An 82,753-nucleotide genomic window follows, 5' to 3' on the forward strand; every position below is an offset into this window, starting at 1 on the left:
TCTAGCGAAATTCCTTGTCGGGTAAGTTCCGACGCGCATCAATAGCGGAACGACTGGGGGACTGTCTCAACGAGCCGCCCGGTGAACTTGCAGTGTGAGCGAAGATGCTCACTTCCTGTGGCAAGACGAAAAGACCCCAGAAGCTTTACTGCAGCTTCTTATTGTGCCTGCGGTTTTCATGCGTAGCGTAGTGGGGAGGCTTTGAAGGCGCGTTTTCGGACGCGCTGGAGCCGCCAATGCAACACCCATCTTGAAAATTGCATGTACTAACCGGAACGGTCAAAACGGTCCGGGACAGTGCCTGCTGGGCAGTTTAAGTGGGGCGCTTGCCTCAACGCGGTATCGTATCCGTTACCTCGCGCTTTGCGCGAAGCGATACCGCAGGGGCGGTCTACGGGCAACCGTAGACGCAAACTAAGCTATATGCTGGGAAAACTGTTCCTTCAATGGATGCAGGGTTTAACATACTTTCGTCGAGAAGGTGAAAAATGTTAAACGCAGTTTATCAGCAGGGAAGTTGTTCTGATGCAGTCAGAATTAACCCCTCAACGACTACACGCTTGGCACCCTAAACCGCTTAGGCGGTCGGGTGGTGATATAGTCTGAACTTACGGGCGACTGTAAGGATCCTTCCGAGGATCACCTAATACTATGAGATCAAATGTTATCGAGGCCTATAAATTAGGACTCAAGTTGTCCGATTACCAGCGAGAAATCGTGATCGGGCTCTTGTTGGGAGATGGCCATTTAGAAACCCAAAATAATGGCCGGACGTATCGATTGAAAATCGAACATACGCATTGGCAGAAAGAATATACGGAGTGGTTGTACCAGATTTTCAAAGACTGGGTATTAACTCCTCCACAAGAAAAAGATCAGGTCGTGAACGGTGTTCAATATAAAAAGATTTGGTTTTCGACGATAAGTCATGGCGCATTCAGGTTTTATGCTCAACAATTCTACCAACATAAGCATAAAATTCTGCCGAAGTTGATTCATAAATGGCTTTCACCTATGGTTCTGGCAGTATGGTTCATGGACGATGGCTCGATAAAATCAAAACGGCATCGGGCATTGATTCTAAACACACAAAGTTTTACCGTATCGGAGCTCCGTCGATTGATAAAGACAATACAGGATCAGTTCGGGGTTGAAATGGTTCTAAGGAAACAGCGAGATCTGCATCAATTGCTTATCACGAGCGAAACGGTAGGAGAATTTGTTGAAATTATCAAGCCACACATATTGCCATCGATGCGATATAAGTTAGGAATATTAGGGAACGCAATTGCCTAAAGCGTAACGGAGGCGTTTATTAAGGTTGACTAGCTCCGGATGGACATCGGAGTGGTCCCGCAATGGGAAATGTCAGCTTTACTGCAAGGCACACACGCCGCGCAGTCGCGAAAGCGGAACATAGTGAACCGACCGTTCTTCGTAGGAAGGCGGAAGATCATCGGATAAAAGCTACTCTGGGGATAACAGGCTAGTCTGGTCCAAGAGTCCACATCGACGACCAGGTTCGGCACCTCGATGTCGGCCCATCTTATCCTGGGGGTGGAGAAGCTCCCAAGGGTTTGGCTGTTCGCCAATTAAAAAGGTACGCGAGTTGGGTTCAAACCGTCGAGCGATTGATTATTCGATCGTTCGACCCGTTTGAACCCCCGCGAAAGTCGACATACGAAATTCACGGCGGCATTACATAGGAATATGTAATGGCAAGCTGACTAGTATCGGTAAAATCCTAACTTTTCGAAGTGGACAATACCGAGGGAATCTCTCATGGAGAGCCCGTAGAGACTGAACGTCAGCCATCCAGAACGGATGAGGTTACAGTCCAATGCACGCAGTAATGCGTGAAGAAACATGCGTGAGACAGGTTGGTCTCTATCTGCCACAGGCGTTGAAACGTGAGGGGACTCGTTCCTAGTAAGGTACAAAGTACCTATTGCTACTTCGCGGAGTAATCCGCGATGACAACACGGCTAATAACGGTGAAATCTTAAGATATTCTCGGTCTGTTGATAACCAGTACTGTTGCGGTCCTGCAAATATTGGTACAATTTACTTGAGGACCAGAATTAATTAAGACAATACCGTGGGAAGTCGAACTAAAATTGATTTAGCGTATATCGCCGGTTTTCTTGATGGCGATGGAAGTTTGATGTTGCAGATCAAGAAACGAAAGGATGGAAAACTGAAAAGGCGCTTCATGTGCACTATCTGTTTTTATCAAGATAGCCGTCATGAGGAGCAGCTTTACTGGATACGTGAAAAGCTCGGTATCGGGTATGTATCCAGAAGAAACGATGGCATGACCGAATTACGAGTAAATGGGTATGCGCAAATTCGAGATATTCTGAAAGACTTGCTTCCGTTCATCAGGTTCAAAAAAGAGCAGGCGCTAGCGTTATACCAAGCTGCTAATCTTCTGAATCAAAAGAGCGTGAAGTGTCTTGCAAGATCGGATTTACTGAAGCTTATTGGGCACATTTTGACCATTCAAAACGGTAATTATGTGACTAAGCGCAAGAAAACCAAAGAAGAATTGCTGAAAATTTTAGTTTCTGACCCCGTATCGACTGATTCCCGCAAGTCTAAAAACTTGCGCGGATGAGATAGGAAGTAAACTCTTCTATCACATGCCGTCCCCTAATCCCGCATAAGCGGGATGGGTGAAGATATAGTCAGCACCTTTAGTGATAAAGGAAATATGTGACGAGAGGACCGGAATGAACTGACCTCTGGTGTACCAGTTGTCGCGCCCGCGGCATTGCTGGGTAGCTATGTCGGGACGTGATAAGCGCTGAAAGCATCTAAGCGCGAAGCACACCCTAAGATTACGTTTCGTTATCAGGGTCGTGGGAGACTACCACGTTGATAGGACGCAGGTGGAAGTGCCGTAAGGCATTAAGCCGAGCGTTACTAATATCCCGAGACCGCGGAACCATGAAAGAATAGTGCTCGTCCGGTATTGTTTGTTCGCTTGACGTAGCGATTGGCATATTTTTTCGAAAATTGCTTTACGCAAACTTTGAAACTCGTCCGCCGGTAGCGGACTCAAACAGTCAAAGTTTGCTTGCAATTTTCTTAAAATATGAAACATCGCTACTAAATCGCTCACAAACACTACACGGACTCGCTTCAAATTTATTTGGAGCGAACGAGCAATACTTTCGCATTCTGCGTTTTATGTGACTTATATACAAAAACAAAAATTCTGAGGTCTTTACCTCAGAAAGCTGGTGATTATTCTGGAGGGGCCACACCTCTTCCCATCCCGAACAGAGTCGTTAAGCCCTCCAAGGCCCATGGTACTTAGGGTGTATACCCTAGGGAGAGTAGGTAGTCGCCGGCTTTCTGAGGTAAAAGCAAATTCTCCCGCGAGGGAGTTTTTGTATTGAGCGGTTATTCCGAGGGGGGAGTGGGTCGGTTCCGGGGCAACCTTTCAATTTTCAGAAACACAGAAGTTGCCCGTCATATGCTCCACCGGAGCATATGACCCGCGTACAAAGTGCTGCAATGGCTTCAAAAACCCATATAAAAACGACCCGGAAGGGTCGTTTTTGTTTCCTTTGCGAACTCCATTTTTATTGGTAAGATGTTACATATGCATACGGCATTTCGCCGCTTCTATAAACAGATCATCATTGCCACTATATTTCTTATAGTGGTGCTGGGAGTTTCTTTTTGGGTATGGCGTGTTACGCGTCCCCAGCCGACCTGTTCTGACGGGATCAAAAATCAAAACGAACAAGACATTGACTGCGGAGGCATATGTGCGCTTGCATGCATGAAAGAGCCGATGTATGGGGCGGTGAGTTTGTTGCGGACGCAATTTTTTAAAGTTTCAGAATCCGCATACGACGTTATCGGAGAGGTGGAAAACAAAAACATTGATTTCGGCTCGCCATCGTTTGGATACGAATTTGCTTTGCTTGATGCGGAAGGAGAAGTGCTTGCATCGCGGAAAGGCACATCATACATTTTACCACGGGAGAAAAAGCGCATCGGAGAACAGCGTCTGGAAACTTCAAAGCCGGTTGCTTCCGTAAGGCTTACGATGTTTGATGAAGTATGGATCGAGGTGAACGAATTTGCCAGTGCCAATCTTTACGTCCGCAATAAAGAGTTTTCTCCGGTTTTCGAGAGATCGTCGCCCGCGGGCTATAAGGCCTCCGGCGTTGTGGTCAATCAGACCGGCTTTGATTTCGGGCAAGTTGATATTGTTGTGGTGCTTAAGGACGACTCCGGTAAGGAACTTGCTATTGGAGTTACCGAAATGCGAACGCTCAAAAATGGCGATCAGCGTTTTTTTGAGGTTCGTTGGCCATATCCCTTGAGTGATGTGAGCCGCTTTGACGTGGATGCATATACAAATCTTCTTGCAAACGAGAATTTCCTTGTTCGTTACGGGAAAAACCGGGAAAGGTTTCAGGAAGAAGTGCCGGTGCCTTCAAAAGGAATACGTTTCTAACCACATAACCTTTCTGTTTCCGGGGATTGGGCATGAGTTGTTATGCGAAGAATTTCGTCGTTACAGAAGCAATTGGTTATAACTTTGTTTGCCTCCGGCATTCTTTTTTTGATTGCCGGAGTAGCACATGCAGACACTGCATTGTCTCCAAACCCGGAAAGCATAAGCGCTCCGCATAATTCGCTCTTAAGCATCTCGCCCCCAAGGGATGGGGAAGAGACAACATTTTTTGTCGAAGCGGCATATGATCACAAAAACCGATCGTCCATTACCGCGGTGCGCCAATTTACAGGAGAAAAAGCCTATCTCTACATTGACAGTGCTTACCTCAACGGGCTGAGCATTGACCAAAAGTCCGCATTTTTGGCCGAGGTGCAAAAACTTGTTACGGAATTCGATACCCGCATCTATCCCTTGGTCACGCAGACTTTCGGTACGCCGTGGGAGCCCGGCATAGACGGGGATCTGCGCATCACCATCCTGCTTACCCAGCTCTCGGAACAAACCGCCGGGTATTTCAATCCCCGTGATGAATTTCCGCGCATTGAGATATCCGATTCCAACGAACGCGAGATGTTGTATCTCAATACTCGGTTTATTCCTGCAGGACGCGCGAAAATGTTTCTTGCGCACGAATTTCAGCACCTCATCAGTTTTTACTGGAAGGATAAAGTGGTGGGGATGAGCGATGACGTATGGCTGAACGAGGTAAGAAGCGAGTACGTGCCGACGCTTTTGGGGTATGACGCGGTATATGGCGGTTCAAACCTAGAGCATCGGGTCACCACATTCCTGCGCAGCCCCTCCGATTCGCTTACCGAGTGGCGCAACAGTCCCCACGACTACGGTCCCATCGCTCTTTTTGGGCAGTATCTAGCCGATCAATACTCTGCGAATATTTTTCGCGAGATGATGCGTATTAAAACGGTCGGTTTTTCTTCTTTGGAAGAAGCTGCGGTGGCCATCGGCAAGCCTGCGATATTTACAGACCTATTTACCAACTGGACTATCGCGAATTATCTCAATGACATTTCGGTGGATTCGCGATATGGCTACTTCAATTCCCGTCTTCGCACCTTCCATCTTTCTCCAACGGATATCCCCGAAACCGGAGAGATCGTGTTCACTGCCAAGGACTGGACGAATACTGCTTACCGGGTTTTGGGGAGTGCGGGCGGGATATTGTATATTACCCTAACTTCTCCGGATGCACTATCGGCATACCGTCTTGTACTTATCAAAATGGAGGGCTCATCTCATAGGGTTTCTGCAGCAGACAGCGTTGGAGGAAGTTTGAGTATGTCTGTGGCGCTTTCTCCGGATGCGACCTATCTCCTTATTCCTTTCAGCAAAGTCTCTACGGCAGACTTTAAAGACAACGATCCTGTACGAACGTTCACGCTCCGTCTTTCCACGGTCACAGAGCCGTCCCCAAGTCCTATTTCATCGGCAGTTATTTCTCAATATCCTGAGGGATCGCTATTGCGCGCTCGCGGCGACTACAAGGTCTACATCACCAAAGGGCAATTTAAGAGGCATATTGTGAGCGCCGATATCTTCGAATTCTATGGGCATTTGGGATTTGCACAGGTTATTGAGGTTTCGCCGGAAGAACTTGCGCAATATAAGCTTTCCGCTTGGGTGCGGGCGGATGGAGATCCGAGGGTGTGGGAAATAAATGGGGATGGCACCAAGCACTGGATAAATATTCCGGGTGAGCAGTTTGCGCCGTCGGGACGCTCATGGGACGGGGTGTATATTATCAATGCGCGGGAGCGGGATTGGTATGTGAAGGGAGCCGATGTGATGAGATAGAAAAATTATATTTGGGTGCTTGGCAGAATTTCTTCACCAAGAGGGCGACCGTCTCAACACCCCAAATTTTAAATGCAAGACTCCCTCTTGAGTTCCGAAATTCTGCCAAGCACCCAAATACGACCAAAAAAGCGCATTGCTTAAGGGAGGGGAGCTTTTAGGCGGAGTTCCGGCGGTTGCCCATTTCATGGGTCCCCGTCCGCCGATCTAAAAATGTTATTCTTAGAGCGAAGTAGAGAAGTTTTTCTTTATGAAAATCTTTGTTGTTGGAGCAGGGGCGACGGGGTCAGTGCTGATTAATACGCTCGCGGGGCAAAAAGAGGTCGAGCGGATTTTTTGCGTTGCAAAAAACAAACGCATCGCGGCAGAATTTGTAAAATCGCATCCGAAGGTGAAAATCTTCGGCGCAGATGTTGCGGATCGCACAAAAATGGAAAAGTTTGCCAAAGGGAGCGATCTTGTCATTAATGCAGCCTCTCCTTGGCTGAACGTTCCCATTTTGAAACTTGCGCTTCGCGTTCATGCACACTACCAGGACCTTGAAGCATATCTTGGGCTTGATGACGGAAGATCGAAGATGCCCTATCGGATAGAACACTTGTCATTTGATAAAGAGTTTAGGAAACAGAGGCGCGTTGCCCTGTTCGACGCGGGAGTTGCGCCGGGTCTTACCAATCTTCTTGTTGCCGAAGCCCAAGAAGTACTTGGAAACTTAAAGAATGTGAGCATACGGTTGCTTGAGGACTTGCAAGCCTCCGCATACATATCAACGTGGTCGCCGTCAGCCGCGATTGATGAGGTATATTCCAGGCCCGTTGTGTATCGAAATGGGAAATTCAGTATTCTGAAGAGATTTTCCGACCCCGAGGAGTTTAATTTCCCAAAACCGTTCGGTCGACACACAACGTACGCGATCATGAATAATGAGGCATTCACCATTCCCCAGTATCTCAGCGTCGGGAAGATCGAAGTGCGTTCGGCAGGTTGCGACGACGAAGCGGCGCGCATAATGGTTGCTCTGGGGCTTCTTGAGAAAAAACCCATGCGCATTCGCGGCATAACGCTGACTCCGCTGGAGTTTACGATGCGCATCATGCGCCAACCGCCGACCCCAAAAGAACTCAAGCGCCTGGTTGCAACCGGAGTGGTTCGGGATGGCTATTTCGCGTTTTTTATCGAAGCAACTGGGCCCAAGAAAAGAAAAATCGCCTACTGGGTTCCGTTCCCATCGCAAAAGACGCTATTCAAAAAGGACATACATTCTACCTATGTCGCCCATCCTGCAGGAACGTGCGCCGCCGTGTTTGCGCTGGAAATTCCGCACATACAAAAATACGGCACCATGCCGCCCGAAGTACTGCCGAAAGACAACCGCGAGCGCATTTTGAAGCGGATAAAGCAGTTCGGCATAAACGTTAAAACGCGATGAAGAAAAGACCAGATATCAGGGCGATTTTTTTCGACTTGGGCGGAGTGATTGTATCAGGATCATTGAGTAATGTTGTGAAAGCGCTTGCTACGCTTACGCGGGTTTCCCAAAAACGGATTAAAAAGTTTTACGATCCATGGGTCGAACCCTTGCACAAAGGGGAAATAACAAGCGTGTCGCTCGCACGCAAGGCCTGCGCCCATTTCGGCATTACTACGCCGAAGGGTCGTAAAGCAAGGCGTACGTTTATTGAGGTGTATAAGAGGAACAAAAAAATCTCTCGGCCTCTCTTGAGACTCGTCTTGGCACTTCGTCATCGCTATACGGTTGGTCTTATTTCCGATATAGTCCACGAACACGCTATCGCGAACGCTCGATGGGGTGTCTTCAAGTACTTCAAGCCGGTTGTTCTCTCGTGTTTTATTGGCTTGTGCAAACCCGGTAGCGCAATTTTTCATTATGCACTCAGAAAAGCAGGCATAAAGCCGCGAGAAGCAGTGTTTATCGATGATCTTGCCGAGAATGTTCGCGGAGCGCAGAGGGTTGGCATGTACGGCGTTCGCTTTAAAAATATTCAGCTGCTTAGACGCGATCTCAAAAAGCTTGGCGTATTATGGAACTGAAAGAAAACATTCTACTCGCTCCTTATACAAACTTTCGGGTAGGCGGGCCGGCGGATTTTTTTGTTGAGGCGAAAAACACAGATGAACTCAAGGAAGCCTCGCAATTTGCAAAGAAAAAAAATGTTCCGGTTGTGGTTCTCGGTGGGGGAGCAAACATCTTGATATCCGATGCAGGTTTTCGTGGGCTGGTCATTCGCATTGTCGCCAGATCTCTTTCGGTTAAGGATGGCCTTATTGTGGCGGACGCCGGATGCACCATGGGGCAAGTGGTGGCCGAAGCCCAAAAAGCCGGCCTTACGGGTCTGGAATGGGCCGTGGGGCTTCCTGGCACGGTGGGAGGTGCGGTATTCGGTAATGCCGGGTGTTTTGGAGGAGAGACGAAAGACGTGGTTTATTCGGTAGAATTGTTAGATTTGAAAAATTACGAATTACGGATTGTGGATTATAAAGAACTGGAACCGGGTTATAGGCATTCCAATCTAAAGAAAATGGGCGATATTGTTGTGTCGGCGACATTTAAACTAAAGAAAGGGGACGCCAAAGATATCGCCGCAAGCATGGAACAGATACGGCAGAAAAGCACCGAACGTATAAAGGAACAACCATTGGGGGCATGGACTGCGGGCAGTACGTTTAAAGGGGTACTATTAACGGAAAATGATAAATCGCGAATTACGGATTGCGGATTGGATTGGAAGAGCGGCATTAATAGGACGGGATATCTATCTGCGGGATGGCTTTTGGAGCAAACAGGATTGAAAGGATATCGAGTCGGCGACGCTTTATTTTCTTCTCATCACGCAAACTTTATCATTAATCATGGAAAGGCCAGCGCGTCAGACATTTTACATCTTATTGATACCGCCAAGCTCCGTGTGATGGAGAGGTTTGGTATTGAACTTAAGGAAGAAATACGGTATATTGGATTTGAGGATCGCGAATGATGCGAATATCACGCGAATAACGCGAATTGCGAATGAATCCATTCGCGAATCCGTACATTCGCGTAATATCTGTAAATTCGTGATTGCCCAACTATGCATCTGGACATCAAAGGTATCGGCATTGAACTTACGCCGGCGCTTAAGCAGTACATTGAAGAGCGCATCGGAGGGCTCTCACATTTTATTGGTTCGGACGCCCATTCCTCAAGCGCTCTTGTTGAGGTCGGTCGCTCAACCCATCATCATGAACATGGCGACGTAATGTTCGCAAAGGCGAATGTGCATCTTGGCGGCAAGACCATACGTGCCGAAGCCCAAACTCAAGATGTACGATCGGCCATTGATGAGGTCCGTCAAGAACTGCATAACGAGATCCTGAAGTTTAAGGGGAAGCGCAAAACGCTTTTTCGGCGCGGTGCGCGGTCCATAAAAAAACTTTTGCATCTTTCGCCTTTTGCGCGCTTCCGCAAAAGTAGCATAGCAGAGGATGTGGCGGACGGTGAGCAATGACGGGATTTATGAGACACGACGATGCTCGTGAAGCACGGCCGCTTATCCAGCGGTGTATTGATGTTTTCGGCTGGAGTCCGGAACATAATACGGACTACTTTTTTCATTCTGCCGAGCCGGACCTGCAGAATATTTTTTTTAATACACCGGAAGGATGGGGACTGCTTGCGCAGGTCTCCGATACCCAATGGTATCTTTTTGCAGAACCCCTCGCCCCAAAAGAGGAACGAGCGGAGTTGCTCGTCGCATTTTCCCAAGCCGCTTTTGAATCCGCCAAAACAAAAAAGGTTACCGTGGAGCTCACTTCCCAAACCCGCAGGGATTTTCTAAAAAAACTTCACCCCGTTAGAAGTAGTCCCGCTAAGCGGGACGCGACTTCTAACGGGGTTCACCCCGATCTTCGTTCTTGCGCGATCGCAGAGACTTTTTTGTGGCCGGTCCTTGATCTGGAAAAACACGACCCGGAGTACCCTGGTTCCCGGTATAAATCCCTGCGGAATACGCAAAGCCGTTTTTTGCGCGAACATCGCGTCAAAGTAAAAAGTGCCGTGGATATAGGGAGGGATGAGCTTCACGATCTTGTGTGGCGCTGGGAAAAGGGGCGGCGGGCCTCGCATCAAAGCGTATCGGGCGCGTACCACGCCCTTATTGACGATAGTTTTGCCGGCACCATCGGTGCACGCTCGCTCGTGGTCGATGGTAGACCCGAGGCACTGATGGCAGGATGGCTTGTCCCGAATTCAAAGACGTATTATATGGCCATAAGCCTGCACAGCTATGCCCACTGGGGACTCGGTGAAGTTTCTCTTATGGAAGATCTTCGATGGATGCAGGAACAAGGTTTTACGGCCGTTGACCTTGGGGGTAGCGACAAAAAACTTTTTGCGTTCAAGAGGCAGTTCGGGGACGTTGTAACGCACAAAACACACCAATTTTCGATAGTTAAAAATTAGGGAATTTTGAATTACGGATTGCGGATTAAAATTCGTAATGCGCAATTCGCAATTAAACAATTTTTAATTTGCAAAGGGTTATCCACACTATTTCGCATTGTAACTCTGGACTAACGAGTATACGATAAACGTATATGGCAAGCGATGAGAAAAAAAATGGAAATGGAATTGAGCAGGAGAGCGTCGTGCCTTCAGCCGACAAACCAAAGAAGAATTTTTTATTTGTGTCGTGGGAAAGTTTGAGCGGCGACGTTGCATGGAAGCTGAAAACGGAGGGACATCAGGTGAAGGCCTACATTGATAATAAAAAAGAGCGCGATGTTTACGATGGCTTTTTTGATAAAGTAGAGGATTGGAAAAGCTTTATTGATTGGGCCGATGTTGTTGTTTTTGATGATGTCGGTTTCGGCAAAGAAGCTGATGCGCTTCGAAAAAAGGGGAAGCTTATCGTAGGCGGCAGTGCCTATACCGATCGTCTTGAAGAGGATCGGGAGTTCGGGCAGGCAGAAATGAAGCGCGTAGGCATGCTCACGCTACCGCACTGGGATTTTGAGAATTTTGACGAGGGTATAAAGTTCTTGAAGGAGAACCCCGGCCGGTACGTGTTCAAGCCATCGCAGGGAACGTATGGCGACATGCGCGGTATCGTGTTCTTGGGCGAAGAAGAGGATGGCAAGGATATTTTGCAGGTTCTGGAGCACAACAAAGAAAGCTGGCAAAAAAAGATAAAACGTTTTCAGATACAAAAGCTTGCAACCGGGGTAGAAGTGGCCGTGGGCGCATTTTTTAACGGGGAAGATTTCCTGTATCCCATCAATATCAATTTCGAACATAAAAAACTTTTCCCGGGGGACATCGGTCCTTATACCGGCGAGATGGGAACGCTGATGTACTGGTCTCCGGCCAATACCATTTTCAACAGCACGCTTGCCAAAATGCGCGATGACCTGAAAAACGCCGGTTACACAGGGTATATTGATATCAACTGCATTGCCAATGCGCGTGGCATCTATCCTCTGGAATTCACCTCGCGGTTCGGCTATCCAACCATTTCCATCCAGATGGAGGGTATCGCGCAAGATATGGGGGACCTCTTGTATAACATGGCCTCGCGTCAGCCCGGAGAGATTAAGGTCCGTAAGGGATTCCAGGTAGGCGCGATAGTAGCCGTGCCGCCCTTTCCCTATGCGGATGAGGATGAGTTCAGTATTTACAAGGATTTTTCCATTCTTTTTAAAAAGCCGAATCTTGACGGCATTCACTTGGGCGACGTAAAGCTCGTTGATGGCGATTGGCGCGTTGCGGGAGAGCTTGGGTATGCGCTGGTGGTTACGGGCTCCGGCCTTACGGTTGAAGAAGCGCGAAAACAGCTCTACGGCCGCATTTCGAATATTATGTTGCAGAACATGTTCTACCGCACCGACATCGGCGCCAAGTGGGCGGAAGATAGCGATAAACTGCATATGTGGGGGTATCTTTACTAGAACTTTAAATTTCGGCGCATTTCGTTGTTGTTTGCTCCGGTGCTCGTGCGGCGTAGCATTAACTACGCCTTACTTAGCTCCTCACAAACGCCTAGAACTGCACTCAAAATTTAAAGTTCTGAAGTCTGCCTCGCCCTTACCCATATTTTTATCAATGGAATTTTATACCGATATTGAAAAATCCCGGCCGCTGATAGAGGAAAGTATCGGGAGATTCGGTTATGCGCCGGAGCACAACACAGATCATTATATTTACAGTGGCGCGGATTACAAGGAAACGATTCTGGTGAGATTTGAAGATGGAAGCGCTCTGCTTACGCATCGTGATCCAAAAACATGGGATGTTTTTTCTGAACCCGTAGCCTCCCCCGAAAGGCGCGCAGCAATTTTGATTGAATTTTTGCAATATGTTCTTGGCGACGCATCGCAAAAAAAAGTGGAGCTCCATGCGCAGTCGCATGGAGCGGAACCTCGCACCGTCCCGCCAGGGGCGGGACTGGTGCGGCGGGTGAATTTGGAGCTTCATGAAAGAACGCGGCGTGAGCTTTTAGGGGCACTGCCGAAGAACTTACGTGCGCGTTCTATTAACTACACGTTGCTCTGGCCCGTGTTTGACCTTACGAAGTTCGATACGTTTCTGGCGGGCGGGCGGTATAAGGATTTACGCAATGCGAAGGTGAAATTTTATCGGGAGCACCGCGTGGAGGTTCGTGATGCGCGGGAAGTTTCCAAAGAAGCGCTACGCGCCATACCAAAGGTATGGAAGAGCATGCGCAGGGCGTCTGACCGCGTATATACGGCCATGTATGATGCCTATATTGAAAACGATTTTCGTGGCACGACTTACGCGCGGGCGTTTATCGTTGATGGGCATGTTGCGGGCATTAACGCCGGTTGGGCTATCCCGAATTCCACCACCTACTATGCGGCAATCGGTCTTCATGATTATTCCTCAAAAGACCTCGGCGATGCACTGAACCTGGAAGACCTTGCATTTTTGAAAGCGGCAGGTTTTACTCATGCGGATTTTGCGGGAGGCGAGAAAGCGCTTACAACCTATAAGCTTAAGTTCGGGGAAGCCAGGATATATAAATCGTTTATTTTCTCGGTCGCAAGGAGGCAATAATTCAAAAGTTGAAAGTCAAAAGTCAAAACTTCAACTAAAAACTCGAAAGTTACCGGGTTTTATGTTGTAATTTTGCATTTTGAGTTTATATTAATGATTCCCACAAAATTGTTTTTTACGAAAGGAGTTGGAGTCCACAAAGAAAAGTTGGCTTCTTTTGAGATGGCATTGCGGCAGGCGGGCATCGCGCATTGCAACCTCATTCTGGTGTCCAGCATTTTCCCACCCAGATGCAAAAAGATAAGCAAAGAGGATGGAGTGAAGTTCATCAGTCCCGGCCAGATAGTGTTTTGTATATATGACCGCCTAAGCACCAATGAACCTAATCGTCTGATCGCGGCGTCGGTAGGCGTTGCAATCCCTGCGGACGAGACCCAGCACGGCTACCTTTCAGAACATCATGCCCATGGCGAGACCGATCAAAAAGCCGGGGAATACGCGGAGGACCTAGCGGCAAGCATGTTAGCCACGACGCTTGGAATTGAGTTTGACCCCAATACAGCTTGGAACGAGCGGGAGCAGATTTACAAGATGAGCGGCAAGATTGTGCGTACCTCTAACATGACGCAATCCGCCATCGGCAACAAAGACGGTCTTTGGACGACGGTGATTGCCGCAGCGGTGTTGTTGCCGTGAAGACTTGATTTCTGCTCTTAAAAACGATACCCTATGAGGGTATCGTTTCTTGTTTTATGTCTTTATTCACCAAAATCTTCGGGGATCCTAACGAACGAGTTGTTCGGGAGCTTCAGCCTATCGTGGACGCGATAAATGGGCTTGAGGAGGAGTTCGAGAAGTTGTCGGACGCGGACCTTCCGAAAAAAACAGAAGAACTGAAAAAACGTATTACTTCTCGCTTGCACGCAAGCCCTTCTCTTTCGCATCCCGAAAAAACAGAGAATTTTCCTGAAGAATTTGGGTCTTCGGAGGAGACGGGCGATGCGGGAGAGACGCTGGACGATATACTTCCGGAAGCTTTTGCGCTGGTTCGGGAGGCGGCCAAGCGCACGCTCCATCAGCGGCATTTTGACGTGCAATTGATCGGCGGCATTGTGCTACACCGCGGACAGATCGCCGAGATGCGCACCGGAGAAGGAAAAACACTCACGGCCACCCTGCCGCTCTATCTCAATGCGCTTTTGGGCCGCGGAGCGCATTTGGTTACGGTAAATGATTATCTTGCGCGGCTCCATACCGTGCTCATGGGGCAAATATTTCATGCCCTCGGTCTTTCGTGCGGCGTTATCGTGCATGATCAGGCATTCGTCTATGATCCGAACTTCCATGTTTCCCAGGAACACGGAGGCGGTGAGCAAATGGCGAACAAGGGCAGACAAAGGGGGGAGGGTATCGAAAAAGACGATATGCATGACGCAGAGCGCGATATTATCGGCGGATTTAAAGTTGAGCAATCCTATCTCCGTCCCGTGGAGCGGCACGAAGCGTATGAGGCAGACATCACGTACGGCACAAATAATGAATTCGGCTTTGACTATCTTAGAGACAACATGGTGTATGACAGAAGGCGCATGGCGCAGAAAGACCACTTCTATGCCATCGTGGATGAGGTTGACAGCATTCTCATTGATGAAGCGCGCACGCCACTCATCATTTCAGCGCCCGACATGGAATCCTCAAAACTCTATGAACAATTCGCGCGCATGGTGCCAAAATTAGCGCCAAGCGAAGATTATATTGTGGACGAAAAATTCCGCGCAGTCACGCTTACTGATGCGGGCATCACGAAAGTGGAAAAAATGCTTGGTGGAGGGAATCTCTATGAAGAAGGCAGGATACGCGAAGTGCATGCACTGGAGAGTTCTTTGCGGGCGTATGCGCTTTATCATCTTGATAAAGAATATGTCGTCAAAGACGGGGAGATTGTTATTGTCGATGAGTTCACGGGGCGTCTTATGCCCGGCCGCAGATATTCAGAGGGATTGCATCAGGCCATTGAAGCAAAGGAAAGCGTGAGGGTTCAGGAAGAATCGAGGACCCTTGCAACCATCACTTTTCAAAACTATTTCCGCATGCACGAGAAACTTGCGGGCATGACCGGAACCGCCGCGACGAACGCAGAGGAGTTCCATAAAGTATACAAGCTCGATGTTGTCACTATTCCCACGCATAAGCCAATGATCCGGCGCGACCAGGCCGATCTGGTATTCAAGAGCGAGAAAGGGAAATTCATGGCGGTGGCCCGCGAGGTAAAAGCCAGGCATGAAAAAGGACAACCCGTGCTTATTGGCACCGTTTCCATAGAAAAAAATGAGTATCTTTCGGAAATTTTGAAGCGCGAAGGAATTTCTCATGAATTGCTTAACGCAAAAAACCATGAACGCGAAGGTGCGATCATTGCTCAAGCGGGGAGATTCGGGGCAGTGACGGTTGCAACCAACATGGCCGGCCGAGGCGTGGATATTATTTTGGGCGGAAATCCGCCAGATTCCGAAGAGGCGGAAAAAGTGAAGAAGCTTGGAGGATTGCATATTATCGGTACGGAACGACACGAAGCGCGCAGAATAGACAATCAGCTTAGGGGCCGTGCGGGACGCCAGGGAGATTCGGGTTCTTCCCAATTTTTCGTGTCTTTGGAAGATGATCTGATGCGCATATTCGGCGGAGACAAAATACGCTCTCTTATGGAGCGCCTGGGGGTTCCGGAAGACGAAGCAATACAAAATCGTATGATAAGCCGTGCCATAGAGCAGGCGCAGGGGCGCATCGAGGGGTATAATTTTGATATCCGCAAGCATGTGCTTGAGTACGACGAAGTGATGAACAAGCACCGGGAGATCATTTACAAGAAACGCAAAGAAATTCTTGAACACTCGGAAGATGAGAAGGGGCCGGGGACCGAACCCATTGTGCTTTCCATGGTAGAGGCGCAGCTGCGCGACGTCGTGTCGTTTCACGCTTCTTCTCACACCGAAGAAACTTCTTCGGAGAATGCAAAAAGCTTTCTTGATGCTGTTGGCAAGATGCTTCCGCTGAAGCGCGAACACGCAGAGAAGCTCTACGAAGATGCCAAAAAAGGCTTTGAGAACCCCGAGGCGCTTGCGGAAGAGCTCGTGCAATACGCCAATCTTACGTATGAGGCAAAAGAGGGACAACTTGGCGAACAGGTGCTGCGCGATGCGGAAAAAGCAGTGTTACTGCAGACGCTTGATATGTTATGGATGGACCACCTGGAAGCCATGGAGCATCTCCGTGATTCGGTAAGGCTTCGCGCCTACGGACAGCGTGATCCTCTGATCGAGTATAAGAACGAAGGACATCAGCAGTTCCAGCAGCTTCTCAAGGCCTATGAAGCAATGGTTGCCCAGACCATATTTAAGGTCGGGGCCGTATCGCAGCACGGTCAGAAGCTCGGAGAGATCCGAGAAGAACGTCGCGACATTTTCGGCAAGGATTCTCCGATGAAAACCGAAACGGAACGCCGGAGCGGACAGCCTGCGATAAAAAAACCGGAAGTCGGACGTAACGATCCCTGCCCGTGCGGAGCAAAGCAACCCGATGGACGTCCGAAAAAATACAAAAAGTGTCATGGAGCGTAGAAACATGAAAATTGTCCCTTATTTTCTGAATTTTCCATGGAGTTTGCTGGGGCTGTTTTATGGATTACTATTGTTTCCCACGAGTATCAAAATAGACAAAGCAAAGCCAGTGATAATTATAAAAGTAAAACGATTGTTGGTGAACGAAATATTTCTTAAACGTAGAGTAAGGGGATTTACGCTAGGAAATACAGTGTTATTGTCCGATGCAGCTGACAGCAACACTTACGGCCACGAAGTTGTTCATGTAGAGCAGTTTACGAAGGTGCCGCTGCTATTCCCGTTATTCTATCTCGTGGAATCAATGAAAAATGGATACCAGGCAAACAAATACGAGAAAGAGGCATGTCAGAGAGTTAATAAATCCGCATGACATTTTCTATAAATCGGCAAATCTAGCGGTGTCACAGACGAGAAATGGCTTGAAATAAGAGGAATCCATGTGTAACAGTATTTAAAGCATAAAAGTGTTATGGGAAATACCAGAGAAATAGAAAGCGCTGGCGGTGTAGTGATAAATCAGAACGGAGACATTCTGGTGGAAAATCTCCAAGACGTGCCACTGGAATTTTTGAACATTTGAAAAAAGAAAAACCCTTCTCTTGCGAGTTGGGTCGGGGTTGGAGAGTAGACTCTCGACGGATATTCGTGGACGTTCAGCGATCCATCGGGTCCCATGAGACCGAAGGCGAAACGCTCTTGGTAACCATTCCATGGCATTCGGGGCACGAGACCTTGTAATAATCGCCGTCGCGTTGGTCGGGTACGGTTTCCACCCTGTCGCCTCTTTCTAGCTTGAAAGTACAATCGCAATGCGGACATTTCAGCTTCATGCCGACCCACGAAGGACCGCTCTTGCCCTTCTTCACTACTTTGGCCATCTAAGCCCTCCTTCAACTCAAATTTTAACAGTTTCATGGTAGTATATATGAAAAATACTGTCAACAATTTATGAGGATTCTGTTGTTTAGCCACGACAAGACGCTTTTCAAGAAAGGAAGCGAATCCCAAGCTCGCATGCGCGAGCGCGGGAAGATTTGTGACGCGCTTGTCATTCTTGTACCTACGCAAAAAGGTTTTGAGAAGGAGAGTCTTTCGTCAAACGTGCGCGTTATTCCGACAAACTCAAGGAGCAGATTCTGGTCATTTTTTGATCTGAAGAAAATGGCGGGACGCGCCCTGAAGGAAGAGCCCATTAATCTTATCATCGCCCAAGACCCATTCGAATTCGGCTGGATAGCCACAAAACTCGGCAAAACATATGATATTTCCGTCCAGATTGAACTTCACGGAGATTTTTATTCAACGGGATACTGGAAGTGGTCCAGTCCCGCAAATTTACTGCGGCATCAGATAAGTCTTAGAGTGCTGAAGAGCGCGTGTTGTATCCGCGTGGTGAGCGAGAGGTTGCGCACGGCGTTAAGAGATAAACTCGGCATTTCCGATAACCGTATCTCGGTATTCCCCGTTGAGGCGAGAGCGGACCGGTATCTTGCGGCAGAAAAAGATAAGTTTTTGAAAGAGCGATACGCCAACTTCGATTTTTTCTTGCTCACAGTCGGCGTATTGAATCCGGTAAAGAATATTGGTATGCAAATTTGGGCTCTTTCTGACGCGGTGAAGCGCTATCCGAAAACGGCGTTGGTTATTGTGGGAGACGGGCCCGAAAGGCATGTGCTTGAAATTTTGGCCAGGAAATTGCGCGTGGCGCAAAATGTCATTTTTGCGGACGTCCAGCAGGACCTTTTGCCGTATTATATGAGCGCGGATGCGTTTCTTCTTACATCGCATGCCGAAGGATGGGGGAGAGTCGTGGTGGAAGCGATGGCATCAGGCCTTCCCACCGTCATGACCGATGTGGGGCTTGCCGGAGAAATTTTGCTTAACGGCAGAAACGGCATCATTATTCCGCGTAAAGACGAAAGAGCGCTTGAGCGCGCCATAGAACAGTTGGAAAAAGACGCGGACTTACGAGAGCGCTTGAGCGCGGAGGCGCGAAAAACTATCCGGATGATGCCGTCTCACGAGGAAGCCCTGAAGAAGTATAAAGAAAGTTGGGAGAAGTGCGTGCAGGACTAAACCCATTCGCTTAACGCTTCGAGATAGGCAATCATAATGCGCCTCGCTTCGAAAAATTTCGAACTCGTCGCGAACTCCTCAAACAGCGAAATTTTACGGCTCGGCGCACATGATTGTAGCTATCTCTCCGCTAAGCCGCTCATGGGTTTCGTCTTGTGCTTAAGACCGTAGGGTATGGAAAAAGTTTATCGTGACGCTCTTGCGTTCCACAAAAAATATGGCGGTAAACTGGCGATGCAAAGCAAAATGCCGCTTTCCGGCAGGAGCGACCTGTCTTTAGCATATACGCCCGGCGTTGCACAGGTGAGCCGGGAGATCTTCCGGGACAGAAAGTCCGCGTACGCCTATACCATGAAGCGCAACAGTATTGCCATTGTCACGGACGGCTCGGCTATTCTCGGACTGGGTAATTTAGGGGCCCAGGCGGCGCTTCCCGTAATGGAAGGAAAGGCGATTCTCTTTAAGAAATTTTCCGGCATAGACGCGTTTCCCATTTGCCTCGATACCCAGGATACAGAAGAGATTATAAGAACGGTGCGGTATATTGCGCCAGGTTTCGGGGGTATTAATCTCGAGGACATATCCGCTCCGCGCTGTTTTGAAATAGAAGCGCGGTTAAAAAAAGAGCTCGATATTCCCGTGATGCACGACGACCAGCATGGCACGGCAGTGGTGGTGCTTGCCTCGCTTATTAACGCATTGAAATTGAAGGGCCTGAGCAAGAAGAGCACGAAAGTCGTCATTAACGGAGCCGGAGCGGCAGGAGGCGCGATAGCAAAACTTCTTTATAAATATGGCATCACCGGTCTTTTGGTATGCGACAGACGGGGTCTCATATTCAAGGGACGCCGAGGACTCGATGGCTACAAGGCCGAGCTTGCCCGCCTGACCCGTCCGGCATACGCCAACCTTGTTCGCGGGAAAATACACGATATTCCTCTTGCCGAGTGTCTTGAAGGAGCGGACGTGTTCATTGGCGTAAGCACGGGAAACGTTGTAACTGCAAAGATGGTGCAAGGCATGAACGTAAAACCCGTCATTTTTGCCCTTGCAAATCCGATTCCGGAAATATTTCCGCATCACGCCAAAGCTGCGGGGGCTTTTATAGTCGCAAGCGGCAGAAGCGATTTCCCGAATCAGATAAATAACGCGCTAGTATTCCCCGGGATATTCCGCGGAGCGTTGGATAATCGGGTGAAGCAAATAACGGACGCGATGCTCATCCGCGCGGCACAAAATCTTGCTTCGTGTGTTTCGAACCCAAGTCCGAGAAAGATCATCCCATCCATTTTTTCTAAAGACGTTGTCCGGGCGGTTTCGAGAGCCATAACAAAGTGACGGAGTGACTAAGTGACAAAGTGATTGGAGTAGATATTTTTATGAAAGTAGCAAGTCATAAAACTCTCATAGTTTGGCAGAAAGCTTATGAATTAGCTCTCATGGTCTATAAGACTACTTCAACATTTCCCAAGGAAGAGCAATTCAGTTTAATATCGCAAATGCGAAGGGCTGCATTGTCTGTTCCCGCAAACATATCGGAGGGATATATTCGGATGACTCGCAAAGATCAGTTGCATTTTTATAATATAGCTCTTGGATCTCTGACCGAACTCGAATGTTATATTGAGTTCTCCAAAGACATTGGTTATACAGATCAGGTGAATTATCAAAAAGCTTCTGGGCTTCACAATGAGGTACTGAAACTTTTAAGAGGATTTATAAATAGTCAGCGAAGCTGACCTGCCACTCACTCTGTCACTCGGTCACATAATCACTACCCTCCCTATGCTAAAGCGACTACTTATCATCACTCAAAAGGTAGACAAAGACGATGCCGTTTTAGGGTTTTTTCATCGATGGCTCGAAGAATTTGCGAAACATCTGGAGAAAGTAGAGGTGCTATGCCTTTACGAAGGAACGCATGCATTGCCAAAAAATGTTTCGGTGTACTCGCTTGGCAAGGAGAAAGGGTATTCAAAAATAAGGCAGCTCTTCAGGTTCTGGAAGTTCTGCTTCGCACTGACCCGCAAGATAGACGGAGTATTTGTGCATATGAATGCGATCTATGTGCTCTTGGGGTGGGTGTTCTGGAAAATGCGGGGCGTAAATATCTTCTTGTGGAGAAACCATCCGGAGGGCGGGTGGCTTGCCCGCTTGGCTTATGTTTTGGCCCATCGCATCTTCTATACGTCGCCGCATGCGCATGCAGCCCGTTTTCCTCGTGCGCAACGGATGCCCGCAGGCATTGATACTGATTTTTTCCGCAAAGATGAGCGCGTATCCAGGACGCCAAACTCGATTCTTTTTTTGGGCCGCATCTCGCCCGTGAAGCATATCGAGATAGTGCTTGAAGCCGCAAAACTCCTTGACGCTGGCGGGTCAAGCTTTACGTTATCTGTTGTGGGCTCCGCACCGAAAGCCGATGATGTTTACGAGGCGAAGATCCATGAACTAGCTCTCCCACTTTTTAAAAAAGGGATAGTGAAGTTTGTACCGGCTGTTCGAAATACCGACACCCCTCATATTTACAATGCTCACGAAATATTTATTAATGCGACGCCAACCGGCTCCTATGACAAAACGATTCTTGAAGCTATGGCCTGCGGAACGATTCCACTGGTTTGTAATCGTTCATTTGCTGAAATTCTCTCCAAGGATTTAGTATTTTCGGAAGGGGACACTCACGATCTTGCGCAGAAGCTTATAATGGCGCTACGTCTATCAGAGGACCGGAGGCAAGATATTCGCAGAAGGTTGCGCGATTATGTGGACACGCGCCATGGTATCGAGCGGTTGGTGTATAATGTATGTGCGCAGTATGAAATCTTATAGCATAGAAAAAAGAAAGGATAATAAACCAGGAAATGCAATCGTCATTATTATCAATTCGCTTTATCCCGGCGGAGCAGAACGATTGGTGATCGATGATATTAATATGCTACTCGATCGCGATGTCGATGTGCGATTGATCACGTTAAGAGCGGAAAAACCTGGAGCAAGCTTTGCCGATGCTCTACATAAATCCCATCTCCAGTGGCAAACGATTTGTTTTCAGAATCTTTTTGATTTTTTCGCGTGGATACGACTTTGGCGCTTGTTATATTCTTGGCATCCACGGGCGGTGGTGACGCATTTATGGCTTGCGAACACGGTAGGACGTATTACCGCATGGCTTGCGGGAGTTCGGATGATTGTTGCGTTCGAACAGAACGTATATGAGCGTACCAAGTCTCGACGGCATTTCCGGGTAGATTGGCTACTTGCGAAAATTTCAACCCATATTGTGGCGGTGACCTATGAAGCTAGGAACTCGCTTATCCGACACGGCATCCCCGAGCGAAAAATCTCTGTTATCTCGAGCGCAATAAATATCCGCCGCTATGAACGACTTGAATCCAAGGGCATTCGAACGAAACTCGGATATCCAGAACGGGCTTTTATTTTCATATGGATAGGGCGATTCATCCGTCAAAAAGCAGTTGATGTATTGCTGCGGGCTTTTGCTAAGCTTCAAAATGGCCTTCTTATTCTCGTTGGCGATGGAGAAGAACGGGAAATATTACAGCAACTTGCGGCGGAGCTGCATATTGAAAAACAAGTGCGCTTCCTTGGTTTTCAGAATGACGTTCGAGAGTTTTTGGCAGCGGGGGATTGCTTCGTTTTGCCGTCGCGCTGGGAAGGACTCCCAGTGGCGCTATTGGAGGCGATGGCAGCGGGGAAGCCGATCATTGCAGGAGATATTGAGGGCATAAGGGAAGCGGTCACTCAAGCCAAGAACGCTATTTTAGTAAGGCCTGATGATGTAGAATCGCTCGCGGCTGCTATGCGTAGCATGATGGCTGATAACGCGCTACGCGCGCGACTTTCGCAAGCAAGTATCATTAGGGCAAAAGATTTTAGTATAGAATCCCATACAGATCAGTTACTTAAGCTTCTGGGTTATTCATAATAATTAGTATTTATACATCCGCATTGATATATATGAACAGGTCATTGTCTGGTAAATTGTTGTCTGGACGCATTTATCCGGAGTTTTTCAATATTGCAAATGATGATACGGTGCTTTACGCGGGATGCGGTCAGGGATCGCAGGTTTTGGCTTATGGAAATAAAGGGGCGCACATCGTAGCGAGCGATGTGCAAAAAGAACGCGTAGAGAGCGCGCTGAGGAATGCCGAGGCTTTGGGAATAAAAAATATTGAAGGCGTTGCGGCAAATCTCGAGTCGTTGCCGTTTGCCGATAATACATTTGATAAAATCATCGCCGTTGACGTCATCCAGCACGCCCAAAACCCCGAGAAGGTTTTTGCAGAGCTGCGAAGGGTGCTTAAGGAAAATGGCCGGGTCCTTGTCACGTTTCCCGCGCTACAGCACTATTTGCTGACGAAGATTTCGAGGTGGAAGAATGGAACATCTCCGGGCGGGAAGTGGAATCCGGACGCCTTTAACCACAATCTGCCGGTAGCCGAATGGCTTTTGGCGGCCAGCGATGCCGGACTAGAACTTGTGCGGAGTCATGCCACAACCCTCTTTCCACCGCTCCATCGCTATGGTATTCCGCGATTCTGGTTTTCGAATGAGGTCATTCATGCATTCGATTATTTTCTCGGCGGTTTATGGGGTTTGAAGAATTTTGGTCAAGCACTCATGTGCGTATATCACAAAGTCATTCCAAATAAAAAATCGGATATGAAAAAGAAGATATATTATATAGCCAATTTACGCTTACCCACCGAAAAAGCTCATGGGGTGCAGATCATGCGAATGTGCTCGGCTTTTGCGCATGCGGGCAACGACGTTACGCTTATTACGCCGTTTCGCTTTCGAGTCGGTGATCTTGGGCATGTAAAAAATATTTTTACGTACTATGGCGTAGAAAAGAATTTTAAAATTCTCCGCTTGCCCTCATTCGACCTTTTCCCGCTTACTCATTTTTTTCCGTTTTTCGACCGCGCGGCATTTGTAATCCAGTATGGCTCCTTCCTGTTATCTGTTATCTGTTACCTGTTATCTATGCGACGGCAGAAAGCCGTCATCTATACTCGCGATTCTCGCATTGCCCGTCTTGTGTTGTGGCTTACAAAAAATGTTTTTCTTGAGCTTCATACTATTCCCAAGATGGACGACATTGAAGTTGCGCGAGGCGTTTGCGGCATCGTAACGGTAACGCGCAAGCTCCGGGACTTATTGATTGAAGGAGGCGTCGCAGAAGAGAACATTATGGTAGCGCCGGACGGGGTTGATGTTGCAGCGTTCGAGTCGGTGATCAAAGATGAAACAGAACTCCGCAAAGAACTTCACTTGCCGATGGATGCAATCCTTGTCGGCTATACTGGTCGGCTTAAGACATTTGACCAGGAAAAGGGCATTCCCGAACTACTGGAAGCTTTTGCCGTTGCCTATGCGACGCATCCGCGTATTCGCTTGGTCATTATCGGCGGTGATCCAGCGGATGCGCAAAAGTATACGAAGCGCCTCACCGACAGCCGCATTATTGCCAGGATTCATTTTGTACGGCATGTTCCGCCAACAGACGTTCCAAAATACTTAAAAGCGCTGGATGTGCTCGTGGCACCGTTTCCGCGCTCGGAACATTATGCCAATGCCATGTCGCCGCTCAAAATTTTCGAATACATGGCATCCGGAAAGCCCATGGTAGTTTCCGATTTACCATCAGTTCGGGAAATTCTTTCTGGAGAGAGCGCATACTTTTTTGAAGCAGGGAACCCGCAGGATTTGGCAAGAGTCTTGCTGAAGGTGCTTGATAACCCGGATCAAGCGCGGCAGCGTGCAGAGGGGGCCCGTAAGCTCGTTCCGAAGTATATATGGAAGGAGCGCGCGAAGAACATTCTTGACTTTATGGAAATCCAAACTCCCGCATCCGAGCGATGATGTTGCTATATCGGCTTAATCTGTTATCATTGTCTTCATGCCATTTTTGGAAAAAATCGCCAAGTGGATCATCATCGGCGGCGTAGTTTTGCTTTCCTTCTCTCCATTTTTTGTCACGCCCGAAACCGCTTTCCCCGCGGTGTTCATCCGCGTCATTATTACGCGCCTTGTTATAGAGGTTATGGTGGTCTTTTATGTTTTCTTGGCGCTTTTCTTTCCATTATACCGTCCGCGGAAGTCCGCCATCACCTATGCCGTTGGCGCTTTCTTGTTCGCCTTTCTCCTCTCAACGATATTCGGCATCAATTCTTACCGCTCATTTTGGGGATCGCATGAGCGCATGGAGGGGTATGTAACTCTTTTGCATTTTGGGGCCTTATTCATGGTGCTTTACGGAACATTCCGGCGCCCCGAAGAATTCAAAAAAGTACTGTGGATGTCGGTGGTGGTGAGCGTGGCGCAGTGTTTTTACGCCTTCGGCCAGATCCCGGCCATAAATATCCAGTCAACGAAGCTCTATGCAAATGAGACCAGTCGTATTTCGGGAGCATTCGGCAATGCGACCATATTTGCTCTCTATCTCGTTTTTCAGACATTCTTTTCCGCTATGCTGTTTTTCTGGGAACGCAAGTCTTGGATGCGATGGACGCTCGGGATAATTTTCCTGATCAATATCGTTGCCATTATTTTCTCCGGGACGCGCGGCGCGATGTTCGGCGTGGCCGCAGGCATTATACTTATTGGGCTGGGATACATGCTATTTTCGGGAAACCGGCGGCTGCAACTTGTCGGCGGCATGGCCATAGCCCTCATTATCGGAACATTCGTCCTACTCTATATCTTCCAAAATACGGAGTTTGTGCGAAATCGGTATCTCCTGCAGCGCATGAGCGTTTTTACGGAAGCCGGTTCGACCATCACGAGCCGTTCGGTTGCCTGGAAGATCGGTATTCGCGCATGGAAGGATCGGTTCTGGCTCGGTTATGGCATGGAAAACTTCAACTACGCCTTTAACCGATACTATAATCCGCGCATGATCATCTATGACAGCGGAGATTTTGACCGGCCGCATAATCGTTTTGTGGAGTCCGTCGTCTCGGGCGGATTTATCGGCATTGTGGCGCACCTTTCGGTCTTTCTGACTACGGGATGGTTTTTGCTTAGAAAATGGTTCAAGAAGAGCGTTTTCTTTTTTCCGCTTGCCGCTCTTTCGTTGCTTCTTGCTTATGCCATGCAGCTGTCTACGTTATTCGATCACATGATATCGTATCAGTTCTTTGCTATTTTTTTGGCGCTTATTGCGACATGGCAGGCGAGTGCCGGAGCAGTAGATCCGCAACCGGAGATTGGCGGCGCGACGAAAATATTATCTTCGGAAAACGAACCGTCGCCATACGGGTGGCTCAAGTTTGTGTGCGTTATTGCGGTTGCGGTTGGCATGGGGTGGTTTGCCTGGATCGCGAACGTTGTGCCGGCCCAGGCAAGTTATTGGGCGCAGGTTGCTTCCAATACAAACTACACCTCGCAGGGGAAAGCATTTCCGCAGGCTTTTGAAGCGCTGAAAAAATCTTTCGATCTTAATACATATCTTAATGTGGATATGCGCCTTGCGCTTTCGGGGTTTGCGTCTTCGCAGGCGCGCGCCGGCGAGACCCCCGAAGAAAAGAAATTCGGTCGGGAGGTTCTGGAGTACCTTGCGGGACAGTTCGAAAAAAATCTTACCGAGCACCATCCAGATATCAAGGATTTTCTCGCGCACCAGACCTATGCGCGTATTGCGCAGAATTTGGCGGAATACGATTCTTCGTGGAACGAGAAAGCCCTTAAAACACTTCAGGATGGCACTGAAGAGTACCCCAAGAAGTTCCAGTTAATACAAGGTCTCGCGCGCCTGTTTATGCAGAGGGGGCAGGCGGAGGACGCAGTCAAGGTATTCGAAAAATATCCGCTGGAATATGCAAGGGGAGACTTTTATTTTGATTACGCCGCGACGCTTTATTCCGCGGGAAGGAACGAAGATGCATGGAAACAGATAGAGCGAGCCATGGTTGACGTGGGGTATGGTTTTTCCAAAAACCTTCCCCGTCTTGTTGATATCCTGCTGGAGGATAAACAGTATAAGCGCATTATTCAGCTATATGAATATCAACTGAAATATCATAATAAGGGAGATACCCAGCTTATGGCCTCTCTCGCGCAGGCGTATTATGAAATAGGAGATATTCCCAACGCTCGCCGTGTTGCCGAACAACTACTTGAAGTAGACCCGGAGCATAGAGCCGATATTGAAGCATTCTTGCGGGAGCTGGAGCAGTTATAATATCTAATATCTAATATCTAATATCTAACTGGGGCTTTGTCATTAGAAATTAGACATTGGAAATTGGAAATTTCCAGGTTGTGTGCGGCATTACAGGCTTTATCGGCCAAGGAAACAGGGAAATCATAAAAAAAATGGCAGATACTTTGCGTCATCGCGGACCGGATGACGAAGGTTTTTTTATGGATGAAGCGGACCATGTATGCCTGGGATTCCGGCGTCTTGCAATCATCGATCTCGATACAGGAGCACAGCCAATGACCAATGAGGACGGCTCCATTGCCATTGTATTCAACGGAGAAATTTATAATTTTAAAGAGCTTCGCGAAGATCTTGAGAAGCGGCATGTTTTCAAGACCCGTTCCGATACCGAAGTCATCGTGCACTTATACGAAGAAGAAGGCGAGGGCTGTTTCAAAAAGTTTAACGGCATGTTCGCAATCGCCGTTTGGGACAAGAAAAAGAAGCGCATTGTGCTTGCGCGAGATCGTATGGGAGAAAAACCGCTTTACTGGGCGAAGTTCGGAGACACGTTTCTTTTTGCCTCCGAGGCAAAAGCCATTCTTGCGCATCCCTCGGCAAAAAAAATTCTCAATCGCGCCGCAGCTATCAAGTACTTTTTCTTTCTCTCCGTTCCAAGCCCCTGGACGATTTACGAGGGTGTATACAAACTGGAGCCGGGGCAGGTTCTCGTTTACAGCGGCGGAGAAATGACCCTGCGTCTCTACTGGAAGCCGAAATACGATGCGGATCCCCGGATGACTCTGCATGATGCGATGCGCGAGACAGACCGTTTACTTGAAGATGCAACTCGCCTGCGCTTGGCTTCCGACGTGCCGCTCGGTATTTTCCTTTCGGGAGGCATTGATTCGGGTGCGGTAGCATACTATGCGGCCCAGGCCTCGAAAGAGCGTATAAAAACATTTTCCATCGGTTTTGAGGTTCCGACATTCGATGAGTCGGCTTATGCAAAGGCGGTGAGCGAAAGGATCGGTTCGGAACATCATGTCGAAGTATTTGGGCAAAAAACCCTTTTTGACCTCATTCCCCAAGTTACCCAGTTCATGGACGAGCCGCTCTCCGATTCCGCTTTATTGCCGACCTACCTGCTTTCAAAGTTTACGCGCCGGCATGTGACCGTAGCGCTCGGCGGAGACGGGGGAGATGAGTTGTTTCTGGGATATCCTACTTTTCAGGCGCACCGGATTGCCGAATGGTATCGCCGGCTGCCCAGAGTGATAGGCGAACGTTTTCTTCCCTATCTTGGGGGATTTCTTCCGGTTCGTCATGAGGGACTATCACTCGACTATAAGATTAAAGCGTTTCTTTCGGCTGCCTCACTGCCGGTAGGTGTCAGGCAGCAGATATGGATATCGACATTTCACGGCGGTCATCTCCAGAAACTTTTCGCTCCGGGATTCGTCTCTGATATTCCTCCCAATACGTTTCGCGCCGATATAGACGCTGATTTGGAGGAATTGTCTCCCAAGAATACGGACGAAGCTGCTATGTTCCTCTACGAGCGTTATTTTCTTGGTGACCAAGTTTTAACTAAAGTTGACCGCGCGTCGATGGCGGCATCGCTGGAAGTGCGCGCTCCGTTCCTTGACCACCGTTTGGTGGAGTTCGCCCACCGCATTCCGGCCTCCTTGCGCCTACGCTTCTGGCAGAATAAATACCTCCTGAAGCGTCTTATGCGCGGCAAACTTCCGGACGAAATTATGGATAGGCCGAAAAAGGGTTTCTGGGTGCCTATTGGTCTCTGGCTCAAAAAAGAGCTGAAGCCGATGCTCGCGCAGTATCTTGGCGCATCCGCTCTTCGGTCCCAGGGCATATTCCAGCCGGAGTATGTACAGAAGCTTATTCATGAACATGAGCGCGATATCCGGGACCACCGAAAAATTCTGTGGTCTCTTTTAATGTTTCAATTATGGCAAGAATCTTGGATGTGAGATCGAAGCTGATCTCTTTCTGCATATTATTTTTTCCGGCGGCAGCGCTCGCCGCTTTCCTGTTCCCGCTGAAGCGGGTTTTCGGAGACGAAGATACGCTCCTCCAGTTCTATCCGTATGCAGCCTTCTTTTCAAAGGCCCTGCACAACGGCACGTCTTTTATTTTTTCCAACCAGCTTCTGGCCGGGTTTCCGCTGGGCGCGACCATGAACGGCGGGTTTTTTAATCCCGTGCACTTTGTGGTGTTCCGGTTTGCCGACTTTCTGACCGGTTACCATGCCTTGGCCGTATGCTACTTTGCGGCGGGATTCTACTGTATGTACATCCTGCTTCGTCGGCTGGATCTTGGGGAATGGGAAGCGCTTTTTGGGGCAACCATCTACGGTCTTGGACAGTACAGCCTCACCTGGCTTGCTATTTTGCCGGCTGCCCAAATACTTTTTTTCGTGCCGCTTTTATTCCGTTCGGTTTTGGATATCCGGCAATGGCGCTGGTTTACGGTTGCGGTGCTTAGCGCTGCTTGGGCCTTAGTTGGCGCCATGCCGCAAATGGCTGTGGCGGCGATTGCGTCAGCGGGGGTATTCGCCATATTTCAGGATGCAGAAGGATCTACTTTCCAATTCAAGAATTTAAAAAGAACTTTTTGGTACGGTTTTGCAATGATTCTTGGCGCTGGCCTTGCTGCTCCGTATCTCTTCTTCGCGCAGGCGCAAGTCGCCCTGTCCAATCGTCCTTATCTTACATTCGCCGAATATCACGCAAGTTCCCTGCCGTGGGGCAGTCTTCTCCGCTACATTCTGCCTACTTTGCAGCTGCCGTTTCTTGTTTCGGCAGAGCCCGTTGCCATCGAATTTGTGCCCTTCTTGCTTGCTCTTTGGGGCTGGTGGGTATATCGGCAAGAGCGGGTCACTAAATTTTTTGCGATATTCGGGGTCGCGGCGGCCCTCGCCGCCCTTGCATACGCGCCGTTAACACTCCTCTTGCATTATGTACCGATTTTCAGCTATTTCCGCGGGCCTGGTAGGTATATATTTTTAACCGCATTCGCGCTTTCCGTTCTTGCAGCCAAAGGAATTGGTGCGTTGCGGACCGACGGAGGCCCAGAACATTTCAGGCGGTGGCTTTATTGCGGGTTACGGATATGGGGCACTATTGGAGTTATTGCGATTGGCGCCACCATGGCATCGAAATTTTTGTACGCACCGATCTTGGCATTGCTCAAGAACTATTTTGATATACATCTTTACGCTCGCACCTCGGGTCTCGCGCTTGCCACGTATCACCAGGCAATCGAACGCTATCTTGAGCAAGGACTGTCCGCTTTCTCATTCACTGCTCCTGCGTTTCTCATGGTATTTTGTTCTACCACAGCGGCGCTGGGAGTTTTGGCATATGCCGTTAAAAAAAGATCCTTTCGGAATACAAATATTGCGATCTTATCCCTCCTTCTTTTTGCCGAATCTTTCGGCGGATATGTTCTTGCGGGGCAATTCATTCCAAAGACAGTTTTAAAGGAACCGCCTTTTGTCGCGGTCATTAAAAAGCTGGAAGAAGGCCGTGCTTTGCCTTATCGGGTGTTTGCGCTATGGCCTCTGCAAGAAAACTACCGGCAGGTTATACTGGCCTCGGACGCCCCGCGTGTGGCGCAAGAGCGGTTTTTACTTTCCGGGCTCACCCCAAATGCGAATCTTTTTTGGGATATATCGTCCGTCGACGGGTATGATAACCTTATGGCCAGCAACATAAGCGAACGGCTTGCCGGTGCAGGCAGTGAGCGCGCTACCTTTGGAGAACTCCTCGCGCTTGCGCCGCTTTCTCCGGAGGAGAAACTTAGCCGTTTTTATGGCGAACTTCCGACCCTCGGAGACCTAGGGGTGAAATACATCGTTGCGGCTTTTTCGCTCACTCATCCGGATCTTTCGATACGTGCCACTTCCATGGAAGTTCCGGGAGTTACTCTGTATCTCTACGAGTATGCTAAAGCCGAGCCGCTTCTTGCATTCGTTCCGGAAGAAAATCAAAACCGTATGGACACGCTGCACGCGGTGCGTTCCTCGGATGGATTTATAGAAGCGGATGTTAAAACTGTAAAGCCTCGCATGCTCGTATTCCGTTTCACGGCCGTTCCCGGATGGCAAGGATATCTTGATGATGAGCCGGTGACACTGGAGAAAAGCGGCGCATTCCAAACGATGCGTGTACCGACAGGTGCACACCGGGTGCGATTCGAGTTTTCCTACAAAGCCGCGCTTGGCATACATTAGAACATGATCCCGTTAGAGGCCGCGGTCGCTAGCGAGGATTTTAAGAAGCGAATTTTTAAAAAATTTTTAGCATTAAGTATTAGGCGTTGCAGTTTCAAACGACCGCGACCAGCCTCTAACGGGATGAAGAAGCGTATTGCTATTATCGGCGGGGGATTTGCGGGACTGGGCGCGGCCTGGGAACTTTCCCGTCGCCGCGACGTTGAGGTCCATATTTTCGAACGTTCGCCGGAACTTGGAGGGCTTGCGGGCGCATTTCCCGTGGGCGATTCGCATCTCGAACAATATTACCACCACATGTTCCCCGAGTATCATGACCTTATTGAACTTTCCAGGGATCTGGGCCTTGAGGATAAAGTTTTTTTCAAGAAAGCCTCTTCCGGCAGTTTTGTGGATGGCAAAATGTATCCGTTCTCTTCGGCGTTCGACGTTTTGCGCTTCTCGCCACTTGCCTTTGTTGATCGTTTGCGACTGGGGTTGGGAATCGCCTACTTGCGGTTTACGAAAAATTGGAAAAAATTCGAGAATATCACGGCCTCCGCGTGGCTGAAAAAATTTTTTGGCGAACGCATTTATGAGGTTATGTGGCGGCCGCTTTTGGTGGGTAAGTTTGGTGAGCGCGCCGATGATGTGGGTATGGTGTGGTTCTGGTCGCGCATCTATGAGCGGCCGGGGCGATTCGGATATATTCAGGGGGGGTTTAAGACGTTGACGAATGCGCTTGGAAAGAAGCTTGAGGGTCTCGGCGTTCGCATACATCTCAATGCGGGCGTTACCCAGTTTACGAAAAACGAAACGGGAAAATTCATCGTGAGCGTCGCGGGCAGTAATGAAGTATTCGACGCGGTATTGGTTGCCGCAACCCCCATGGTCTTTTTACGTCTGGCTCCCTGGCTTCCGGAAACATATTGCAATGCACTCAGTCAATTAAAATACTGCGGCACTATCTCCGTGGTTCTTACGCTTGACCGGAGCTACTCACCCTATTATTGGCTGAATATTCAAGACGCATCACTGCCCGTGCTGGCGGTGGTGGAGCATACCAACTTTGTAGGCCCGGAACACTACGGTGGCAATCATTTGCTTTACGTTGCCAAGTACATTGATCCGGAAAGCTCTTTATATCGCATGCCGGATGCGGATCTTCTGAAGCTCTATTTTGCCGCTCTTAAGAAAATAAACCCAGCTTTTGATGAGGCTTGGGTAAAGGACCAAAAAATATTCCGAGCTCCCGCTACGCAACCCATCGCAAAGGCCGGGTACCAGCGTATTCGTCCGGAAATTAAAACGCCGATCCCCAATCTGTACTTCGTTTCCATGTCGCATATTTATCCATGGGACCGTGGCACCGAACGCAGTTTTTGCCTCGGCAAAGAAGCTGCTATTCTGATGATGCGAGACTAGGGGGGCGACATGGACGTATTGCGCAATCTTTTGTAAAGTAGGGGATATGCTCCAGCCGAACCAGAAAGAGCCTTATGCAGTATCGGTTGTCATGCCGGTGTTTAACGAAGCCGAAGTCATTGCTGAAGTCGTCCGGCAGTTTGGGAAGGTTTTAGAACGGTTTGAGCGGCCGGAATTCGTTATCGTGAACGACTGCAGTACGGACGAAACGGGAGCGGTCCTCAAAGAGCTTCAGGGGCAGTATCCGTACTTGCGCGTGGTGCATAATGAAAGAAACAAGGGTTTTGGACCGACGCTCATTCGCGCGCTTTCTGAAGGCCGGGGAGAATATATTTTTTATAGCGACGGAGATAATCAATTCAATGCAGAGGACTTTTGGCTCGTGTGGGCGCGCATGCGGCGGGATAACCTGGATGTCGCGATAGGTTACCGCCACAAGCGCCAAGATTCCGCCACCCGGATCGTTATAACCTCGATGCTTAAGGTTATTGCTCTTGCACTTTTTGGAATTTGGCTTCCGGATGGGAACTCCCCCTTCCGCCTGCACAGGCGCGAGGCCCTACGGGTCATGCTGCAGAAGTTGCCGAAGTCGCGCCCCGTAGCGCCTTCCGCGCCATTAACGCTCGTCGCATATAAACTGGGAATGCGCATCGGCTGGGTAGCGGTACGGCACTATGCGCGAGCTACGGGAAATTCCGTTTTCAACAGCCGGAAGATACTGAAACTCGCGTTTGCCGCGACCATAGAAATCATACGGCTTCGGGTTATTATATAATTTCTTATTGTGGGACGGAGCTCCAGAGAAAAAGACTATTTTAAATGATATGGAAAATATTCTTATAACCGGCGGTTGCGGTTTCATCGGGTCTAACTTTATCCGGCATATCTATCATGCACATCCGAATTTCCGTATTTTCAATATAGATGTGCTTACGTATGCCGGAAACCCAGAGAATTTACGCGATATTGAACGCCTCGAATCGGAAAAACCAAAAAATGAGCGGCGGTATCAGTTCATCTGCGGAGATATTTGCGATGATAAATTGCTCGCAGGGATCTTTTCCATGTATGATTTCTCCCTGGTCATCAATTTTGCCGCCGAGACCCACGTAGATAGGTCCATCATCAGCATGACCGACTTTATCCGGACGAACATCGGCGGGGTCAGAGCTCTTATTGAGGCCGTGCGGAATTATGAGGTGCCGCGTTTTGTGCATATTTCAACGGACGAAATTTATGGCGATGTGCTCCAGGGGTACTCAACGGAAGATACCATGCTACGTCCATCCAATCCCTATTCATCTTCCAAGGCGGCGGCAGATCTCATCGTGCAGTCGTTCATTCGCACCCACCGGGTACCCGCCATTATTATCCGCGGGTCCAATAATTACGGCCCGTACCAGTATCCAGAAAAACTCATACCGCTTGCGGTTACGAACCTTATCGAGGGGAAAAAGATCCCGGTCCATGGAAAAGGCGGACACATGCGCAGCTGGCTTCACGTGGAAGATTTTTGCAGGGCCATCGATCTTATTGCTACCCAGGGACCCCTCTATGAGATTTTTAATGTCTCCGGGGAAGAGAAGACGAACTTAGAAGTGCTGACGATGATTGCCAGACATTTAGGCAAGGATCTTTCCGTCCACAAGGAACACATAAACGATCGGCCCGGCGCGGACCTGCGTTATGCTCCCGACTCCACTAAATTAAAAAAGGCGTTGGGTTGGCAACCGATGCACCGGATCGAAGACAGCATGGGCGATGTGGCGCAATGGTATCTCAATAATCGTGAATGGTGGAACGCCATCAAGACGAAAAAAGAGTTTTTAGAACACTATGTCAAACAATCCAAAGGCCAATGGTCTTGAGGCGGGCAAAGAATCTACCCGCATGAGCATGTTCCCCACCATGCTTATTACGGGAGCGAATGGCTATATTGCCTCGAATATTCTTACACACATCACGCCCCGCGAGGGCATATTTTTGCATATCCGGAATGCGATCGTAGCTGAGAGATATCGACGTACGGGCTGGCAAGTTTTAGAAGGTGACCTTACGCAGGGGGCGGTATTGGAAGCTCTGCCTAAAGTAGATTGTATTTTGCACACGGTAGGACTTTTTCGGGGGAGCGCGCTCGATATTTTAAGGACCAATGTGTTATCGACGAGCGGGGTTTTACGCATCATGGAAACTCGCCGCATCCCGCGGCTAATTTTCCTATCTACCGCGGCGGTATACGGCGATACCGCCGATACTCTTGCAAACGAAGATACTCCGCCAAATCCCCTCACGCCGTACGGAACCTCCAAACTCGTTGCCGAGATTCTTATCCGGTCCGCGGTAGATGTCGGGCGTATCGGGTCTGCCCTGGTCCTGCGCTGCGGCAACGTTTACGGGCCGGGGTCTCCTAAGGGCATGTTTTTCGAACTTGCAAGTAAAATTTGCGCAGGCCTGCCGGCGCGCGTCGATGGGGATGGCCTGCAACTGCGCGACCCGCTCTATATAGATGACCTAGTGGGTCTTATAGTTTCGGTACTTGCTTCTTCCGGCAAGAAGGGACTTGTCATCTATAACGTCAGCGGTAGGGAGCGCTGTACGGTTCTTCATCTTGCCAATATGATTGCCCAAGCCGCAGGGGTACCGTACAAAATGGAATTTACCGGCAAGCCAGCGGGCTTGCCCCATGCGCTCTGCTTGGATAGTTCGAAAGTTCTCCGGGAACTCAACTGGAAACCCAAGGTTTCGCTTGCGGAAGGCATTGCTCGCGCATACGCCTTCCCAGAGGGTTCCCAGTGAATAATATTTTCTCGCGTTTAAAATCCTCCGTAGTATGAATCTTCTTTCCGTCATCATTCCCGTCTATAACGAAGAAAAAACTATTGCCAAAGTCATTTCTCGAGTGGAGCAGGTAAAACTTCCCGAAGATTTTGAACGCGAGATTATCATCATAAATGATGGCTCAACTGATGGGACTGCCGAAGCTCTCAAGACGTTCGAAGTGAAATATCGCGTAATCCACCAACAAAATACCGGCAAGGGCGGCGCGGTGCGTTCCGGATTCAAGCTGGCGAAGGGTGACTATATTATTGTGCAAGATGCGGATCTAGAACAAGACCCGAATGATTTTTCGGCGCTTCTTGCGCCGCTGCTCAAAAAAGAAGTCGATGTGGTATTCGGCTCTCGTTTTTTAGGTAAATACCTGCCGCAGGCGCTTTTGATGAATGCGCATTATCTTGTGAATCGTTTTTTTACCATGACTTGTAATTTTCTTTCAGGTTATAAAACCACCGACATGTGGACGGGGTACAAGATGTACAGCCGTAAGGCGCTCGATGCGGTTCTGCCTTACCTTAGATCCAATGGCATCGAATTCGAGCCGGAGATTACCATCCTTCTCTCGAAGTTGGGTCTTCGTATCATCGATGCGCCCATTTCGTATACGCCACGTTGGTACGCCGAAGGCAAAAAAACAAACTGGAAGCAGGCAATCCGTTCTTATATAAAAATGATCAGTTTCGCATTCAGGAGGATCCCCCGTTCTTTACCGTAGGCAAGAATTCTGATACAGTAGTTTTACAAGTTTCTCTTTATGTCTCATCTTTTGAACAACGCCACTATTCTTATAACTGGGGGTACCGGCGCCTGGGGGCGGGAACTTACCCGGCAGATTTTTGAGCGATTTAATCCGAAGGAAGTTCGGATCTATTCGCGTGGAGAGCATGCACAAGTGGAAATGCGCCGCCTTTTTTCCGATCCGCGCATAAGGTTCATCATTGGCGACGTGCGTGATAAAAATATTCTCAACTTCGCTATGCGTGGAGTCGACTACGTTTTCCATCTCGCAGCACTTAAGCATGTGCCGATTTGTGAAGACAATTCATGGGAGGCGGTACTAACGAATATTTATGGTACGCAAAATATCATTGAAGCTGCTATCCAGAATAAGGTGAAAAAAGTGGTGGATGTCTCTACCGATAAAGCAGTGGAGCCGCATAACTTATATGGCGTTACCAAGGCATGCGGTGAGAAGTTGATGATAAACGCCAACCAGAATTATCCGTCGGAAACGATATTTATGTGCATCCGCGGCGGCAACGTCATCGGAACCACCGGAAGCGTTATCCCGCTTTTTGCGGAGCAGATCAGAAAAAACAATAAAATTACTCTCACGAACGGCTCCATGACGCGGTTTCTTATGAGTACACGCGAAGCCATTGGTCTTGTTTTTCAAGCATTTGAAGAGGCAAGGGGTGGCGAAGTTTTCGTTATGAAAATGCCAGCGGCGACCATGGATACGGTGGCAAGGGTCATGGTAAGACTGCTTGGTGACGTCAAAACCACGATTGACGTTGTCGGCACTCGCCCCGGCGAGAAAATGCATGAGATGCTTGTATCAAAGAACGAGGTACCCATGGCAAGAAACCTTGGGAATGGGTATTTTGTCATTTTGCCGCACTACGCATCAAGAGAACTTAAGGCTGCATATGCGAAGCGCAAAAAGCTTAAGATCCCATATTTCAGTTCGCAAAACACCCGCCGACTAAAAGAGAAGGATCTGGCCGATATACTGCGCAATGAAACGTCCGCGTTCTTGGGGCGGCGCCTTTTATCCGTGACGTAATCTAAATGATTTAAAATTTCGATTTTATCATTTGGCATTATGCGGATTTTTACAAGATATGCCGCCATCTCAACATCCGCAACATCGTCTTGCCAGTATTATTCTGACCGTGCTTTTTATCCTAGCCTTCTCTCTTCGCGTATGGGGCATGCGTGAAAAAGGCCTCTTTTTGCATGATGAGGCTGACATCATGCTCCGGGTTCGGACCTATGTGACGCTTGCCAAAGTTCTTCCGCATGCAGTGGCACTTTGGTGGCAAGGAGATGTCTCTGCATTACGCGCGTTCAGTTACGAAGCCTTTCCTTCCGGTTTTTTTCCGTCATTCAGCGCACTCCCGGCCCATATCGTTCCGGGAGTTATTATTGCGCTTATATTTGGAGAACACGACTGGACGCTTGTTTTATGGAATGCGTTTCTCGGCGCTCTCACGGTCCTTGCGGCGTATCTCTTGATTTGGCGCCTCTCCAGGAACCGGGTGGTTGCAGTTATGGGGGCCGCGCTTCTAGCGCTTTCACCGTATCACGTTCTCTATTCCCGCACCGCCCATGCCCAGATTTCGGCGGGATTCTTTTTTACGCTCGCAGTGTTTTTATACATTGAGAGCTTCTATGCAACCGAACGGACCCGTTATCGATTTCTTTTCTTTGCCGGTATTTCTCTCGCGCTAATGGTCTCCAGCCATTATGGGACGTTGCCAATACTCTTTTTTTTCGGTTGTCTGGAACTTATTGTCAGCATGGTGTATTTTCGTAGCGAGTCGGCCGGACGTTGGGGGGTACTTGCTATTGGAGTGGCGATGCCGTTTTTATTCTTTCAGGCCTTTCTTTCTTTTCGAGAAAATATTCTTGTTCGGGCTGGCTACGATCTGCGGGATGTGCAGTCGTATACGGGAGAAGTGATAGAAATGACCCGCAGTGCCGTGGACGTTTCTTTGGGGGCGGAGCGTTCCTGGCCGGAACCTTTTTATTTCTTTGATCTTATCCAGTATGCGCACGGATGGATGTTCGCCTTACTTTTTGGAGCAAGTTCGCTTTTAGTCGTGGTGGCAATAAAGCGCCGTTCTTTAGAGCTCGGCGTCTTTCTCTGGCTCACATGGATCCCGCTTATTTTTTATAGTCTGCTGTATGTCCAAGCACCTAGGAGATTCGTTGTCTGCCTGCCTATTGCGGTTGTTGCCATTGCGCTTCTCCTTGACCATCTGTGGGCGGCATATATTTCGCGTAAACACCTTGCGACGGCAATCATGCTCGCCATTGGAGTTTTTATGATCGGTTCCCGTTTACCGCAATTAAAGAATGCTATCACTCTTCGGTCTCCTTATCCCCAAGCGGCAACGGCCCTAAAAAAGATACAGGATACTCGTTCCATTGTTGCGATACCTTGGCCTCTGTACCAGTATTATGGAAATATGCGCATCGACAGTACCGCACTGCTCGCCAACCCATCGCAACCGATTATGCTAGTCGATGATTATGCCGGACTTAACATATCGGAGGCGCTTGCGGCAGAGAAAGGCCGTGTGCCCTTCCTGCAACTTCCCAACCCGGTCGGCTCGAATTATTTTTTACTGCGCGACATGTTAAGCACGTACTCGCAAAAGGACATTCTCCGCATGGTGGAATATCCCGATCCACGGGTCACATCTATACGGTTTTATGATATAACACCGTAGTCATGTCCAGAATACGCATAACCATTTTAGTCGGTATTGCCGCAAGTTTCACCCTGCTTGCCTGCTGGTTACTTTTTTTTCGTGGCCAGCCCAGTGATCTTTTGGGTGATTCGATACGCTGGGACGAACTTGCGCGCTCGGTCGCTTCGGGTACTGGCCTACAGCCGCCGCGCTTGCCCTGGGTGATGGATCGGGAGCCTTTCTATGCCGTATTCGCAGGGGCGGTATACTGGGTATTTGGCGCGCACCCCGGTTATGTGTTATTTGCGCAGTCAGCCCTTCTTGTACTTGTGCTCATGTTTCTTGCTTGGGTCCTTGTGCCGCTCTTTGGCTTGCTCGCCACAGCCGCTATTTCGCTCGCGACCATAGCAGCCCCGGGTGTTGCCGCAATGGCCGTGGGCTATCTCCTTGCCGAAACAGTAGCACTTATTCTGGCCGTGGCAATATTTCTTGTTTTTATTTCGGGTTTTCGTCATCCTAAAAATCTTCGGTACTTTTTTCTGGCGGGTCTGTTTCTCGGAGCTCTGGCGTTGACCCGCTATATATTTTATCCGCTGCCGTTTTTTCTTGTCGCGGGTCTTTTTCTGTTGAAAAAGCGAATGGGCATTGTTAGTCCCGGGCGAATTTCGGTGTGGATCCTCGCAGGGTTTCTGGTGCCGACGATCATATGGACGGTGTATATTTCTCTCGCACTTGGCACTTTCACGCCGGTTGGAACAAAAGGGGGCCATGAACTCTTGCTGAATGCCTATCGCGCGGAGTTGACGGGAAAAAATCTTTTTGCATTTGCCGTTGGCGCCTCTCTTGGCGATGCTGCCGGACAACATCTCTTTCCGGCATACACCCGGGAGGTCGAGCCGTATTTTGCCAACGAAAAGGTCAGGAACAGGATTAACGAAAACCTTATCAAGAGGCGCGAAGAGGGGGGATACTCCAATAATGCCGCTTTGCGCGAAGCCGCATCTTTCGTGCTTGCTCATCCGTTTCGGTTCAGTATTATCGGGATAAGCGAATTTTTTGTGCGTTCCAGCACCATGTTATGGCATAACGCCGCTGATATGCGGCAACTTTTTTCCCAAACCCATCCCGAGTTGCCACTGTGGTTTAAAATTATAAGTGCGTCAGGATACCGCCTTGTAGGTATTGGCGTAGCCCTTTTTGCTTTGGGTGTCGCCGTGAGCGTTCTCCTCAAGCCCACCATTCCCCTATATCTTTTTTTTCCCGCCGTGACCGTTCTTGCCATAAATACATTGCATTTCTTTTTCGAGTCCGTGCCGCGCCATGCGCTTCCCTTGTATCCATTGTATTTCCTGTTATGCGTTTTCAGTGTGCGCCTATGGCGCCGTCGGGCCGATAATCGAGCTATCTGAATACAATCATTCTTATGGACAAATCAGAACATTCCACAAAAGCCGGCATGACCAGACAGGTAAGCTACGCCGATATACGGGAACGGGCCAGGCGGCTGTTACCGGAATTCAGTCATATGGTTGCCACCGTGCCGTATGAACGGAAAGGAATATTGAATTCCGAACTTCTTTTTTTTATCTCATCTCTGCCGGAGCCGTTTACCGGACGGGTGTTCGAATCTGGCCGGGCGCGCGCGCAGAGCACGCTCATTCTGTCTTTGGCGTTGCCGAATTCTCACATTTTCAGTGTCGAGCTCGATGAGCGCTCCCCCGATATCCCAGTCGCTGCCGCTCGCCTCCAGGGGCGCAACAACGTCACCCTTCTTTTCGGTGATTCGCGCATACTCCTGCCGAAACTTGCAAAAGAAGGAGATATTGTCTTGATCGATGGCCCAAAAATGTTTCGGGCGGTACGTCTGGCGATCAATATGCTCCGAATGGCCAGACCCCTAGCCGTGTTTATACACGATGTGAGCATTGAGACACCCGAGCGGGCATTCCTTAATCGTTTCTTTCCAGAAGCTCTTTTTAGTGACCGTCGTGATATCGCTCAAATTACCGCCTCGATTGATGTCAATGCCACCGAGACGCTTCCGCCCCGAGCTCGGCTAGGGGGTTTTGACGGTGCCTACGGATACGGATTTGCGCTTGCCTATATCCCCTATATTCCTGGACGCCCGTACACCTTGTTGTTACTGGCCTCTTACGCCTTCGACATTCTCGAAAGGATCTTGCGGAAGATGGGCATGAGAAGACGGATATAAACATGCATTTTCTGGCACGTTGAATGCGATATCGGCTTTTCCGGCAGAGACGCCTATAACGTTTTGCGCATTATCGAAGAAGCGTGACTTTTAAGAGGCAGAATTTTAGCAGATAAAAATATGCCGCGGAAAGCGGCATATTTTTTCGTATCGGAACACTAACCTTCAGACCCAGGAGTCCGACGCCTTATGTTTGGCGTAAGTGTCGGACCGCGATAGGGGCTCGATCCAGCTCCCCGCACTTATCGCGATAAATGCGGGGAGCATTATCCGAAGGGGAGATAGTGCGCGATCGAAGTGGGCGCCTATCTGGAATAGGCGGAATCTCATCATCTACGCATCTCGTAAGTTGCGCTTTTTAAGTTATTCTGAATTACCGATAACATAATTCATCATCGGCAGTCCCAAAAATTTTGTCGTGTATGTTTTTATTCCGGTAAGCCCTGCTTTTGTGAATATATCTTCCAATTGTTTCAACGTATAAAAATTCGTATGCAGGGTCCACAAAGAAGCGTCTTTCCCAATAAGTCTTCGTATCAACAGACTTAATTTCCACCATGGGGATGGCGCGGGAACCGGGCAAATTACCTTTTTGGCTACGCGTTTCATTTTCAGCACCGATCGCACGGGATCATCAAAATGTTCTAATGTTCCAACGTTATAACTCGCATCAAAATATTTTTCAGGAAAACTCAACTTATCATCACAGAGATCATCTTTTACCATCACATACACAACATAGGAGTAACCCTATGTTGTTTAACGCCGGGTAATGCAAGGGCCAGGCATCCTTTCGTGGAGGGCCCTTATTTGAGTTTCTTTAGCGAAACGGAGATGACGGCATCGTCCTCAAAGAATCGGAGGACTTTAAAGCCTGAAATTTTACCAAGCATGTCTTTTCGTACTTCTGCGGCGTTAAAGCGGGGATTGGAAGAGAACCAGTCGTAATTTGAAGATACCGAAAGTTCGAAGGGAATGCTAGGGTTGTACCAACACCGGAATACCTGATTATGTATGAAACGCTGGAGGTTCTCGTATTTGCGGCCCTGAAATGTGACGTTCTTGATATTGAGTTTATATAATGCTTTGCCGAACTCGGTGACGATGCGGGAAAATTCCCACAGGTCCTTTGGCTTCATGTCCCGCGCACGGTTCATGATGAGGTCGTCTACCAGGTCCCGGTACGGATTTTTTTTTCTGCAAACGCAAAAATTCAATACCCCTCCGGGTTTGAGTTTGCTAAAAAGATGCTTGAGCGTTTTTCCGGGATCTGGCGTGTGGTGCATCACCTGATCACAGGAAATGAAATTAAATTTTTGCGGTACGACGAAATTGGTGATGTCGGCGCGCAATGTTTTGCAATTCGGAAACTTGGCAAGAGATCTTTTTGCCTCTCGAAGCGCCTGCTTGCTTTGATCTACCGCAAGGATCTTGGCCTGTGGGTTTGCTTCGGCGAACATTTTCGAATCGCGCGCTACGCCGCACCCCGCTTCGCAGACGGACATTTTATCCGCCAAAAACTTTTTAAAACCCTGGAGGTTCTTGTAGCCGTACCGGTTTAGATACCAAGTTTGGTAAATATGGTCAGTGGCGCGGGCCCATGTAGGAACCCGCGACCATTTGTAGTTAAAAAACTTGAAAGTGAGGGGCTTGTCTGTTGTTTTCATCCCGTTAGAGACAGGAAACGCTTCAATCTGTTTTTCAGATAGCGCTTGCCCATCCCGGATTTAAGAAATAATTCTCTCGCTAAAGCATCGTCTTCGCTCAGACATGCTTCGTAAGATATAAGTTCGTAGGGACCGCGGCTTCTCGTCGGCTTACTTAGATTTGCATTGTGCTGTTTGAAGCGTTTCCGTAGATCGTGGGTAAACCCAGTGTACCATCGTTTATTCAGGGTGTTCTGTAGTACATAGACATACACCATAGCACGTCTCTAACGGGATCATAAACAGATTAAAAATTTTTATCTGTGAACAGTATACCCGCGCTACCCTCAATAGGCAAGCCCACACATTCATAGTGCGCATTTAGTAAGTGCGTGTGTACATATCAAAGTTGCGCATGTTTAAAACATTACTTTAATAACAAGCGGCGTTCGTGGGGTCAGCGCACTATGAGTGTGTGGGCAAGGTGTTCACGGTATGTTATCCTGGTTTTTATGGATACAGTCGTTCCAACAAAGGGCAAGGTGGTAGGCATTATCATGACCTACAACTGCGCCAAGTTCATCGAAGAGGTGTACCGGCGCCTGCCCAAAGAAAATTTTGACCAGATTATCTGTATGGACGACGAGTCCCGAGACGATTCTGTTGCCGTGGCGCAAAAGCTCGGCATACCCACGTTCACCCACCCGCATACCGGCTATGGCGGCAATTTGCTATTTGGATTGCGCAAGGCCGTGGAGCTTGGTGGGACGCAAATGATAGAGATCCATGGAGACGGTCAATATGATATTGCCTTAAGCGCTCCGCTAGCCATAGACAAACTGAATAGCGGTTTCGATTTCATTTTAGGTAACAGGTTTTACAACATATCCCAGGCCTTTAAGGACGGCATGGGTCCCATCCCGTTCTGCGGGAATGTATTCCTTTCGGTTCTTGCGCGAGTGGGCACCCGGATACCTCTGCAGGATTTTTTTCCCGGTTTTCGCGCCTACAGCAAGCGCTTTGTGGAAACTCTGGATTTTTCCAGGATTTCCAATGATTATTTTTTTAGTTTTCAAATCATTATTCAGGCGCAATACCATCGTTTGCGAATAGGCCATGTGCCTACCCGTTGCGACTACAAGCGCGAGCATACGTCCATCAGTATTTCCAAAGGCATCTGGGCCATATTCCAAACGTCGCATGCCATTTTTCTCTACTGGCTGGCTCTCTGTGGCATACGGAGAGGCATTTTTTCCTAGAGACCGTCTCTTCCACGGACTATGAATGAGTTTTTGTCTAGGCGTTTCTGTTCTGCACTTTTACCCGTCGCTGCTCTTGCGGTCGGCTTTATTTTTATTACTCCTAATTTGGTTGCGTGGTGGCGGATTGATAATTTTCAAATACCGTTTCGTGCCGTCGGCGGAGACGACATCCATTATTTAACAAACCTGCATCGTCTGCAGGTTGAGGGTGTGTCGGGTTCCAGCATGTTCACCTGGGAGCATAGGGCGGACGGCGCGCGCTTTCCGTTCTTTGACGCGATTATAAAGTATGTACCGGGCTTTGCGGGTATTCCGATAATCTGGTTGCAGGTATTATTGAGATTTATTTCGGTTGTTGCGGTATTTCTTGCCTTTTACGGCCTCTTTCGGGCAGTATGCGCGGAGATTAAACTATCATTTTCTCTAGCGCTTGCAACGACGTTTCTTTATAGCCCGTACGCAATCCAGGGGCCGGGGCTTAATTCCTGGTTTCTTTCCTTTTTCTTGGCAGGATTGGTACCGTTCATGTTTACCGCAATCCGGCGTCCGTATTCTTTTGCCACGCTTTCTACAAGCATTCTCTTTGTCTTTCTTTCGGCCATGCATCCGGTCTTTCTTATCACGGCCATCTGCATGACGGGACTTTGGTGGTTTGCGGGGCTTTGGCAAAAAAGAAGGGAAGCGCGGATATGGCTTTATGCTTTTGCGTGGCTTGCCGCTTCATGCGTGGTCGGCCGGATGCTTCTTGGGAGTCATCTGAATGATTTTTTTAATGCTACCGCCGGTTCTGCGGTTAGTGGATTTTTCGAGCGGAATAGCGGTATACATATTCGTATTCCGCTTTTCCCGCTTGTTTTGGCAAGATTCGTTTTATTGGCGCTTGCACTTTGGGTAGGATACCGTAGAGGCAGAACGGAGACCGACGCTGGACGCGGACGTGCCTGGCTCCTTCTTTTATTTCTTTCCGTGCCCACGATTTTGGCGAACGTCCAAAATGCGTTCACGGGTTTTGCGTTCATCGGCGGCCATTTTGTTATCTTGGAAGAATTCATTGTGTTGCCTGCGGTCGCCTTGGTACTCTTTGCCTCTAACACGGAAACATTCCGGGGTTCACGACTGCAAAAAATTCTAGGAATTATCCTTTTCATGATAACGGCTATTTTTCTTTTTTCACTGACCATTAACCGGCCTATTCGCAGTTGGTTAGTATTGGGGCGCTGGGTTCCGCTCTTTATCGGTTATCTTATTCTTTGCCTGTGGCTTGTATTCCCAGGGCGCCTTCGGCTCTTGGCGTCGAAAACCTTGAAATTGCTACCCGCCCTACTCGTTTTCAGTCTTGTTTATGCGGGCTTTTTCCTGTGGCGTTTCTACCGGTACGATGCGCCGACACACGTCGAGGCCCAACAGTACCGACAGATTTATGATCGATTGTCGCAACTTGCACCGGGCGTTGTCATGGCGCCGCCCAGTATGAGTGAACACATAGCTCTCTACACGCCGCAACGCGTGTACTGGTCGCATACGAATGGCCAGTTTGGCGGCACATATGAGGAGCTTGCCGATCGTTTGCTTGACGAGCGCCTTGTTTTTGAGAATAACTCCCAACTGGGAAGCGACTATGGTCGCATAAGCGCTTTTGGCACGTTTAATTATTGGTGCGGCATGCTGACGGAAACGGCATTCTACGCCAAGATGCGCCTGCTGGGCATAGCGGATGTGACCACCTGCGACGTGAACGACCGCAGCGAGCGGGAGTGGCCGAAGTATCTTGCTCAATTTACCTCCGAGCGCGATGCTATTTCGCAGGGTGCCCCCTGGACTCCTAGATACCGCCTCGACTGGCTGGTGGTGCATGAAGGCCAAGACCGCATATCTTCAAGTATTCTGCGGCGTTATTTTGAAAAAGCAGAAAGCGTTGGAAGTTTTACTATTTATAAATATCGGGAGAGTGCTCTATAAGCATGTATGAATGAGTTTTTACTCAAACGTGTCCGATTTTCTCTTCTACTCGTTCTTACTACCCTTGCGGTCGGTCTTCTTTTAATTACACCGGACCTTATCACGTGGTGGCGTATCGACCGTTTTCAAACACCGCTGCGAAACCTTGGCTACGACCAGATACACTATTTGACGAACCTCCACCGCTTGCAGGTAGAAGGCATGTCTGGCTCCAGCATGTTTACCTGGGAGCATCGAGTGGGCTTACCGCGCTTTCCGTTCTTTGATCTGTTTATACAACATCTGCCGTACTTTGCGTCGCTCCCGATTATTTGGTGGCAGATTATTTTGAAGTTTTTTTCTGCTCTCGCGGTTTTTCTGGGCCTGTACGGCCTTTTTCGCGCCGGTCGCGTGAAAATGGAGCTCGCTTTCCTCTTGGCGCTTGTAGCCACTCTCCTCTATAGCCCGTATACAAATCAGGATGTGGGGCTTACAACCTGGTTTCTTATTTTCTTTTTGTTGGGCATTAATGCATTTGTTTTTGCGGTTGTCCGGCACCCGTATTCGCTCGCCACGCTAGGGGCGAGCATCTTTTTTCTTTTTCTATCGATGACGCATCCGGTTTTTCTCTTCACCGCCATCGGCACGACGGGACTTTGGTGGCTCGGCGCACTTTGGCAAAAAAGAAAAGATTGGCGGGTATGGCTCTACGGCTGCATTTGGCTGGGGGCAGTAGGCGTCTCTACTTGGCTACTTCTCGGAGATTATATAAAGGTTTTTCTTGGCCACTCCGCATCGGCGGCCAATGATGGATTTTTTGAGCGGAACGGCGGTGTGCGTATTCGTGTTCCACTTTTTCCTTTGCTGGTCGCACAATTTGGATTTCTCACGGCCGCACTGTATGTAGGATATCGCAAGTATCGCCGGTCCCTGGATGCTGGGGGCGCATCTGTATGGCTTGTACTGTCATTTTTGGCGTTCCAGGGGTTTCTTTTTAATATCCAAAACATAGTTACCGGTTTTTCCGTTATTGCCGACCACTTCTCGGTCCTAGCAGAATTTGTCGCGCTACCCGCTGCCGCAATGATACTATTTGCTCCGTCAGAGGTAGGAACCGTAAACGGGGAGGTCGTTCCGGTATACCAGAATGGGTCTGGAAAGGGGCAAAAGACCATCGGGATCGGGCTTCTCGCCGTTACAGCAATTTTAATCGCTTCGTTGACCCTTGATAGGCCTATTCGCAGTTGGCTGGTGTTAGGACACTGGGCCCCGCTTATCTCAAGCTACTTTATTATTGGTCTTTGGCTTCTCTCTCCGGAGTGGCTTGCCCGAGCGGCTGTGAAAGCAGCTAGATTCCTACCCCTTGTACTTGTGCCCATACTCTCTGTTGTCTATGCGGGCTTATTGTTGTGGCGCTTCTCCGTGTATGATTTGCCGGCGCAAAAGGATTTTCAGGCGAACAGGCAAATTTTCAGCCGATTGTCCAAGTTGCCTGCGGGCGTCGTCATGGCACCGCCCGGCATGAGCGAATACATAGCTCTTTATACCCCCCAGCGCGTGTACTGGACATTTGCAAATGGCCAATTCGGCGGCACCTATCAAGAGTTTGCCGGGCGTCTTGTGGACGAGCGTCTTATTTTTGAGAATAATTCCGAACTCGGAGGAGACATCGGCCATTTCAGTATTTTCGGCGCACCGGACCAGTGGTGCCCGAAACTGACTGAAAAACTGTTTTATACGAAGATGCGCCAGGCAGGCATCGCGAATGTGACAACATGCATTCCGGCGAAAAATGACGCAGACTGGCCCAAGTATCTTGCCGAGTATGCTCGAAGGCGCGACGAGATAGCGCATGGAGCGGCCTGGACTTCTGCGTACCGCCTCGACTGGCTGGTGGTGGACGAAAGCGAAGACCGTGTTTCCCGGGATATGATCGGGCGTTATTTCGAGAAAGTTGAAAGCGTCGGAGATTTTACGATATACCGGTATCGAAATTCAGTTTTATAGAGTTAAAAAATATTCTCAGGAAATAATAAAGGCTCCGGAAGAAACCCTCCGGAGCCGAATTGCTTTTGTTCTTCTACACTGTGCGGTCGCGCTCTACAAGGTAGGCGAACGCTCTTTCCGTCGAGACCAGGGGATACGGCATGCTATTTTGCTGGTAAGCCAGGATACGCTTCACTTCGGCTTCGATGAGATCGAGCCGGGTGCCGGTCAAAACGCCTTGCGAGTGGACAACGGTTGCGTTCCACTGCAACGGAGCTCCCACGGCGTTGTAGATCTTGAGGCCCGGGTATTCCCGGTCGGCCACGGTGACCGCGGTGATGAACGAGCGTAATTGGTGGAATGGCGAGGCAACGAGATACAACCGTTGCCAACCCCATATTTTGACATACCGAACCACGGTGATGAGCTCGGTAAGCGTGTTAATGACGTTATCGCCGAACTCAAACCTGTATGGTATGTCCTCGATGGCCACGTGCGGACATCCGTAGTCAACCAGTTTTTCTACGGAGTAGTCGTATCCGCAGTACCCAAAGCCCTCACCGCCTCCCAGTATGGCGATAGACGAAATTAAGCCGTCCTTCCAGAGCTCCGCACCCCTTTTCAATACCGATGAGGCATTGTTTTTGGTCTGTCCGACCAGATACGCCGCGTCGGCTCCGACCACCTCATCGGACATGATCCGTGTGAGCAACTGCAACCATGCGATAGAGAACATTAAGGCATCCCTTCCTTTCGTTTTCAACAGAAAGCAGGCCTAAAACCAGTCTTCCTAACAATAGAATAAGTATAGCACATAATATAATATTGTCAAGTTCGACCGTTGACAGTGTGTCAAATTTTGATACACTACGGAGGTTACTTCCCTTCTATTTTTATTTTATGTGCAGTATCGGCGGCATTATTCACGGTAGCGGCATCGAGAAAATGATCGATATCCAGAAGCACCGGGCTCCGGACAGTTTTGGATTTTATAAGGACGACGACATTGAGCTGGGGATGGGGCGTCTTAAAATCTTGGACCTCAGCTCACCGGGTCTTTGTCCTTACCAGGAAGACCAATTCGTCTTGTCATACAACGGGGAAATTTACAACTATATTGAACTGAAGGAAGAATTGCGTGCGCATGGCTGGAAGTTTCGCACCACCTCCGATACTGAAGTGCTTTTAAAGTCTTGGCGACAGTGGGGAGTTGGGATGTTCGATAAATTAAACGGCATGTTCGCTATTGCGCTATATGACAAGCGCAAGAAACAACTGCTTCTGGCGCGGGACATTGCCGGAGAAAAACCCCTCTACTATTACCAAAGGGGCGCTCTTTTTGCATTCACTTCGGAGGCGAAGGCTTTACAAGGTGTTGTACCACTGGAATCGAGGCAAGACAGATTTTTTGAGGCTTTCCAGCATGTGCATGGCGAAACGCTCTGGAAACATGTCCACGCTCTTCCCCCGGCGCATTATCTGCTGTATGACCTTGCAAAGGATACTTATGCGATAAAAGAATATTGGGATTTCAAGCCGCGGAACATCCGGACCGAAACGGCTCTGGAGGAGCTGGAAGAGCTTTTGGAAGACGCGGTGCGCATCCGCACCCGCAGCGACGTGCCCTACAGCCTGTATTATTCGGGTGGCATAGATTCGTCGCTCATCTCGACCTTTCATGATTTTCGGGAAAAGTTCTTTTTCGACAACACATTGGACTGGAAGGACGATTTCTTCACCACTATCGATAAGATTGTGTGGCATCTCGACTTTCCGGTCGGTTCACTTTCGTCATACCCTTTGTGGAAGCTTGCGAGCTGGGCGAGTGAAAAAGTAAAAGTAGTCCTTTCCGGTGAAGGCGCGGATGAGATTTTTGGCGGATATGTGCGCTACTTGCCAGTAGCGCGGGAGTGGGAACTGCGCACGCACTTTCCTTCCTACAACACGTATCTGTTCGCGAAGTATTTTAGGTATTTTTCGTATCTGGATGCGTTCGCCGCGCTTACCGCGCGGAACGACGATATCGAGTTCGTACGCGAAACCCTACGGCCCTATTTCGAGCGATTTGAAGACCCCATCACGGCTATGGGATACGCCGATTTTAAGCTCATTATGCCAAGTCTCTTGCAGATGGGCGATCGGATGGCGGGCGCATTCGGCATTGAAAACCGATGCCCGTTCCTTGACCGGCGCATTATAGAATTCGGTTTCAGCCTTCCGCCAGAACTTAAAATAAACGGGCTCGAGCAAAAGATCATGCTCCGCCGGCTGCTCGAGAAACGAGGACTTCTGGAGCCGCTTCAGGGAGAGAAGAAAGGACTCACCATCGTCTTTAACCAGTGGTTCGGCAAAAAAGACTGGGATAGGGGTGCATATTTCGATTTTCTGAAGGAGGGATGGGGAAGGCAGTTTGCGCAAAAGAACGAATCCCGTTAGAGGCCGCGGTCGCTAATAAGGATTTTGAAGATATACATTCCAAAGATTTTTTAACCATTAACTATTAGGTGTTCCGGTTTTAAAAGACTGCGACCCGCCTCTAACGGGATGAAGGTTCTCATTACCGGCATGTCCGGTTTCATCGCTCCCCATATTGCGGAGGCCTGTCTGAATATAGGCTGGGATGTTTGGGGTATCGACATCCTCAATTTTAATTACAAGGTTATCGAATACGATTTCCGTAATCCGCATTTTAAATTCGAGAAGCGGGACGTGCGTTCTCTCGCCGCCGAAGAACTTAAAGGAGTTGATTATGTCTTCCACCTCGCTTTTGTCACCAATATTACCTACGACGTCCAGCACCCGTTGGAGACCGCAAAAGATAATATTGACATGACCGCGTATATGTTGGAGATGGCCAAACAAGCGGGTATAAAGAAACTTGTGTTTCCTTCCACCGCCTCCGCTTATGGTCTCAATCCGACACCCTGGAAGGAGGACATGCCGCTCTATCCCATAGAAACGTATAGTTGGCAGAAGTTGTCCGGAGAGCTCGCGCTTAAGACCTGGTCGGCTTGTTACGGCTTGCCGACGGTCAGTTTGCGGCTTTTCCAGGTTTTCGGCGAGAATCAGCGTCCGGACACCGTGATCGCGGTTTTCTCTCGGCTCAAAAAAGAAGGCAAACCCGTCACCCTCATGGAAACGTCGCCCGACTCTCCGTATCGCTCGGGACAGCGTGATTTCATATACGTCAAAGAAGTTGCGGACGCATTCATCAAAGCCGCCGAGTCTCCGAAAGTGGGCAAGGGCGAAGTTATTAATATTGCTTCGGGGAAGGTCATTACCATCGAGGAGCTCGCCAAAACATTCGGTACCCAGATCGTATATATTCCCAAACGCGGCTTTGAGGTGGAGCGCCATGAGGCGGACATCACCCGTGCCCGGGAGCTCTTGGGCTGGGAGCCGAAACTCGAGGTGCTTCCGTGGCTGAAAGAGTACGTGAAGACCCTATAATCACGAATAATGCGAATTCCACACGAATAACGCGAGTTCACGAATATTCGTGAATCTGTAAATTCGTGTGCATCTGTAGATTCGTGATACCCAATGCTCACCCACTACGACCATTGCCGCATGTGCGGTTCGAAAAAGCTGACGATGTTTCTGGATCTTGGCGACCAGCCCCCGCCGAACCGCAACATCAAGCCCGGGTCATGGACGCGCGACCCCGAGCCCATGTATCCCTTACAGGTATGGTTTTGTCACGATTGTAGTCTCGTGCAGCTTTGCGATATTCCTTCAAAGGAGGAAATGTTTACCGATTATCAGTTCCTTTCGAGTGGCGTCGGCAATACGCCGAAACATTTTCAAGATTACGCCGAGGAGCTGCAAACGCAGTTTTTGAAACCCGGAGATCTGGTTGTGGAGGTAGGGGGTAACGACGGAGTGCTATTGCGGGAACTTAAAGGGGTCAAGGCGCTCAACATAGAACCTGCCGCGAATATTGCACCCATCGCGCGCTCGCGCGGAGTGGAAACATTGAATGAGTTTTTTACCAGCACTCTGGCCGCCGAGGTGAGCAAGAAATACGGCAAGGCCAAAGTTGCGCTGGGCAACAATTCCATTCCCCATATCGCCGACCAGATAGACGTCATGAAGGGATTCAAGGAGCTTCTTGCCGATGACGGGGTGGGCATCATTCAGGCGCACTACCTCGGCTACATATTCGATACGCTCGGCTACGGCGATATCTATCATGAGCATATGGCGTATTACGCCATCCTTCCGCTCATCCGGTTCTATAAAACCTTGGGGCTTGAGATCTTCGACTACAGAATGTTGGATTTCCAGGGGGTTTCCATCCGCGTTTATTTCGGCCACGCAGGAAAACACGCCATGAGTCCCAAAGTTGCGGCTTTGGCGGAAGAAGAGAGGAGGAAGGGTTGGGATCGGCTTGAGACATATCAGACGCTTGCCGGAGCCGTTGAACGATCAAAAAATAAATTAGTGCAGACGCTGAACGAACTGAAAAAACAAGGTAAACACATTGCCGCGTATGGCGCGGCCGCAAAAGGCGTGCCCATTCTCAACTACGCGGGCATCACCGATGCGATGATAGATTTTTGCGTGGACGGGTTGAAAGAGAAACAGGGAAATTGCATGCCGATGTCACACATTCCCATTATTTCTCCGGAAGATGCGAAGAAGCGAAGCGTTGATTATTATCTTTTGCTCGCTTGGAGCTTTCGAGACCACATTGTTGAAAAAGAGAAAGAATTTGTGGCTAAAGGCGGGAAGTTTATTATGCCAATCGGTGATATCGAGATCTTCTAGAGTAATCGCGAATATACGAATCAAGCGCAAATATACGGATTTTGCACACCTGCTCGAAATCAAAATAATAGATGTATGAAGGCGAAAAACATAATTTTGACGTTTGAGTACAAAACCCGGACGTGGGAAGTGAGGCGCGTTCTGGGGCGATTATTACGCCGTGTATTCCCTAAATTTCGCCCCAGATTTCTTATCGCGCGTCTTATGGGGCGCGACATTCCCATACAGGCATTCAACCATACGATCTATGTGGACGGAAAAGATCTTTGTCTTGCCCCTGCGCTTATGGAGGATGGTGTATGGGAGCCGCGCCTGACGTCGTTCATGCGCAATGTTTTGCGTCCGGGCATGACGGTGGTGGACATCGGCGCTAATATCGGATATTTTTCAATTCTCGCTGCCGCTGAAATTGGGAAAGGAGGAAAGGTGTTCGCATTTGAACCCGGAAGAAGGAATATTGAACTGATGAAAAAAAACATCGAGGTAAACGATTTTCGAAACATTGTTGTTGTGTGCGCCGCGGTTACCGCAGCATCCGGCCAGACAACTTTATATACTTCCGAGACGGACTATGGAGACCATCGGTCGTATCCGGTTGCGCAAGAGAGGTCTTACGTCCGAGGCGTGCCCGTGGGAGAGAAGCTAAGAGGAGAAGAATTGGTGGATGCGATTGCGCTGGATGACTACTTCAAGGAATTTATCGGGACCGTCAATTTTATAAAAATGGACATTGAGGGCGCTGAGTACTATGCTCTGCAGGGTATGAAGAATCTCCTTCGCCAGAGCGTAAATGTTGTGGTGATGACAGAATTCTGGCCAGGTGGTATGGAGGTGGCACGTACCTCACCGCAGATGTTTCTCGACGAGGTCCGCTCTCTTGGATTTGATGTTCACCTCCTTCCCGAAGAGGGGCCGATTCGGCAGGCAACCGACAAAGAGGTATTTTCGGAAATCTCCAAGACGAAAAATGACATAATGAATATCGTGCTATGCCGTCCCGAGCGTCGCGCAACTCTTCCAGAAAACGCATAAGCGAAATTGCCAGTCTTATACAATTCCGTCTTATTGCGCGTTCTAGAATTTTTGTTCGTATATTATTTTAGATTTGCATATTTGCGATTACTATGAAATACCTAAAAAATACCCTATGCCGCATGTGCGACGGGACGGGATTTGATACTGTGCTGGACCTGGGCGAACAGCCGCTCGTCAACAGTCTTTTGCGCAAGGAAGATTTCGCTCAAAAAGAGCCGCTTTTTTCTCTTGTGGTCCGGCGTTGCAGAACGTGCGGCCTGGTGCAGCTCACGGAAGTCTTGGAGGCCGACGAGATATATAAAAATGTCGATTACCTCTTCTTCTCTTCCGACATGCCCACGCTCGCGGATTACTTCCGAGATTATGCGGATGATGTTAAAAAGCGTTTTTTGAAGAAAGGGGATTTTGTGGTGGAGATGGGTTCGAACGACGGCATTCTTTTGAGTTTTTTTAAAGATGAGCATCCTATCTTGGGAGTTGATCCGGCAACGAATGTGGTGGTACGGGCGCTCCAGCGTGGCATCCCTACGTTGTCGGAGTTTTTCAACGAACACGTGGCTCAGCTTATCGTGCGGGAGTATGGCAAAGCCAAAGTATTCATTGCCAATTCTTGCGTTGCGCACGTAAACGATCCGAAAAATCTCATGCGCGGAGTAAAAGCGATGCTTGCAGACGATGGGGTGTTCGTGGCCGAAGTGAACTACTGGGGAGCCATGGTTAAGAATACCAACTACTCCCTTATTTATCACGACCATTTCTCGTATCTTTCTCTGAAGAACGTACAGAATCTTGCGGAACAGTTTGGCATGCGGGCGTTTGACGCCTGGGTAACGCCATCGCAGAATTTCGGGATGTTGCGGGTATTTTTGGACAACGGCAAGCGTCCGCTCACGGACCGGCTGCAGAAGCTTCAAAAAGAGGAAGAGGACACGAATTTGAACAGCCTGGAAACATGCAAGCGATTTGAGGAAAATGTGCGCAAGGTTTCCGATAAGCTGCTGGGAATCCTCAACGACCTTAAAAAACAGGGCAAGAGGCTGGCGGGTTACGGTGCATCCGCCAAGGGTCTTATTATTTTACGCACTGCGGGCATTGGCAAAGATCTCATTGATTATTTCGTGGACGATTCTCCGGCAAAACAAGGCCGGTTCACACCCGTAGACCGCATACCCATCATTTCGCGCGCCGAGGCGCAGAGTCAACTTCCCGATTATTTTGTCATCCTCGCGCCGAATTATGCCAAAGTTATCGTAGAGAAAGAAAAGAAATTCCGTGACACGGGAGGAAGGTTCATCGTACCGGTCGGAGACATTGAAATCTTCTGAATAGTGTAAAATTCAAAAATCAAAATGGAAAATGACAGTGCAAAATTTAAAAATGAATTCAAGGAGATAATTTTAGCATTTTAAATTGTCATTTTTCACTTTGAGATTTACATTTTGCATTTGAAGTATGCGTGTCTGTATACTCACTAACAACACGCGGACGGATAATGGTTGGGGCAGGTTTGCCCGCGAGTTCATCACGGCATTGCGTACGTGCGGAGTTGAGGTTGTCATTTGCTCGGAAGAAGGCGGAGGGTATCCTGACGAACACGTGGTCTTAACCAACTCACTCAGATTTTCTTTACACAGTTTTTTTAAAACACTTCTTCATCTTCCTGTTCTTCTGCGCAATGCTCTGCGGGTGCGCGAGCATCTTGGGGGATGTAATCTCATTCACGCCTTGGACGGGTATCCGTACGGAGTTATCGGGGCTCTCGCCAGTTTCGGTTCAAAACTTCCGCTAATGGTTACATTGCAGGGTACGTATTCCCTGGATGCGTTTTACCATGCCGTGGAACGGAAATTTTTAACATGGGCGCTTTGTCATGCGCGTAAAGTCGTCTGCATCAGTTCGTATATGGCCCGAGAAATAAAGAAGTATATTGCCGGAATTTCATCGCAGGTCATTGGACACGGCACTACGTCTCTGTGGCTTTCAGCCCCGACAGATCCCCGTCCCCCCTCTATTCCTAAGCCGTATCTTTTAAGCGTCGGCACTGTGAAGCCGCAAAAAGGATATCGGATAAGCCTTGCGGCCTATGCCAGAGCCAGAGAAAAGTTTCCCGATCTTTCATATGTCATTGTCGGCTTCCAGGGGCACGAACATTTTTCCAAAATTCAAGATGAGGCAAGGGTTTTAGGCATCAGCAGCCACGTTCACTTCCTTACCGGTTTGAGCGACGCGGAACTCTTGCGGCTTTATGATCATGCAGAACTTTTTGTACTTACGCCGGTTTCCATGGGAACGAACATAGAGGGTTTCGGACTGGTATATCGGGAAGCCGGAGCCCGGGGGTTGGCAGTGATCGGCTCCCGGGACTGCGGAGCCGATGATGCGGTTAAAGATGGGGTAACCGGGATTTTATGCCCGCAGAATGATGTTGATATGGTTACTAGGGCGTTAGAAAAATTGCTTGCGGATGAAAAATTTCGAAAAGATATGGGAGAAAATGGTAAGAAACTTGCGAAAAGAGAGACCTGGGTTCTCGCTGCCAGGCGCTATAGTGCCGCCTATGAGGCCGTTGTTAGGCGTTCGCAATAAGGTTTTTTTATGAGCGATTTTATCCGTACAAAGTTTTTTCGGCACGCATCGGTTCTTCAGGCCGGGAGTTTTGTGCAATTCGGGATTTCGTTTGCGGGTTCGGTACTTATTGCGCGTCTTCTGGGGCCGGATCAGTACGGTGTGTGGGCGCTTGCCATAGCGCTCGCGGGCATTATGGGTTTATCTCTTGATTGGGGCCAATTGTCTGGTCTTCTTATTCTTTTTTCACGAGCGTCCGCAGAAGGAAATCATGAACGGATGCGCGATGCCGGTTCCCGATATATCAAGATCACTCTTCTGCTCTATCTCTGCGTCGGTGTACCTCTATTTTTTTTAGCAGATATTTTGGGATCCGCGTTGTATCATCGGGAGGATCTGGGAAATTATGTGCGATGGCTTCTTATAAGCGGTTTTTTTACTTCGGGGTTCGCGCTTTTTGCGATACTTCTCCAGGTTGTGCGGAAAGTATGGCTGCTTACCCTCGCCGAGAATGCTGACCAAGGTCTGAAAACTGGCATGATGTTGGGCGGACTTTTCGCAGGACTCGGTCTGGCAGGCGTTGCCGGCGGACAAGCGCTGGGAACTGCGCTCTCGTTCCTAGCCATCTTATTTTTTTATCGCCGCTATGTGCAGCCGACGGGTCTCGTCCCGCGCGTTCGCTCCATGCTTTTGCACATACGCGAGACGTCGTTGCGGTCTTTTCTCCGTTTTTCATTTCCCATGGCGCTCGATAATAATATTGTAGAGTTTTATAATTTGGGTATTATGTTGCTGTTGGGCCGGCTCGCCTCGCCCAGTGAGGCTGGATTTTTCAAAATATCTCTTTCGTATATGTCGCTTGCATTTTTCCCGCTTGGAGCCGTCACACGGCTTTTACAAGACCAATTTCCCAAAGACCAGGTGCGAGATCCTGCAATATTACGCAGGCATTTCATTAAAGTATCGGTTGTAGGAGGATTTTTTGCGATGGCGGTCGGCACCATTCTTGTGCTTCTCGGCCCCTTTTTAATCAAGGTCGTCTACGGTGCGGCGTATGAGAATGCCACTCCCTTTATAAAAGCATTCTGGTGGTATACGGCAGTGATTGGATTCGGTATTGGCCTGGGGAGCCTCTTTCGTACTATTAGTAAAGTGCATATTTCTATTACCATAAACAGTGTCGTATTATTGGTTGGATGGCCATTGAGTCTCTATCTCTTGGATATGTACGGAGCACTCGGCGCGGTATACAGTTTCACGATCCTCAAAGGAAGCGCTACTATTATTGCCGTTATAGTAGCATTTTGGTATCTTAAATTTGGAGATCTTAGCGCCCCCGCTTCTCATGGATCGAAATAAAAACTACAGACAACGAAACATATCCCTTAAAGTAGATATGGGATTAAAAACTCCGCGGCGCTTAAAAGATGATTTCTGGAAGTAAGAGCAGGAACAGCGAAGTATAGAAATATCTTATTGCGAAATGCCCAGGCCGCTGCCAGAGCGGTTTTTTTGTGATATCATTACCGCATGCGTATTGGTATCGATTATATTTCGGCTTTCGGTACGGGGGGCAACGGCACGTATACCCGAGAATTGACAACGGCGCTTGCGCGCAAAGAAGGGCGTGACAGGTTTGAGTTATATACGTATTTGCATCATATTTTTCCTACACGAAGATATCCCGATCTTTCGGATCGGGCAGTTTTTCGCGGTGTGTATATGCCGTCTTTTCCATTTCCTGCGCTGACAAGATGGGGGGAGCGGATTTCGGGAGAGATTTTTCGATTTCGTTCCAGGGATTTGGACGTGATGCATTTCACGAATCCGTTTTTCTTTACGAAGGGACTTGCAAAAAAAGTCCGCGTTGTCGTGTCCATACACGACCTGTCATTTATAAAGGATCGTTCATGGGTAAAGGCAAGCACGCGGGAGCTTCTCATGAGTATTCTTCCGGATATATTTCGCGAAGCGCACGCGCTCATTGCGGTCTCGGAGTGTACGAAGCGCGAAATTATCGCATACGACGCATCCGTATCATCAAAGACCTTCGTGGTCCATGAAGGCGCAAACAGTGCATTTGGGCCCGTGGTTCCCGATGCGGCATTCCTTGCGCACTATGGGATCGCGCAGCCCTATATACTGACGGTGGGCGAGATACAGCCGCGAAAGAATTTGGAGACGATTCTTGCCGCGTATGCACAACTTCCCGGCATGCTGCGTTCACGCTACTGCCTTGTCCTTGCAGGAGCTCCAAGAGACAGCACCCAATTGCAGAGGCTTGGTGAGTGTATTCACGCATTAAAACTTGATGAGCAAGTTATCGTAGTAGGACATGTTCCGGCCGAAGATCTTGTGAAATTATACGGAGGAGCGAGTCTTTTTGCATTCGCCTCTTTTTATGAAGGATTTGGTTTGCCTATACTTGAGGCTATGGCGTGTGGCGTGCCGGTGGTGACTTCGAATACAACATCTCTACCCGAAATTGGAGGAGACTCCTGCCTGTATGCACCTCCGGAGGATGTGGAGGGCTTTATGGGGCAATTCGCGGCGGTGCTTTCCGATGAAATACTCCAAAAAGCCATGCGCAAAAAAGGTCTTGCGCGTGCCGGGTTATTTAGCTGGGATAAGGCGGCTCGGGAGACGCGTGCTATCTATCGCAATGTGACTGGCGCATTGGTACAATAAAAAAAACTGCTCTAGATCGAGCAGGATAAGCATGTTTGGTTCCGGGAGGTCTGGAACAGGAAGGTCAGATATCTTCTCCCTCCGCGCCATGCTCTTTTTGTGAAACGTGCGAGTAAAATTTTCGCGTTGCGTAAGAGAGGTTGAGTCCGGTTACGGTAAGGAGCGCTGTTACTATCGCGAGCGTATAAAAATGGAATGCTACCGACATGCCGACGGCCGCGGCTACCCACAGGGCGGCCGCGGAGGTAACGCCTTCCACGCGCTCTTCGTGGTGCAGAATGAGCCCTGCTCCAATGAAGCCGATGCCCGTAAGCACGTTTGACGCGATACGCAGGGGATCGATGGATGCGCCTTGAGAAAACATTCGTGCCCCCTCAACAGAGATGATCGTAAAAAGGCATGACCCGAGGGATATAAGCATGAACGTGCGTCCTCCGGCAGGTTTTTTCCAGTGCTTACGCTCCCATCCGATGAGCCATCCCAAAGCCATGGCAAAGATCAGGTGAAAGATGAGCTGTAATTCGTGGTTTTGCGGGATGATTCCGGACATATGGTATTTAACGCGAGAACGCAAATAAGCCCTTTGCGGGGTTTGCGAGCGCTAGGATGAGCACTACGACCCCCCATACCAAGGCCACGGCCGTGATGATTTTTCCCTCGTGCTTCATTTCAGGCTCTCTCCAAAGGTAAATGCCGACAAGAATTCCAGAGGCGACTGGATTTAAGATGGCTACAACAAGCAGGACGCGAAACAGCGTTTTTTTTGATTGTAGGTGTACTCCCGGCTTTGCGTGTCCCGTCTCGGCCGGAGCGAGCATGGGCTCGCCTCGTTCGTCTTGTTGCGCGACGGGCTGGAGTTGCGGCAAGATGGTTTCTTCCGGACCAGGAGCTAGCGTAGGAAGCTCCTGAGGAGTAGTTGGCATCGATGATGTTTGCGAGTCATCCATATCTTATCCTCTATGTGTATAATACTTTTCGTCTTTTCCTTTTTCCTGCTTTTCACAAATAATTTGCACCAATTTTTCCACAAGCCGCTTCGGATCCTCGTCGTATACCAGCGGAACTTCTTCTCGATGCGCAGATGCAACAATTTCTTTTATAAGATCCGTTATGCCGCCGCTACCCATTAATATCCCAAGAGGCTTATGGTCCTCAAAGGCAATGGTGAATTCGTTCAGCGTTCCCATGCGCCCGCAAACAAGTATGACGGCATCGGCCGAGCGCGTAAGCAGAAGATTTCTCCCCGAGTAATCAAAGCCCGTATAAATAATAACGTCAAAATAATCAGTCGGGAGTTTATATCGTTCGACGTGTTCCCTTTCGTTTGATGCAGGGGACAGGCCGATGGAAATACCCTTCTCCTCCTTGGCGCCGATGGCGGCCCAGTACGGCGTTCCCGTGGTAGCGCCGGTAACCAAAACTCCGCCCTGCCGAACTATTTCGCGCCCTACCTCTTTAGCCTGTTCGAGGGCTTCTTTGGCGCAATGCCCGGTCTCGGCCGCTCCCGAAACGCATATTTTGAATTTACAGACGTTGTGCTTGGTGGTCGTGTCCATATCCGTATAGTATATGCAACTTAGCGGCGCGGCAATGGAATGGGTGTCCTATGATACGAGCCGATCCACTTCTTCCAGTGTTGTGAATCCTTCAAGGATTTTAAGAATGCCGTCCTGCCGCATTGTGACCATGCCGCGTTCAATCGCCCTGTCCCGGATATCGCTTACGGTGGGTGCTTGTAGGATATATTTTTCCATTTCACTATCACTTATAAACACCTCAAAAATGCCCATCCGTCCGCGATATCCCGTTTGGTTGCATTCGGCGCAACCGACCGATTCCATAATCTCCAGTTTCTCTGTCAGTGGCGGGTGTAAAATGCCGGGAGGGAGATCTTTCAGCTCTTCTTTGGCCTTTGCGATAAATTCTGGAGAGGCGAGAACCTTTTTTGCACATGCGCGGCAGACTTTTCGCACAAGGCGCTGGGCTAATACAATATTGAGCGCCGGTGCGATAACCACGGGGTTTACCCCCATATTGATAAGGCGCGGGATGGCTCCGGCCGCATCGTTCGTGTGCAGGGTCGCAAATACCAAATGTCCCGTCAAGGCCGAGTGCATGGCGATGTCCGCAGTTTCAAAGTCTCGAATTTCGCCGACCAAAATAATGTCGGGATCTTGCCGGACGATCGCCTTGAGTCCGGTCGCGAATGTGTATCCTTTTTCCGGTGCAACCTGCGTTTGTTCAATACCCTTCACGTGATATTCGATAGGATCTTCGATGGTGATGATTTTTACGTCGGCGGCATTCACTTTCTTTACGAACGCATAGAGCGTTGTGGTCTTGCCCGAACCCGTGGGGCCCGTGGTAAGGATCATACCGTTGGTGCGGCTAAGCCCGGCAACAATGAGGTCGTAAACTTCTTTGCGCATGCCGAGCTCCTCAAGCGACGTGCCGATTGCCCTCGGGTTTAAAACCCGCATCACCACGTTCTCGCCGTAAGGGCCGGGCAGCAATGAGGTTCTTACCTCAATGTTTATTCCGGGGCCAACGGCAATGGTAAATCTTCCGTCTTGGGCGATATCGCGCACATTTATTTTTAACCCCGAGAGGAGTTTGATGCGAGAAAGTATGAGGGGATAGGATTTCGGAGGGATATCCGTTATATCCTGCAGAAGTCCGTCTATGCGGTAGCGCATGCGTGTCTGATTTTCTCCAGCTTCAAGGTGAATGTCTGACGCACCGGTCTTCAGGGCTCCCGCGATGATTATCTCAACAATATCGGAAACTTGGGCTGGCGGTATTTTGGCGATGTATTTGGCGAGTTCCGCAATATTCGTGATGGCTCTCTCATACTCTTGCAAGCGCTGCGGGCTTACCTCGACTTTTCCTGCAATACGCTTCTTGAGTTTTTTTGCCGCGGTGATGGTAACGTAAAATTCCCATGCCCGTTCAAGGCTTGTTTCCGAAGCCACGGCAATCTCTAGCGTAAACCCATTTTCTTTTAAGGCATTGAGCGCACGCTTTGTTGCGTCGGAACTCGGGTCGTTTGCGGTAACCAAAAGGCTTTTCCCATGTTTTTGGATGACGGCAAACTTGGCTTCCTTTGCCACCTCTTCTTCAACAAGCGCAAGCGCGTCCGATTCGATGGGAAAGGTAAGCAGATTAAGATATTTGAGGCCGAGTTTTTTGGCGAGATACTGGGCACGGCCTTCCTCTTCTTTGCGTATGACCTGTTCAATAGTGCCGGGCTTGCGCTCCTCTGGCTCGATGACCGATTTTACGTTTTTTACGGGCATGTACTCTATAATACCTAAAAATCCCTGCGAAAGGCAACGGATAAATCCTGCTATGCGCGCATTAAAGCCCGCCAAAAGGCAAGTTTTACACAAAACACCTTTCTAGGAATTGCGCCGGTGCTTCCTCGGGTGTTTTAACATCCAGCGCGAAGCTTGTGATCGCGCCGCGCCGCTTTGCGCCGAAGCCCTGCACGGTCCGCTCAAGAAGCTGTTCTTCCCGGCTTGAGACAAGAGCGCGTACGCGGGGCTGGGCATCTCCGTTCCGGTGCATAAAAAAGAGCGCAATGGCGGTAAAATGAGAAAAATGCGTATGCAGATCCTCTAAAATCTGCGGGAGGTCTTTGAGGTTTATGTCGATGGCGGGAAAATCTTCTTTGGCAAGTATGGCGTATGCCGTCTGATGCTGCTCGATAACTTCCAACTTCCCTAATATCCGTCCCCAGAGCTTAAGCTGATTTAAATCCCGTGACTTATAAAGATATTGCACCACATCCGTCTGGCTTGCTCCCTGCCCAAGGAGTTTCGCTGCCGTCTCAAGCGTTCGTGGCGTCACCGAAACATTTTGGAAGCTCTTGGTTCCATCGATGATGCCGGCGAGCAAACACGTCGCAATATCTTGGGTGAGGAGCGCGCTGTTCCATGTTTCTAGAAATTGGTGTATGACCTCGCAAACGGTAGCGGCCGTCACATCTATAAGGTTGATGTTCCCGTAGCGCTCATTTGCGGCATTGTGGTCCATATTCAGCACGGGCACGTCGAAGAACGTCTGGGCGTATTTTTCAAATGTCGCTCCGAGCGCCTCTAGGTCCGAGGCGCCTACGGTCACCAGGATGTCGTGCCTGTGGGGACCCGGCTCAAAGACAATGTGGTCGCGCGTAAAATGCGCAGGAGCGGTCATGTAAAGCCGAAGCGCGTCCTCATGTTGTTCGTATCGCAGGTCTTTGATGGGGACCATCCGCGTATCAACAGATAACACATATTCGCGGTCGAACGATATGAATTGGGAGACCTGTGAGGGTTTCGGCAGGAACGCAAATCGTTGCGGGACATCCTCGCCCATCAGCACGCACACTTCTTTGCCGGCGCCTTCCAGCGCTTTGCCCAAAGCAAAAGCTGCCGCCATCGCGTCTCCGCTGAATTCCGCGGCCGGCGCGATAAGTATTCGCGAGGATCGATTCAATGCATCAGTGGTTTGTTGAGTGGGTGTGAGGGACATATTTCGGAATAATCTAATTTCCAATATCCAATATCTAATAAAATTTCAGAAAGACATGGATATCGACATTCAAGCAAGAACGTGTTTTTATGATTACTCGATGAATGGAATAGGGTAGCGTAGCCGATGGGTCCTATTCCGTCAAGAAAAACTGTGGAGAGTCTGCAAAAGCGCCCTCTGTCATTATTGCGCCACGCCCTATCTATTTTCCGCCTCCGCTCCGCTTCGGCGTGTTATTGAACCCACTGCCAACCCGATGGCGCAAAATGACAGAGGACGCTTTCTTATGTAATATTGGGGGTAATGGAAGCCATAACAAACAAACGCGCGTATTTCGACTATAAGGTGCTGGAAACCTATGAGGCGGGCATAGAGCTTTTAGGATTTGAGGTAAAGTCCGTGCGGAAGGGCAGTATGAGTCTGCGTGCGAGTTTTGTAACCGTAAAAGATGGCCAGCTTTGGCTTACAAATGCCGTAATATCGCCTTTCCAGCCGCAAAATACTCCTGCCGGATACGACTCATCGCGTTCACGAAAGCTTCTGCTCCATAAAAAAGAGATAGCCCGGCTCATTGGGAAGCTGAAAGAAAAGGGGTTGACAATGGTGCCACTTAAGGTGTATAATAAGAATAGCAAAATAAAGGTAGAAATTGGTGTTGTCCGTGGGAAGAAGCAATACGATAAGCGGGATACCATAAAGAAGCGGGACACGGAAAGAGAAATACGGAGAGAGGTATAATATTGGACTTCAAAATTTGCAGCTACGATTTCTTCGAAAAATGAGTGGGCCCCGCACCGTTTCCGAAAAAGTCTTTCGTTATAGATTTCTCTTCTCTCGGTGTCGGCTTCGCCTCACTTTTTTGAACAAATAATTCCTGTGCCGGAAAAAGTACGGGGCTCCACGTTTGTAGCCAAAATTCATTTATGAATTTTGGACAAACGTGGGGATGCTAGGCATCGATGGGAAGTTCATTGTAAACCATGCGCGTCGAGCCGCTTTATCTCGTTAAACTGGAGCAAATCAATACGTGCAAACGTATTTTCAAAAGTAAAATCTGCGGTCGCTTCGATCTTCGCGGCACCCAGTTTTGCTTCTTCCTTCGCCTAAAAACGGGGGACATCCGTCCGTGTGATGCTCGCTAGTGCGGAGCCGGGTGCCATTTAGCGAGTGCGCCGCGTGCTCGCTTGGGGCACGCGATACGCGATACCAAGCTAGATCATACGGTGTTTTTCTTGGCTTTTTATACCGTATGACCACAACCTCAAACCAAGTACACGCGTAGATGCGGTTTTCATACCTTCCCAGACGGCGGTTCAATTCCGCCCATCTCCACAGAATCAAAAAGACCGTCCCTTGCGGATGGTCTTTTTGATTCTTGTGCGGGATGAGAACGCAACCTGCGTTGCGTTCGTGCGGAATTGAAGGTCGGAGCGATGCACCGCAAGCTTGCGGTGCCGCGAGACCAGGCCTGGAACCCGAGGCGCATCGACCGGATGCGCCGAGAGGTGCAATGGCAATTCCGCCCATCTCCACCACTCTCCACAAAAGGACGCTAAAGCGTCCTTTTGTGCTTTATGTACAGTCTTTTTCTGCGGTTCTATAACCGGTTCATGGAAATTTTATTCACTGTTCTTGCGAATCATTCTTTTATCCACAGGCATGCAGACGTCGTGTTGTGTCATGTTCTTTAAACGCGTACCATAAGAGTTATTAAAAGTTTAAGAATAAATCATATGCAGAAAAAATCTCTATATACTCAAGGTACGCAATATTTTATGTCTCTCGTTTGTGTGGCGGTATGCGCGGTAGCAGCCGTTTTTTTTACGCCCAGTGCCTATGCCGGCACGCTTACTTTGACGAGTGCCACGTCGGTAACATGGGGGACCGATAACCTTATCGCGCAGTCGAGCGCGTCTTGGAAACTTTCTTTTACGACCGCGACGAACCTGGTTCCCGGAGATGTCATTCAGGTAACCTTTCCCGATAATCCCCAAGGCCCGCCGTTTAACTTCCAAAACATCTCGCTCTCGGCGACATCCAATGTATGGCTCGCGTCGAATGCCGTAGCGGTCGGCGGACCGAACGGACAGACGATTGCGTTTACTACTACCTCTTCCGTATCTCCGTCTGTCGAGGCCGGAAAGGCCGTCAGCATTACGGTAACGGGTATTACGAACGCTTCGGGGAGCGTTCAAAATCTGGCGAATCTCGTCTGGCAGTTCAAGACCGGTACGCCGCAAGATTCCGGCCAACCTGCCGGAGCACTTTCCGCGACCGTAGATACCGGCAGTGCCGCGCAAAGCGTGATTCGCCGGGGTACAAACATCGTGTCGGATGCTACCTACGCTTTTGCGCCATCGAGTTATGCTGCGAGCGCATCAAATATCACCTATACCTTTTCCTTTAAAGCGGCAACCGTTATCCCTATCGGCGGAAAAATCGCATTGAATTTCCCCACGGAATACGACTTGAGTACCGCAACAACAACAGCGCAATTGGATATTAATGGAGCAGGGGCGGGAAACCCGACAGTGTCGCTCTACGCGGCTACCGTCGTTACGGGACAGGGCCGGAATCAAATGTTGCTTACCATCAGCAACAGTGCGACAAATGCGAACGACACTCTTACCGTTGCGGTTACTGCCATCACAAATCCTTCCACCGCAAATGTATACCGGCCGTTCTATATCTATACGACTACTGCGCAGGGCGGGCTTATTGATGGTGCATATTTCGGCTTCGGCGGCGAGAATTACTCCGGTCCGCCGCCCATTGATACGGTGCATATCGGCGGAAATAATACCCTCATATTCACGGTCAAGAAAAACGATGGTGGCACCGTCTCAATCCTTGACGGCGCGGAGCGTCCGCAAGTGAAAGTAGGCGTAGGATGTCCCGATAAGGGGTTCTTCGTCGGCGAGCGGTATCTTACCGCTTCTTCCAGTGTTACTTTCCCGAATCTTTTGGATTGCAACTACATGGCCTTTACCATGCCGTCAACGACCGGCTATTCTGCGTTTTGGGATGGCTTCCTACAGCCGTCGTTTAAGGAAATTCCCGCGTCGGGAGGCGGGACAGCTAGCACTGCGCTCACGTTCATGGTGCCGGATGCGACGATTACAGGCGCCATCACGGGAGGTGTCCCCAATTACCCGAATGGTGAGATTATGGCGCTCAACGAAACGCACATGGCATGGAATCCGCTGTGGAACTCACCTGCCTATACTACCCAGGGTTTAAGCGCGACCGGCGCGGGGTACTTTACCCTAAAGGCAAAGAGCGGCTCTACGTGGCAGATCACCGTTCCCTCTAAGTTCGGACCCGGGGGCGGCGGCATGATGCAAACCGCGACAAGCCAGTACTGGCCGCCGGTGATTCCCGGGGTGGTGGTTTCCGCGGCACAGACGTACAACGTCGGAAGCTTCGCATATGTGCTGGCCGACAGGGCGCTCGATGTCGTGCTGAAAAACGCAGCAACCAATGCTGTTATCACCAATGCCTGCGTGTCGGTGAAGCGTAGCGGTAGCGGATTTTTCATGGCGCCGCAAAACACGCTCTGCCAGACGAACAACAATAATAACACCTCATACCTGTTTAAAGTTCCCTCCGGTTCCCTCGCGATTGAAGTGATGAAACCGGGCGTGGGCAAACCCGAGGAATATCCGGTCGCGGTAAATGCCGCGGCGGTTACCTCCACCATTCTCATTTCCGCCCCGACAAGCTACATCAAGGCCGTGGTAACAGAAAACGGCAGGGCGATTGCCGGCGCGCCGATCTTCATGCAATCATCTTCAGGATTTGGGCAGGCGATGACGGATGCGCTGGGTACCGCAACGGCCTATGTGCCTTTCGGCACGTATCGTGTTGAAGGGTTTGTGCCGGACTTCGGGCCGCTTACCGCGCAGACCGGCGTTGTGGTCGGCTCCGGTTCCAACCCCACGGTAACATTTACGCTCGACTCCTCGGGATACAAGACGGTTACGGGCCGCGTGTTTATAAATGTGGGCGGAGGCGCAGGATATGATGAGGGAACCGATACGCCGCTCGATAGCATTCAGATCGGCGCGCGGGGGACCGGCGGAACAACGGGCGGGAACGGGACCATGACCTCGTCGGACGGCACATACACCTTGCGCCTTGCGCCGGGAACCTACACCATCGGCGGCTGGTCAAAGACCTATGGAGGGCTTTCGGAGCAGAATGTTGATGTTTCCACTGCAAATGCCACGGCGAATTTTTCGCTCGCAGAAACCGGAACGTTACAGATTACTATTACCGGCGGGGCAGATGTCTCACCGCTATTCGCCGGAGCGTTCAGCCCTTCTACGGGCAAGGGAAACGGCACGGACCAGTGGACCACGAGCGGCTCCAATAAAGTAACGACGCTTTCGCTTCCCGCCGGAACCTATGAGGTGCATGTGGGATCCCCCGCGTTCGGGGAACTGACGCCTGATGGAGGCGCCGTCGGAACTATCACGGCGGGGTTGACCACCGCAACGACATACAACGTCACGGCCGGTGGAACGCTCGTGACGCTCTCCGGAACTGTCACGGACGCCTCATTAAATCCTCTTGAGAACGTAAACGTGTGGGTGAGCCGCATTAACGGCCCGGGGTCTTTCTCGACGCAGACCAATGTATCCGGTGTCTATACCCTAAAAGTTCCGGATACGTTCATCTATGATGTGGGCGCGAACCGCTCGGGGTACCTTGCGGCACATTTGACGATCACGATGTCGGGCGTGCGCACCCAGGACTTCACGCTCGTGGCAGCCGGCGCGACTATCACGGGAACGGTTGCTAACGCATCGGGTACCGCTATCGCAAATGCCTGGGTATGGGCGGAGAAAACCGCTACCAGCGTCTGGACGGGCGCTCCTACCGATGCCTCCGGCGCGTACTCGCTCACGGTTGATGACGGCACCTGGACGATCTATGCCGATGGCCCCTGTTATTTCCGCTCTACGGGTCTTGCGGCTACTGCGGGCGATACCGGCAAAAACATTGCGCTTGCGGCAAACTCCTCCTGCACGGCTCCCGTGCCGAGCGTACAAAGCATGACGCCCGCAAACGGCGGCATCATCAACAACGGCACGAAGGCAACCGTGAACATCCCGGCAAATGCATTGGGCACGGGAAGCACAGGCGTATCGGTATCCATTTCGGACGCCGATGTTGTTCCTTCCTCTCCGAATATGTCGCTTATGTCGGGAACCGTTCAAACCATTACGGCGCTTGACGCGAGCGGGCAGTCCATCTCCACGCTCAATAGCAACGCGGAGATCAAGCTGGTATATGCCAATGGAGATCTTCCCGCAGGCTTCGATGAAAACAATCTGCGCGCCGCCTACTGGGATTCGACGAACAAAAAATGGGAACCGGTTGCCGCAACCATTGATCCGGACCAAAACACAGTGACTATTCAGATGAACCATTTTACCGATGTGGGCCTTGGCGCAGGGGATATTCCTCCCGCGCCGCAGAATGCGGCCTCGGACTGGAAATCCGCGTCGCGGATAGACCTGACATGGAATACGATCTCCAATGCCACAACGTATACGGTGTACCGGGCAACCTCGAGCGGTGGCACGTTTACGAGTGTCGGCACCTCGTCGTCCGCTTCATACAGCGATACCGGTCTTTCCGCCGCAACCTGGTATTATTACAAGATTACGGCTGCGAACGCCAACGGGGAATCAACCTATAGCGCCGAAACAAGCTCTCGGACCGATACGAATCCTGCCGTTTCTTCATCGGGAGGCGGGGGGACGATTCTTCCGGTACAGCCTTCTTCTGCCGTATCTCCTGCGGTCACCTCAACTTCTACGCCGACTTCCGCGGTAGTGCCAATATCGTCTCCAACAGGCGCGCGAATAGAGGGAACACTCATCCGCTATGCAGATAGTCCGAAGGTGTATGTTTTGGAAATAGGAAAGAAGCGATGGATCCAAACCGCAGAAGATTTTGTAAAGCTGGGGTTTGACTGGGCAAAGATCGTCATCGTGCCCGCATCGGAAACATATGCCGAGGGCGAGGTGAAAAAAATGACGCGGGGGCAGATTACGCAGCTTTTCGTGCGCAATCTTGCGCGGGGCGCGCGAGGACCGGAGGTGAAGGCATTGCAGGAGAAACTTAAGGAACTTGGATTTTTCCCGGCGCATATTGCTACCATAGAATACTTCGGTCCCGCAACCCAAAAAGCCGTTATGGCCTTCCAGAAAGCGCGGGGACTTTCACAGGTTGGCAGTACAGGTCCCAGAACCCGCGCGTTATTGAATCAGGAGTGAAATTTTCTGCGATAAAAATATCCGGCTTGTCGCTTGAGTTCGTCAGTGAGGGGTTTGTTATTGTGCAGACGTTGCGCACAACTCCGCTGTTTAATGAGGCGGAAGCCGGTCTTCGGACAACTCCTATGACAACGGATGTTCCAAAAATGGCCTTGGTTCATTGAGGAGAATGAATTTCAGCGGTGAGCCCGCTGTAAGCAGACGGGGTATCAACATGGTTGATAGTCAGGAAACCTAACGGTTTCCTTACACTCTTCCCTCCGCATGGAACCCACGCAGCAGAGCTACGGGGTATACTGTTGAATCAAAAATTCTATATCTTCCATCGCCGCCCACGCCCGCAATTCTGCCATTACCAAGTTCCACCTGATTTTCAAGAACTCCACATCTCGGGAGTTTTCACTGATAAAATCCTCAAAATGCCTTATGGCGCTTGAGGATTTTTCAGTTCGATAACCGGTGAATGGTAGAAACAAGCTTATCCAGTTTCGGAAAAGAAATTCGTTCCCAGGAAACGATGTGCATGGTAATCTGGAGATACTATGTTCTACACTTTTCTGACCGCATCGGCGCTACTGGCGCAGATATTCGGTTCGTATATCGGCGTTCCCGCCGATCTCTCCCTTTCCCATACCACCGGAGACGTAGCGTCCACCCAGGTGCTTAAGGTGACAAATGTCGGTTCACAAGCCGCGCTTTTTGCCGCGACCGGCGACCAATCATGGCTTTCTGTTTTTCTTGGTGAGCCGTCTATAACGGAAGCGCTTTTACGAAATGGCCTCGACCTTGATTTCACTGTACGAGCGGACCCTACAGGGCTTAAGGAGGGCGTGTATCATGGAGCAATCACCCTGCGCGCGCAGGATATCGGCACGGGCGCGGCATACGATACCCAAAATGTTACCGTCGTGCTTACCGTACGGGAAGGGATTCCCGCGGTATCGGGTGAGGCTTCTCCCGAACCTACTCCAACGGCCTCTTCCTTTCCCACAGCTTCTCCGGCCCCAACTCCAAAAATCCAAGAATCCGCAACCGTAAAAGTGCCGGGTAGTGCAAAAACCACCGACGGCACGCCGGCTGAGGCGTTCATCTGGGCGTGGTCGGATAAGGGCAAAACAAACTCTCTGCAGTCGGCACGGAACGGATCGTTTGAAATGGAGCTTGACCGAAATGACCGCTGGCATCTGGGAGCATCGGCGGAAATAAATAACCTGCTTCAGAGATCTTCGGAGGTGACCATTAACACCGCTTCCGCGCCGGCCCTTCCCGTGGAGCTTGTGCTCTCGGCGTTCGGGGTCCAGCCCTTGCCGGAGGCGGTACGGATTACACGGTCTGCCGAGGAACGCATTGAGGTCAAGGTTTCGGACGGCGCAGGAATTTCCATCCCGCCGTTGGCCGCGCGCCAAGAAGGCGCCGTGAGCGTTGAAGTAAAGCCGGTTGCCGAATCGTTGTCGCAAAAAGGCACGCGAGTGATAAGCACGGTGTACGATATTACGCTGAAAGACAAAGGCGGTCAGGATATCAAGACGTTTGATCAAGACGTCGAAGTTACGCTCCCGTACCGCGAGCAAGACCTGCAGGCGCAAGGAACGAACGAAAGCCGCATTGTGCCCGCGTACTTTGATGTGTCCAAACATACCTGGGTGCGCATCGCGTCATTTCGCGTTGACAAGGAAAAGAAAGTCATCAGGTTTTTCACCCGGCACCTTACACGTTTTGCTCTTGTGGCACCCGCCGACACCCAGCCGCCGGATGCACCAACAAATGTGCGTGTTACCGAAAATGCTCCGGGATTTCGCATTGAGTGGATAAATCCCACCTACGATTTCCATCATGCCAAAATATACCGCTCAAGGGCTCAAGGCGCTGTCGGCAAGCTTGTTTTAGGCAACGTTGTTCAAGCATCGAGAACAGATGATTTCAAAAAAGAGGTCGGGGCGGCGTATTACTATCTCGTTCGCATTGTGGACCTGGCGGGGAACGAATCTTTAAATAGCAAGCAGATAGCTGTGAGAGCGACGAACGTATCCATCCAAGCATCCCCGGAGCCGGAGGTCGTGCCGAGTCCGACCACCTCTTCCTTTGTGGCATCTCCTTCCGTAACCGCATCTTCCGAGCCGGTCATGGTTTCGTCGACTCCAACTCCCGCGCCCACTCAAGAACCGCAAGGATTTTTTCCACGTTTTAAAAGAGCGGTAGCGGGATTCTTCCAGAGGATATTCGGCACGTCCAAGAATCCGCGGTAGCGGTCCGACTACTTTCTTATTTAGTTAAATAAGAAAGTAGTAGAATGAGGGGGGTGGTCAGGCGAAGGTAAAACCCACACAACCCAGCATCACTCAGTAAATTTCACACACGAACACCAAAAAAGTTTTCTTATTTCCCGATAGACCCCACACAAATAAAAAAACCGCGAAGAGTGTCCGCGGTAGGGAATTACTTTTTCGGAGGAGCTTCGCCCGCTTTGTCTCCGGTAATATCCTGATCATCGTAAATGATCTTTATTCTGGATTCGAAGCGTTTGTAATTGGTGTAGGTAACGATCTCGCGGATATGCACTGCGCCGGAAGAGAAGTGAAGAGTGTCATCCGCAATCGTGTAGGTGGGGAACCAGTACTTATCGTCGATCTGCTCTCGGTAGGTGGTAAATGAAGGGAAAAGATTTTCCTGTCCTTTGCCCTTTCTCAAGTCCGGGACCGTTTTCCCATAGGTTTTCACGATCTGAAGGTCGGTCGTGTCCACCCAGAGCCGTCCCTGGAAATACCGCTTGCCTTTGTCGATTTTTTTCGGAACGATGTCGAATACATAGGTATCAAGTTCGTCCACTCGCTGTGTGCCGATATACCGGATATTATAATCCGGAATTTCGTCGCTGGTAAGAACGAAAGGAAGTCTTTTTCGGATATCGTCGAGATCCTCTGGTGACATGCTGATGCGAACCAGGGTTGATAGCGGCGCGTAGGTGACTTTTTCCTTGAGTTCGCCTTTGTCGTCAAAGACGATGTCGAATTCTTCCTGGTATTGGCCATCTATTTTTCCATCACTCTCGACGGTTTGAACGAGCACCGATTGATGGTAGGTGTATTGCTCGCGCGCGAGCTTGAATTCTTTTTCTTTGGCCGCGAATTTCCGGACGATCTCGTCTGGCGCTATTTTTGGAGGAGCCTGGTTAACCGGACCTTCTTGGGCATGCATGACTGAAAAGGCGGCAAGAAGCATGCCCGGTAGCATATAAGCGTGAAAGCGCATAAGAACCCCTTTCTTTTCAAAGAACAATGTAGTAGAGGAAGTGTGAGCGGAAAAACGGTAAATGTCAATTAAGAAAGCCGAGCATTGTGCGCTCCGGGCGTTATCGGTTTTTCCAGACCCGCTCGTACCAGTATGTTGCCATGGTGCCCAAGCTCCAAAGGAAGAAAAAGAACGCCACAAACCATCCGAGAACCGGAATGGTGTGTATGAGTGCAAGAGCCGCAACTCCAAGCGTTACCGATTTCCAGTGTAGTTCCAGAGATTTTTTTGTTATAAGATGCCAAAGCCGTTCTCCGGCAAGTACTCCCATGAACACGCAGGAGAAGGCGAGTATGACCAAATACCACAAGAGTCCCAGGGCGGCAAAGAATATGCCCACAACTGTAAGGGCAGACAGTACAATGGCTGCGGGTACGACGATAAGAACGATAAATCCTGTCAGAATGTTCATGCCCAAGCGCTTATGTGCGCGCTCCAAGAGTTCTTTCGTTCTATTTTTGAACAGATGCACGAGGATCAAGGTGGTAAAAAGAGCAATGCCGAATTTCAAAACAAACAGCATGCTTCCCAGAATATGCCGTGCAGTGTCGAATTTTTTCTTGTTTCCCGGAAGTTTTTTTGCTTCCACCTCTCCAAGGATTCGCGCCGATGGGTCAATAAATGCTGTTCGGGAAGAACGGTACGTAAGGGTTCCATTAATGAGCGCAAGAGAGCCTACGGTTATGTTTTTTCCTGTTGCCCCTACATTTCCCCCGACAAATCCATTAAGGAAAATATTCCCCCCGGCCGCTTTTACATTTCCGGCTATCTTGCCATCAAGCGATATTTTGCCTCCCGCGGCCAGCACATCCCCTCCTACATAAGCATCCGGCAGAATATGTATCTCGCCTCCCGCGGCCAGCACATCTCCACTTATCGTGCCGCTGATAAGAACCGTGCCGCCGGCCACACGAACATCATCGGTAACGCTTCCCGTGATATGCATTGAGCCGCCAGCGACAAGTACGTCCCCCTCAACGCGTCCCGAAAGCCGTATGTCGCCACCCGCGGCAACCAGGTCGCCCATAACGAGGCCGTTCACGATCGTCGTACGTCCTGCCGTATAAAGATCTCCCGAAATAGACTCGTTTTCCTGCACGAGAGACGCGGGTCCGGTTTTGAAAGAAGCGGCAAAAACTCCCGCAGGGATGAGAAGTGCTCCCAATAGAAGACCCAAGGTCTTTTGTATATGCATATGCTTTTATTAAATGATAATAGTTCGCATATTAAGTATACTCGTATTCCGACCCTTCTCCAATGAGGCTATGCGTGTCTCCACAAAGGCTCTTTGACGTCTCAAAGAGCGTCCTGCTACAATGAGAGCGTATGAGCCTCTACCGTGAATATCGTTGTAAACATTGTGAAAAACTTCTTTTCAAGGGGCTGTTGATTGAGAGCGAAGTGGAAATCAAATGTAAAGGGTGCCGTGCGCTCTCGGTGTTTAAGGGAGAAAGCGCGAACGAACACCTTTGTGTGATCAAGAATTGTCCGAATCGCGTCCGTTTGGCATCTACGGAGACTTCCTGACATCTTTTTCATATATTATTCTTATCAGAAGCTCTTGAAGCTCGCTCCATGCGAGTTTTTATTTTTAAGCGAGTTGAGCGAAATGCAAAAATCTATTTTTATATTTTCGAGTGAGCGCAGAGAATATATGGCTTGGCACCATTTATTTTTTTAAACCCCAATAGCATATGACGACGACCAAAACTTCTCCAAAAACATCGATCCTTGCGGATTTCATCGTCATCAAGCGCGACGGCAGAACCGTTCCGTTCGACGTGGCGCGCATCTGCTACGCCATTGAGCGGGCCTCAATCAGGACCGGGGAGCTGGGCCCGGCAGGAATAAAAAAGGTTGCCGACCGCGTAGTTAAATTCATACTAAAAACCCACAAAACCGAAAAGCGTATTTTTGTGGAAGAGATCCAGGATATTGTGGAGTTCGCGCTGGCCAGTGCAGGCTATTTTGTGACGGCCCGCGCCTATATCGTCTATCGCGAACAGCGCGCGCAAGCAAGAGCCACCAAGAACGTGGCGGTGGAGGTCGAGCGGACCATCGGCGAATATGTGAACCAGCAGGATTGGCGGGTGAATGCGAATGCCAACCAGGGGTATTCGCTTGGCGGGCTCATCTTGAACGCCTCAGGCAAGCTCATCGCCAACTACTGGCTGAACTTCGTGTATCCCAAAGAGATTCGCGATGCGCATGTCGGGGGCGACATCCACATCCATGACCTCGACATGTTCACTGGGTACTGCGCGGGGTGGAGTCTGCGGCAACTTTTGGAAGAAGGCTTCAACGGCGTTCCGGGGAAAGTGGAGTCTGCTCCTCCGAAGCACTTGGAGACCGCGACGGCCCAGATGGTGAATTTTCTTGGGACTTTGCAGAACGAATGGGCCGGCGCCCAGGCATTTTCTTCTTTCGACACGTACCTAGCGCCGTTCATCCGCAAGGACAACATGGATTACAAACAGGTAAAACAATGCGTACAGCAGTTCGTGTTCAATCTTAATGTGCCATCGCGATGGGGCACGCAGACGCCATTTACCAATATCACGCTTGATTGGGTGGTACCCGAGGATATGCGGGCAAAAAAGCCGATCCTTGGGGGGAAGGCGCAGGATTTTACTTACGGCGATTGCCAGAAAGAAATGGACGTCATTAACAAGGCATTCATTGAGGTGATGACGGAAGGCGATTGGAAGGGGCGCATTTTCACCTTTCCTATTCCCACGTATAACATCACCAAGGATTTTGACTGGGATAACGAAAACGCGCGCGGGCTTTTTGAAATGACGGCGAAATTCGGTATTCCCTATTTCCAGAATTTCATCAATTCCAGCCTTAATCCCGGGGATGTGCGGAGCATGTGCTGCAGATTGCAACTAGACCTGCGGGAACTTAGGGCGCGCGGCGGGGGGCTTTTCGGCTCTGCGGAGATGACCGGTTCCGTCGGCGTGGTAACCATCAACTTGGCGCGCATCGGATACCTTGCCAAAACGCGCCCGGAGTTTTTCAAGCGGCTCGGGCATCTCATGGACCTTGCCAAGCAGTCGCTCGAGATAAAACGGAAAGTGGTTGAGGAAAATATCGAAAAAGGACTTCTGCCCTTCACCAAACGGTATCTGCCGAGCCTGCACAACCATTTTGCAACCATCGGCATCAACGGCGCAAACGAGGCGTGCTTGAATTTCATCGGACGAGACATCTCAACACCCGAAGGGAGGGCTCTGGTGTTGGAATTGCTCGACTTCATACGCAAGCGTCTTGCCGACTATCAGGAAGAAACGGGGAATCTTTATAATTTGGAAGCGACACCAGCAGAAGGAACGACGTACCGCTTTGCGAAGGAAGACCACGCGCGGTTTTTGGGGATGATACAGTCGGGAAGTGCTGAAGCGCCGTACTACACCAACTCAACGCACCTGCCCGTGGACTACACCGATGACCCGATATTCGCGCTCGAACATCAGGATGAATTGCAAACAAAATACACCGGCGGCACGGTACTGCATCTTTTTTTGGGAGAACGCGTGAGCGATTGGAAGACGTGTCGTGAGTTCGTGAAAAAAGTTGCATATCGTTTCCACCTTCCTTATTTTACGATTACGCCGACGTTTAGTATTTGCCGCAACCACGGATATCTGACGGGAGAGCATCCGGCTTGTCCAACGTGTCAGGCAGAGTGCGAAGTATGGTCTCGCATTGTGGGGTATTTCAGGCCCGTAGCACAGTGGAATAAAGGCAAAAAAAGCGAGTACGCCCAGCGCCTCGAATATTCGATAACAAGGGATGGCACGGCGCAGAAAGTAGTACCTATGGAGGAGGCCAGAACAACCGTTCCGGCGGCCACATAGTTCTTATGAGATGCATGCGTATATTGTTCAATGGTATGTATGACCATCGGCGGGTTTCAAAAACTAAGTCTTGTAGATTATCCAGGAAAGGTCTGTTCCATTATATTCACGCAGGGATGCAATTTCCGGTGTCCGTATTGCCATAATCCGGAACTTGTCGAGGTAAAAAAAGAGGGAGCGGTGCCGGCGGAAGAAATTTTGGAATACCTTGGAGCAAAATCATGGTTGCTGGATGGAGTGTGCATCACCGGGGGAGAACCGACGCTACAGGGCGACCTGCCGTCTTTTATTAGAAAAATAAAAGATATCGGGCTTTTGGTGAAACTTGATACGAACGGGTCGAATCCCACGATGGTGCGGGAGCTTATCGGGAAAAACCTTGTCGACTACATCGCCATGGATCTTAAGCACCCATGGGCGCGCTATGGGGACGTGGCGCATTCGCCGAACCGCGCGGCGACAGAAAATTGTAAAAAAACATTCGAGCTTATCCAATCATCCGGCGTAGACCACGAATTTCGTACCACGGTATTTCCGCAACTGCAGTGTGAAGAAGATCTTTTCGAGATGGCAGGGTACATCAAGGAAGGAGAGAAATATTTTTTGCAGAGCCTCCGGTACCAAAAAACGCTCGATGAACGTATCGACACATCGCGAACGCTTGACGTTGCCGGCATCGTTCTGCGTTTACGGGAGCTCTACCCAAAGGTTATATTGGAAGCACGCTAATCATTAATTCCAATTCCTCATGTCAAAAGAATTCATCGGTATTCTCCACGGATTTCTCGGTACGGTGTTCCTTATGGCGTTCTCCGGAGCCTTCGCCGAACTCATTGAGCTTACCCATCACGGCGCGCGGCGCGTCAAAATAGGCACGGCGGTCATGTTCGTGGCAAGCCTGCTCCTGTCTTTCACCGGCGGCGTGCTCTATGCGATATACCGCGCACCGGTCCCCGAAAGCGCACGCTCGAAACTACTTGCCAGTTCCACGCCCTGGGCGCATACGATACTTATGGAACTTAAAGAATTTACCGGCATGTTCGTGCCGATGATACTTGCGGTTGCCGTATACATTGCCTGGCGCCACAATGCGGAAATGGACGCCGATAGGACTCTCCGCCGCGTTCTTGCCGCGGTGCTGGTGCTCGCGATGCTGGTGACGCTTCTCACGTTCGGGCTGGGTGCGTATATTACGAAGACGCAGCCATTATAAAATCAAAAGTCAAAAATCAAAATTATGGAACAATCATTTCAAAATCAACCAAGTCGTATTCTGCGCGGTCCAACTATTGCGGTGTTCATCGGTGCCTCCGTGGCGTTGGTGATGATCGGTGTATTTAATTTACTGGCAGATGTTTCGCCAAAAATAAAAATATTTCTTACTCTCAATAAAGCCGTTGGACCTTGGTCCGGCAAAGTTGTATTCGGATACCTTGCGGGAGCCATTGCGTGGTTCTTGGCTTGGACGTTCTTGCGCGGCAAGGATGGCAATATCACGCGGTGGTTCTGGATATTTTTTGCAGCGCTCGTTATCGGCACGTCGCTGGTGTTCACGCCGTTCCTACACGTGCTAATTGGCTGAAATTTCGCCCACCTTCCTATGCGGACTTTTTTTCTTATCATGTTCGCAGTCATTATTGCCGTGGCGCTCACGGCATTCCGTTTGCGTTCCGCTGAGCCCGCTCAAGTAGTTCACCACGAATATAGCGCCATGCCGGCAAAAAAGGTTGATGTGAAAGATATCCGTCGCGCCGCCTCGGATATTCCGCCGCCTATTACGCGTCAAGAAGCGCAGGTTGTGAAGTTCGAACTGGAAACCAAAGAGGTCGTTGCCGAGGTTGCACCAGGCACAACATACGAATATTGGACGTACAACGGAACCGTTCCGGGGCCGTTTTTGCGCGTACGCGAGGGGGATATGGTCGAAATTAAGCTTACACACTTACTGCACGAATATGCCAAAACAGATGGCACTGCGCCTCCGCTTGCCTTAGGTATTATGCCGGCCGCCTTTGCTGATGGAGAGGATGCACATATGGATATGGGCGGCGACGAGCATGAGATAGCGGGGCATGGCACGCACTCCATCGATTTACACGCGGTCATTGGTCCGGGAGGGGGCGCGACGCTTATGCAGGCCAAGTCGGGTGAGATGAAAGTATTCCAATTCAAAGCAACGCGTCCCGGGCTTTATGTGTACCACTGCGCAAGCCCGCACATTCCCACGCATGTCGCAAACGGCATGTATGGATTGATCCTGGTTGAGCCTGCAGGCGGTATGCCGAAAGTAGATCGAGAGTTCTACGTCATGCAGGGAGAACTTTATACCCAGGGTCATGTGGGGCAAAAAGGACATCAAGAGTTCTCTAAAGAAAAACTGCTTGCCGAGGCGCCGGAATACGTAGTGTTCAACGGACGCATGGGGGCGCTTACCGGCAACGGAGCGCTCAAAGCAAAGACGGGAGAAAAAATACGTCTTTTTGTTGGCGTGGGAACATTCCTTGCATCGAATTTCCATGTTATCGGCGGCGTTCTCGACCATCTCTATCCGGAGGGAGACCTTGTATCTCCGCCGCACCGCAATGTGCAGACAACGCTCATTCCTGCCGGCGGCTCGGCGGTTGTTGAATTTGAACTTGATGTTCCCGGCAAGTATTTGCTCGTTGACCACAGTCTTGTGCGCGCCATAGATCGCGGCGCTCTTGCGGAACTTATCGTAGAAGGATCGGAACGCCCAGAACTTTTTGGATCCGTAAAGCCGTAATATTTCTTGTTGCCGTATTTATGAGAAAACGATACACACCCGCTCCGTTAAAGAAAGCTCTGCTGGCGGTTCTTGCGGTGGGGCTTTTGATAGGCGCCATCGTGTGGCTCAAGACGCAGAAGGGCGCGCCCTCTGTTTATGATACTTTTGCGCAGTGTCTTTCGGAGAAAAAGGCCGTAATGTATGGCGCGTATTGGTGTTCGCATTGCCGAGACCAGAAGGAGGCGTTCGGTTCGTCTTTCTCACATGTTTCATACATAGAATGCGCCACTCAGGGTTCATCTGCACAAACAAAGGTCTGCACGGATGCCGGCATAAAAGGATATCCGACATGGGTTTTCGCCGACGGCACAAGAATAGAAGGAGTCATGTCCTTTAAGACCTTAAGCGAAAAAACCTCTTGTCCTCTTCCATGAAATATCACCGCGCTATTTCGTTCCTGGCGGTTTTAGGAATCATTGTCTCCGGGTTATCGCTCTTCCATCACTATAGTCGGACTGCTTGGGCTTTTTGCAGTTTCGGGGGCGCCTTTAGCTGTGATTTGGTGAATCGCAGTATCTACGCAGAGGTCTTCGGCATTCCGGTAGCACTCATGGGTCTTTTGGGATATGGCGCGCTTCTGGGCGTTTCCCTTGCGCATAGCCATTATGATATGTCCCGGCTGCTTCTTGCGATGTCCCTTGCGGCTCTCGCGTTTTCGCTCTATCTGACGTATATTGAAGCATTTGTACTTGCGGTATGGTGTCTTTTGTGTTTGGCATCTCTTGCGCTGGCCATAGGCGTAACTCTTGCGTCCATTAAGCTCTATCAACAATCGTTTAAAAACTAATCATTTATTTTTTCTTTAGATGCCAATATAGTCTATGACTTATCGCATTCGAAAAGCGATCTCCCTCACCACGACCGTCACCACCACGTTGTGGATGACCGGCGCGGCATTTCTTATGCCCGTCGCATCCCACGCTGCGGTAACGATCAATGACGGCGATATCTTCCGCGCGTCCAACGACTACAAGGTGTACATCGCCAAGTATGTTGGCGGAAAGATGTTTAAGCGCTGGTTCGTCGGACCCCAAATGTTCGACTTCTACAGGCACTTGAGCTTTGCTGTCGTGAAAGTAGTGGACCCCTCGGTCGCAGCAAGCTACACGGAATCTAAACTCGTCCGCGTAGATGGCGACCAGAAAGTCTGGTACATCGGCAACGCAGTAGCTGGACAAGGCGCAGACAAGCAGTGGGTAACCTCGCTTGCGGCGTTCCAGGCTGCAGGATTTGACTGGGATGGTGTATACATCATCAACTCCGCGGAAGGCAACTGGTACAGCATGGGTGCCAACTTCAACGGCGCTCCATCACCTTCGACGTCAGGAGGTCCGGTAGCAGGAAGCATTTCCGCATCTCTTGCCTCCGATAATCCGGCAGGCGCAGTCATCGCCGCGGCATCGGTATACAATCCGGTCTTGAAAGTAACTCTTTGGGCTCCTTCATCGGGAGGCGCCACCATTTCCGGAATTACCATTTCCAAGGGCGGCTTACTTGCAAACACGAACGTCTCGGGCGTATCCGTCTGGGACGCAGGCGTGCGCCACGGCTCCGTGGTCTCCTCGATCTCGTCTGACAACAAGGTCACCATCGGCTTTGGTTCAAATCCGATCACCTTGGCTGCAGGAGAATCCAGGACCCTCACGGTCTCAGTGAACATCGCATCCGGCGTTACCTCCGGCACGGTCTACTTCGGTCTGGCATCCGCTTCGGATATCCAGGCGAACACCACCGTCGGCGGAGCATTCCCTCTTAATGGAAACCTCTTCTCCATCTCATCCGGCGCTTTGGGTGATGTGTATGTCGCTGCGGTATCCGCAGGCGGCAACAGCTCATCCACGGCTTCAGGAAACGTGGATGTGGGAGAACTCCAGAAAGAGATCGGTAAGTTCAAATTCACCCAGAACAACGGTACAGAAGACATCCAAGTTGAGTCTCTTACCGTCTATGTCGAGGGCGACCTTACCGAAACCAAGGACGTGCTCAACTGGAAGCTCTACGACGCTTCCGGCAACGTGCTTGCGACAACCGCAAGACCCTATGACCGCTACGTGACCTTCAACCTCGCAACGCCCTATGTGATTGCGAAGGGTCTTAACCGGACTCTCTCGGTCAAGGCAGACTTCATGGACGGCGCAGGCCGCTGGACCCGCGTACACTTGCAGAATGACTACGACATGATGATTCGCGGCACAGGAACGCGCGCGTTCATCCTGCCCTTGGGTTCCGCAGGAGGCACCTTCGCGGACACGGTTGACGCCAACCCCTACTTCCGCATGAGGAGCGGTTCGATGACCGTCACCAAGAACTCCAGCTCTCCTTCGGGACAGCTTGCGGTCGGCTCGACCGATGTTCTTCTTGCCAAATTCACCATTCGCGCATCTGGCGAAGACATGGAAGTGCGCAAGATGGACCTTCACATCGCAAAGACCCAGGCAGAGACTGCCTTAACAGGCAATGTCGCTGTCCGCTCCGAAGACGGCTCGGCAACCTACGTGACCATTTCGGCAACCACCGGAACGGCCATCTACGGCACGGGTGTTAACGGCACCGCAGATCTTTCAACGCGCTACGACCTCTCAACCTACATTCAGTTGAAGTCGAACGTTGACAAGATCATCGCGGTATACGGCAACGTCTCCTCCGCCGCAACGGCTTCGGACAGCTACCAGGCCGGCGTAGGTAACTTCTACGTCAAGCGCATCTCGTCCATCGACTACACCGACCTTCCGGACACCACGACCCAGACTCTCGGCAACGACCTTGCGGTCATCACGACCGCCGCGACCGTTGCAAAGAATACGGCGTTTGGAGA

At 49.9% G+C, this 82,753-nt stretch carries 63 protein-coding genes, 2 rRNA genes and 1 other RNA gene; 54 read left to right on the top strand and 12 right to left on the bottom strand.

Annotation, left to right across the window (positions count from 1 at the left end; translation table 11 throughout):
• The 13 genes from Q7S09_03505 to secA form a co-directional block, all read left to right on the top strand.
• Positions 1–2,950: ribosomal RNA gene (locus Q7S09_03505) — 23S ribosomal RNA — on the top strand; the annotation flags it as partial.
• Between the two features lie 291 nt (positions 2,951–3,241).
• Positions 3,242–3,358: ribosomal RNA gene (gene rrf, locus Q7S09_03510) — 5S ribosomal RNA — on the top strand.
• Positions 3,359–3,610: 252 nt separating this feature from the next.
• Positions 3,611–4,477, top strand: coding sequence for an FxLYD domain-containing protein (locus tag Q7S09_03515; protein ID MDO8558226.1), 867 nt, complete (start codon positions 3,611–3,613; stop codon positions 4,475–4,477).
• Between the two features lie 42 nt (positions 4,478–4,519).
• Positions 4,520–6,292: a hypothetical protein gene (locus Q7S09_03520; protein ID MDO8558227.1), complete on the top strand. Its 1,773-nt coding sequence runs from the start codon at positions 4,520–4,522 to the stop codon at positions 6,290–6,292.
• Between the two features lie 250 nt (positions 6,293–6,542).
• Entirely contained in the window at positions 6,543–7,721 is a 1,179-nt protein-coding gene (locus tag Q7S09_03525; GenBank protein MDO8558228.1) for a saccharopine dehydrogenase NADP-binding domain-containing protein, read from the top strand.
• The gene (locus Q7S09_03530) at positions 7,718–8,344 is read left to right on the top strand and encodes an HAD family phosphatase (GenBank protein ID MDO8558229.1); all 627 of its coding nucleotides are present in this window, start codon (positions 7,718–7,720) and stop codon (positions 8,342–8,344) included. Before Q7S09_03525 ends, Q7S09_03530 begins: the two co-directional genes overlap by 4 nt.
• Positions 8,335–9,288 (top strand): UDP-N-acetylmuramate dehydrogenase, encoded by a 954-nt coding sequence (gene murB / locus Q7S09_03535; GenBank protein ID MDO8558230.1) that lies wholly within the window; start codon positions 8,335–8,337, stop codon positions 9,286–9,288. Before Q7S09_03530 ends, murB begins: the two co-directional genes overlap by 10 nt.
• A gap of 93 nt (positions 9,289–9,381) precedes the next feature.
• Entirely contained in the window at positions 9,382–9,798 is a 417-nt protein-coding gene (raiA, locus tag Q7S09_03540; GenBank protein MDO8558231.1) for a ribosome-associated translation inhibitor RaiA, read from the top strand.
• 8 nt (positions 9,799–9,806) lie between these two features.
• Positions 9,807–10,751, top strand: a complete 945-nt coding sequence (locus tag Q7S09_03545) for a GNAT family N-acetyltransferase (protein ID MDO8558232.1) — start codon at positions 9,807–9,809, stop codon at positions 10,749–10,751.
• A 134-nt stretch (positions 10,752–10,885) separates the two neighbouring features.
• A complete protein-coding gene (locus tag Q7S09_03550) occupies positions 10,886–12,235 on the top strand; it encodes a phosphoribosylamine--glycine ligase (protein MDO8558233.1) in 1,350 nt (449 codons plus the stop codon).
• 154 nt (positions 12,236–12,389) lie between these two features.
• Positions 12,390–13,361 (top strand): hypothetical protein, encoded by a 972-nt coding sequence (locus Q7S09_03555; protein MDO8558234.1) that lies wholly within the window; start codon positions 12,390–12,392, stop codon positions 13,359–13,361.
• Between the two features lie 87 nt (positions 13,362–13,448).
• Positions 13,449–13,997, top strand: coding sequence for an arginine decarboxylase, pyruvoyl-dependent (locus Q7S09_03560; protein MDO8558235.1), 549 nt, complete (start codon positions 13,449–13,451; stop codon positions 13,995–13,997).
• A 56-nt stretch (positions 13,998–14,053) separates the two neighbouring features.
• Positions 14,054–16,918, top strand: coding sequence for a preprotein translocase subunit SecA (gene secA, locus Q7S09_03565; GenBank protein MDO8558236.1), 2,865 nt, complete (start codon positions 14,054–14,056; stop codon positions 16,916–16,918).
• 656 nt (positions 16,919–17,574) lie between these two features.
• Here the strand turns inward: secA and Q7S09_03570 are convergent.
• Entirely contained in the window at positions 17,575–17,799 is a 225-nt protein-coding gene (locus tag Q7S09_03570; GenBank protein ID MDO8558237.1) for a hypothetical protein, read from the bottom strand.
• Positions 17,800–17,869: 70 nt separating this feature from the next.
• On the opposite strand from Q7S09_03570, the gene Q7S09_03575 reads away from it, so the two are divergent.
• The 18 genes from Q7S09_03575 (at position 17,870) to Q7S09_03660 (ending at position 41,295) form a co-directional block, all read left to right on the top strand.
• A complete protein-coding gene (locus Q7S09_03575; protein MDO8558238.1) occupies positions 17,870–18,997 on the top strand; it encodes a glycosyltransferase family 4 protein in 1,128 nt (375 codons plus the stop codon).
• 174 nt (positions 18,998–19,171) lie between these two features.
• On the top strand, positions 19,172–20,335 hold the full coding sequence (locus Q7S09_03580; protein MDO8558239.1) for an NADP-dependent malic enzyme: 1,164 nt from the start codon (positions 19,172–19,174) through the stop codon (positions 20,333–20,335).
• 41 nt (positions 20,336–20,376) lie between these two features.
• On the top strand, positions 20,377–20,736 hold the full coding sequence (locus Q7S09_03585; protein MDO8558240.1) for a four helix bundle protein: 360 nt from the start codon (positions 20,377–20,379) through the stop codon (positions 20,734–20,736).
• Positions 20,737–20,782: 46 nt separating this feature from the next.
• On the top strand, positions 20,783–21,829 hold the full coding sequence (locus tag Q7S09_03590) for a glycosyltransferase family 4 protein (GenBank protein ID MDO8558241.1): 1,047 nt from the start codon (positions 20,783–20,785) through the stop codon (positions 21,827–21,829).
• Positions 21,816–22,946: a glycosyltransferase gene (locus tag Q7S09_03595; protein MDO8558242.1), complete on the top strand. Its 1,131-nt coding sequence runs from the start codon at positions 21,816–21,818 to the stop codon at positions 22,944–22,946. Before Q7S09_03590 ends, Q7S09_03595 begins: the two co-directional genes overlap by 14 nt.
• 32 nt (positions 22,947–22,978) lie before the next feature.
• Entirely contained in the window at positions 22,979–24,889 is a 1,911-nt protein-coding gene (locus Q7S09_03600) for a glycosyltransferase (protein MDO8558243.1), read from the top strand.
• Positions 24,890–24,926: 37 nt separating this feature from the next.
• Complete coding sequence (locus Q7S09_03605; GenBank protein ID MDO8558244.1) at positions 24,927–27,209, top strand: O-antigen ligase family protein; 2,283 nt, start codon at positions 24,927–24,929, stop codon at positions 27,207–27,209.
• Positions 27,210–27,265: 56 nt separating this feature from the next.
• Positions 27,266–29,161 (top strand): asparagine synthase (glutamine-hydrolyzing), encoded by a 1,896-nt coding sequence (gene asnB, locus Q7S09_03610; GenBank protein ID MDO8558245.1) that lies wholly within the window; start codon positions 27,266–27,268, stop codon positions 29,159–29,161.
• Positions 29,140–31,425: a hypothetical protein gene (locus Q7S09_03615; protein ID MDO8558246.1), complete on the top strand. Its 2,286-nt coding sequence runs from the start codon at positions 29,140–29,142 to the stop codon at positions 31,423–31,425. The genes asnB and Q7S09_03615 overlap by 22 nt, the downstream gene beginning before the upstream one ends.
• A 123-nt stretch (positions 31,426–31,548) precedes the next feature.
• Positions 31,549–32,829 carry an NAD(P)/FAD-dependent oxidoreductase gene (locus Q7S09_03620; protein MDO8558247.1) on the top strand — a complete coding sequence of 427 codons (1,281 nt, stop codon included), beginning with the start codon at positions 31,549–31,551 and terminating at the stop codon, positions 32,827–32,829.
• 46 nt (positions 32,830–32,875) lie between these two features.
• Positions 32,876–33,604 carry a glycosyltransferase family 2 protein gene (locus Q7S09_03625; GenBank protein MDO8558248.1) on the top strand — a complete coding sequence of 243 codons (729 nt, stop codon included), beginning with the start codon at positions 32,876–32,878 and terminating at the stop codon, positions 33,602–33,604.
• Between the two features lie 49 nt (positions 33,605–33,653).
• Positions 33,654–34,697, top strand: coding sequence for a dTDP-glucose 4,6-dehydratase (gene rfbB / locus Q7S09_03630; GenBank protein ID MDO8558249.1), 1,044 nt, complete (start codon positions 33,654–33,656; stop codon positions 34,695–34,697).
• On the top strand, positions 34,666–35,625 hold the full coding sequence (locus tag Q7S09_03635) for an NAD(P)-dependent oxidoreductase (protein MDO8558250.1): 960 nt from the start codon (positions 34,666–34,668) through the stop codon (positions 35,623–35,625). Before rfbB ends, Q7S09_03635 begins: the two co-directional genes overlap by 32 nt.
• Positions 35,626–35,659: 34 nt before the next feature.
• A complete protein-coding gene (locus tag Q7S09_03640) occupies positions 35,660–36,379 on the top strand; it encodes a glycosyltransferase family 2 protein (protein MDO8558251.1) in 720 nt (239 codons plus the stop codon).
• A gap of 39 nt (positions 36,380–36,418) precedes the next feature.
• A complete protein-coding gene (locus Q7S09_03645) occupies positions 36,419–37,450 on the top strand; it encodes a polysaccharide biosynthesis protein (protein MDO8558252.1) in 1,032 nt (343 codons plus the stop codon).
• 58 nt (positions 37,451–37,508) lie between these two features.
• The gene (locus tag Q7S09_03650; GenBank protein ID MDO8558253.1) at positions 37,509–39,122 is read left to right on the top strand and encodes a phospholipid carrier-dependent glycosyltransferase; all 1,614 of its coding nucleotides are present in this window, start codon (positions 37,509–37,511) and stop codon (positions 39,120–39,122) included.
• Positions 39,123–39,124: 2 nt separating this feature from the next.
• Positions 39,125–40,492, top strand: a complete 1,368-nt coding sequence (locus tag Q7S09_03655) for a hypothetical protein (protein MDO8558254.1) — start codon at positions 39,125–39,127, stop codon at positions 40,490–40,492.
• Between the two features lie 14 nt (positions 40,493–40,506).
• Positions 40,507–41,295 carry a hypothetical protein gene (locus Q7S09_03660; GenBank protein MDO8558255.1) on the top strand — a complete coding sequence of 263 codons (789 nt, stop codon included), beginning with the start codon at positions 40,507–40,509 and terminating at the stop codon, positions 41,293–41,295.
• A gap of 363 nt (positions 41,296–41,658) precedes the next feature.
• Here Q7S09_03660 and Q7S09_03665 read toward each other — a convergent pair whose 3' ends face one another.
• From Q7S09_03665 to Q7S09_03675, 3 genes are all read right to left on the bottom strand, one after another.
• Entirely contained in the window at positions 41,659–42,024 is a 366-nt protein-coding gene (locus Q7S09_03665; GenBank protein ID MDO8558256.1) for a hypothetical protein, read from the bottom strand.
• A gap of 77 nt (positions 42,025–42,101) precedes the next feature.
• Positions 42,102–42,962 carry a class I SAM-dependent methyltransferase gene (locus tag Q7S09_03670; GenBank protein MDO8558257.1) on the bottom strand — a complete coding sequence of 287 codons (861 nt, stop codon included), beginning with the start codon at positions 42,960–42,962 and terminating at the stop codon, positions 42,102–42,104.
• Entirely contained in the window at positions 42,959–43,219 is a 261-nt protein-coding gene (locus Q7S09_03675; GenBank protein MDO8558258.1) for a GIY-YIG nuclease family protein, read from the bottom strand. Before Q7S09_03675 ends, Q7S09_03670 begins: the two co-directional genes overlap by 4 nt.
• 234 nt (positions 43,220–43,453) lie before the next feature.
• Here Q7S09_03675 and Q7S09_03680 point away from each other — a divergent pair, with 234 nt between their 5' ends.
• From Q7S09_03680 to Q7S09_03690, 3 genes are read left to right on the top strand one after another with little or no spacing between them, the layout of a single operon-like run.
• Positions 43,454–44,200, top strand: coding sequence for a glycosyltransferase family 2 protein (locus Q7S09_03680; protein ID MDO8558259.1), 747 nt, complete (start codon positions 43,454–43,456; stop codon positions 44,198–44,200).
• 21 nt (positions 44,201–44,221) lie between these two features.
• On the top strand, positions 44,222–46,162 hold the full coding sequence (locus Q7S09_03685) for a hypothetical protein (GenBank protein ID MDO8558260.1): 1,941 nt from the start codon (positions 44,222–44,224) through the stop codon (positions 46,160–46,162).
• Between the two features lie 6 nt (positions 46,163–46,168).
• Complete coding sequence (locus tag Q7S09_03690) at positions 46,169–48,148, top strand: hypothetical protein (GenBank protein ID MDO8558261.1); 1,980 nt, start codon at positions 46,169–46,171, stop codon at positions 48,146–48,148.
• 73 nt (positions 48,149–48,221) lie between these two features.
• Here Q7S09_03690 and Q7S09_03695 read toward each other — a convergent pair whose 3' ends face one another.
• A complete protein-coding gene (locus tag Q7S09_03695) occupies positions 48,222–48,863 on the bottom strand; it encodes a hypothetical protein (protein MDO8558262.1) in 642 nt (213 codons plus the stop codon).
• Positions 48,864–48,976: 113 nt separating this feature from the next.
• On the opposite strand from Q7S09_03695, the gene Q7S09_03700 reads away from it, so the two are divergent.
• The 8 genes from Q7S09_03700 to Q7S09_03735 all read left to right on the top strand — a co-directional run bounded on the left by Q7S09_03700 (position 48,977) and on the right by Q7S09_03735 (position 59,185).
• Positions 48,977–50,563, top strand: coding sequence for an asparagine synthase-related protein (locus tag Q7S09_03700; protein MDO8558263.1), 1,587 nt, complete (start codon positions 48,977–48,979; stop codon positions 50,561–50,563).
• Between the two features lie 108 nt (positions 50,564–50,671).
• Positions 50,672–51,577, top strand: coding sequence for an NAD-dependent epimerase/dehydratase family protein (locus Q7S09_03705; protein MDO8558264.1), 906 nt, complete (start codon positions 50,672–50,674; stop codon positions 51,575–51,577).
• 93 nt (positions 51,578–51,670) lie between these two features.
• The gene (locus tag Q7S09_03710) at positions 51,671–52,897 is read left to right on the top strand and encodes a class I SAM-dependent methyltransferase (protein MDO8558265.1); all 1,227 of its coding nucleotides are present in this window, start codon (positions 51,671–51,673) and stop codon (positions 52,895–52,897) included.
• A gap of 75 nt (positions 52,898–52,972) precedes the next feature.
• A complete protein-coding gene (locus Q7S09_03715; protein MDO8558266.1) occupies positions 52,973–53,929 on the top strand; it encodes an FkbM family methyltransferase in 957 nt (318 codons plus the stop codon).
• 92 nt (positions 53,930–54,021) lie between these two features.
• The gene (locus tag Q7S09_03720; protein MDO8558267.1) at positions 54,022–55,257 is read left to right on the top strand and encodes a class I SAM-dependent methyltransferase; all 1,236 of its coding nucleotides are present in this window, start codon (positions 54,022–54,024) and stop codon (positions 55,255–55,257) included.
• Between the two features lie 127 nt (positions 55,258–55,384).
• Positions 55,385–56,518, top strand: coding sequence for a glycosyltransferase family 4 protein (locus Q7S09_03725; GenBank protein MDO8558268.1), 1,134 nt, complete (start codon positions 55,385–55,387; stop codon positions 56,516–56,518).
• A 9-nt stretch (positions 56,519–56,527) separates the two neighbouring features.
• Positions 56,528–57,856: an oligosaccharide flippase family protein gene (locus tag Q7S09_03730; GenBank protein ID MDO8558269.1), complete on the top strand. Its 1,329-nt coding sequence runs from the start codon at positions 56,528–56,530 to the stop codon at positions 57,854–57,856.
• Positions 57,857–58,027: 171 nt separating this feature from the next.
• Positions 58,028–59,185, top strand: coding sequence for a glycosyltransferase family 1 protein (locus Q7S09_03735; GenBank protein ID MDO8558270.1), 1,158 nt, complete (start codon positions 58,028–58,030; stop codon positions 59,183–59,185).
• Positions 59,186–59,249: 64 nt separating this feature from the next.
• On the opposite strand, the gene Q7S09_03740 is transcribed toward Q7S09_03735, so the two are convergent.
• The 5 genes from Q7S09_03740 to Q7S09_03760 all read right to left on the bottom strand — a co-directional run bounded on the left by Q7S09_03740 (position 59,250) and on the right by Q7S09_03760 (position 63,697).
• Positions 59,250–59,735, bottom strand: a complete 486-nt coding sequence (locus Q7S09_03740; protein MDO8558271.1) for an MgtC/SapB family protein — start codon at positions 59,733–59,735, stop codon at positions 59,250–59,252.
• A gap of 7 nt (positions 59,736–59,742) precedes the next feature.
• Positions 59,743–60,132: a hypothetical protein gene (locus Q7S09_03745; protein MDO8558272.1), complete on the bottom strand. Its 390-nt coding sequence runs from the start codon at positions 60,130–60,132 to the stop codon at positions 59,743–59,745.
• Positions 60,133–60,135: 3 nt separating this feature from the next.
• A complete protein-coding gene (locus tag Q7S09_03750) occupies positions 60,136–60,741 on the bottom strand; it encodes a hypothetical protein (GenBank protein ID MDO8558273.1) in 606 nt (201 codons plus the stop codon).
• A 48-nt stretch (positions 60,742–60,789) separates the two neighbouring features.
• Complete coding sequence (locus tag Q7S09_03755) at positions 60,790–62,481, bottom strand: GspE/PulE family protein (protein ID MDO8558274.1); 1,692 nt, start codon at positions 62,479–62,481, stop codon at positions 60,790–60,792.
• A gap of 85 nt (positions 62,482–62,566) precedes the next feature.
• Positions 62,567–63,697, bottom strand: a complete 1,131-nt coding sequence (locus tag Q7S09_03760) for a hypothetical protein (GenBank protein ID MDO8558275.1) — start codon at positions 63,695–63,697, stop codon at positions 62,567–62,569.
• A gap of 303 nt (positions 63,698–64,000) precedes the next feature.
• Here Q7S09_03760 and smpB point away from each other — a divergent pair, with 303 nt between their 5' ends.
• From smpB to Q7S09_03780, 4 genes are all read left to right on the top strand, one after another.
• Positions 64,001–64,435: an SsrA-binding protein SmpB gene (gene smpB, locus Q7S09_03765; GenBank protein MDO8558276.1), complete on the top strand. Its 435-nt coding sequence runs from the start codon at positions 64,001–64,003 to the stop codon at positions 64,433–64,435.
• Between the two features lie 204 nt (positions 64,436–64,639).
• Positions 64,640–65,032, top strand: a transfer-messenger RNA (tmRNA) gene (gene ssrA, locus Q7S09_03770).
• Between the two features lie 398 nt (positions 65,033–65,430).
• Positions 65,431–69,984 (top strand): carboxypeptidase regulatory-like domain-containing protein, encoded by a 4,554-nt coding sequence (locus Q7S09_03775; GenBank protein MDO8558277.1) that lies wholly within the window; start codon positions 65,431–65,433, stop codon positions 69,982–69,984.
• 542 nt (positions 69,985–70,526) lie between these two features.
• Positions 70,527–72,230, top strand: a complete 1,704-nt coding sequence (locus Q7S09_03780; GenBank protein ID MDO8558278.1) for a hypothetical protein — start codon at positions 70,527–70,529, stop codon at positions 72,228–72,230.
• A 190-nt stretch (positions 72,231–72,420) separates the two neighbouring features.
• Here the strand turns inward: Q7S09_03780 and Q7S09_03785 are convergent, their stop codons facing one another.
• The gene (locus Q7S09_03785; protein ID MDO8558279.1) at positions 72,421–73,233 is read right to left on the bottom strand and encodes a hypothetical protein; all 813 of its coding nucleotides are present in this window, start codon (positions 73,231–73,233) and stop codon (positions 72,421–72,423) included.
• A 100-nt stretch (positions 73,234–73,333) separates the two neighbouring features.
• Positions 73,334–74,467: a polymer-forming cytoskeletal protein gene (locus tag Q7S09_03790; protein MDO8558280.1), complete on the bottom strand. Its 1,134-nt coding sequence runs from the start codon at positions 74,465–74,467 to the stop codon at positions 73,334–73,336.
• A 499-nt stretch (positions 74,468–74,966) separates the two neighbouring features.
• Here Q7S09_03790 and Q7S09_03795 point away from each other — a divergent pair, with 499 nt between their 5' ends.
• From Q7S09_03795 to Q7S09_03830, 8 genes are all read left to right on the top strand, one after another.
• A complete protein-coding gene (locus Q7S09_03795; GenBank protein MDO8558281.1) occupies positions 74,967–77,132 on the top strand; it encodes a ribonucleoside triphosphate reductase in 2,166 nt (721 codons plus the stop codon).
• A gap of 39 nt (positions 77,133–77,171) precedes the next feature.
• Positions 77,172–77,861, top strand: coding sequence for an anaerobic ribonucleoside-triphosphate reductase activating protein (locus Q7S09_03800; protein ID MDO8558282.1), 690 nt, complete (start codon positions 77,172–77,174; stop codon positions 77,859–77,861).
• Between the two features lie 19 nt (positions 77,862–77,880).
• The gene (locus tag Q7S09_03805) at positions 77,881–78,345 is read left to right on the top strand and encodes a hypothetical protein (protein ID MDO8558283.1); all 465 of its coding nucleotides are present in this window, start codon (positions 77,881–77,883) and stop codon (positions 78,343–78,345) included.
• A gap of 24 nt (positions 78,346–78,369) precedes the next feature.
• Positions 78,370–78,714: a hypothetical protein gene (locus Q7S09_03810; GenBank protein ID MDO8558284.1), complete on the top strand. Its 345-nt coding sequence runs from the start codon at positions 78,370–78,372 to the stop codon at positions 78,712–78,714.
• Between the two features lie 18 nt (positions 78,715–78,732).
• Positions 78,733–79,896 (top strand): multicopper oxidase domain-containing protein, encoded by a 1,164-nt coding sequence (locus Q7S09_03815; protein ID MDO8558285.1) that lies wholly within the window; start codon positions 78,733–78,735, stop codon positions 79,894–79,896.
• A gap of 20 nt (positions 79,897–79,916) precedes the next feature.
• Positions 79,917–80,312 carry a thioredoxin domain-containing protein gene (locus Q7S09_03820; GenBank protein ID MDO8558286.1) on the top strand — a complete coding sequence of 132 codons (396 nt, stop codon included), beginning with the start codon at positions 79,917–79,919 and terminating at the stop codon, positions 80,310–80,312.
• Positions 80,309–80,725 carry a vitamin K epoxide reductase family protein gene (locus tag Q7S09_03825; protein MDO8558287.1) on the top strand — a complete coding sequence of 139 codons (417 nt, stop codon included), beginning with the start codon at positions 80,309–80,311 and terminating at the stop codon, positions 80,723–80,725. The genes Q7S09_03820 and Q7S09_03825 overlap by 4 nt, the downstream gene beginning before the upstream one ends.
• A gap of 34 nt (positions 80,726–80,759) precedes the next feature.
• Positions 80,760–82,753 (top strand): hypothetical protein (locus tag Q7S09_03830; GenBank protein MDO8558288.1); only part of this gene is annotated, 1,994 nt, incomplete at its 3' end.

It is taken from the genome of bacterium (assembly GCA_030649025.1).
Classification (GTDB): Bacteria; Patescibacteriota; Minisyncoccia; order JAUYLV01; family JAUYLV01; genus JAUSGO01.

Excerpts from the sequence above, each read along its gene's own strand:
- Q7S09_03515 (MDO8558226.1), top strand. The coding sequence starts at position 3,611 with ATGCATACGGCATTTCGCCGCTTCTATAAACAGATCATCATTGCCACT.
- Q7S09_03520 (MDO8558227.1), top strand. The coding sequence starts at position 4,520 with ATGCGAAGAATTTCGTCGTTACAGAAGCAATTGGTTATAACTTTGTTT.
- Q7S09_03525 (MDO8558228.1), top strand. The coding sequence starts at position 6,543 with ATGAAAATCTTTGTTGTTGGAGCAGGGGCGACGGGGTCAGTGCTGATT.
- Q7S09_03530 (MDO8558229.1), top strand. The coding sequence starts at position 7,718 with ATGAAGAAAAGACCAGATATCAGGGCGATTTTTTTCGACTTGGGCGGA.
- murB (MDO8558230.1), top strand. The coding sequence starts at position 8,335 with ATGGAACTGAAAGAAAACATTCTACTCGCTCCTTATACAAACTTTCGG.
- raiA (MDO8558231.1), top strand. The coding sequence starts at position 9,382 with ATGCATCTGGACATCAAAGGTATCGGCATTGAACTTACGCCGGCGCTT.
- Q7S09_03545 (MDO8558232.1), top strand. The coding sequence starts at position 9,807 with ATGAGACACGACGATGCTCGTGAAGCACGGCCGCTTATCCAGCGGTGT.
- Q7S09_03550 (MDO8558233.1), top strand. The coding sequence starts at position 10,886 with ATGGCAAGCGATGAGAAAAAAAATGGAAATGGAATTGAGCAGGAGAGC.
- Q7S09_03555 (MDO8558234.1), top strand. The coding sequence starts at position 12,390 with ATGGAATTTTATACCGATATTGAAAAATCCCGGCCGCTGATAGAGGAA.
- secA (MDO8558236.1), top strand. The coding sequence starts at position 14,054 with ATGTCTTTATTCACCAAAATCTTCGGGGATCCTAACGAACGAGTTGTT.
- Q7S09_03570 (MDO8558237.1), bottom strand. The coding sequence starts at position 17,799 with ATGGCCAAAGTAGTGAAGAAGGGCAAGAGCGGTCCTTCGTGGGTCGGC.
- Q7S09_03575 (MDO8558238.1), top strand. The coding sequence starts at position 17,870 with ATGAGGATTCTGTTGTTTAGCCACGACAAGACGCTTTTCAAGAAAGGA.
- Q7S09_03580 (MDO8558239.1), top strand. The coding sequence starts at position 19,172 with ATGGAAAAAGTTTATCGTGACGCTCTTGCGTTCCACAAAAAATATGGC.
- Q7S09_03585 (MDO8558240.1), top strand. The coding sequence starts at position 20,377 with ATGAAAGTAGCAAGTCATAAAACTCTCATAGTTTGGCAGAAAGCTTAT.
- Q7S09_03590 (MDO8558241.1), top strand. The coding sequence starts at position 20,783 with ATGCTAAAGCGACTACTTATCATCACTCAAAAGGTAGACAAAGACGAT.
- Q7S09_03595 (MDO8558242.1), top strand. The coding sequence starts at position 21,816 with ATGAAATCTTATAGCATAGAAAAAAGAAAGGATAATAAACCAGGAAAT.
- Q7S09_03600 (MDO8558243.1), top strand. The coding sequence starts at position 22,979 with ATGAACAGGTCATTGTCTGGTAAATTGTTGTCTGGACGCATTTATCCG.
- Q7S09_03605 (MDO8558244.1), top strand. The coding sequence starts at position 24,927 with ATGCCATTTTTGGAAAAAATCGCCAAGTGGATCATCATCGGCGGCGTA.
- Q7S09_03615 (MDO8558246.1), top strand. The coding sequence starts at position 29,140 with ATGGCAAGAATCTTGGATGTGAGATCGAAGCTGATCTCTTTCTGCATA.
- Q7S09_03620 (MDO8558247.1), top strand. The coding sequence starts at position 31,549 with ATGAAGAAGCGTATTGCTATTATCGGCGGGGGATTTGCGGGACTGGGC.
- Q7S09_03625 (MDO8558248.1), top strand. The coding sequence starts at position 32,876 with ATGCTCCAGCCGAACCAGAAAGAGCCTTATGCAGTATCGGTTGTCATG.
- rfbB (MDO8558249.1), top strand. The coding sequence starts at position 33,654 with ATGGAAAATATTCTTATAACCGGCGGTTGCGGTTTCATCGGGTCTAAC.
- Q7S09_03635 (MDO8558250.1), top strand. The coding sequence starts at position 34,666 with ATGTCAAACAATCCAAAGGCCAATGGTCTTGAGGCGGGCAAAGAATCT.
- Q7S09_03640 (MDO8558251.1), top strand. The coding sequence starts at position 35,660 with ATGAATCTTCTTTCCGTCATCATTCCCGTCTATAACGAAGAAAAAACT.
- Q7S09_03645 (MDO8558252.1), top strand. The coding sequence starts at position 36,419 with ATGTCTCATCTTTTGAACAACGCCACTATTCTTATAACTGGGGGTACC.
- Q7S09_03650 (MDO8558253.1), top strand. The coding sequence starts at position 37,509 with ATGCCGCCATCTCAACATCCGCAACATCGTCTTGCCAGTATTATTCTG.
- Q7S09_03655 (MDO8558254.1), top strand. The coding sequence starts at position 39,125 with ATGTCCAGAATACGCATAACCATTTTAGTCGGTATTGCCGCAAGTTTC.
- Q7S09_03660 (MDO8558255.1), top strand. The coding sequence starts at position 40,507 with ATGGACAAATCAGAACATTCCACAAAAGCCGGCATGACCAGACAGGTA.
- Q7S09_03670 (MDO8558257.1), bottom strand. The coding sequence starts at position 42,962 with ATGAAAACAACAGACAAGCCCCTCACTTTCAAGTTTTTTAACTACAAA.
- Q7S09_03675 (MDO8558258.1), bottom strand. The coding sequence starts at position 43,219 with ATGGTGTATGTCTATGTACTACAGAACACCCTGAATAAACGATGGTAC.
- Q7S09_03680 (MDO8558259.1), top strand. The coding sequence starts at position 43,454 with ATGGATACAGTCGTTCCAACAAAGGGCAAGGTGGTAGGCATTATCATG.
- Q7S09_03685 (MDO8558260.1), top strand. The coding sequence starts at position 44,222 with ATGAATGAGTTTTTGTCTAGGCGTTTCTGTTCTGCACTTTTACCCGTC.
- Q7S09_03690 (MDO8558261.1), top strand. The coding sequence starts at position 46,169 with ATGAATGAGTTTTTACTCAAACGTGTCCGATTTTCTCTTCTACTCGTT.
- Q7S09_03695 (MDO8558262.1), bottom strand. The coding sequence starts at position 48,863 with ATGTTCTCTATCGCATGGTTGCAGTTGCTCACACGGATCATGTCCGAT.
- Q7S09_03705 (MDO8558264.1), top strand. The coding sequence starts at position 50,672 with ATGAAGGTTCTCATTACCGGCATGTCCGGTTTCATCGCTCCCCATATT.
- Q7S09_03710 (MDO8558265.1), top strand. The coding sequence starts at position 51,671 with ATGCTCACCCACTACGACCATTGCCGCATGTGCGGTTCGAAAAAGCTG.
- Q7S09_03715 (MDO8558266.1), top strand. The coding sequence starts at position 52,973 with ATGAAGGCGAAAAACATAATTTTGACGTTTGAGTACAAAACCCGGACG.
- Q7S09_03720 (MDO8558267.1), top strand. The coding sequence starts at position 54,022 with ATGAAATACCTAAAAAATACCCTATGCCGCATGTGCGACGGGACGGGA.
- Q7S09_03725 (MDO8558268.1), top strand. The coding sequence starts at position 55,385 with ATGCGTGTCTGTATACTCACTAACAACACGCGGACGGATAATGGTTGG.
- Q7S09_03730 (MDO8558269.1), top strand. The coding sequence starts at position 56,528 with ATGAGCGATTTTATCCGTACAAAGTTTTTTCGGCACGCATCGGTTCTT.
- Q7S09_03735 (MDO8558270.1), top strand. The coding sequence starts at position 58,028 with ATGCGTATTGGTATCGATTATATTTCGGCTTTCGGTACGGGGGGCAAC.
- Q7S09_03740 (MDO8558271.1), bottom strand. The coding sequence starts at position 59,735 with ATGTCCGGAATCATCCCGCAAAACCACGAATTACAGCTCATCTTTCAC.
- Q7S09_03745 (MDO8558272.1), bottom strand. The coding sequence starts at position 60,132 with ATGGATGACTCGCAAACATCATCGATGCCAACTACTCCTCAGGAGCTT.
- Q7S09_03750 (MDO8558273.1), bottom strand. The coding sequence starts at position 60,741 with ATGGACACGACCACCAAGCACAACGTCTGTAAATTCAAAATATGCGTT.
- Q7S09_03755 (MDO8558274.1), bottom strand. The coding sequence starts at position 62,481 with ATGCCCGTAAAAAACGTAAAATCGGTCATCGAGCCAGAGGAGCGCAAG.
- Q7S09_03760 (MDO8558275.1), bottom strand. The coding sequence starts at position 63,697 with ATGTCCCTCACACCCACTCAACAAACCACTGATGCATTGAATCGATCC.
- smpB (MDO8558276.1), top strand. The coding sequence starts at position 64,001 with ATGGAAGCCATAACAAACAAACGCGCGTATTTCGACTATAAGGTGCTG.
- Q7S09_03775 (MDO8558277.1), top strand. The coding sequence starts at position 65,431 with ATGCAGAAAAAATCTCTATATACTCAAGGTACGCAATATTTTATGTCT.
- Q7S09_03780 (MDO8558278.1), top strand. The coding sequence starts at position 70,527 with ATGTTCTACACTTTTCTGACCGCATCGGCGCTACTGGCGCAGATATTC.
- Q7S09_03785 (MDO8558279.1), bottom strand. The coding sequence starts at position 73,233 with ATGCGCTTTCACGCTTATATGCTACCGGGCATGCTTCTTGCCGCCTTT.
- Q7S09_03790 (MDO8558280.1), bottom strand. The coding sequence starts at position 74,467 with ATGCATATACAAAAGACCTTGGGTCTTCTATTGGGAGCACTTCTCATC.
- Q7S09_03795 (MDO8558281.1), top strand. The coding sequence starts at position 74,967 with ATGACGACGACCAAAACTTCTCCAAAAACATCGATCCTTGCGGATTTC.
- Q7S09_03800 (MDO8558282.1), top strand. The coding sequence starts at position 77,172 with ATGACCATCGGCGGGTTTCAAAAACTAAGTCTTGTAGATTATCCAGGA.
- Q7S09_03805 (MDO8558283.1), top strand. The coding sequence starts at position 77,881 with ATGTCAAAAGAATTCATCGGTATTCTCCACGGATTTCTCGGTACGGTG.
- Q7S09_03810 (MDO8558284.1), top strand. The coding sequence starts at position 78,370 with ATGGAACAATCATTTCAAAATCAACCAAGTCGTATTCTGCGCGGTCCA.
- Q7S09_03815 (MDO8558285.1), top strand. The coding sequence starts at position 78,733 with ATGCGGACTTTTTTTCTTATCATGTTCGCAGTCATTATTGCCGTGGCG.
- Q7S09_03820 (MDO8558286.1), top strand. The coding sequence starts at position 79,917 with ATGAGAAAACGATACACACCCGCTCCGTTAAAGAAAGCTCTGCTGGCG.
- Q7S09_03825 (MDO8558287.1), top strand. The coding sequence starts at position 80,309 with ATGAAATATCACCGCGCTATTTCGTTCCTGGCGGTTTTAGGAATCATT.